Here is a 112,271-nt window from a genome sequence, read left to right as displayed (position 1 = left end):
GTCGAGTACGGCCTGGCGAGCTCGGTGTGGACGACCGACCACGCGCGGGCGATGCGCTTCGCCCGCGACCTCGACTTCGGGTGCGTGTGGATCAACACCCACATCCCGATCGTCGCCGAGATGCCGCACGGCGGCTTCAAGCACTCCGGCTACGGCAAGGACCTGTCCCAGTACGGGTTCGACGACTACACCCGCATCAAGCACGTCATGTCCTACATCGGCTGAGCCCGAACCCGACCCCGAGCAGCACGAGCAGCAGGAGGCACCATGGCAATGACCGGCACCTTCGCCGAATCGGGAGCCGATCTCCGGCTCGACCGGATCACCAAGTCCTTCCCCGGCCACACCGCGGTCGACGCCCTCGACCTCACCGTCCCGGCCGGCTCGTTCTTCGCGCTGCTCGGGCCGTCCGGCTGCGGCAAGACGACGACGCTCCGGCTCGTCGCCGGCCTCGAGGAGCCCACGAGCGGCACGATCACGATCGGCGGACGGGACGTCACCGACACGAAGCCGTACCAGCGGCCGGTCAACACGGTGTTCCAGAACTACGCGCTGTTCCCGCACATGAGCGTGCTCGAGAACGTGGCGTTCGGGTTGAAGCGCCGGCGCATCCCGGACCCGATGACGAAGGCGACCGAGGCGTTGCGGCTCGTCGAGCTCGAGGGTTCGGCGTCGAAGCGTCCGGCGCAGCTGTCCGGCGGCATGCAGCAGCGCGTCGCCCTCGCCCGCGCGATCGTGAACCGCCCGGCCCTGCTCCTGCTCGACGAGCCCCTCGGCGCCCTCGACCTCAAGCTGCGGCACCAGATGCAGCTCGAGCTGAAGACGATCCAGGCCGAGGTCGGTCTCACCTTCCTGCACGTCACGCACGACCAGGAGGAGGCGATGACGATGGCCGACACGGTCGCCGTCATGAACGGCGGCCGCATCGAGCAGATGGGCAGCCCGCAGGACCTGTACGAGCTGCCCCGCACGGCGTTCGTCGCGAACTTCCTCGGGCAGTCGAACCTGCTCGAGGGCGAGGTCCGCGGCACCGACGGCGGACTCCTCGTCGTCGCCACCGCGGCCGGCACGATCGCCGTCCCGACCGACCGGGCCGTCGCGACGACCGGACACGTGGTGGTCGGCGTCCGTCCCGAGAAGCTCAAGATCCGCACCGCCGAGCCGGCACCCGAAGCCGGTCGCAACATCCTCGGCCCCGGCCGTGTGGTCGACGTGTCCTTCTCCGGCGTCAGCACCCAGTACCTCGTGGACGTGCCGGGCGCGGGCCGCGTCTCCGTCTTCGCGCAGAACTCCAAGGGCGGACCGCGCATCGCCACCGGTACCGAGGTGTGGCTCACGTGGGGCGTCGACCACGGTTTCGGCCTGGAGGCGCACCCCGCGTCCGACGCGACCGTCACCGCCGGAGCCGACCCGCGCCTCCAGTCCGCACCCGCCACCGCGGGGGTCGTCGCGTGAGTCCGCGGCCGGACCTGGTGCGCGGACTGACGTCCGCACGCGTCAGCCGTCGCGGGTTCCTCGCGGGCGGCGGGGCCGCCGCGGTCGCCGCCCTGCTCGCCGGCTGCAGCATCAAGGGGTCGGCGGCGTCGCTCGCCGAACACCCGGTGGACTGGGAGCGGTTCTGGAAGGACCAGCAGGCGACGAAGCAGCTCAACTTCGCGAACTGGCCGCTCTACATCGACTCCGACCACGGCAAGTCCGAGTCCATCCAGCTGTTCGAGCGGGCCACCGGGATCTCGGTCGACTACCAGGCCGTGATCCAGGACAACGCCACGTTCTACGCGACGGTGTCGCCGATCCTCCGTGCGCAGGGGGCCACCGGCTACGACCTCGTCGTGATGACGAACGGCTTCGAGCTGACGCAGATGATCAAGAACGGGTTCGTGTGCGAGCTCGACCACTCGCGGCTGCCGAACTTCGCGGCGAACGCGGGTGACTCGGTGAAGGACCCGACCTACGACCCCGGGAACAAGCACTCGGTCGTGTGGCAGACCGGGTTCACCGGGATCGCCTACAACCCGAAGTACATCGACCGCGAGATCACGTCGTTCCAGGACCTGCTCGACCCGGCGTTCCGGGGCCGCGTCGGGCTGATGAGCGACAACACCGAGCTCGGGTCCCTCGGGCTGCTCGCGAACGGCATCGCCCCGGAGACCTCGACCCCCGCGGACTGGCGGACGGCCCAGGACTGGCTGCGGAAGCTCCGTCCGAGCGTCACCGGGTTCTACGACCAGAGCTACATCAACAAGCTCGAGAACGGTGACACCTGGATCACCCAGGCGTGGTCCGGCGACGTGTTCCAGGCGCAGCAGTCCGGGTTCGAGCACTTGAAGTTCGTCACGCCCGAGGAAGGCCAGATGATGTGGCACGACAACCTCATGATCCCCCGGCAGGCGGCGAACCCGGTGTCGGCCCTGGAGTGGATGGACTTCTACTACACGCCGAAGATCGCCGGCATCGTCGAGGACTACGTCAACTACGTCTGCCCGGTGCCCGCCGCGGAGGACTACGTCCGGGACGAGCTGGACGACCCCACCGTGGCGGACAGCCCGCTGGTGTTCCCGTCGTCCGAGGTGCTCGACAAGTCGCACGAGTTCCGGGTGTTCGAGAACTACGACGAGTACTCCGAGTGGAACGGCATCTTCAACGCGGTGGTGCAGTCGTGAGCGCCGTCGGGACGGCCGGGACCGCCGGTCTCGGGGCCGGACCGGGACCCGCGCCCGTGCGAAACGGTCGTCGCCTGCGGGTGCCGTTCCTGCTCGCCGTCGTCGGCACCGCGTACCTGGCCGTGTTCTTCGTCATCCCGCTCGTGTCGGGACTCATCGTCTCGCTCATGTCGGGCAACCCGGACGACGGCTACACGTTCACGTGGAACTGGGGGATCTACGGCTCGCTGTTCATCGACCCGCAGGTGCCGTACCTGACGTTCCTCGGCCGGTCGCTCTGGTACGGCGCGGCCGCGACCGTCGTGACGATCATCGTCGGGTACCCGGTGGCGTACTTCATCGCGTTCCGGGTGTCGCCACGGTGGAAGAACCCGCTCCTCATGCTCGTGTTCGTGAGCTTCCTCGTGTCGTTCGTCATCCGCACCGACATGTGGGCGTTCGTGCTCGCCTCGCAGGGGCCGGTCGTCACGGCGCTGCAGGCGATCGGCCTGGCCGGCAAGGACTTCCACATCCTCGGGACCGGTGGCGCGGTGATCTTCGGCGACGCCTACAACGACCTGGCGTTCATGGTGCTGCCGATCTACGCCGCGCTCGAACGCATCGACCCCCGACTCGGCGAGGCGGCGAACGACCTCTACGCCGGCAAGGTCCGAGCGTTCTGGCACACCACGCTGCCGCTGTCCCGCTCGGGCATCTTCGCCGGTGTCCTGCTCGTCTTCATCGACAGCGTGGGCGACCCGGTGAACTCGGCGCTCCTGGGCGGCACGAACACGTACACGATCGGGCAGGCGATCCAGGACGCCTACTCCGGCAACCAGCAGTACAACGTCGCCGCGGCGCTCTCGACCGTGCTCATGGTCGTGCTCGGCATCATCCTGTTCATCTACGCCCGCGTCTCCGGCACCGACGACCTCGAGGACCTCGTATGACCGCCGTCGCACCGCCCCGCGCCACCGCTCCCGCCGCACCCGCCACCGGGACGGCCGCGCGCCGACCCGGCCGGCACGGGGTGAACCGCCGCGGGCCGTGGCTCGCGATCGTGTACTGGGTCACCATCGCGATCACCCTCGTGCCGATCGTCTACATGATCGTGTACTCGTTCAACGACGCCCCGACGAACCGGCTGTCGTTCGCGTGGAACGGGTTCACGACCTACTGGTACGCGAACCTCGTGAACGTCTCGGGCCTCGGACAGGCGTTCGTCACCTCGGTCGTCATCGCGTTCCTCGCCGCGATCATCTCGGTCGCGATCGGCCTGCCGCTGGCCCTGGCGCTCGAGCGCTACCGGTTCCCCGGGCGCGGTGCCGTGAACGCCGTCGTGTTCGCGGACATCGCGGCGCCGTCGATCGTCGTCGGGTCCGCGTCGCTGTCGTTCTTCCTGTCGGTCGGGCTCGGCACCGGCTTCCTGACGATCCTGCTCACGCACGTGGCGTTCGACGTCGCCTACGTCGTCGTGGTCCTCCGGGCGCGGATCGCGGGGACGTCACGGGCGCTCGAGGAGGCCGCGGGGGACCTCGGGGCGACGCCGTTGCAGGCGTTCCGGCTCGTGACCCTGCCGTTGCTCGCGCCGGGCATGCTGGCTGCGGGGTTGCTCGCGCTGGCGATGTCGATCGACGACTACGTGATCACCTCGTTCGTCGCCGGGCCCTCGGTCACGTTCCCGCTGTTCGTGTACGGCGCCGCCAAGGCCGGGATGCCGCCGCAGGTGCTGTGCTTCGGCACGCTCGTGTTCGCGGTGGGGCTGCTCGTGGCGCTGCTGAACGGGGCGCTGAACCGGCGGTTGGCGCGTACCCGCGGCTGACCCGGACTCGTAGGCTCGGGGGATGGACGTCATCGAGGTCGACGAGCGCGACAGCACGTGGGAGGACCCACGCCCGCGCTTCCGCGTGTACGTCCAGCGCCCCGACGGCGATGTGTTCGCGACGGAGACGACCGACCTGCTCGAGGCCGACGTCCTGCAGGCCGTCGACTGGGCCCAGCGCCGCGCCGCCGAGCACGAGGGCGCGCTCTGGTCGATCGCACTCGTCTCGGACGACCGGCGCGGGTTGCGCGGGCTCACCTGGCTCGTGGGATCGGACGCGAACGACCCACCGGAGGACGACCTCGACGTCGACCGCCGTGCGCGCATGCGTGCGCGCCGGGCGGATCCGGTCGTGGTGCCGATCGAGGACCGGGCACCCACCGACGACTGACCGTCACCGATGACGGACGGGAGGCGCGGTGCGAGCCCGCACCGCGCCTCCCGTCCCCCGGCTCGCGCGTCAGGCGACGGCGGTCGCGGCCTGCTCGCGGTCGGCGGAGGCGTCGTCGCGGAGCAGCCGGTCGGCGGTGCGCAGCGACAGCGCCATGATCGTCAGCGCCGGGTTCGCGATGAGGGAGCTCGGGAACACCGAGTTGTCCACGACCCACAGGTTCGGCACGTCCCACGACCGGCCGGCGGCGTCCACGACCGAGTTCCCGGCGTCGGTGCCCATCCGTGCCGTGCCGACGGTGTGCGCCGTGCGGTCGAGGACCCGGACGTCCGTGCCGCCCGCTGCCTCGACGATCGCGGTCATCGTGCGGACCGCGTGGCGGGTGATCGCTTCCTCGTTCGACCCGGGCGAGAACGTGACGCGGGCCTTCGGCACCCCGTTCGCGTCGACCTCGTCGGCGAGCACGAGCCGGTTGTCGTCGTACGGCAGGCACTCGGCGTTGATGCCGACGCCGGCCATCCGCGGGTAGTCCTGCAGCGCCCGGACGAGCGCGGCACCGCGGAGCCCGCCGCCCCGCACGAGCGAGGTGGCGAGCGTCAGCGGCTGCACACCGAGGCTCTGGATGAGGTAGCCGCCCGCGAAGTCCGCGTCGGCGGGGCGGACGAAGTCCTCGGTGATGATCGACGACGGGTACCCGCGGTAGGACCGCATCGACTCGTCGAAGGTCGCCCAGACCTGGGTGGCCCCGTGCGCGGTGAAGTTCCGGCCGACCTGGCCGCTGCTGTTCGCGATCCCGGTGTGCAGCAGCAGGCGCGGGGTCTCGATGCCACCCGCGGCGAGGACGAGCGTGCGGCAGCGCTGCCGGTGGTCGCGGCCGTCCTGGCGGTAGACGACGGCCTCGACCCGGCCCCTTGCGTCGAGCTCGATGCCGTGCACGAACGCCTCGGCGCGGATCTCCGCACCGAACGCGACGGCGGCGGGCAGGTAGGTGGTGTCCATCGACACCTTCGCCCCGTTCCGGCAGCCCTGGTGGCAGGAACCGCAGGACACGCAGGCCTGGCGGAGCCCGTGGTGCTCCTGGTGCCGGTCCTCGGTGGTGAGGCCGACGGGGGCGTCCGTGGCGGTGATGCCCACGGCGGCGGCACCCCGGATCATCATGTCCGACGAGGCGTTCCGCGGCGGCGGGCCCATGCGGTAGCGGCGCTCCGGGTCCCACGGGTAGTGCGCGGGTCCGGCGACGCCGACGTCGTGCTCGGCCTGCTCGATCCAGCGGGTGAGCTCGGCGTGGTCGATCGGCCAGTCCTCGCCCCGCCCGGAGTCGGTGCGGAGCCGGATGTCGTGCTGGTTCGGCCGCGGTGTGAACGCGCCCCAGTGCAGGGTCGAGCCGCCGACGCCGGTGCCGCTGTTGTTCGGGCCGAAGGCGGTCGGGGCGCTGCCGCCGCTGATCCGCTCGTTCATCCAGTTGATGTCCCCGGGCGCCTCGACCTCGTCGGGCGTGTACTGCTCCGGGTCGGTGTTCGGGCCGGCCTCGAGCGCGACGACGCTGAGGCCGCGGCGGGCGAGGGTCGCGAGCAGCGGTGCGCCGCCCGCGCCGGTCCCGACGACGACGACGTCGACGACCTCGTCCTCGCTGTGGTGGCGCTGGTGGTCGAGTCTCATCGTCCGGCTCCCGTCGGTTCCCATGCTTCGCGCTCGCCGGCTCCGAGGAGCAGGAAGCCCTGTTTGCGCAGCCCGTCGCCGCCGTTGGCGAAGCCGTCGTAGTCCACCGCGGCCATCGTCGCGGGGTGTGCCATCCACTGCTTGGCGAGGTCGACGCTGGCGTCCTCGAGCCAGGCTCGCAGCTGCGAACCGTCGAGCGGGCCCGTCGTCGGTGTGTACTCGCCCGCGGTGACCGCGTCGAGCACCTCGGCGAGGTGCTCGTCGCCCTGCGCGGCCTCGCTGCGGAGTGCGTCGAGTCCGGCACGGTAGGCCTCGACGTCGGCGGGCAGGCCGTCCGGTCGCCAGCCGTCGCCGAGTTCGTCGGCGAGCTGGTCGTCGACGCGGAGCGCGAGGTCGAGGTGGCGGTCGCCCGGCTGCGGGACGACGACGCGGGCCACGGCGCGCAACGTGTCGAGCTGCTCGCGGGTGAGGGCACGCGGGTCGCGGTCCGGGGCGTCGGGGAGCGCTCGGACGGCGAGGATGCCGCGGGTCCGTGCGCTCACGCGGGGTGAGGCGATGACGCGGGCGGTCTCGGCGGGGACGAGCGGACCGTGGTCGACCCGACGGTGCCAGAAGTCGCGGATGCGGTCGGCGACGGCGTCGGGCTGCTCCCACGGCAGCAGGTGCGCGGCGTCCGGCACCGCGTCGAACTCGCCCGCGGTCCAGTGCGGCAGGTTCAGCGTCCGCTGGGCCGCGGGGCCGAGGTCGCCGTCCTCGGCGCCGGCCAGCACCAGGGCGGGGACCGGGTTCGGCGGGAAGACGGTCGACCAGTCCTCGCGGCTGCCGCGGACGAGCCAGTCGGTCCAGGCCTGCGGGACCGCGCGCTCGACGTCGTGCACGGCGATCGCGTGCGGCTCCGGGTCGAGGCGGGACGCGGTGTTGGCGTCGACGAACGCATCCGCCTCGTCGGGGCCGATCTCGCCGTCCGACGCCCAGTCGAGCATGGTCTGCCGGCGCTCCTCGTCCATCGGCTCCGGGGAGAGCGGCGACGCGGCGAGCAGCACCACGGCGCGCAGGCCGAACAGGCCGTTGCTGCCGTCGACGGTGCGCGAGGCGACGACGGACGCCACCTTCCCGCCCATCGAGTGCCCGATCAGCGCCCAGTCGGTCACGCCGCTCCGGCCGATCGCACGCTCGACGAGCACGACCATCTCCTCAACGGTGGTGCCGGTCGCGGCCGTGCTGGTGCCGAACCCGGGCAGGTCGATGCCGACCAGGTCGAGCGTTCCGGCGAGGCGGGACCGCAGCCCGACGAACTCCTCGGAACTCGATCCGAGGGCGTGCAGGCAGAACACGGTGGTGGGCATCCTTCGTTCCTACGTGCCGCAGCGCCGGCGCTCCCAGCGGGGTGTACCCCGTGCGGCATTGTTTCGAGCATGCGACGATCTGCCGTCGGGCGGGGCCTTCCACAAGGTGCGGCGATAGGTTCGGCCCATGAGTGCAGAGCTGACGCTCGGCGCCGAGGAAGAACTGCACCTCATCGACCTCGATTCCGGACGACTTTCCGCGAAGGCCCCGCGCCTTCTGCCCAAACTGCCCGCCGACCGGTTCGGCGCTGAACTCCAGCGCACGACCATCGAGACGAACACCCCCGTGGTGCGCACCCTCGACGACCTGAGACGGGTGATCGTCGACCTGCGCAGCGAGCTGAGCGCCGCGATCGCCCCCGCCGGGGTCACGATCGCCGCCGCCGGCACCGCGCCGCGGTCGGAGTACGCCGACTTCGAGCTGACCTCCGGTGGACGGTACGGCCGCATGCAGGAGCAGTACCGGATGCTCGTCGACGAACAGCTCATCTGCGGCCTGCAGGTGCACGTCGGTGTGAGCGACCGCGACCTGGCGGTGCAGATCGCCCAGCGGGTGGCCCCGGTGCTGCCCGTGCTGCTGGCGCTCAGCGCGTCGAGCCCGTTCTGGAACGGGCAGGACACCGGCTACTCGTCGTTCCGCAGCATCATCTGGCAGCGCTGGCCCTCGGCGGGCAGCTTCGGGCGTGTCAAGGACGCCGCCGAGTACGACGCGATGCTCGACGACCTCATCGCGTCCGGGGTGATCGCCGACAAGAAGATGGCGTACTTCGACGTGCGGCCGTCCTCGCACGCCCCGACGCTCGAGCTCCGGGTGTGCGACGCGACGCCGATCGTGGACGACGCCGTGCTCATCGCCGGGTTGTTCCGAGCCGCCGTCCGCAAGGCGGAGAAGGCGGTCGAGTCCGGAGCCGAGTGGCGACCGCGCAGCGAGCCCCTGCACCGGGCGGCGATGTGGCAGGCCGCCCGCGGTGGCCTGACCGGCGAACTGCTCGGGCTCGGGCAGCACCCGGAGCGGCTGCCCGCCGAGACCGCCGTCCGCCAGCTCGTCTCACGGCTCCGTCCGGAGCTCGAGGAGCTCGGCGACTGGGGCACGGTGGCGGAGCTCGTCGAGGACACCCTCGCCCGCGGGAACTCCACGGACCGGCAGCGCACCGCGTACGCCGAGCGCGGCGAGCTCGACGACGTCGTGGCCTCGGTCGTCGAGGACACCGCCGGGACGCCCTCCGGCCGCACCGAGCACCCGACCGTGACGCTGCCGTCGTACCGCGTCCGCGCCGGTGACGAGGCCGTCGGACCGGGAGCCCGGCCCCGCCCCGCGTTCCGCGACCTCGCGGTGTTCTTCCGCGGGTGGGACGCCGAGACCACCATCGAACGCTGCGCCGCCCGCGACACCTGGACCCGCGAGCACGAGGTCGGCTTCGTGGTCGACGGCGGCGTCCAGGCGTTCGGCTGCGACCTCGTCCCGCGGACCGTCAGCGCCTACGAGTGGAGCCAGCTCGCCGTCGGCCTCGGGCAGCGCGCCCGCGCGATCGAGCTGTTCCTCCGCGACGCCTACGGTCCCCGGCGGATCGTGGCGGACGGCGTGATGGACGAGCACCAGTTCGTCGGGGCCAACGGGTGGGACCCGGCGGCCGCCCGGCTGCCGCAGGACGCCGTCCGTGCGCCGGTGATGGGGTTCGACCTGGTCCGGAACGAGTTCGGCGGGTGGCGCGTGCTGGAGGACAACGTCCGGTCGCCCTCCGGCGTCGCGTACGGCATCGCGCTCCGCGAGCTGATGGACGAGGTGGTGCCTGACGCCCCACGGCCGGAGCACCTGCTCGACCCGCACGGGGTGGTCGACCGCCTCCGCGACACGCTCCGCACGAACGCGACCGCCGTGACCGGCGAACCGGACCCGGTGATCGCGCTGATCAGCGACGGCCCCGCCGCCGGCGCGTGGTTCGAGCACCGCAGGCTGGCCGACGGGGCCGGGTTGCGCCTCCTGGCCGGCTCGGACCTGGACGTCCGCGACGGACACGTCGTCGAGGCGCGGACGGGTGACGTGCTGCACGGGCTGTACCTGCGCATCGACCGCGACGTCAGCGCGCTCGCGGCGGAGCACGCACCGGACCTCGGCGCGCGCATCCTCGACGTCGCCGAGGCCGGCGGTGTGCACCTGGCGAACGCGCCGGGCAACGCGCTCGTCGACGACAAGGCGATGTACGTCAGCGTGCCGGACCTCATCTGGTACTACCTCGACGAGAAGCCGCTGCTCGACTCGGTCCCCACGTACCGGACCAGCATCGAGGGCGAACGGCTCTCGGTGCTCGACCGCGTCGGCGAGCTCGTGACGAAGCCCGTCGACGGCGAGGGCGGTCGGGACGTCCTGATCGGTCCGAGCGCGAGCGCTCCCGAGGTCGCCGAGCGGCGCCGGGCGATCGCTGCGGACCCCGACCGCTGGGTCGGGCAGGAGGTCGTGCAGCTGTCGTCGCACCCGACCATCGGCCCGGCCGGCCTCGACCCCCGGCACGTCGACCTGCGTGCCTTCGTCTACGTCACGGGCACGGGGCCGGACGACACCCACCTCGCCGACGTCGCGCTCACGCGGGTCGCGCCGGAGGGGAGCATGGTCGTGAACTCCTCGCGCGGCGGCGGCGCCAAGGACACCTGGATCACCGGAACGGCAGGGGACAGCTGATGTGCGGACTCGCGGGAGAACTCCGGTTCGACGGGACGGCGCCGGACGTCGCGGCCGTGGCGCGGATGACGGGCTGCCTCGTGCACCGCGGCCCCGACGGCGACGGGCTGTGGGCACGCGGACCGGTCGCGCTCGGGCACCGACGGCTGTCGATCGTCGACCTGTCCACCGCGGGCGCGCAGCCGATGGTGCACCCCCGTGCCGGACTGACCATCGCCTACAACGGCATGGTCTACAACTACCGACAGCTCCGCGACGAGCTGCGCGGCCGTGGCCACGAGTTCTTCTCGACCTCGGACACCGAGGTCATCCTCGCCGCCTACGCCGAGTGGGGCACCCGGTTCGTCGACCACCTGGTCGGGATGTTCGCGATCGCCATCTGGGAGCACGCCAGCGGCCGGCTCGTGCTCGCCCGCGACCGGCTCGGCATCAAGCCGCTCTACGTCGCCGAGGTCCCCGGCGGGGTGCGGTTCGCGAGCTCACTGCCCGCTGTCCTGGCCGGTGGTGGCATCGACACGAGCATCGACCCGGTCGCCTTCGCGTCGTACATGACCTTCCACTCCATCGTCCCGGCGCCACGCACGATCCTGTCCGGCGTCGGCAAGCTGCCGCCCGCGACCGTCCGGGTCATCGAGCGCGACGGTACCTCCCGGGACGAGACGTACTGGGAGCCCCGCTTCGAGCGCGACCCGGACAAGGCCGACTGGACCGACCAGGACTGGCAGGAGGCCTTCACCGCGAAGCTCCGCACCGCGGTCGAGCGCCGCATGGTCGCCGACGTGCCGGTCGGCGTCCTGCTCTCGGGCGGGATCGACTCCTCGCTGGTCGTGGCACTGCTCGCCGAGGCCGGGCAGCAGGACCTCGCCACGTTCAGCATCGGCTTCGAGTCGGCCGGTGGCGAGTCCGGCGACGAGTTCGAGTACTCCGACGAGGTCGCGCGCCACTTCGGCACCGACCACCACCGCATCCGCATCCCGTCGTCGCGCCTGCTCGACGGCATCGACGGCGCGATCGGCGCGATGAGCGAGCCGATGGTCAGCCACGACTGCGTCGCCTTCTACCTGCTCTCGGAAGAGGTGTCGCAGCACGTCAAGGTCGTGCAGTCCGGGCAGGGTGCGGACGAGGTGCTCGGCGGTTACAGCTGGTACCCGCCGCTCGCGTCCGTCCCGCGGGACCAGGCCGCCGAGGTCTACCGCTCGGTGTTCATGGACCGCCGGTGGCCGGCACTCCAACCCCTGCTCGGGGAACGCTGGCGGAGCGATGACGACACGCCCTCGGCGTTCGTGGACGCCGCGTTCGCCGTGCCGGGCGCCGAGACCAGCGTCGACGCCGCGCTCCGCAGCGACACGATGACGATGCTCGTCGACGACCCGGTGAAGCGCGTCGACAACATGACGATGGCGTGGGGACTCGAGGCGCGCGTGCCGTTCCTCGACCACGAGTTCGTCGAGTTCGCCGGCGCGATCCCACCCGAGCTCAAGCTCGCGGACGGCGGCAAGGGCGTCATGAAGCGCGCGGCCCGCGGCATCGTCCCCGACGCCGTCATCGACCGGACGAAGGGGTACTTCCCGGTGCCGGCGATCCGGCAGCTCGAGGGTCCGTACCTCGAGCGCGTCCGGCAGGCGCTGCACGCCCCGGAGGCGCGGGAGCGCGGGCTCTTCGATCCGGGTACGGTCGAGCGGATGCTCCAGGACCCGAACAGCACGCGGACCGAGATCGGCGCGAACGCGCTCTGGCAGCTCGGCCTGATCGAGATGTGGCTGCAGCAGCAGGGGGTGCGGTGAGCGGGCCCGCCGTGCGGCCAGGAGGCGCGACCCACCTCGAGCCGTCGGCACGCGCCCGGCAGGCGGCCGACCTGGGCGAGCGCCTCGTCGCGGCGTGGGGATCGTGGGGGCCCACCATGACGCGGAACGCCCGCCGCGTCGCGTTCGTGAGCGACCGGCACGGCACCCCCGAGGTCTTCGTGCAGGACGTCGTCGTCGGCGACGAAGCACCCGAGCCCGTGCGGATCCGGCTGTCCGACGACCCCGTGATCCGGGTGACGTGGTCCTCAGACGGGGAGTGGCTCGCCATGGCCATCGCGACCGACGGCGGCGTGAAGCAGCAGGTCTGGGTGGTCCGACCCGACGGCACCGACGCCGCGCAGATCGCCGGGTCGCGGTACCAGCACGCCGAACTCGGCCCGTGGAGCCGCAGCGGCCACCGGGTCGTCATCACCCTGCCGTCCACCGAGGCCGACCAGCCCGCGCGCTCGTACCTCGTCGACCCCGTCTCCGGCGACCGCGACGACCTCGCGGTGGGGGAGCTCATCCACATCCTCGACCTCAGCGTCGAGGAGCGCCTCGTCGTGCTCCGGGACGGGCAACGCGGCCACGAGTTCGTCGTGGTCGTCGACCGGCTCACCGACGAGAGCCACGCGCTGCTCGCCGACTCGCCGGACGGCTCGGCCGAGATCGCCTTCCTCCGACCGGCACCCGCCAGCGAGACCAGTCCGCTCGTCGCCTACGTCGCCACCGAGGCCGGGCTGCCCCGCCGCGGGCTCGTCGCCCAGCCGGTCGGCCCGCACGGCTGGCGCGGCGCACCCCGGCGGATCAGCGAGCGCGACGACGCCGAACTGGAGTACCTCGACGCCGACGACGCCGGCCGGACCCTGCTGCTCGTCTGGAACGTCGACGGCCGGAGCGAACTCGACCTCATCAACACGCACGACGCCTCGCGGACGCCCGTGCCGGACCTGCCCGGGTACGTCGTCACCGACCCGGTGCTCAGCCGCGACGGGCGCAGCGTGCTGCTCGCCGTCGAGGGACCCCTGCGGCCCCGGGAGCTCTGGCGCCTGGACACGAACGCGCTGACGTGGAGCCGGGTCACCGGCGTCCCCGGGCTGCCGGACGTGCCGCTGGTCGAGCCGACCCTCGAGCGCTTCGCGGCGCGCGACGGACTGGAGATCACCGGCTGGCTGTACCGGGCGGTGGAGCCGGCCACGTCGTCGACCGGTGGTGGTCCCGACGTCGGTGCCGTGCCTCCCGAGCCGCGCGCAGCGCTCGTCCACCTGCACGGCGGGCCGGAGTCGCAGGAGCGCCCCACCTTCTCCCCGCAGCACCAGGCGCTCGCCGCCGCCGGCATCACGGTGTTCGCGCCGAACATCCGCGGGTCCAGCGGGTACGGACGCGACTTCGTGCACGCGGACGACCTCGGGCTGCGCTGGAACGCGCTCGCCGACGTCGTGGACTGCGCGCGGTTCCTCGTGTCGAACGGGTACGCGGATCGCTCCCGGGTCGCCGTCGAGGGCCGCTCGTACGGCGGGTACGCCACGCTCGCTTCCCTGGCCTTCACCCCCGACGTCTTCGCGGCCGGGGTCGCCGTCTGCGGGATGAGCGACTTCGCGACGTTCTACCGGGACACCGAGCCGTGGATCGCCTCGGCGGCCGCGACGAAGTACGGGCACCCCGTGGACGACGCCGCGCTGCTCGACTCGCTGTCGCCGATGCGGGCGATCGACGACGTCACCGCGCCGCTGCTCGTCGTGCACGGCGAGCTCGACACGAACGTGCCGATCGGTGAGGCGCACCAGGTGGTCGAGGCGCTCACGGCGAGGTCGCACGACGTGGAGTACCTCGAGCTCGCGGGCGAGGGGCACGAGTACCGGCGGGCCACGTCGCGCGCTGAGCTCGTTCGGCGGATGGTGGCGTTCGTGGCGGCGCGGTTGGCGTAGCGCCTGTCGCTGGCCGCTGGCCGCTGGCCGCTGGCCGCTGGCCCCCGGGCGCCGTGTCACGCGGTGCAACGATGTGCGGTCGGTGTCCGCGGCGTCGCAGGATGGACCCATGACGACCGATGCCCCGACGACCGACCTGACCCGACCCGGAGCGGTCGTCCTGACCCAACCCGGAGCGGTCGTCCTGACCACCGCGACGGACGTTGAGGCCGTCGTCGACCACGCCCGCAACACCTACGCCGCCGCCGTCGTCGCGGACACGGCCGGCTGGGAGGACGGGGACCGGCGTCGCCTCGAGGACCTCGGCTTCCGCGGTGGCGACCCCCGCGGCGCGGCGGTGCGGACGCTCGACCTCACGATCGCCGACGACGGCACCCCGACCCGGCTGCTCGACAACCCCGCGCTCGCGTCCCTGAACGGCGAGCACGCCCGGTTCGCCGAGCGTCGCGGCGACATCGCGCGGTACCTGCCCGACGTGTCGGTCTGGACCGGGATCCCGGAGCGACCGACTGCCGCGGACTGGGAGGACGTGCGCGCGCTCCTCGGACCCGGGGCCGTGGTCCGTGTCGGGACCTCGGCGACGGTCCCGGACGGCTGGCCCGCGGCCGAGGGCATGCGTGGGGTGCAGCTCACCGGCGAGGACGTCGAGGGGGAGGCCGACGCCGAAGCCGTGGAACTCACTCCCGACGACGTCCCTGAGATCCTCGAGCTCGTCGCCCGCACGAAGCCCGGGCCGTTCCTGCCCCGCACGATCGAGCTCGGGCGCTACGTCGGCATCCGGCGCGAGGGCCGCCTCGTCGCGATGGCCGGGGAGCGCCTGCACCCGCCGGGCTGGACCGAGATCAGCGCGGTGTGCACGGACGCCGCGTTCCGCGGGCAGGGGCTCGGACGGCGGCTGGTGCTCGACGTGGTGCACGGCATCCGGGCGCGGGACGAAGCACCGCTCCTGCACGCCGCCGCCGGCAACACCGGGGCGATCCGTCTGTACCAGCGCCTCGGGTTCCGGCTGCGGGAGAGCGGTGCACTCCGGTTCGTGCAGGTGCCCTGATCGCGATCGTCGCGCGGGGTGCGCACGACCTCGGTCGTCGTGCACGGCCAGTTCGGGGGGTTGACCGCACCGCAGCCCGTTCCGCACACTGACTGCGCCCGGCAGGGGGCTGCCGGTACAGGGGACCAGGAGGGTCGACAACGTGCGGATGTCCACCGTGACCGCAGGGGCGGTCGTGCTCGGGATCGCGCTCGCCGCGGTCGTCACCACGTCGGTCGGCGTCCCGCACGCCGATGCCGCACCGTCCTGCCGCGGGGACCGGATCACCGTCGCCGCGCTGTCGTCGGGGTGTGCCGTGTCGTCCGGCACGGTCGTGCTGCCGGACGGTCGGCAGTTCCGGGTGCCGCCGGTCGGGACGACGGTCTCCGCGATGCCGGTCGGCGCAGCGGGCAGTGCCGACGACGAGGACGTGTCGGTGACGAACACCGGCCGCGCGGGCGTCGCGGTCCTCGTGCACGACCAGTGGTCCGGGGCGCCGGCAGCCATCCGTCAGGAGCGTGCCGCCCTCGCGCACCGGACGCTCCCGGGCGGTTCCGGACTCCGGGCCACGGGCGGAGCGGCATCGTCGTCGGCGGCCACGGGCGGGACGTCCAGCTGCTCCGCGACGGCGTACACGAAGCTCGGCTTCCGCTGGGCCGACACCGTCGAGTGGAGTTACAACCCCAACAACCAGAAGGTGTCCGGCGCAGCAGCCATCGGCGCCGGTGCCGACGCCTGGACCGGGACCACGTCGGCGTGCGGTCGGACGGTGAAGTCGACGGCAGCCGACACGCCCCTCGGTAGCCGGAAGCGCGCGATGGGCGTCACCGCCACGGGTGGCTGCGGCGCGTCCGACGGCTCGAACATGGTCGGGTGGGGATCGCTGCGCTCCGGGACCCTCGCGGTGACCTGCGTCTGGTCGCGCTCGGGCGTCGCGGTCGAGGCCGACCAGCGCTACTCGACGTCGGTCGACTGGTCCGCCGCGTCGACCTGCTCGGGGAAGCGCTTCGACCTGCGCGGGGTCGCCACGCACGAATGGGGGCACGCGTACGGCCTCGGGCACACCGCGGCGACGAGCGGCCTCGTGATGAAGCCCGCGTCGACGACGTGCGAGACCGGCCAGCGGACCCTCGGCCTCGGCGACCTGATCGGCATCGACGCGCTCTACTGATCCGGACCGGGGCGAGGCGCCCGTGATCCTGGATTCTCTAGGATCGATGCATGTCGACCACGATGCCGGGCTTCGGGACCGAGCGCATCACCCAGCTCGGGCTGCGCGACCGCGTCTACGACCGGGTGCTCGAGGTCCTGATGGGGCACGACGTCGAACCGGGCATGCGCCTGTCGATCGACGGACTGGCCCGCTCCCTCGGGGTCTCGCCGACTCCGGTGCGCGAGGCGCTCGTGCAGCTCGAACGCACCGGGCTCGTCACGCGTGAGGCCAACAAGGGGTACCGGGTGTCCCCGCCGCTCGCCGGCGACCAGCTCGAGGCCCTCTTCGACGCCCGGCTCATCGTGGAGTTGGGGGCCGTCGAACTGGCTGCGCGCGGCGACGTCCCCGCCCTGCGGTCACGGTTGGCGACGGCGCTCGCCGAGCAGGCGGCCGTGGCCGAGGAGATCGCCGCGATCGGTGCGGGTGCGGCGTCCGAGGAGCTGATGGCGCGGTTCTTCCGGGCCGACTGGCAGTTCCACCAGGTCGTCTTCGACGCGACGCGGAACCCGTTCCTCGAGGAGATGTCCGAGATCATCACGACCCGCGTCCACCGGATGCGGCAGATCGTCGAGGGTGGTGGCGACGACACCGACCGTGCCGTGCAGGAGCACCGCGCCGTCCTCGACGCACTGGCAGAGGACCCCGCATCGGCGGTCGCGGCGATGCGGCACCACATCGATGCCGTGCGGCTCCGGTCGCGAGCGGACGCGTCGCACACCGCCTGATCCGGCCCGGGCGGACGCCCGTCCCGAGGTTCGGGTCAACGGGACGGGCGTCCTGATCCTCCGTGCCCGCCCTCCTTCGGAGCCCCCCGGACGAGGGGTTTGGTCCGATCGGTTGCGAATCTCCGACGACGGAGTATCTTTCCTATAGGAAAGAGGTTCGACGACGAACCCCGACATGCGAAGGAGCATCCCGTGAGCACACCGCAGGACTGGGTCGACCAAGACTGGGACTCCAGCAGCTGGACGGCCGACACCTGGCCGATCGCGACGTGTCTGCACGGGTTCCCGCAGGTGACGCGCGACGGCGTCGCCTTCCACGACGCGGACCCGGCCGTGTGGGACGACGTGTTCGCGCAGATCGAGGCCGTCGGGTTCTCGCTCGCCGAACTCGCCGACAGCCACATCCGGCCCGCCGACCTCGAACGGTCCCGCCGCGACGAGCTGTTCGCGATCGCGAAGGCGCACGGCGTCGGCATCCCGTCGGTGCACCTGCAGCGCAAGAGCGTCGTCCAGCCCGGGCACGAGGAGGACAACCTCGCCTACGCCCACCGCACGATCGACGCGGCGGCCGAGTGGGGCATGCAGGTGTTCTCGACGGGGCTCCACCAGCCGTTCAACGAGGCCCAGCGGAAGGCGCTCTGGTTCTGGACCGCGCAGGGCCCGAAGGACCCGGACGACGCGGAGGTCCGTGCCGCCGCCGTGTCCCGTCTGCGTGAACTCGGCGAGCACGCCGCGAGCGTCGGACTCCCGATGGCGCTGGAGCTGTACGAGGACACCTACCTCGGTACCGCGGACAGCGCCGTCCGACTCGTCGAGGAGATCGGTCTCGACAACGTCGGGCTGAACGCCGACGTCGCGAACCTCATCCGCCTGCACCGTCCGGTCGAGGACTGGAAGGAGCTGTTCGCGAAGACCCTGCCGTACACGAACTACCTGCACGTGAAGAACTACACGCGGGACGAGGCCGGCGACGGCAGTTGGGCGACGAGCGCGCCGAGCACCATGGAGGCCGGGCTCATCAACTACCGCCAGGTCCTGCGCGACGCGGTCGCCGACGGCTTCCGCGGGATCGTCATGACCGAGCAGTACGGCGGGGACAGCCTCGGCGTCTGCGCCACCAACCAGCAGTACATCCGTTCCGTCCTCGCCACCTCGGTGGTCGGGGCGACGAAGCAAGGAGTCACCCGATGAGCACCCTCGACATCGCCGTCGTCGGATCCGGCTACATGGGCGGCGGGATCGCCCAGGTCCTCGCCCTCGCCGGTCACACCGTCCGGATCGCCGACGTCTCGGCGGAGATCGCCGCGTCCAACCGCGCCCGGCTCATCACCGAGACGGAGCAGTTCGTCGCGGACGGGCTGTTCCCCGCTGATGCCGTGTCGCGGGTGGAGGCCCACCTCAGCGCCGCCGCCTCGATCGAGGAAGCGGTCGCCTCGGCCGACTTCATCGAGGAGGCCGTCCCCGAGAAGCTCGAGATCAAGCACGCGACGCTCCGGCGCATCAGCGAGGCCGCCCGCCCGGACGCGGTCATCGGCTCGAACACGTCGACGATCCTCATCGAGTCGCTGGCCGAGGCCGTCGTGGGTCCGGAGCGGTTCCTCGGCGTGCACTTCTCGAACCCGGCGCCGTTCATCCCCGGCGTCGAGCTCATCCCGCACCCGACGACGAACGAGCACGCGATCACGGTCGGCGAGACCGTCGTCGCGGCCACGGGCAAGCAGTCCGCGCGGGTGAAGGACTCGACCGGGTTCGTGCTGAACCGCCTGCAGTACGCGCTCTTCGAGGAAGCCACGAAGATCGCCGACGAGGGCATCGCGACCCCCGACGACATCGACACCATCGTGCGGACCACGTTCGGCTTCCGCCTGCCGTTCTTCGGCCCGTTCGCGATCGCTGACATGGCCGGACTCGACGTCTACGCGTTCTGCTTCGAGTCGCTGCAGACCCGCTGGCCCGAGCGCTTCGCGACCCCGCCGTCCCTGCAGCAGCACGTCGACGCGGGCGAGCTCGGCACGAAGTCGGGCGCCGGGTACCTCGAGGTGCCCGCCGACCGCACGCCGGAACTCGTCGCCTACCGCAACAAGGCCTACGTCGCGATGCAGAAGCTCCTCGACGAGCTCGGCCCGGCACCGATCCACTGAGGCGGAACACCATGGACAACGAACAGCAGCACCGCACCGCCGTCCTGACCGGGGCCGCATCGCCCCGGGGGATCGGCCGCGCCACCGCCCACCACCTCGCCGAGGCCGGGTGGGACATCGGCATCATCGACCTCGACCAGGACGCCAGCGCGGCGGTCGCCACCGAGATCCGCGAGCAGCACGGCGTCCGGGCCGTCGGCGTGGGCGCGAACGTCGCCGACGAGACCGCCGTCCGGGCCGCCTTCGACACGATCGAGGCCGAGCTCGACCCGATCGTCGCCCTGGTCAACCTCGCCGGGGTGTCCTCGGCGCACGCCTACCTCGACCTCCCGGAGGGGGAGTGGCACCGCGTGCTGTCGATCAACCTCGACGGCGTGCACTTCGCGAGCCTGCGGGCGGCGGAGTCGATGGTGCGGAACGGCTACGGCCGCATCGTGAACCTGTCGTCGGTCTCCGCCCAGCGCGGCGGCGGCACGTTCAGCAAGACCCCGTACACGGTCGCGAAGGCCGGCGTGATCGGTCTGACCCGTGGCCTCGCCCGCGAGCTCGGGCCGCAGGGCGTCACCGTCAACGCGATCGCCCCCGGTCCGATCGACACCGACATCATGGGCGGCACCTTGACCGAGGAGCGCAAGACCGCGATGGCCGCCGACGGCGTGCTGCCGCGGATCGGCACCCCGAGGGACATCGCCGCCGCGATCGCCTACCTCATCAGCGAGGACGCCGGGTTCGTCACGGGCCAGACGCTGAACGTCGACGGCGGCCTGTACATGCACTGACGGGTCCACCGTCCCCTCCACAACCACCGCACCGTGCTCGCAAAGGAGCGAACCCGTGTCACTTCCCCCTGCCCCCGCGCTCGGGTCCACGCACGACCCGGCCCTGAAGTCGGCGATCGGCAAGGCGACGAAGCACCTCATGCCGATGCTCGTCATCCTGTACTTCGTCGCGTTCCTCGACCGCACGAACGTCGGGTTCGCCGAGGAGGCGCTCAGCGTCGACCGCGGCATCTCCGACGCCGCCTTCGCGCTCGGCGCCGGCATCTTCTTCATCGGCTACGCGATCTTCGAGATCCCGTCCAACCTGCTGCTCAAGCGCCTGGGTGCACGCTTCTGGCTCGCCCGCATCGCGATCACGTGGGGCATCGTCGCAGCGCTGTTCTCGTTCACGACGAACGACACGATGTTCATCGTCCTGCGGTTCATCCTCGGCGTGACCGAGGCCGGACTCTTCCCCGGCGTGATCATGTACCTGTCCGAGTGGTTCCCGAACAAGGTCCGCGTGCGGATGTTCGCGATCTTCTACCTGGCGCAGCCGTTCTCGCAGATGATCGGCGCACCGCTGTCCGGCGGACTGATCAGCTTCGGCGACCAGGCCACCCCGTTCCACGGCTGGCAGGTGATGTTCGCGGGTGAGGGTCTGCTCGCGGTCCTGGCCGGCATCGCGGCCCTGGTGTTCCTGACGAACAGTCCGCAGCAGGCGAAGTGGCTCGAGCCGGGGGAGAAGGACTCGCTCACGGCCGCGATGGCCCGTGAGGACACCGCCCGCAGCGAGGACGGCCCGACGGGCATCTGGAAGGCGCTGGCCAGCGGCCGCGTCTGGTACTTCACGATCATCTACTTCTGCCTGCAGGTCGCCGTGTACGGCACGACGTTCTACCTGCCGCAGCAGGTCTCGTCGCTGCTCGGGCAGGACGTCGGCTGGCAGGTCGGACTGGTCGCGGCGATCCCGTGGCTCGTCGGGCTCGTCGCCTGCTACCTCGTCGGTTCGCGGGCGGACACCGTCGGCCGTCGTCGACGCTGGGGCACCTGGTTCTACATCACCACCGGCCTGTCGATCCTCGGGTCCGCCTGGGCCGGCGCGAACGGGCAGCCGATCCTCGGCATCCTGTTCATCACGCTGGCGGTCGCGAGCTTCCTCGCGGTGGGACCGATCACGTGGGCGTACCCGACGGCCTTCCTGACCGGGGCCGCGGCGGCCGCGGGCATCGGGCTCATCAACTCGCTCGGCAACCTCGGCGGGTTCGTGGCACCGATCATGCGCACCGCGATCAACGACGTGGTGCCCACGGACAGCGGAGCGTTCGGCATCGTGTCGCTCGGGGTCCTGGCGTTCGTGGCCGCGGTGATGATCTTCTGCACGAAGTACTTCCGTGGCGCGAAGGCGGACGAGCTGCTCGACACGACGCACGTGCGCGCCCAGGGGGACGAGCGATGACCCGGCTCTTCAACGACCCCGCGGACTTCGCCGACGAGTCGACCGACGGGTTCGTCGCCGCGAACCGCTCCCGGGTGCGGAAGGTCCACGGCGGGGTTGCCCGGTCGACCACGTCGCCGGACGGCACGGTCGCGCTCGTGATCGGCGGCGGATCCGGGCACTACCCGGCGTTCGGCGGGCTCGTCGGGCACGGGCTCGCGGCCGGTGCGGCGATGGGGAACCTGTTCGCCAGCCCGAGCGCGCAGCAGGTCACGGCGGTCGCGACGGCCTCCGAGCACGGCGGCGGGGTGCTGCTGAGCTACGGCAACTACGCCGGCGACGTCCTCAACTTCGACGCGGCCGCACGCGCGCTCGAGGCCTCCGGGATCAGCGTCCGCACGGTGCGGGTCACCGACGACGTGGTGAGCGCGCCCGCCGATCGCGCGCACGAACGGCGCGGGATCGCGGGGGACCTCTGCGTGTTCAAGGTCGCCGGAGCGGCCGCGGAACGTGGTGACGACCTCGACACCGTCACGACGATCGCGGAGCGGGCGAACGACCGGACCCGCAGCTTCGGCGTCGCGTTCTCCGGCTGCTCGCTGCCCGGCGCCGAGGAACCCCTGTTCACCGTCCCCGAGGGTCGCATGGCGATCGGCATGGGCATCCACGGCGAACGCGGCATCGACGAGACCGACGTCCCGAGCGCCGACGGACTCGCCGCGCTGCTCGTCGACCGGTTGCTCGACGAACTGCCGGCCGGGATCACCGCCGCCGGCTCCCGCGTCGTCCCGATCCTCAACGGGCTCGGGAGCGTGAAGTACGAGGAGCTCTTCGTCGTCTACCGCTCGGTGCAGCGCCGGCTCGTCGACGCGGGCGTCGTCATCGTCGAGCCCGAGGTCGGCGAACTCGTCACGAGCTTCGACATGGCCGGCGTCTCACTGACCCTCTTCTGGCTCGACGACGAGCTCGAGGAACTCTGGGTCGCCCCGGCCGACACCCCCGCCTACCGCAAGGGCGGCGCCGTCCCGGCGGAGCGCGTCGCACCCTCCGTGGTGGCGGCCGACGCGGCACCCGACGAGGTCGGCCCGGCCAGCGAGGACTCCCGGGCCCTCGCCGTCCAGGTCGCCGCCGGCTTCGCCGCGGTCCGCTCGGTCATCGACGAGCACGCCGACGAACTCGGCCGCATCGACGCGGTGGCCGGTGACGGGGACCACGGCATCGGCATGCAGCGGGGATCGCACGCCGCTGCCGAGGCCGCGTCCGACGCCGTCGAGCGTGGAGCCGGTGCGGGCAGCGTGCTGCGGATCGCCGGCGACGCCTGGTCCGACAAGGCCGGTGGGACCTCAGGAGCGATCTGGGGCGCGGCCCTGGAGGCACTGGGTCGCGTCCTCGGGGACGACTCGCGTCCGACGGGTGCGGACGTCGTCGAGGCCGTCGGTGCGGCGACCGAGGCGGTCCTCGCTTTCGGCGCGGTGCCCGGGGACAAGACGATGGTGGACGCGCTCGTCCCGTTCCGCGAGGCCCTCCGTTCGCGGGTCGACGACGGTGCGGCGCTCCCCGATGCCTGGCGTGCGGCGGTGTCCGCCGCGCAGGACGCTGCGCAGGGCACCGCCGAGCTGCTGCCGAGGAAGGGCCGGGCCCGGACCCACGCCGAGCACGCCGTCGGGACGGTCGACCCGGGAGCGGTGTCCTTCGCGCTGATCGTGGAGGCCGTCGCGCCGTGATCACCATCGGGGTGTCGCTCAAGACGTACTTCTCGCACGCCCGGACGCTGTCGTGGGCGGCCGAGGTCGCGGACGTCGCCCGGCGGCACCCCGCGGTGACGTCCGGTGCTGCGTCCCTCTTCGTGGTGCCGACGTTCCCGGCGCTCGTCCCGGTCCGCCGCATCCTGACCGATGCCGGTGCTCCCGTGCTGCTCGGCGCCCAGGACCTGTCGTGGGCCGACGCGGGGGCGTACACCGGCGAGGTCACCGGTGCGGAGCTGCGCGAGATCGGCGTCGACCTCGTCGAGATCGGCCACGCCGAACGGCGCTCCCTGTTCCACGAGACGGACGACGAGGTCGCGGGGAAGGTGCACGCCGCCTTCCGCAACCACCTGCGGCCGCTGGTCTGCGTCGGGGAGGCGACCCGAGCCTCCCGAGCGGAGACCGTCGCCGAGGTGACCGCGCAGCTCGACCGGGCCGTCTCGACGGCGGTCGCGGACGGACTGGCGGGGCCGCTCGTCGTGGCCTACGAGCCGGTGTGGGCCATCGGCGCCCCGGCACCGGCACCCGACGAGCACGTCGTCGGCGTGCTCGCGGGGATCGAGGAGCACCTGGCCACGCGGCCGGAACTCTCCGGGTCCGTGGTGATCTACGGCGGCAGTGCCGGACCGGGGCTGCTCACCCGCGGGCAGGGGCGGATCGGCGGCCTGTTCCTGGGGCGGTTCGCGCACGATCCGGCGGCGATCGCCACGATCCTCGACGAGGTGGCGGCGCTCGACGTCAGCTGATCTGGTCCTGGACGGGTCGCGGTGCACGCCCGAGCAGCTGGCCGAGCAGCGGGTCGGTCCCGGCGAAGCGGCCCTGTCCCGCTGCCTGGTACATGCCGAGCAGGAAGCCGGCCATGTGCGGGTCCTGGCCGCCGGCGGTCGACCGGGCCAGCCACTCGTCCTCGCCCAGTACCTCGAACCCGATCGTGCGGCCGGAGCGCTCGGACGCGAACTCCGCGAGCTCGCCGAACGTCGGTGCCGACGGTGCGGTGAGCGTGACGGGGCCGTCGTACGGCTCGTCGGCGAGCAGGATGCGGGCGGCTGCCTCGGCGGCGTCCTCGCGAGCGGTCCACGACACCGGACCGTCGACGGGGACCGAGACCGCGCCCGTCGACTGCCACGGTCCCATCAACCAGGCCGTGCTGTGCGCGTAGAAGCCGTTGCGCAGGCTCGTCCACGGTAACCCGGAGGCGCGGAGCAGGTCCTCGGTCGCGGCGTGGCCGTCGGCCGGTGCGAACGGCGAGCCGTGGGCTGCGCCCTGGTGGCTCGTGTACAGGATCCGTCCCACCCCGGCGTGCACGGCGGCGTCGATGGCCGCGCGGTGCAGCGCGACGGCGTCCGCGCCCGGGTCGTTCGAGGAGACGAGCAGCAGCTGGTCCGCACCCGAGAAGGCCGCGGGGAGCGAGTCGGGCTCGGCGTAGTCGCCCCGGCGGACCTCGACCCCGCGATCGGTGAAACGCTGCGCCCGGCTCGGGTCGCGGGTCACGACGGCGAGCCCCGACGGGTCGAGGTGCTCGAGGAGGTGGTCCGCGGTGGCGCCGTTGAGTGCGCCGGTGGCGCCGGTGATGACGATCATGGTTGCTCCGTACCGTTGGTAACCGATTGGTGTGATCGAAGGTAACACACTGCTATCGCTGTCTTGTTATCGTTGTTCCGTGATCGAGCAGGCAACGCAGCGAGACGAGACGCGGGCACGGATCGTCGAGGTCGCCGGTGCGATGCTCCGTGAGCGGGGGGCTGCGGCGGTGACCACGCGAGCCGTCGCCGAGGGTGCCGGGGTGCAGGCACCGACGATCTACCGACTGTTCGGCGACAAGGACGGCCTGCTCGAGGCCGTCGCGGAACACGCGATGTCCACCTTCGCCGCGGTCAAGGCCGAGGCCGTCCGGGCTGCACGGGACGAGCGCACCGATCCCGTCGATGACCTCCGGCACGGGTGGTCGATGACGATCGGCTTCGGTCTCGCGAACCCCGACCTCTTCGTGCTGCTCAGCGACCCCGAGCGAGGACGTCGCTCGGCGGCGGCACGCGCCGGGACCGCACTGCTCGCCGAGCGCATCCGGCGTGTCGCCGAAGCCGGACGGCTCGCCGTCCCGGAACGGCTGGCGGTGGACCTCGTGCACGCGGCCGGGACGGGGGCGGTGCTGGCGATCCTGTCGACACCGGCGGACGAACGCGATCCGAGCCTGGCAGACGAGGCGTTCGCGGCGGTGTCGGGGAGGATCCTCGTGGCGGACCCGCCGGAGCCGTCGGGTTCCCCGGCTGCGGATGCCGTGACGACTGCCGCGATCACGCTGCGGGCGGTCGCGTCGGACCTCGACGTGCTGTCGGTCGCCGAGCGCGCAGTGCTCGCCGAGTGGCTCGACCGGGTGGCCGGCCAGCGCTAGGTCGACGCCGGCGCGTCAAGCGTCGCGAGCGCCCGCCAGCCCGTGGTCGTGCGCGTAGACCACGAGCTGCACCCGGTCCCGCAGTGCGAGCTTCCCGAGGATGCTCGAGATCTGCGTCTTCACCGTGGACTCCGTGACGAACTCCTTCGCCGCGATCTCCGCGTTCGACAACCCGCGCGAGGCCCAGCCGAACACGATGCGCTCCCGGTCCGTCAGCGACTGGAACGCCTCGGGCTGCGGCGCCGGCGCGCGCTCGACGTCGGCGCCGAACAGCTGCGAGAGGTCGTTCGGCGCGATCACCGAGCTCCCCTCGTGCACCGCCCGGACGGCCGCGAACAGGAACGGCGGCGTGGTGTCCTTGAGCAGGAACCCGCTCGCGCCGAGGCGGATCGCGGTGGCGGCAGCGGGGTCGAGGCCGAACGTCGTCAGCACGACCACGCGGGGGAGCGGCCCCTCGACCGCGCCGGAGAACAGCTGCCGGACGGTCTCGACCCCGTCCATGCCCGACATCCACATGTCGAGGAGCATCACGTCCGGTCGCAGCTCGGGGATGCGCGCCAGGGCCTCGGCGCCGTCGGACGCCTCGCCGACGACGACCATGTCGTCCTGGGCGTCGAGCACGACGCGGAGGCCTGCACGGAACAGTGCCTGGTCGTCGGTCAGCAGGATGCGGATCGGATCGGTCATCGGTTGGTCCCCCCAAGGACGTCGAACGGGATGCGGGCACGTGCGGCGAACACGTCGTCGAGGACGGCGGCGTCGAAGGACCCGCCGAGTGCGGTGAGCCGGGACTGCATGCCGGCGAGGCCACGGCCGGACCCGCGGGTGCTCACCGGCGGGACGGCGACGGGGCCGGTCCCGACGGCGACCGGTCCGGTCCTGACGGTGCCGGCGCCGGGCGCGGCCGTGCCGGCGGTCGCGACGAGGTTCTCGACCTCGAGCACCAGGTCGGCCGACCGCCACGTCTCCCGCACCGTCACCGGCATCCCGGGGGCACCGTGTCGGAGCGCGTTCGTGAGCATCTCCTGCAGCACCCGGCGGGCGGCGGTCCCGCTCTCCGGACCGAGCACCACCGGGACCCCGCGGACGGCCTGGTCGACGTCGACCCCGGCCTCGCGGATGCCCTGCACGATCTCCTCGAGCGACCCCGGGTCGGTCGAGGCGCCGGAGCCGTCGATGTGCCCGAGCACCTGCCGGACCTCGACGAGGGAGCTCCGGGCGGTGCTCGCGATCGTCGCGCTCACCTCGCGGATGCGGGCCTCGTCGGCGAGGAACGGCACCGAGTCGGCCTGCGCGATGATCACGGCGAGGGAGTGGCCGACCACGTCGTGCACGTCGCGGGCGATGTCCGCACGGATCCGCTCGGACTCGGCGACGTCGATGGCCCGGGTGGCGGTGGCCTCGGCCTCGGTGGCGACGGCCTCGGCTCGGGACGCCGCGGCCTCGGCGTCCGCCCGGCGTTCGGACTCGCGGTCCCGCGAACGGAATGCCCGGACGGCGACCCCGCCCGCCCAGACCCCGAGGAGCGCCGTCACCGGAGCGGCCATCGCCAGGAACGCCTGGTCGCGCGGGCCGTTGATGAGGACGAGGAACCGGAAGCCGGTGAGTGCGAGGTAGAGCGTCGCGCTGATGCCGGCCACGAACGCCAGCAGGCCCGACACGATGACCTCACCGCGCGTGCCGACGACCGCCGCCGTGCCGATGACCACGAAGATGGCGATGTCGACGAGCGACGGCCGTTCGCCGCCGCCGACCTGGACGATGCCGAGGACGACGATCATGAGCATCGCCGCGGACGGCGAGACCCGTCGGAGCGCGATCGCCCCGGCCGCGGCGAGGACCGCGAAGAAGCTCGCGTGTTCGAGCTCGAGGTCGATCGGGAGCAGGAAGACGAACGCCGCGAAGACCGCCCAGGCCACGTCGATGATGATCGAGCGGGTGGCGAGCGGCCGGATGAACGTGCGCCGTTCCGTCACGGCACGATCATCGCACGGGGGCGTCGTCCGCCGGTCACGGGACCGGCGACATCGCGATGAGGGCGGTGGCCGTGACCGTGACGATCGCGGCGCAGACCAGCAGGGTGGCGATCGTGTGCTTCGTCGAGGACTCCATGCTCCGAGCCTCGCCGAGCGGCGCGCGCCGGGCATCGGGCGCACGGGTGAACGCGTTCATCCGCACGGATGAAGGCGTCTGGTCCGTCGCGACGCGACCGGGTGGCGGCCAGGAGGCGCGGGTCGGGCCCGCACCGCGCCTCCTGGCCCGCAGGTGGCACCGATCTGCCGGACCCGCCCGTCGGTCAGATGGTGATCTGGCCCAGCACGCGGTGGGCGATCGAGATCGACTCACCGGACACCACCGACAGCGGCGACGCGAGGAACGCGACGAGGTCCGCGATCTGCTGCGGGCTGGAGTCGCCAGGGCCACCGGGGCGGACCTCGGTGCTGGGGGTGTCCGTCACCAGCCCCGGGTTGACGACGTTCACCGTGACGCCGGAGCCGGCGGCCTCGTCGGCGAGGTTCTTCGCGATGACGCTCACCGCGGTGTTGCGGAGCGACGCGGTGATGTTGCCCGACAGGTAGGCGTTCTGTCCGCTGATCACGACGACGCGTCCGAACCCGGCCTCACGCTGGGTCGGAAGCACCGCGTTGGCGACGCGGAGGAATCCGAGTGCTTTGCCGTCGATCGCGGTGAGGACCTGCTCGGGGTCGGACTTCTTCGCCGGGTCGAGGGTGCCGGCGCTCGGGGCCGCGGTCACGACGAGGGCGTCGATCCGGCCGTGCTGTTCGAGCACCCGTGCGACACCGGCGTCGACGGAGGCCTGGTCGGCGGTGTCGATCGCGACGCTGTCGGGGGAGTCGCCGGCGCTGCGGGAGGCCACGACGACGGTCGCCCCCTCGGCCCGGAGTCGATCGGCGACGGCGGCGCCGATGTACCCCTTCCCTCCGACGACGAGGGCGACACGGTTCTGCAGTTCGAGGTCCACGCCGTCACGCTACGCCCGGAACGCCTCGGGTTCGGCACACGTCGTGCACCGAGCCCGAGGCGTCGTCGGTTCGATCAGCTGCTGCGGCCGCTCCCGCCGACCGTCAGGAGCGCGCCGGTGTCGGTCTCGTCCGCACGCGGCGGCTCGAACAGGCCCGAGTACGCCCGGACGGCGCTCCACCCCGCGATGAGCAGGACGGTGCCCGCGACGGCGGCGACCCACGGCACCACGGCCCACCGGTCCCAGAGCGACGGGGCGGCCAGCCACGTCAGGAAGTTCCCCGCGAGGCCGCCCGTCGCCCCGAGCAGGACCGCGGTCCGTCGGTCGAGACTGGACAGCGCGAGCGCGACCGTCACGGCGGCGATCGAGACCAGGGCGTTGACGAGGTCGAACACGGCTGCCGCTCCTACTCCCCGCTGCCGACGGCGAGCTGCTCGCGTCCGCCACCCGTCGTGACGGCGATCTTGCGCGGCTTCGCCGACTCCTTCACGGGGATCGTGACGCTCAGGACGCCGTTGTCGTAGCCGGCCGTGATGCGCTCGGCGTCGAGGCCGTCGCCGAGCGTCAGCTGACGGACGTACGTACCCGGCTGGCGCTCTCGGGTGAGCCACTGCGAGCCCTCGGGAGCGCCGAGGGTGCGCTCGGCGCGGATGGTCAGGACCGAGCCGTCCACGTCGATGTCGACGGAACCCGGGTCGATGCCGGGCAGGTCGACGTCGAGGACGTAGTGGTCACCAGTGCGGTAGAGGTCCATCGGCATCGAGCGGGGGCCCGCGGTGCCGAGGAGGGAGCCGGCGAGACGGTCCAGCTCGCGGAACGGATCGAAGTTCATCGTCATCGGTGTCAACTCCTTCGTGTCTGCTGTTGAGTCCCCTCGACTCAACTGCGACATGTTTTAGCACTCAAGCCTGGCGAGTGCCAAAAGAACGCTCGGAATCCGCTCGGAGCCGCGGATCCGCGCGGTCAGCCGAGCAGCGGCTCGAGCCGCCCGACCGCGCCCCGCAGCAGCGCCAGCGCCTCGCCCGGCGCCTCGATGCGGGCAGAGGGCGCCGACAGGGTCAACCCCGCCACGAGCTGCCCGCCCTCCCCGAGCACGGGCAGCGCCAGGCACCCGAACCCCTTCGCGAACGCCCCGGTCTGGTGCACGGGCGCTCGACCGCCCGCGGCGTGCAACCGTCCCATCGCACTCGCGCCGGGTCGCGCGCGGAGCGCCGCCTCGTCCAGGAGCGGGAAGTCCGGGTCCACGTCGAGGTCCCGGATGCCGGCGTGGTCGTAGCGGGCGAGGTGCACGCCGGCCCGGACGGCCGAGCGCACGTCGGCGAGCACCGACCGCACGGCCCGGGGGAGCGGCGTGGGTGCCGACTGCGTGGTGACCCCGGCCAGCTCGGCCACCTTGTGCCCGAGGGCGAACCCGCGCAGGTCGGGCATGCGGACGAGGTACTCGTCCTCGACGAGCAGCGTGATGAGCCGGTAGGTCGTCGCCCGCGGCATGCCGAGGACGTCGGAGAGTTGTTGCGCGGTGATGCCCGGCCCCGCGTGCGCGACGGCCTCGAGCACCGCGAGGGCGTTCTGGACCGCCTTCGGCTGCCGTGCGCGCAGACCGGGTTCGCTCACCGCACCCCCGTCCCGTGGCCGGGTCCGGCGGTGGGCCGGGAGGCGCGGAGCAGGTCCGCCTCGACGGGCACGTCGTACACGGCGCGGCTCCCGGCTCGCCGCCACGGCCGTCTGCGGGTCACCACGAAGAACACGACGACGACCGCGACGACCGTGCCGACGGCGAGGACGACGGCCGGACGGTGCACGGATGCGGCCTCGACCCCGAGGTAGGTGAGGAGGACGGCGGTCAGCAGGACACCGGTGGCGGTCGCGACGATCGCGGCACCCGTGGTCAGCTCGCCGATCCGGCGGAGGAACACCGGGGCGGCGAAGCACGTCAGGGCGTAGGCGGCCAGGTACCCGAGCGCGGCCACGACGAGCTCGGCCTCCATCAGGGACCAGGTCGGGATCCCGCTCGCGAGGCCGGCCACCGGGAGCGCGGTGAGCAGCGTGCACGCGAGGACGCCTGCGACGAACGGTGTCCGGAAGCGTGGTGACGCCCGGCCGAGCACGCGCGGGAGCACCCCTTCGCGCCCCATCGCGAACAGGACCCGCACGAGCGCCGTGGTCGAGGCGATCGCGCAGGCGGCGAACGACGCCGCGATCCCGAGGTCGAGGACCCACCCGATCCACTGGACGCCGGAGGCGTTCGCGAGCTGGTTCACGGGCGAGGCGCTGTCGGCCAGGTCGGCACCCATCGCGGCGAACCCCAGCTGCTGGGCCGCCGCACTGGCGAGGTAGAGGGCTCCGGCGACGAGGACGGTCCACGAGATCGCGCGCGGGATGGTGGCGAAGGGGCGACGTGCCTCCACGCCGAGGACGGAGGCGCTCTCGAAGCCGACGAACGCAGTGACGGCGAGGGCGGTCCCGACGGCGAACGGTGCCGGCGCCGTCGGACCGAGTGCCACGGCGGACGCATCCACCGGGTGCAGGCGCACGACGAGCGCCACGATCAGCACCACGATGACCGCGACCGACAGCGTCTCGACGAGCAGCGTCAACCGCGTCGAGACCCGGACGCCGAGGGCGATCACGGCGAACACGACCGCGCCCGTCGCGATGACGACGACGACGGTGACGAGGGCGCTCCCACCCGCCGACGGGACGAACCGGGACAGCAGGTAGTCGAGGTAGTAGCCGCTGCCGGTGAGTGAGAACATCGCGATGAACCCGTACCCGAGCAGCAGTGCGGCCCCGGCGACCACCCCGGCGACCGGCCCGAGGCCGAGCGAGACGTAGGTGTAGAGCGACCCGGTGCCGGCGACGCGTCGGACGAACTGGTTCACCGTGCGGCCGACGAGGAACGACAGCGCCATCGCGGCGAGCAGCGACCATGTGGCGCCCTGGCCGGCGACCGTCGCGACCAGCACCGGGATCGTGGTCGCCGCGGCGGACGGGGCGACCGCGGACACCGACTGCGCGAGGACGTCGGCGGGCCCGACACTGCGGCGGGAAAGGCCGTCGACGGGTGAACGTGTGCCGACGCCGGGCACCCGTGGCGGGTCGGCGATGGCACGGTCGAGCGCGGTCATGCGGCCACCGTACGGCGGCGGCGTTGCCCCGGTGTGCCGACCGTGTTTCGTCGGTGTCTCACGCAAACGAGACACCGCGCCCACGGGCGTCCCATTCGGGTGCGAGCGGGTTTCACGCGGGCGGAACAGCGCTGCAACCACGGCGCGGGACCGTGGTCCCACGCCACCCGGCACCCCTCCCAACCCGAACCGGAAGGTCACGATGTCCAGCATCACGAAGGACCCCGCGTCACTCGGAGCCGTCCCCGCGCCGCAACGGACGATGCGCGGCTCGCTCGGCGTCACCGCGATCGTGTTCATGGTCGTCGCGGCCGCCGCTCCGCTCACCGTCGTCGGTGGAGCCGCCCCGCTCGGCATGCTCCTCGGCAACGGTGTGGGCTTCCCGTCGCTCTACGCGATCTCCGCTGTCGTCCTGCTGCTGTTCTCGGTCGGCCTGGCCGCGATGACCCGGCACGTGCCGCGGCCGGGGGCCTTCTTCACGTTCGTCGGCCACGGGCTCGGGCGCCCGGCCGGTGCCGGTGCCGCGACCCTGGCGCTGCTGACCTACACGACGATCCAGGTCAGCGTGCACGGGTACATCGGGTACCTGCTGGCGGTGACGGTCAGCGGCCTCGGCGGCCCGGACGTCCCCTGGTACGTCTGGTCGCTCGTCGTCGTGGCGCTCGTCGGGCTCCTCGGCTACCGGCACATCGACCTGTCGAGCAAGGTCCTCGGGGTCCTGCTCGTCGGCGAGGTCGGCATCGTGCTCGTGCTCGTCGCCGCCGTCGTGTTCCGTGGTGGGGCCGCGGGGCTGTCACTCGCACCCTTCGAGCCCACGCAGGTGCTGTCCGGGTCGCCCGGCGTGGGCCTGATGTTCGCGATCGCGGCGTTCATCGGGTTCGAGGCGACGGCGATCTTCCGCGACGAGGCGAAGGACCCGGAGCGCACCATCCCGCGGGCGACCTACACCGCGGTGATCGGCATCGGGGTGTTCTACACGCTGGCGTCGTGGGGGCTCGTCATGGCCTGGGGCCCCGACGGCGTCCTGGCCGAGGCCGCGAAGGACCCGGGTTCGCTCATCCTCACCACCGCAGCGCGGTACATCGGCACCGCTGGCGAGGCCGTGCTCAACGTGCTGCTGCTCACGAGCATGTTCGCCTGTGTCCTCTCCTTCCACAACGTCATCACCCGGTACCAGCACTCGATGGCGAACGCGTCGCTGCTCCCGGGACGCCTCGGGGACGTGCACCGCAAGCACGCCTCCCCGCACACGTCGAGCATCGTGCAGACCGTCACCGCAGCCGTGCTCATGGTCCTGTTCGCGGTGCTCGGCCTCGACCCGGTGCTGCAGGTGTTCAGCTGGTTCGCGGGTGTCGCCACCCTCGGCGTGGCGATCCTCATGGCCGCGACGAGCCTCGCCGTCATCGTCTACTTCCGGCGCAACCGGGCGGATCGTCGCGTCTGGAACACGGTGGTCGCCCCGAGCCTCGGCTTCGTCGGACTCATCGCCTCGGCCGTGCTCATCTGGGTGAACTTCCCGACGCTCGTGGGTGACGTGGACGCCTCCGGCGCGAGTGTCTTCGGCGTCGTGAGCACCGTCCTCACCGGCCTCGTCGTGGTGGTCCCCGCCGTCGGCGTGGTGCAGGCGGTGGTGCTGCGCCGCCGCAGCCGCGTGCGCTACGAGCAGATGCTCGACCGCCTCGCCACCGAGAGCTGACCGCACGGACCCGACCCGCGCCTCCAGGCCTCTACCCGACCCCACGCACGACGCAACGCGCAAGGAGCACGACGCACATGACGATCACCGACCCGACCCCCGAGACCGTGACGACCCACCCGCTCGGCAGCCTGACCCCCGACGAGTTCACCGCCGTCCGAGACCTCGTCACCGCGCAGCCGGACTGGACCGACACCACGCGCTTCGCCTACGTCGGCCTCGAGGAGCCGCACAAGCAGGAGGTCCTGGCGTGGCAGGCGGGCGACGGTCCGATGCCCGACCGCACGGCACGCGTGATGCTCCTCGACATGGCGACCGGGCGCTCCACCGACAGCGTCGTGTCGATCACCACGGGCAGCGTCCTGCGGACCGACGTGCTCGACGGTTCACGCGGCCAGCTGCCCGTCCTCATCGAGGAGTTCGACGCCGTCGGCGAGATCGCCGGTGCGGACGAACGCTGGGTCGCGGCCCTCGCGAAGCGGGGTCTCTCCGTCGACGAGGTCAAGTGCGTCCCGCTGTCGGCCGGGTACTACGACTTCCCGGAGGAAGTGGGGCGACGGATCCTGCGCGTCCTCGCCTTCAAGCAGGACCACCCGGCCGACCACGTGTGGGCGCACCCCGTGGACGGGCTGTCCGCCTACGTCGACGCGGCGAACCGTGCCGTCACGCGGATCGTGGACGTCGCGGACATGCCCGTTCCGACGACCTCGGGCAACTTCGACGACCCCGCGGTGCAGGGCGAACCGCTCGACCTCAAGCCGATCGTCATCACCCAGCCCGAGGGCCCCTCCTTCCGCGTCGACGGCGAGTTCGTCGAGTGGGCGAACTGGCGGTTCCAGGTCGGCTTCGACGCCCGCGAGGGACTCGTCCTCCGCCAGCTGTCGTGGCAGGACGGCGAGCGGCTGCGCCCGATCGTGTACCGGGCGTCGATCGACGAGATGCTCGTGCCGTACGGCGACCCCTCGCCCGTGCGGTTCTGGCAGAACTACTTCGACACCGGCGAGTACCTGTTCGGCCGGTTCACGAACTCGCTCGAACTCGGCTGCGACTGCGTCGGCGAGATCAGGTACTTCGACGCGGTGCTGGCCGACGAACTGGGGAACCCGCAGACGATCCGGAACGGCATCTGCATGCACGAGGAGGACTTCGGCACGCTCTGGAAGCACGGCGACATCTACACCGGCTCGCAGGAGGTCCGCCGGTCCCGCCGCCTCGTGATCTCGTTCTTCACCACCGTCGGGAACTACGACTACGGCTTCTACTGGTACCTCTACCTGGACGGCACGATCGAGTGCGAAGCGAAGCTCACCGGCGTGCTCTTCACCAGCTCCTACCCGGGGCGTGCGGACGGCGGGGACGACTACCCGTACGCGTCCGAGGTGGCGCCGGGGCTCGGTGCCCCGTACCACCAGCACCTGTTCTCGGCGCGGCTGGACATGATGGTCGACGGGCTGTCGAACGCCGTGGACGAGGTCGACGCGGTGCGCGTGCCGGTCGGGCCGGGCAACGAGCACGGCAACGCGTTCACGAAGTCGGTCACCCGCATCGCATCGGAGTCGACGTCCGGGCGTCTCGCCGATGCCTCGAAGGCCCGCACGTGGTTCGTCTCGAACACCGAGGAGCGCAACCACCTCGACCGTCCCACCGGGTACGTGCTGTACCCGCAGGACGCCCCGGTGTTGCTCGCCGACGACTCGTCCTCGGTCGCGTCGCGTGCGGAGTTCGCGCGCAAGCACCTGTACGTCACGCAGTACGACCCGGCAGAGCGCTTCGCCGCGGGGGACTTCGTGCACCAGAACCCCGGCGGGGACGGGGTGGCGCGGTACGTCGAGGGCGACCGGTCGCTCGACGGCGAGGACATCGTGCTCTGGCACACGTTCGGACCGACGCACTTCCCACGGCCCGAGGACTGGCCCGTCATGCCGGTCGACTACGCCAAGTTCACGCTCAAGCCGTATGGGTTCTTCCCGCGGAACCCGGCGCTGAACGTACCGGCCTCGATCGGCGCGACCGACGCGTCGCACTGCTCGCACCACACATCGGGCGGGGTCGGAGCAGCGCACGACGCGGTGGCGCACGACCACGGGCACTGACGTGACCGATGTGCTCGGCCTCGCCGCGATCGTGCCGGCGTCGGCAGGGGCGTGCTGCACGGTCGGGGCGTGGCGCCCCGGCCGTGCGGTCGACGTGGTCGCCGCCGTCGTGATGGTCGCGGCGATGCTGGACGGGGTCGTCGGGCCACGGGTCCTGCCCGGCGTGGTCTGGTTCGTGGTCCTCGCGCTGCTCGCCGTCACGGTGGCCGCCGTGCACCGCTTCCAGTCGGGGCGTGCCGGGAGGGACGGTTCGGCCCGGGCGGGCCGGGCCGGGTCGGCGCACGGCCGGTACGGGCGACTGCACGCGTCGCTCGGTCTGCTCGCGATGGGAGCGCTGGGGGTCGGCGGGATGGGGGACGACGTGGGGCACGGCGTCGTGGCGGTCGGGGTGCACCAGCACGTCGGGGTCGTCGGTGCCACGTGGCACGTCGTGCTGGTCGGACTCGCCGTCGGCCATCTGGTCCTGACGGCCCGGATGGTGCGTGACGGCGTGCGGCACCGCGCTCCAGCACTCGGCCTCGTCGAGACGCTCGCGATGGGGATCGCCGTCGCCGTGATGGCCGTCGCGATGTTGTGAACCCGAGTCCTGCCTGTGAAACGGTGACGCGGGCTGCGGGGCAGGAGGGAGCCTCGACTGGCAGCACTCACCACGCTCGCCGACCAGATCAGGAAACGAGGTCGCACCATGCAGCACCTCCGCACTCACCTCCGCGCAGTCGCGATCGCCACGGCCGTCGTCGTCGCCAGCGGAGTCCTCGCGCTCGGGTGGGCCCGGTCGGCCGGAGCGCAGGGGTCCGACGTCTTCCCCGGTGGCATCGCTCGCCCCGCCGACACGACCGCGTCACGACAGGCGTCCTCGCTCGCCGCTGCCGGCCGCGCGGCTGACGCATCGATCGCCGGGACCATCGCAGCACGGCCCTCGAGCGTCTGGCTCGGCGACTGGCTGTCGCCCTCCTCGCTCCGGACGACCGTCGACCGCCACCTCGCCGCCGCCCGGGCGCAGGGAGCCACCCCGGTGTTCGTCACCTACGCGATCCCCGGGCGCGACTGCGGGAGCTACTCCTCCGGCGGACTGACGCCCAGCGCGTACGGCAGCTGGAACCGCGTCCTCGCCGACACCCTCGAGGGGCACCGGGCCGCGGTGATCGTCGAACCGGACGCGCTCGCGCAGTCCGTCTCCTGCCGGGGAGCCGACCCGACCGTGCGGCTGCGGCTCATCCGGACGGCCGTGCACCAGCTCGCGGCCGCCGGCGCCGCCGTGTACATCGACGCCGGCCACGAGGCGTGGGTCGCCCCGGCGACCATGGCGGCGTTGCTCCGCGACGCCGGGGTCGCCGACGCGCGCGGCTTCTCGCTCAACGTGTCCAACCACTACCCGACCTCGGGCGAACGGGCCTACGCCGAGCAGCTCCGCGCCCGGACCGGCGGTCACTACGTCATCGACGTGTCCCGCAACGGCCGGGGAGCCACTGGAGAGTGGTGCAACGCCGCGAGTGCGGGACTCGGGCACGACCCGGCGGTCGTGCACGACGGCACCGGGCTCGACGCGCTGCTGTGGATCAAGCTGCCCGGCGAGAGCGACGGAACGTGCAACGGCGGTCCGCCAGCAGGCCAGTGGTTCCCGGCGGGTGCTGCCGCCCTCGTCCGGAACCGCTGAACGGCACGCGACTCCCGAGTGAATGACAGTGATGTAGTTCGACTGGCCTGACTGTTCAGTGCGTGAACCGTACAGAACACGAATTGTTCGTTTTGCTGATCGTTCACGTTGTGAAAGACTTCGGGCGTCCGTTGGGGACAGCAACGACGACGAGGGGCGGTATCGCAATGCACAGCACGTACACCGGGATGCCGCGACAGGCACGGCTCGGCGGGACCCACACCCGCGTCGGCCTGACCGACCCCGCCGTCATCGACGCCTACGTCCAGCGCCGCATCCAGGACCCGTCGCTCCTGTCGGGCCGCGCCGAACCGTCCTACGCGGACTTCTTCACGGTGCCCGCCGCGTAGCCTTCCCCACAACCGATCCGAACCAGGCAGAGAGAACACCCGACCAGATGCCGTTGACCGTCGTCCGCCGCGAGCACATGCACCTCTACGCCCGGGAACCCCGGTCGCGTGCCGCGAAGGGATCGGTGGACGCACTGCTCCGGCTGCAGCACGCCGAGGAGCAGCAGCTCGAACAGGCGCGGTCGGAGAGCGGTCTCACCAAGAACGAGTTCCTCGCCGTCCGGTACATGCTCCAGGCGCACCGGGACGGCCGGGCCATGGGCCCGAAGGACCTCGCCGTCATGCTCAACGTGTCGAACGCGTCGGTGACGAAGATCGTCGACGGGCTCGTCGACAAGGGCGACCTCGTCCGCGCCCCGCACCCCACCGACCGTCGGGCACAGGTGCTCGAGCCCACGGTGCAGGCGGCGAAGAAGATCGACGCGTCCTACGCACGCTTCCACGAAGCCGTGGTCGAGGTGATGGACCACCTGTCCTCCGAGGAGAACGACGTCCTCGCCCGCTGCCTCGTCCAGATCACCGAGGCCCTCGTCGGTGGCGCGCCCGCTCCCGTCGACGAGTACACCGTCGACCCGGACGGCGACGCGGAGCCGTACGACTCCTGAAGCGGGCGGTCCGTGACGGCGCCGAGCCGCGCCTCCCGGAAAAAACCTTCCAGCGGTAAGTTGGGCGCATGACGCACCCTGCCGACGACGACGCGGCCCTGCCGCGACGCGGCTACCGCAAGGGTGCCGAACGACGGACGCAGATCCTCGACGAGACGATCCGCATGGTCGCCGAGCAGGGTGTCGACGCGTCGTCGCTGCGATCCGTCGCCGACGCCCTCGGGATCACCCACGCGGCGTTGCGGCACTACTTCCCGAGCCGCGACGAACTGCTGCTCGCGGTCTACCGCGAGCACGAGGTCCGCGAGCAGGGGGCACCGGACCGGATGAAGTCCGCGATCGGGGACATGCGGGAGAGCGCCTCGCGGAATCGCGCGGTCCCGGGGCTGGTGCAGCTGTACACGACCCTGGCGGCCGATGCCGTGCAGGAGGGGCACCCCGCCACGCGGGAGTTCATGCGGGAACGGTTCACCCGGCTGCGGGCGGACCTGGCGGAGTTGATCGCGGCGGACCAGGCGTCCGGGCGGATCCGGGCCGACCTGGACCCCGTCGACCTGGCGTCCCTGAGCATCGCGGCGTCGGACGGACTGCAGGTGCAGTGGCTGCTCGACCCCGACGCGGTCGACGGCGAGCGGGTGCTGCGGTTGCTCGAGCAGATCGTGCCGCCGGCGGGCTGACCGGACCCGCCGGTCCTGCCACACTCGTGTCAGCGGGGCCGTGGGTCCCGCGCACGACCGGATCGGAGCGGGACCATGCACGCCGTACTCGAGCACACCTACGTCGACGACTACCTCGAGCGCCGAGACGCGTTCCGCCAGCAGCACCTCCGGGCGGCCTGGGCTGCGGCGGAGCGCGGCGAGCTGCTCCTCGGCGGTGCGGTCGGCGAGGGAAGCGGACCGTTCACCGCGCTGATCGTCTTCGTCGGCGACGACGCGCTCGGGCGTGCGCGGGCGTTCGCGGCGACGGACCCGTACGTGACCGGGGGACTCGTGACGTCGTGGACCGCGCGACCGTGGACGACCGTGGTGGGCGATCTCGCGGCGGGACCGGTCCGCCCCGACTGAAGCTCGCGGGAACCGGCGACGGTATCGGGTCAGCCGTAGCCCTCGTCGGACAGGCGCCAGCCGGCCGGCGTGTGGAGGAAGCAGAACTGCCACCCGGGGAGGTCGCCGGGTTCGGCGCCCGTCATGTTCGTCTCGGTGACGTCGACCGGGATGCACTCCTCCGCGGATCGGCCCGTCTCCTTCGCGCTCAGTCGCGAGACCGCCCCGATGTGCCGGTAGCCGAGCAGGTCGGGGTGGTCGTCGAACCACGAGGACGGGGTGCGTCCGCCGCACCAGGCCGCGTCCGGACCGCCGCTGTCGTCGGTGAGGGCCTCGGTGACAGCACAGTCGTGTGCCTTCGCGGCCCGGAGGTAGACGCGGAGGACCTGTTCGGAGGACGCGCTCGCGGGCGGGAGCCGCACCGCCACGGTCTGCGCGTGCGTCACCGACACCACGGTCACAGTGCCGGCCGCCACGAGCACGGCGGCGACCCCCGATCCGAGCACGAGCCGACGTCTCCCCACGCGCTCATGCTGGCAGGGGGTGGACCCGCCGATCGCCCGGTGCAGCTGCGAGTCGGTGAGGGGGCGTTCAGTTGCGCGGGAGCCCTGCGACGTACGCGCCGAGCACCGCTCGGTCGTCCACGGGCGCGACCCCCGCGACGCGGTAGAGGAGCAGTGCATCGACGAGTCCGACGAGGTCGACCGCGGATCGCCGGGGGTGGTCGACGCCGATGCGGACGAGCAGGTCCTCCGCCGTGGCCAGCAGCGCGGCGCGCACCGGGTCGGCGCCGGTCAGGGGTGCGCGGAGCGCTTCGTCGTCCCGGAGCTCCAGGAGGAGGGCCAGGCGAGCGGCTTGCGCCTCCGCCCGCTCTGCGAGGCCCTGGAGGAACGTGGCGGCGACCTCGACGACCGTCGCGTCGTCGAGTGGCTCGGGGAGACGCAACGCGCCCAGCTCCGTCGACAGCTGCTCCGTGATGCGCGCGACGACGAGCGCGGTCAGTTCGCGCCGCGTCGACGCGTAGTACGACGTCGATCCGGCGGGCACGCCGGCCTCGGTGTCGACTGCCCGGTGCGTCAGTGCTCGGACCCCACCGCGAGCGGTGAGCCGTACTCCCGCGTCCGCCAGGTCCTCGCGTCGCCCCATGCTCTTCCCCTCTCGCCTCTACCATCGTAGTGTTCTCTACGGATGTAGAGCCGAAGGGGGCAGGATGCGGGTTGCAGTCGGGGGCGGGATCTCCGGAGTCGCGATCGAGGCAGCGCTGGGGGCACACGGCTGCTCGGTCACGAGGTTGTCTCGGTCATCGGGGTTCGACGTGCTCGCGGACGACGCGGTCGATCGGCTGGCGTCGGTCCGGCCGCAGGTCGTCGTCGAGGCGACCGGACGGTTCACGACGAGTCGGCGGCGTGCGACGGACTTCTTCACGCGCTCGACGGCGGTGGTCGGTGCGGCGGCCGAACGGTCCGGGGCGCGACACGTGCTGCTGTCCATCCTCAACTGCACCAGGTCCGAGGTGCAGGGCTACGGGTACTTCGCCGGCAAGACCGCCCAGGAGCGGGCAGCGGGAGCGGCGGGCCGGGGCGCCACGATCGTCCGTTCGGCCCAGTGGTTCGAGTTCGCCGCGCAGAACCTCGAGCGGTTGCGCGTCGGGCCGATCGCGCTCGTGCCGCGGATGACCATCGCTCCGGTGTCGCTCGCAGCGGTGGCGACGGTGGTGGCCGAGGTCGCGACGGGCCGGCGGACCGCGCCGGTCGTGGAGGTCGCCGGGCCCGAGACGACGTCCCTGTGGGCGATGACGACGGCGCTGCCGCATCCCGGCGTGGTGCCCGTCCCGATGCCGATCCCGGGCCGGACGGGCCGGGCGTTCCAGGGCGGTGCACTCCTGCCCGCAGACGACGTCGAGGTGGTCGGCCCGACGTTCGATGAGTGGCTCGCAGCCCGCGACCGGTAGCGCTCGCCCGACCGAACGGTCCGGTCCGGTCGTCATCTCCAGGCGGGGCGTTGCCCCGTTCCTCTGCGTGTCACGCGAACGGGGAGCAGAAGGTGAGCTTGTTTCTGCCCTAACGTGGGCGGGGGTGCGATCGATGCGCCCGTATCTGTCGCGGCGCATGGGGCGTCCGGAGGGGGACGAACATGCGCACGACCCGTGGCCACCGCTCTGCCGTGATCACGGCGGCCACTGCCGTCCTCGCGGTCATCGGTGCGCTCCTACCGGGCGGTGTGCAGGCCGCTCCGTCGCCCGGCAACGACGCGCTGCGTGGTGTGCGGTACGCCGCGTACGGTCACTCGTTCGGACAGGTGCAACTCGGTTCCGATTCGGTGCCGAGCCGGATGTACCCGTCCATGGTCCGCTCGAGCCTCGGCGCGGACCCGTCGCTCTGGTCGAACGAGACCATCAGCGGGGCCTCGACGGCGCAGATCCTCGACCGCGCGCGCTCGACGTGGAACCGCGGCGACTACGGGGTCGTCTCGTACCTCGGGAACCAGAACGACGTCGGCCGCCACGTGCCCGAGGCCACGTTCAAGGCGAACGTCCGGGGCTTCATCGACTGGGTGCGGGGAACCGGGCCGTTCCCACCCACGATCGTCATCGTGCTCGACACCCCGTCGACGACGAAGGGCTACGCGTGGTACCCGTCACCCCCGACCGACGCTGACGTCGTCCGGTACAACCGCTACCTCCGCAGTGTCGTCGCGGCGTACCCGAAGGACGGATCGGTCATCATCGCCGATGCCTTCACCGGATGGAACAAGGCGACGATGATCGGGCCCGACGGGCAGCACCCGAACGACGTCGGGCAGGCGCACATCACCGAGGCGATCACCTCAGCACTGAGCGGTGTGCGACTCCGTGAGGGGCAGAACGTCCTGACGCCGGCACCGGCGGTTCGCTACGACTCGTTCAACCGGCCCGACATGATCACCGGACTCGGCAAGGACCTGCACGGCCGGTCCTACTCCACGGTCGGCGGAGTGAAGTACGGCATCTCTGGTGGCCGTGCCTACCGAGCCAGCAGCGGGGCCGTTCGTGAATCCGCGGCCACCGTCGACACGAAGAAGGCTGCGGTCGACATCAGCCTCACCATGACGGCGATCTCCTCGAAGGGGGCGGGGCCGGTGTGGCGACTGAGCAGCGCCAAGGACTACTTCGTGCTCGACGTCCACGGGTCGGGCAAGGGCAACGCGAAGGTCTACAAGCGGGTCAACGGGCGGTTCATCCAGATCGGCAAGGCACTGAGCCGCGAGGTCAAGCCGGGGTCGACCGTGCGGGTCCGGGCCGACGGCGCGAAGATCAAGGTCTACGTCGACGGTCCCGCCGTGTACTCCAGCGCGGACAGCTTCAACGGGTCCGCCACGAGGAGCGGTGTCCGGATCACCGACACTCGAGCTCGGCTCGACGACCTCGTGATCCGGTAGGACCGGAGCCGTATCGGTTCGGGCGCGGAACTTTCTACCCCCTGTAGTGGGGGAGCAGTGGTGAGGGATGCTCCGTAGCGTTCTGTGTGGTTGCACAGTGCCGTCATGGGGGCGGATTCGCTGGTGGTGACCTGTTGAGGGGTTCTGCGCGTGTTCGCGACGTCGCCGTTGTCTGTTCGTTCTCGTTGGGTCGTGCTGGCCGTCGTCACGTTGGTGGCGCTGCTGGGGTCGTTGTTGGCGGTGGTCTCGCCACCTGCTCCGGCGCAGGCGGTCGCGACGGGTACGGGTGGGCAGTTCGTGCCGTTGCCGACCAACGCCAGGATCTTCGACGGCGCCACGCCTGCCGGGTCGTCGACGACGGTGCCGGTCGCCGGGGTGAAGGGGATCCCCGCTGACGGTGTCGGCGCGATCAGTGTGCTGGCGACGGTCGCGGACGCGAACGGCACCGGGCAGCTCAAGGGTCGAGCGGAGTCGAGCGACGGGCCGACGCTGCTGATGATCTACGGCAGCGGAGTGGCGGGGAACACGTCGAACACGTCGTTGCTCGCGGTCGGGGACGACGGATCCATCCGGATCGACACGACGACGGCGCAGTCGCGGGTGATCCTGGACGTGACCGGCTACTACACGTCCACGGCGAACGGTGTCGGCGCTGGCGGGTTCGTTCCGCTGTCCGGGACCCGGATCGCGAACACGGCGGACGGCACGAACGTGCGGCAGGGTGCCCTGTCGGGTGGGGACAGCATCACGTTCCAGGTCACCGGCAAGGGTGGCGTTCCGACGAACGCAGCCGCGGTGGCGGTCAGTGTCGTGGTGCAGAACACCGGCGGTGGGGCCGGGTGGGTGCGTCCGTCGCCGTCCGATGGACCCAAGAGCACGGGGTCGTTGAACTACCCGTCGACGAAGCTGACCACGGCGATGAGCGCGCAGGTCGCTGTCGGCTCCGATGGGAAGATCACGATCGACAACGCTCCCGACGGTGGCACGGTGCAGATCCAGGTCGACGTGCAGGGGTACTTCGTCCCCAGCAACCCGGGTGGCGGGTTCACTCCGGGAACGGGCCGCATCGTCGACACCCGCACGTCCTCGAGCGTCGGGGCAAATGCGTCGGTCGCGGTGCAGGTCGCGGGAGTTGCTGGGATCGGGACGGTCGAGGGTGGCCTGTCGGCGGTCGCGGTGACGGTCACGGCGATCCACTCGGGAACGACCGGCGGGTACGCGAAGGCATGGGCGGACGGTTCCTCCGAGCCCACCGGGGCGGTCATCGGGTACGCGCCGACGTCGTCGATCCGGACGACGACGGCGATCCTGCCCGTGGGGTCGAACGGGAAGGTGCGGATCCAGAACGTTTCCTCGGGGACCACGGACTTCGTCCTCGACCTGCAGGGCACCTACAACTGGCTGCCGGGTGGACCCGTGTCGACGAACGTCACCGGGCAGCGGACGTCCGCGACGACGTTGCCGTTCCCGATCTCGGACCAGACCAACGCAAGCGTTGACGTCGGCACGGGCAACCTGCTGGTCACCACGAGTGCGCTGACGCTGCCGGGTGTGACGCAGAGCACGACGATCGGTGCTGCGTACAACTCGCGGTCGACGACGACGGCGAACAGCAACACGATGGAAGCGAACCGGTGGCAGTACGCCCTCGCGGGTGCCGGGGACCTGTCGGCGAACGCCGCGGGTGTGGTCTACACGGACGCGGTCGGGACGGCGTGGCAGTTCAAGCCCACCGGGACCGCTGGTGCGTTCACGTCCCCGCCAGGCCTGCAGATGACGTTGGCGCGGGTCGCGAACGCGGACACGCGGGAGTACACGCTGACGTCGTGGACGACGAACCAGGTCATCCACTTCACCCTCGGCGGCCAGCCCAAGTCGGTCAACGACCGCAACGGCAACCAGGTCAGCTTCAACGTGGCGGCGGACAAGTTCTCGCTCGGCACCCTGGTCTCCACTGCCGGCACCGATGGCGCGAAGACGGCGAACGTGTCGTACGCGAACGGGAAGACGACGTTCACGCAGACCTCCGGCTCGTCGTCGCGGAGTGTTTCGTGGACGAAGAACGCCGCGGGTGACATCACGACGTACACGGACGCGACCGGCGCGACGACCACGTTCGGGTACACGAGCGGGGACCTCACCTCGATCACCGCACCGACCGGCGGGGTGACCTCGTTCACGTACGACTCCACCAAGCGGGTCACGAAGGTGTCGCAGGCGAACACCACCGCCGGATCCCCGGGGACCGCGGTGACCCGGTTCGCGTACACGGACGGGGACACCACGCAGGTCGCGGACCCTCGCTCGAACCAGTCGCAGCCCGTCGCGACCGCGGACCACACCACGTACACGCTCAACGCCGGGGACCTCGTTACGAAGGCTGTCGACGCGGCGGGGCGTGAACGGTCCAAGACGTACAACTCCGCGAACAACGGCACGGCAACCTCGACGGTCGGGAAGGCCGACGGGTCGGGTGAGCTACCGGCGTCGACGTCATCGAACGAGTACGGCAAGAACCAGAGCCAGTCGCTGACGCAGACCTCGAGCAGTTCCGGGTCCACGTCGAACGCCGCGTACGACGCGTCCGGTGCCTCGGCGAAGTACCTGCCCTCGTCCACCACGGACTCCTCTAGTAACACCACCTCGTTCACGTACGACGGTCCGGGGAACCAGACCTCGACCGGCACCGGCACGGGTCCGGAAGCTGCCGAGGCGAAGCTCGAGTACAACAAGAAGGACGTCGACAAGTACGCCTGGGGTGCGGTGAAGTCCGCTACCGCTCCGGGCAACACGGTCAAGACGACGTACGGCTACGACCAGTACAACCAGCTGTTCACAATCGACGCGCCGGCGAACACGGTCGGGCAGCAGAAGTACGCCTACGACGCGTTCGGCCGCGTCTCGTCCCACACCGACGGTGGCGGCGGTGCCACGTCGTACACGTACGACAACGACGACCGGCTCCTGACGACCACGTTCGCCGACAGTGCTCTGACGGTGACGAACACGTACGACGGCAACGGCAACCAGCTCACCCAGCAGTCCGCGACCGGGACCATCACGAACACGTTCGACCAACGCAACCGGCTCATCTCCACGGTCAACACCGCCGGCGGCGGAACCGTGTCCTACGGGTACGACCTCGCGGGAAACACGGTCCGCGTCACCGACCAGCACGGTGACGTCACGCACAGCTACGACCCGTCGAACGTGCTCACCGCGACCACGTACCCGACCGATGCCGGAACGGCGAAGCAGATCTACCTCACCGATGACCACGGCCGCCGCACCGACACCTGGCTCGGCGCATCGAGCGCCGCAACGCCTGGTGTGAAGCCGGCGTCGTGGCAGGGCCATCAGCACATCGACTACGACTCCTCCGGCAAGGTCACCCGTGTCCGCGCCTGGGCCGGCGACAACGACGCCACCCCGGTCGTGAACACCCTCTACTGCTACATCGCTGGCGCCGCCACCAGCAGCGACTGCGCAGCGGACAAGGCCAACGACCGCGACAAGCTGCAGTGGTCCCGCAACGACCTGCCCGGCAGCGGGCAGAAGACGACGTCGTACACGTACGACTCGAACAGCCGCCTCACCAAGGCTGCGCAGGCCGGAGGCGCGACGAACACGACGTGGGCGTACACGTACGACGCGGCGGGGAACCGGCTCACCGCGAAGCAGACCGGTGACAGCACGAGCTCGCAGACGTTGACGTACAACGCGGTCGGGCAGATCACCTCGGCCGGGTACGCGTACGACGGGGTCGGGAACCTCACCGCAGCACCGGGTGAGACCTTCACGTACAACGATGCGCAGCAGCTGACCGCATCGACGAAGAACGGTGTCACGACCCGGTACGAGTACGCCGGTGCCGACATGACCAAGCTCCTCAAGCAGTCCACGGACGGGGGAGCGGAGTACGACTACACATATGGCAAGGGCATCACATCCCGCACCGTCGCCGGCACAGGCACGGCGTCGGTGATCAGCGACCCGACGACAGGGCAGCCGATGGACCTGCAAACCACCGACGGTGTCACGAGCATGTGGGTCATCGACGGCATCGGGAACCCGGCGGCAGCGATCGCCGACACCGGCAACACTGCTTACACGGTTTCCTACGACCCTTACGGGGCGGAGACCGTCAACGGCGGCTCGAGCGCTCAGTGGCAGCAGAACCCGTACGGGTTCAAGGCCGGGCTCCGCTCGTCCAGCACCGACAACGGGCTTACGAAGTTCGGGTACCGGTGGCAGACCACCGCGACCGGCGGATGGATCCAGCGCGACACCCTCGACGCACCCCTCAGCCCCACCAACGCCAACCGATACGCGTATGCCGGCGACGACCCTATCAACAGCAGCGACCCAACCGGTCGAAGCACGTTCGGGAACGCGCTGGGCATCGCAAGTACGGCACTCGCGATTGGCGGTCTTGCGGCAACCGCCACCGGGGTCGGGGGTCCGGCTGGTCTCATCCTCGGCGGCTTGAGTTCGGTCGCGAATACCTGGTCAATTGCGGAGAACGGTGGGTCGGCGAGCGAGGTAGCTGGGGCAGCCGTCCTCGGTACGGCATCGCTGGGGTTCGGTGTTGTCGCAAGCCCGGCTGTGCTCAACGTCGGTAGGACAGCGAGCACCGTAGCCTCAGGTATTTACGGCGGGATTGAGATGGCGCAAAGCGCCGCAGTTAGCTAACAAAGGGAAGAGTAATCGATGGGCGCATCAGTGTTGCCATGGCTACCATGGGTCATGGTCCCTATTATCGTTGCAGCGATCGTGTACGCAGCGGCATCTAGTCGAAAAAACAAGTGAATCCGGTAAAAATTGGCTTCTCGCTGAAAGTGCGAATTGCCATTTCGATAATTTTCGGTTCCTTATCACTGTTCGCTGCCGTCGTGAGCTTCTTCGACATCCGAGCGATGTTGCTCGTAGGCGTATCTGCTGCTCTTTGGTGGCGAATATTGTCACTCAAAGTGACCTTCTTCCCGACAGAGATGATCATCACAGGCTTCTTTTCTCAGAAGCGGGTAAACTATCGCAATGCCGTCGGCATTGAGGATGGCGCAAAACTAATCTACCTTCAGGCGGGTCGTCGGAAAAAGGCGATAATAGCGCTCGCGCTAGGCTACTCCACCCCAGACGACAGAACCCCGGACGGTCGGATGAAGCGAGAGATAATCTCAACTTTTGACGACTGGAAGCGTGGCGCGTCAAGTCGCCCCGCATAGGTTCGGCCCCGCGTCCTCCGTTTTCGACAGTGTCGTAGGCAGCTTTGTCCCGTGAGGGCCTCGACTTTCTTGCTCGCGAGCGCTACCATTGTGGGCATTGGTGCGATAGTGGCGTTATTTCTAGCCCCGAATTCAAGAACTGGTTTTTCCTGTTCGAGATGATCGAGATCGGGCTAATCGTGACTGCTGTTATTCTTCACCATCAACCACCTCGGCAGGGTTAGCATCGACCGTCCCAACCTTTCTCGTGATGGCCCTGGCGGCAGTTTCCTTTGGGGTCGCTTCGGTAACGGTGTGGCGACGATCAAGTCAGGATGCGGACAGACGGCGACTATAAAGCATGCGGGTCATTGACGGCATCGGGAACGCTGCAGCGGCGATCACGGGTACCAGCGACACCAGCCGGGTCCGCCACGAGGAGCGGTGTCCGGATCACCGACACTCGTGCACGGCTCGACGACCTCGTGATCCGGTAGGGCCGACGGATGAACCCGGGTGGAGGGAAGCCGTTCGGTGTCTGGATCGTCATCGTGGGAGCGCTGGTTGCGGTCGGTGGGGCTCTCGCGATCTTCCGAGGTTGCCGCAGATGAACATCTGTTGCGACACAGATCGGGCTGTGGCATGAAGATCCTGCTGATCACGATGTTCGTCGTGGGCGCAGTGCCGTTCGCAGCAGGCGTCGTCTACTGCGGTATCAACTTCCGTCCGGGGCGCGAGTTCCCGCCGCGGAAGTGGCCGATGCTTGTGATGGTCATCGGGTTCTTGCTCGCCGCCGCCGCGGTCCTCACGGGGATGGCGACGAGTGGACCTGGCCCTGCGTAGCGTTCCGCGAGTGGCTCGCGACCGCACGGCCGTAGCCGACGCACCGGAGCCGCGCCGCGCCTCCTGGCCCCCAACACGCAGAACGGCCGGCCCCTGTCGGAGCCGGCCGTCCTGCGGAGCGCAGAAGCTACGCGGTGAGCACCGCAGCCGACGGATCGAAGTCCTCCGGCAGCGGCGGGACGCGGTCCACCGTCGACGTGATGTCGACCGCGGACCCCGACGCCGCCGCGTCGCGGATGCCGAGCAGCACGTCGAGGACGTGCAGCGCGACCGCACCCGAGGCGCGCTCGGGACGGTCCTCGGCGATGGCGCGCGCGAGCTCGACGACCCCGGTGCCACGGCCCCAGGTGGAGCCGATCGCCTCGAGGGTCTCGGGCTCCTCCTGGCCGTAGCGCCAGAGCTGCGACGAGCCCTCGAACGTGTTCGGGTCCGGCAGCGAGATCGTGCCGAGCGTGCCGTTGATCTCGACGAAGCCCATGCGCGGCAGCGCGTGCTGAAACGAGAACGTCGACTGGGCGGACTGCCCGCCGGCGAACTCGATCAGCGCGGCGTGGTGCGTGGGGACCTCGACCGGGAACGTCTCGCCGGCGCGGGGGCCGGACGCGATCGTGCGACGGTCGAGCGACTTCGAGGACACGGCCTGCACGCGGCTGGCGGTGCCGAACGCGTGCACGAGGGTCGTCACGTAGTACGGGCCCATGTCGAACAGGGGACCGGCTCCCTCGGCGAACAGGAAGTCCGGGTTCGGGTGCCATGCCTCGGGTCCGGGCACGTGGAACAGCGTCGTCGCGGTCAGCGGCTCGCCGATGTCGCCGCGGGCGATGGCACGGAGCGCCGTCTGGATGCCCGCGCCGAGCACGGTGTCCGGCGCGGTCGCGACCCGGAGTCCCTTCGACGCAGCGGAGGCGAGCACCGCGGCGGCCGACTCGTGGTCGGTCGCGATCGGCTTCTCGCTCCACACGTGCTTGCCAGCGTCGATGATCTGCTGGTCGACCTCGGCGTGGGCCGCCGGGATCGTCAGGTTGATCACGATGCTGATGTCGTCGCGGGCGAGGAGCTCCTCGACCGAGCCGGACGCGCCGACCCCGTACTCCGCTGCCTGGGCCGCTGCGCGGTCGAGCAGCACGTCGGCGACGAACCGGACCTCGACGTCGGCGAACTTGGTCAGGTTCTCCAGGTACTGCGTGGAGATGTTGCCGGCACCGATGATGCCGATCCCGACACGGGTCACTTGTCGTTGTCCTTCAGCCAGGCGAGGGACTCGGTGATGCCCTCGAAGACGTCGCCGGAGTACGCGTCGAACTCGACGACGCGGATGGCCTGCGGCGCCGCGGCGAGGATGGCAGGGACGTCGACGTCGCCCTGACCGGCGGGGGTCTGGTTCTCGAAGGCACGCTGCAGCGCCTCCGGAACGACGAGCGCGCTCTCGGACGAGGGCAGCGCGGTGAGGATGTCGCCGTCGACCTTGCCGTCCTTGACGTGGATCGCGACGACGCGGTCGCCGAGCGAGCGCAGGACGGCGGGCGCGTCGGCGCCACCGACGGTGGCCCAGAAGGTGTCGAGCTCGAGCACTGTCTCCGGGCTGATCTGCGAGACGAAGTGGTCGTAGACCGTGCGGCCGTCGACCTTGTTCGTGAACTCCCACTGGTGGTTGTGGTAGCCGAACTTGAGGCCGCGCGAGGCTGCCTCGGCGGTGAGGACGTTGACGCGCTCGGCGATCTTCGCGACGTCGTCGGCGGTCTGCCAGCGGTCGGTCGGGATGAACGGGTCGATGACGGTCTGGATCCCGAGGCGCTCAGCCGCGTCCCAGATCGGGGCGGTGTCGTCGGCGTCGATCACGGCGACGTGGCCGGACGGGGCCGTGAGGCCGGTGGCGGCGAAGGCGCGCTCGAGGTCCGCGGCACGCTCGACGAACGCGTAGGGCTCGACGTTCTCGTACCCGATCTCGGCGACACGGGCGATCGCCTTGTCGAGGTCTTCCGCGATGGCGTCGCGCAGCGAGTACAGCTGCACAGAGGTGGTGGGCATTGCGTGAGGCTCCTTCGGTCCTGACTGGGTGTCGCGGCACCGGGTGTCGCAGCACCGGGTGTCGCAGTCCGTCGAGGAGCGATGCTCCACGGCGAGATCGATGACGACGCTACCCCAAAAACCACCCGGTGTGTAGTTTTTGCTGCGCTCCGTGACGCACGCCGCTGCATGAACGACACCTGTCGATGTATGCTCAGCCAGTCAAAACCGTGTGCAAGACGGTTTTGGACGGCGAAGCATCGACTCAAGGAGGCGTCATGAGCACACCCGAACCCGGCAGCCCGGCACTGCTGAACCCCGATGAGGGCATCACGCAACCGGTCAGCACGATGCGGGTGGGCATCGGCTACCAGATCGCGCTGTTCCTCGGACAGTTCGGCCTCTTCGTCGCGCTCATGGCACCGGTCTACGTGAGCATGCAGCTCAAGGCGCAGGCCCTGGTCGGGGACGACGCCGCGAACGTCATCGGCTCCGTCCTGCCGATCGGTGCGTTCGGCGCGCTCATCATGAACCCCCTGGCCGGCGCGCTGTCCGACCGCACCCGCACCCGCTGGGGCCGGCGTCGTCCGTGGCTCATGAGCGGTGTCGTCGTCTTCGCGGTCGCACTCGCCTGGATCGCCTACGCACCTGACGTGCTCAACCTGACGCTCGCGTGGCTGCTCGCCCAGCTCGCCGCCAACGCGACCCTCGCCACCCTGCTGGCGAGCTTCGCCGACAACGTCCCGCAGCTCCAGCGCGGCCGGTCGTCGAGCATCATCGCGCTCGCGCAGAACCTCGCCGTGCTCGCCGGCACCTACCTGTCGGTGTTCTTCGTCGCGAACCTGCCCGTGCTGTTCATCGCGCCCGGCATCCTGGCGATCATCCTGGTCGCCGTCTACGCGGTCGTCGCCCGGGACGAGCTGCCGACGTACACGCTCAAGAAGTTCACGTTCCTCAACCTCATCTCGTCGTTCTGGACGAACCCGATCAAGAACCCGGACTTCGCGTTCGCGTGGTGGTCGCGCTTCCTGATCATCCTCGCGACGTTCATGTTCACGACGTACCGGCTGCTCTACATGCAGGAGCACATCGGCATCGAGGACGCGAAGCAGGCCACCGAGGCCGTCGCGTTCGGCGTGCTGCTCTACACGATCGCGCTCCTGGTCAGCGCGGCGCTCTCGGGGTGGGCGTCCGACAAGCTGGGTCGCCGCAAGGTGTTCGTCGGCGGCTCGACGGCCCTCTTCGCGGTGGGCCTCGTCGTCCTCGCGCACGCCGAGACCGTGAACGGCTTCTACGTCGCCGAGGTCGTCATGGGCTTCGCGTACGGGATCTACTCCGCGATCGACACCGCACTCGTCGTCGACGTGCTCCCGAACGCCGACCGTCCCGGCAAGGACCTCGGCGTCATCAACATCGCGAACGCGCTGCCCCAGTCACTCGCGCCGGCGATCTCGCTCTTCTTCCTGTCCATCGGCAGCTCGCACGCCGACAACTACGTCCTCATGTGCTGGGCCGCGGGTGTCGTCGCACTCCTCGGCGCCCTTGTGGTGATCCCCATCAAGCGGGTTCGATAGCCGGATGCACCAGCTCGGGGTCGATGAGGACCGCAGACAGCTCGCCGGGTGGCGGAACGCCATCGTCATCGCCTTCGCGATCGGTGGGGTGAGCCTCGCTGCGTGGGGTCCGCGGCTGCCCGAGCTCCGGCTCGAGCTCGGTGTGGACGTCGGGACCATCGGGCTCATGCTCGGCGGGGTCACGATCGGGTCCATCGGCGGCCTGCTCAGCGCGGCCCCGCTGCTGCGCCGAGTCGGCGGGCGCCGGGCGCTCACCGCGGTGGTCGTGCTGGTCCCGGTCGCGATCGCCGTCATCGGGACGGCAGCCGCGCTCCACTCCGTCCCGCTGGCAGCGGTCGGGTTCGTGGTCGCCGGCGCGGGCATCGGCTCGCTGGACGTGATGGCGAACGTCGAGGGCACGGCGATCGAGGCGCTCGCCGGTCGCACGCTGCTGCCGCTGATGCACGCGGCCTGGTCCGGAGGCGCGGCCCTCGGCGCCGGGATCGCCGCCCTCTGTGCGTGGCTCGGCATCACCCCGTCGGCGCAGCTCCTCGGTGAGGCCGTCGTCATCCTCGTGGTCGGTGTGCTCGCGATGCGGTGCATCCCGGACGGCACCCGTGCCGAGGAACACGACACGACGCTCACACCCCGGCAGCGACTCCGGCAGTGGGCACGAGGGTGGGCGGACGTCCGACTGCTCCTCATCGGGGTGGTCATGCTCGGCGTCGAACTCGGTGAGGGCTCGGCGAACAACTGGCTCGCCCTCGCCACCACCGACGGGCACGGGCAGACCGCGGCGGTCGGTGCGCTGTTCTTCACGGTGTTCGCCGTCTCCGAGGCGGCCACCCGTGTCTTCGCCGGACCCGTCGTGGACCGGCTCGGTCGAGTGCGGACCGTGCGGTGGACGACCGCGCTCGGCATCGTCGGCGCCGTGCTCTTCATCGTCGGCGGGAGCTGGTGGCTCACCCTCGTGGGCGTCGTGCTCTGGGCGGTCGGTGTCTCGATGGGCTTCCCGCTCGGGATGTCGGCGGCGGCGCAGAGCGGCCCGAACCCGGCGGCCCGTGTCAGCGTCGTCGCCTCGATCGGGTACTTCGCGAACTTCGCGGGGCCGCCCGTCATCGGTGCGATCGCGGAGCACGTCGGCGCATTGAGCGCGCTCTGGCTGGTGGCGGTGCTGTTCGTCGCGGCGTTCGCCGCGTCCGGCTCGTTGCGGCCCGTCGTGCGCCGCGACTGACGGAGGGACTGCGGGACGGGAGGCGCGGTGCGGGCCCGCACCGTCCCTCCAGGCCGTCCACTGGTCACGCTGGCTAGCGTGGACGGATGCTCGACGCCGCCTCGCTGACCTGGGACCCACCTGCCGGACGCATCACCGGCGTCGCGGACGGGCGTGTCGTCCGAGCACTCGGCATCCCCTACGCCCGCGCCGAGCGCTTCGCCGTCCCCGAGCCGGTCCCCGCGTTCGCCGAGCCGTTCCCGGCGACCACACCGTCGCCCGTGGCGCCGCAGCCGCAGGCGACCTTCGTCGACCAGCTGCTCCACCCGGTGGAGGGCCTCGTCGTCGACGAGCACTGCCAGCGGCTGTCGATCACGGTGCCCGCCGACGCCCGGCCGGACGAGCGGCTGCCCGTCATCGTCTGGATCCACGGCGGCTCCTACGTCATCGGCGGCGGTGACCTGCCGATCTACGACGCGCGCGACCTCGTCACGGAGCAGCGGGTCGTGTTCGTCTCGGTGACGTTCCGGCTCGGTGTGCTCGGGTTCCTCGGCGACGGGGAGACCGTCCCGGCGAACCTCGGGCTGCTCGACCTCGTCGAGGCGCTGCGGTGGGTGCAGGCGAACATCGCGGCCTTCGGTGGCGACCCGGACCTCGTCACCGTGGCGGGCCAGTCCGCCGGGGGCGACGCCGCGGCCCACCTCATGATCAGCGACGGAGCAGCCGGCCTCTTCCGGCGGGTGATCGTCCAGAGTGCACCGCTCGGGCTGTCGCGGGGTCGAGCGCGGATGAACCGGGCGATGGTCCGGGCCGTCGGGGCCGTGCTCCCGGACACCCCGCTCGACGAGGTGCTCGATCGCCAGGCCCTCGGCAGCCGCGCCGCAGCGCCCTTCGGGTTGCCCGGAGGCATGCCCTACGGCACCCAGTACGGGTTCGCGCCGCTCCCCGCCGAGCGTGACACCGGGCAGGCCTGGCGCGACGCGGCGCCGGACGTCGACGTCCTGATCGGCTCCGGTGCGGACGAGACCGCGATGTACGTGCCGCTGATCCCCGGGCTGCGATCACTCGCCCGGGTGCGAGCCGTGCGACCGCTGCTGCGCTGGCTGCTCGTGCGCCCGCTGTCCGAGGTCATCTACGGGCGGGACGTTCGTCGGTTCGCCGCACGGCACCGGGCCGCCGGTGGTCGGGCGACCTCGTACCGGCTGCACCGCGGCGTGACCGTGCAGCCGACCGGGGCCGTGCACATGAGCGACCTGCCGCTGCTGCTCGGCGGTCGCGAGGCCTGGGCCGGCTCGCGCTTCGTGCCGCAGCGGGACTGGCCCGAGGTCGAGCGGCGCGGGCGGGCCTTCCGGGCGATCTGGGCGGAGTTCGCGCGGACCGGCCGGGTCACCGCGGCGGACGACGAGACGCTGACGTTCGACCGGGGCTGACGGGGCGCCGGGTACCTGCCCCTCCGGCGGGGCTGGCGCGGTACGCCTGGTACCACCCCTGAACTGGCGACTCGCGGGGCCGCCGGGTCCCCCGGAGAATCGACGGCATGCCCGAGTCCGACGCCGACCTGCGCGCCCGCATCGTCACGGGCGCCATCGAGGCGTACCGCGCGTCGGACTTCCACACCGTCGGTCCCGCCGAGGTCGCCGCCCACGCCGAGGTCCCCGAAGCCGAGGTCCGACGGGTCTACCCGCTGTGGGAGCTCCTCGTCGTCGCCGTCGTGGACCGGTGGAACAACGGCAGCCGTCGTGCGCTGTGGGTCGTCGCCGAGCGCTCGGGCGCGGTCGCGTACCTCCGCGCGCGACTCGAGGTCGGCCGGGACGACCCCGCACTGGTCCGGCTCCGGGTCGCGTTGCTCAGTGCCGCCTCGAGCCCCGACCACCCCGCGGCCGGCTGGTTCCGCGGGCAGTACACCCGTTCGTTCGAGGACGTCACGCTCGCCCTCGTGCGGGACGTCGTCGCCGGACGGGAGCCGCGCGGGACCTCGCCCCGGCACGCCGCCGAGCAGCTCGTCGCCCTCTACGAAGGGCTGCAGCTGCAGTCGCTCCTGCGTGACGACGCCGATCCCCTCGCCGGGTTCGACCGCGCGGTCGCACGGATGCGCGTCGGCTGGGCGTCTGCCGCCGCGACCGTCTGAGCGGTCACGAGCCTGGTCGTCAGCAGTCCTTCCGGTAGACCCAGCGACGCGGCGTCGGATGCGACACCTCGGTGAAGCCCGCCGCCTCGAACACCGACCGCGGCCCGACGAACATCGCGCCGCCGCCGTCCGTCGCACCCGGAGCCGGTTCCGTCGGGTACCCCTCGACCACCGTCGCACCCGATCGACGCGCGTGGTCCACCGCCCCGCCGAGCAGCGCACGGCTGACGCCCTGCCGACGGAAGCCCCGCCGGACGACGAAGCACGAGACCACCCAGACCGCCGGGTCGTCGGGGTCCTCGTCACGCCCGCTCCACGGCACCTTCGCGCCGCGCAGTCGCACGAGACCGGGCCTGGGCTCGACCGCGACCCACCCGACCGGCTCGCCGTCACGGTAGGCCACCACACCGGTCGTCGTGCGCGCCGCGGGGTCGTCACAGCCGGTCTCCCGGTGGAAGCGCTCGCGGCGTTCGTCGTTCGGCATCGCCCGGAACTCCGCCGCCGAGGCCTTGAACCACCGACACCAGCAGTGCGCGGGATCGCCGCGCTCGCCGAAGACCAGTTCGAGGTCCGTCCACGCCGCCTCGTTCGCGGGCAGGCAGGTGATCGCGCCGAGGGGCGTCGGGGTCGAGGTCGTCATCGTCACCGTCCGGGAGAGCGTCCGTACGGGGCACGGTAGCCCGGTCCCGACGCGTCGGTCCTGGAGGCGCGGCGCGGCTCGCCGACGTCGACGCACGCACCTGGCATGGTCGGCTGATGGAGTACACGGACTACGACACGCGGCTCGCCGCCTACGGCGTGATCACCGACGGTGACCGGGTGCTCCTCGCCAAGCTCCGGATCCCCGAGGCGGGGACGTGGACGCTCCCGGGCGGCGGGGTCGAGTTCGACGAGAGCGTCGAGCAGGCCGTCGTCCGCGAGATCCGAGAGGAGACCGGGTACGAGGCGTCCGTCGGGGAACTGCTCGGCGTGCGGCACCACATCGTGTCGGCCGAGCGCCGCATCCACGCGAACGGCCGGGCGATGAAGGCCGTGCAGGTGGTCTTCCGGGCGTCGATCACCGGCGGAGCGCTGCGTTCCGAGGAGGACGGGTCGACCGACGAGGCCGCGTGGATCCCGATCGCGGACCTGCCGCTCCGTCGGCACGGGCTCGTCGTGCCGATCGCCCTCGGCTGGGCCGGCGTCCTGCCCCGCTGACCGCCCGTTCGTCAGCTCGCGAGCAGACTCACGAACGGTGCCGGCACGTGGTTCGGCACGGGTGGGCGCACCTGCCACCCGAGCGCCCGGAGGGCGGCTGCCGTCTCGGCCGAGAACTGCCGGGCGGTAGCGGCGGCTTCGTCTCGCCGCCAGTGCTTCCGGTACTCGTGCACGGCTCGCTCCCAGCCCGGACGAGCGTCGACGCCGCACTCCGTCACCACGAACTCGACGACGTCCGCGAGGCTCGGCCGGAAGTGGGGGTCGCCGAGCGGGAAGTGCAGCGACGAGAGCCGTGCGGGGTCGCGACGCCCGGCCCCGCGGTCGCCGGTGCGCGACAGGAGAGCGCTGAAGGCCCCGCGCTCGGCATGGAGGTGCCAGTGCGACGGGGGCGTGTTGGTCAGGGCGTCCTGGAACTCGAAGCGGACGAGCGGCTGCCGGTCGGTCGTGAGGAAGAGCGTGAACCGGCTCTCCTCCACTGCCAGCACGGCATGATGCGGGTGCCAGCGGTACCTGAAGAAGATCCGGAGCCGGGCGACGTGCTCGCCCCCCGCGTGGAGCATCGCGGCAGCACCGCGTTCATCGCCGGTTCCGAGCATGATCGAGTTGCTCGGTACTTCATGGATGACGCTCAGCTCGGCGCCGTGGTCCGGCAGGACCGCGTCGAGCAGTACCTGAGCACGATCGATCTGCAGCGTCGCAGCGTCGAGGAACTCGGCGATCATCGGTCGCCCAACACGAACGAGATGTCAGCGAGGGCCTCACGAGCGCAGTACTCGTCTTCGTCGAGGTCGCGCCACGCCTCGACGGGGGCGAACTCGCGTTCGTCCAGGTTCCACTTGCGGTACAACTCCGCGCGCTCAGCACGCAGTTCGTCGCGATTGACGATCCGGATCTCCACGGCTCTCTCCTTCGTCGGGAGAGCGAGCGTAGGACAGCCACGGACGAGCGCGCGAGCTTTCTGCATACAGAATTTCGCGCGACTCCCGCTACTGCTCCAGGACGCTCAGCACGTTGCCCGAGGGGTCGGTGAACCACGCGATGAGCGGGCCGCCCTTGCGGTTCACGCCCTTCTCGTCGGTCATCCCCTCGTAGTGCAGGAAGGCCACACCCTTCGCCGCGAGTTCGTCCACGGCGTCGTCGACCGACGGCACCGGGAAGTTCAGCACCGTGAAGGACGCCGGCTCGTGCGCGGGACCCTTGGGGTAGACGAGCACGCCGTGCCCGTCGCCGAGCTGCAGGAAGAGCATGCCGTGGTCCTCGGTGACCTCGACCCCCAGGACGTCCTCGTAGAACGCCTTCGCCTCGGGCACGTCACGCACCGAGAACCCGCTGAACGCCTTCGTCGCATCGACCATGCGGCAAGTGAACCACCCGGGACCGGTGTCGGCGCGCTCTGCCAGGATGAAGCCGTGCTCCCGCCCGAGATGTCCGTCGACGACGCGGTCGACCGCGCGATCCGGCTCGCCACGGACGGACAGCGCACCGTGCTCGGCATCGCCGGTGCTCCCGGTGCCGGCAAATCGACGCTGGCCCGCCGCGTCGTGGCCGGAGTGGACGCAGCGCTCGGTGCCAGCACCGCCGTGCAGGTCCCGATGGACGGGTTCCACCTGGCGAACACGGCGCTGGACGCCCTCGGCCGCCACGACCGCAAGGGCGCGATCGACACCTTCGACGGGGACGGCTACGTCGCGCTCGTCCGTCGGCTGGTCGCACGCGACGAGGCCGTGGTGTGGGCACCCGACTTCGACCGGCGCGTCGACGAACCCGTCGCGGGCAGCATCGCCGTCCCGCAGCGCACCCGGCTCGTGGTGTCCGAGGGGAACTACCTGCTCGACGACAGCGATCCCTGGGCAGCGCTCGCCGACCTCTTCACCGAGACGTGGTTCTGCGCCGTGGACGACACCGTGCGCGTCGATCGTCTGGTGGGTCGGCACATGCGGCACGGCCGCGACCACGAGGCGGCCCGCACCTGGGCGGTCGAGGTCGATGGCGTGAACGCGGTGCGGGTCGCACCCACGGTGATCCGCGCCTCCAGGACCGTGCGGACGTGACCACGAGACCCCAGCGACGACCACGACAGGAGCGACCATGACCATCGCACTCACCGGCGCGACCGGCAAGATCGGCGGCGCCGTGGCGCGCGCCCTGGCGGACGGCGGTGTGCCGTTCCGGATGATCGTGCGGGACGCCTCCCGGGCGCCGGATCTCCCCGGAGCCGAGGTCGCGGTCGCGTCGTTCGGCGATGCCGAGGCGAGTCGCGCGGCGCTCGAGGGCGTCGACCTGCTGCTCATGGTCTCCGGCGCCGAGGCGGTGGACCGTCTCGCCCAACACCGCTCGTTCGTCTCCGCTGCCGCGACGGCCGGCGTCCGGCACGTGGTCTACACGTCGTTCGTGGGCGCGGCGGCGGACGCGACCTTCACGCTCGGTCGTGACCACTGGGCGACGGAAGAGGCGATCCGGGCGACCTCGATGGCGCACACGTTCCTGCGGGACTCCTTCTACCTGGACTTCGTCGAGGACCTCGTCGGCGAGGACGGCGTGATCCGGGGGCCGGCGGGCGACGGGGCCATGGCAGCGGTCGCGCGAGCCGACGTCGCCCGGGTCGCGACCGAGGTCCTGCGGAACCCGGCGGCGCACCTCGATCGGACGTACGAGCTGACGGGGCCCGCGGCGATCACCCTGCACGAGGCGGCTGCCACGGTGTCCGAGGTGCGTGGGCGCGAGGTCACGTACCACCCGGAGACGCTCGAGGAGGCGTACGCCTCGCGCGCGCGGTGGAACCCGGAGCCGTGGCAGGCGGACGCGTGGGTGAGTACCTACACGGCGATCGCCGAGGGGGCGCTCGCGCGGGTGTCGGGCGACGTCGAGCGGGTCACGGGGCGCCGGCCGATGTCGTTGCGCGAGGTGCTGCTCGCCGGCTGACGCTGCCGGCGCCGGCGGCGGCGGGTCGGGTGTCGAACCACGAATCCGACACCGAACCACGTGATCGGCGCGGTTCGACGTCGGATTCGTGGTTCGACCCCGCCCGCGACTCCGCCGAGCGCGACGCCGCGTACCCCGCCCACGACCCCGACCGCGCCACCGCTGCCGACCGCGCCCCCGACCGCGGCCCCGCCGGCCCGCCCAGCCGGTCCACGGACGCGCCCGGCAGCCCGCACCGCCACACCGTCCACCCGATGCCCGTCACCGCCCACGGGTGCGCCGGCACCCGTGCCCCCGGGTCGACGTCGGCGACCGCCCGACATCCTCCCGCCAGCGCCGCCCGCAGCACCGGATCGGTCCGGGGCGCCCCGGCCTGCACCACCAGCACCCGGAGCCCGCCGGCGATCCGCTGCCGCACCTGCCGCGCCGTGAACACCGGCACCGTCCCCGAGAACCCGCCGTCGGTCAGCACCGGCAGCCCGGTCGCGTCGATCACGGGCGACGAGATGCGCCACGTGTCGGTCAGGAAGAGCGGCACGCTGGCGCGGTACCCGTCGAGGCGCCGCGCCGTCCGGACGAGGTGCCGGAACACCACCGGGTACGGCGTCGAGGACCCTCCCCACCAGTCCGGCCGGGAGACCCGGAAGGCCTCGGCCCGACCGTCCGGAACCCGCCAGCGCGGGACCCACGAGCCGACCGAGGCGTCGCTCCCGCTCCCGTCGCGTGCGGCGTCGAGCGCCTGCAGCGAGAAGGCCGCGGGGCCGGCGATGAGTGCGAGTCCGGCTGCGAGGGCGATCGCGGCCTGGGAGGCGCGGTGCCGGCCCGGCCCGCGCGTCCCCTCCCAGCGTGGTCGCCACAGGAACGCGACCACCGTCGCGAGCACGGCCGCGACCCCGACGACGAGGGCCGGCGTCGCGAGCACCGCCGGCATCGCGGCACCTCGGGCCAGGAACGCCCACCACGCGAGCTGCGCGGTCGCCAGGAGCACCGGCACCACCCGGAGCCACGCCGACTGCGCCCGGACCAGGCCGACGGCGCCGCGCCACCCCAGGGCCGCGAGGACGGCGAGCTGCACACCGACCGCGGCGACGTACGCGGTGTGCGGCACCTTCGCCACCGAGAGCACGACGGCCGCGGTCAGGAGCCAGACGGTGACCACGAGCAGCGTGGCCGAACCGGCACGGGTGTCGAACGCCCGACCGAAGACGCTGCCGACCCGCGTGCCGGACCGGCGGACGAGGAGCAGCACGACCGCGAGCACGACGGCGAACACGGCTGCGGGCAGGAGCCAGGCCAACTGTGAGGCCAGGTGCGGCTCGATGAGCTTCGTCACACCGCCCGGACCGCCGAGGCGTGCCGGCCGGGCGGCGGGGCCCTCGGTCGTGCTGACGGAGCCGGGCACCGCTCCCGGTAGGAACCGGTCGATACCGTTGTAGCCGAACACCATCGCGAACGGGCTGTCGTCGGTCGAGCCGTCGATCCACGGTCGGGCGCCCGCCGGGGTGAGGGCCAGCCCGACCACCCACGCGAGCGACGCCGCGACCGACACCGCACCGAGGACCACCGCGCGACCGATGCGGGCGCCGGTGCCGAGCCGGGTGCCGTCCCGGCCGGCCGTGGCGACGAGGGTCCCGAGCACCAGCGCGGGCAGCACGAACCACGACTGCAGCATCTTCGCCTGGAACCCGACGCCGACCGCGAGCCCGGCGGCGACGAGCGACCACCACCGGCCCGTGATCGCCGCCCGTTGCCAGCAGAGCAGGGCGACCGCCAGGGCCGCCGTGACCATGCCGTCCTCCATCGGGTGGGCGAACATCGACACGAAGATCGGCGTCGTCGCCGCTGCCGCCGCGGCGACGAGCCCCGTCCCGACCCCGGCCCACCGGAGTCCGACGAGCGAGCAGGCCCAGAGCGTGACCAGACCCTCGACGACCTGGGGGAGTGCGAGTGCGGCGGTGGAGTCACCGAACAGCCGGATGCTGAGCGCCTGGGGAACGGCGAACCCGCTGAGCTTGTCGAGGGTCACCGTCGCCGAGGGGTCGAACGCGCCGGAGAAGAGCGCCGGCCACGACTCGGACATCGACCGGGCGGACGCCTCGTAGAACCCGGAGTCACCGCCGCGGGCCAGGTTCCACCCGAGCAGCACGGTCATGCCCGCCGCGATCAGGAGCAGGGCGCAGCGTGCCGCGAGCGGCTGGTCCCGCCACCGTGCGGGTCGTCGAGTGTCCACCCTCCGGACCTTGGCCGCCCGGGATGACGGTGGGCCGGGACGGTGCCGCCAGCTCGCCCCGAAGTCACGCGCGGCGCTGAGACGACGTGCGGGTGCGACCGGGCCGCACCAGCGGATCCCCGGTCGAGCCGGAACCTTGTCTCAGGCCACCCGTCGGGCCGCGAACGTCCCCACGATCCCGAGGGTCAGCACGGCGACGAGCACGACGAGCAACGGTGCCGTCCAGTCTCCGGTGATCCCGTGCAACGAACCGGCGACGAGCGGCCCCGCGGAACCGAGCAGGTACCCGCCACCCTGCACGAACGCGGACATCCGCCGCGCGTCGGCGTCGCTCGACACGATCCGGACGATCACGATGAAGATCACCGTGATGCCGCCGCCCTGTGCCGCGCCGCCGAGGACGGACCAGAGCAGCCAGAGCTGCGGGGCGAACAGCAGCCCGAGCGGCATCGCGAGCCAGAGGAACGCGACGAGGGCGATGATCGCGCGAGGACGCCACTTCGCCGCGAGCACCGGGACACCGAGCGCCCCGACGACCGCGAGGATCTGGAACACCGACGAGCTCGCCCCGGAGGACGCCTTCGAGAAGCCGATCTCGTCGTGCAGCAGCGTCGGGATCCACGCCGTGAGGGCGTAGTACGAGAACGCCTGGCCGCCGAACGCGAGGGTCAGCCCCCAGGTGATGAGCCGACGAGCGGGGCGCACCTGCGCGGACCCCGCACCGCCGTCGACCGTCCGGATCGCACCCGTGCCGAGCACCTGGTCGATCGGCCCCGTCTCGACGACGGGCTCGGACGCCGTCGGGCGGCGCCACGCAGCCCGGGCACCGACCGCGTAGGTCCAGGCGAGACCGGCCACCACGGCGAACACCGCCCAGACCGCGATCGCGACCGGCCAGCCCCAGCTCGCGGCGATCGGCGCGGTGCCGAGCGAGGTGATCATCGACCCGACGTTGAGCGCGGACGTGTACACACCGGTGACCAGGCCGACCCGCTCGGGCGAGGTGTCCCGCCGGATCACGACGGGGATCACCACGTTGCCGATCGTGATGCCGATGCCGATCACGGCGGTGCCGACGAGCAGCGCCGCGGACGACGGCATCGAGCGGACGACGGTGCCGACGAGCACGATGACGAGGGAGAGCGACACCGCGCGCTCGGGGTCGGCCTTCGCGATCACCCAGCTGGCGAGCGGCGTCGCGAGCGCGAAGCAGAGGACCGGGATCGTCGTCAGCAGCCCGGCGACCGTCGCGGTCAGGCCGAGGTCCACACGGACGTCGCCGATGACCGGGGCCGTCGCGACGATCGGCCCGCGGAAGTTCAGCGCGATGAGGACGATGGCGGCCGGCAGCAGCCAGGCGGCACCGCGCAGTCCCGCCGCCGCCCGGCCGCCCGCCCCCGTCGTCACGAGGACGGCAGCAGGATCGGGAGCAGGTCGAGCGGGGTCGCGGCCTGCGCGATGGTGCCCTCGGCCTCGGCGGGGGAGCCGTAGCCCCACTCGGCGAAGATCGTCGGGACACCGTGCACGGCCGCCCCCTGGACGTCGTGCAGGCGGTCCCCGATCAGCACCGGGCGGCTCGTGTCGAACCCGCGGGCGTCGAGGCGGCGCAGGGCTTCCTCGACCACGTCGGCCTTCGACGAGCGGACCTCGTCGTCGCTGGCACCCGTGATGATGTCGATGTCGCCGGTGAGGCCGTAGTGCTCGAGGATGTACGTCGCCGGTGTCTCGGGCTTGCTCGTCGCGGTCGAGATCGGCAGCCCGGCGTCGTGCAGGGTGCGCAGGACGACGTCGATCCCGGGGAACATCGCCGAGTCGAGGGCACCGTGCGACAAGTAGTGCTCGCGGTACACGGACAGCGTGTGCTCGGCCTGTTCGGCGTCCATGCCCAACGCCGTCGTGAAGGTGTCCATGATCGGCGGGCCCACGAACGACAGCAGCGTCGCGTGGTCCGGCACGGGGACCCCGACCTTCCGGAACGTGTGGGTGAGGCTCTCGAGGATGCCCGGCGCGGAATCGCTGATGGTGCCGTCGAGGTCGAAGAGGATGGCGGAGAACGGGCTGGTCATGTCCCACTCAGCCTAGCCGGGGCCCTGGTAGCGACCGCCCGGCGGGCGCGACGGCACCGGCAGACGCGAGCCGCGCCTCCAGTCCGACCGCTCAGAAGAGGCGGGTGTGGCCGCCCTCGATGCCGCGCATCGCGTCGTAGTCGAGCACGAGGACGCGGATCCCGCGGTCCTCGGCGAGGGTGCGTGCCTGCGGCGCCACCGTCTGCGCGGCGAGCACACCCTGCACCGGACGGAGCAGCGGATCGCGGTTCATCAGCTCGAGGTATCGGGTGAGCTGCTCGACCGCGTCGATGTTGGCGTTCCGCTTCATCTCGACGGCGACGCTCGCCCCGGCCTCGTCGCGGGCGAGGATGTCCACCGGGCCGATCGCGGTCATGTACTCGCGGCGGACCAGCGTGTGGCCGTCGCCGAGGAGCTCGATCTCCTCCGCGAGGAGCTGCTGCAGGTGCGCCTCGACGCCGTCCTTCACGAGGCCCGGGTCGACGCCGAGGTCGTGGGACTCGTCGGAGACGACCTCGTACAGGGAGACGATGAGCTTGTCCTGCGTCTTCTTCTGCGTGACCGTCCACACCTGCGTGATGCCGGCGGTCGACTGCTCCTCGTCCGGCTCGGTGATCTCGATCGAGCACGGCGGGCTCATCCAGTTGAGCGGCTTGTAGCTGCCGCCGTCGGAGTGGACGAGCAGCGAACCGTCGGCCTTCAGCATGAGCAGACGGGTCGCGAGCGGCAGGTGGGCTGAGAGCCGGCCCGCGTAGTCGACGGAGCAGCGGGCGATGACGAGACGCACCCGGAGAGCCTAACCGGCGTCGCGACCGCCCGTGGTGCTGTCGGCGCTCGTGGCCGCGTCGGCGCGCTGGGCCTGGAGGCGCGGCTCGTCCCCGCCGTCCACGTCGCCGCCCCGGCGGGTCGGCCGGGCGGCGGCGCCGCGCTCACGGGCGGCACCCGACGCGAGTCCCGCCGCGATGATGAACACGAAGACCACCAGGAGCGCACCGAGCAGCCCCACCTGCTCGCCGAGGAACCCGATGAGCGGCGGTCCCGCGAGGAACGCCACGTACCCGATCGTCGCCACGGCGCTGACCCGGGCGGCGGCGGTCCGGGGGTCGTCGGCCGCGGCGGACATGCCCATCGGGAAGCCGAGGCTCGCCCCGAGACCCCAGAGCACGACGCCGACGATCGCGAGCGGCACGTTGTCGATGAAGATGAGCATGCCGAGGCCGACGACCGCGACGGCGGCGCTGATGCGGAGGATCGGCACCCGCCCGAACCGGTCGATGAGCGGACTGCCGGCCACCCGGCCGACGGTCATGGCGGCGAGGAACACCGTGAGGACGGCGGCGCCCGCGGCGTTGTCGAGGCCGTGCCCGTCGATCATGGCCAGTGGCAGCCAGTCGTTCGCCGAGCCCTCGGCCAGGGCCATGCCGAGCACGATCACGCCGATGAGCAGGGTCGACGGCTGGGCCCAGACCTGCCAGCGGCTGACCGGCGTCGGCACCGGGCTGGTGTCGGTGGCGACGTGCTCCTCGAAGCGGTGCTCGTCCTGGAAGCGCGTGACGGCGACGAGCATCGCGGCACTCGTGACGACGACGAGGACGATGAAGTGCCACGCGACCGGGACCTCGAGCGCCTCGGCGAGGGCTCCGAGGCCGGCACCGGCGAGCGTGCCGAGGCTGAACGCGGCGTGGAACAGCGGCATGATCGTTCGGCCGCCGGCCTTCTCCGCCGCGGCGCCGGACACGTTCATCGACACGTCGCACAGGCCGTTGCCGAACCCGAACGCGATGAGCGCGATCCAGATGGCGGCGAAGCCCCACCCGAGGCTCACCGCCAGCCCGGCGAAGACCATCCCGAGGGCCAGGCACGCTGCGGCCACCTGGACGCCCCGGCGAGCCCCGAGCTTCGCGACGATGTGCCCGGCGAAGGTCAGGCCGCCGATCGAGCCGACCGCCATGCCGAGCACGAGCAGGCCCATCTCGAAGGTGCTCGCTCCGAGGGAGTCGCGGACGCTCGGGATCCGGCCGAGCCAGGTCGCGATGTCGAGGCCGGACAGGGTGAACACGACGAACACCGCGGTGATCCAGGCCCGTGTCGAGGGTGTGGTGCGGGCGGACGTCGTCGTCATGGTGGTCCCATCGTGCTTCGCTGCTGTGCTGCCGTGCGTGTCGCGGCTCGGTCGAATCGATTCGACCGCTGTTTCCGGCTACGCTAACGGGCGATGGACGAACCGGCAACAGGACCCGGCGCGTCGCGGACGGAGCACCACCGCGAGGACGCCGCCGATGCCCCGCGCGCCGGTGCGGTCCCGGCCGGGCCCGTCCCGGTCCGCCCCCGACGTCCGACCCTCACCGCGGTGGCCCGCGCTGCCGGGGTCGCGCCCTCGACGGCCTCGCTCGCGTTCAGCGGCAGCGGCCCGGTCTCCGAGGACGCCAAGGCCCGCGTGCTCGCCGCCGCCGCCGAGCTCGGTTACGGCGGCCCGGACCCGCGTGCCCGTTCGCTGCGCCGCGGTCGCTCCGGCGTCATCGGCGTCGTCATGGACGAACGGCTGAGCGATGCCTTCCGCGACCCGGTGAACGTCCTGACGCTCGACGGCATCGCCGAGGTGGCCGGTGCCGCCGGTGCTTCGCTGCTGCTCGTCCGGAGCCCCCTCGACGACGAACAGGGCGCCGTCCCCCTCGTCGACGCCCCCATGGACGCCGTCGTCCTCGTCGGGTGCAACGTGCGGATCGACCCCGCGGTCGCCGTGCTCCGGCGCCGGCAGATCCCCGTCGTCGCGATCGAGGCGGACGACATCGAGGGTGCGGTGCCGATCCAGCTCGACAACCGCGAGGCCTCCCGCCGCGCGGCAGCATTCCTGCGCGACCTCGGGCACGAGGCGGTCACCGTCGTGTCGCTGCCGCTCGACGGTGCGCACCGCCGCGGGCCGATCGACACCGAGCGCGAGGCCGCCGGTATCGCCTTCACGTCCCTCGAACGCCTGCGCGGGGTCCGTGGGGTCTACCCCGACTCGGTCGCGATCGAGGCTGCCGGCAGCTCGGTCGAGGAAGGCCGGATCGCCGGCACCGCGCTCTTCGCGGTCGACGGACCACGGCCGACCGCGGTCATCGCGCAGAGCGACGTCCTCGCCGTCGGGGTGATCTCGGCCGCCCTCGACGCCGGACTCCGTGTGCCCGAGGACGTCAGCGTCGTCGGGTTCGACGGCATCACCGTGGACGACAGCCTGTTCCACCGCACGCGCATCCGGCAGCTGACCACGCTCGTGCAGCCGTTCGTGCAGAAGGGGCAGGCGGCGGCCCGTGCTGCCCTGGCGATGCTCGAGGGGGCCGAGCCGCAGCCGGCGGCGTTCCGATCGGAGCTCCGCATCGGTGACACGACGGGGCCGCCGCAGGCGTAGGTGCCCGGCGGCCAGCGTCGGGTCGGTGCACCCGCACGGGCCGGCGTCACCCGAGCCGTCGGGTGGGCCAGCGGGCGAGGTCGTCCTCCCAGACGGACGGGTCGCGGGGCGGAGCCACCTCGTCGAGGATCTCGAGCTCGGTGATCCGTTCGATGCGGAAGCCGCGGACCGCATCGCGGAGCCGACACCACCCCGCCAGCAGCCACGAGTCGCCGGCTCGGAGCAGGCCCATCGTCTCGACCTCCCGCACGGTGCTGGTGGCCCGGTCCGGCTGGCCGTCGGCGTCCTCGCCGAGGTACCGGAGCCGCATGACGCGGCGGGCCGCGATGGCGTCCGACAGCATCCCGAGCGGGACGGGCTCCGTGTCCGACGGCGCGACGGCGTCGATCACGCGGATCATGCCGAGCGTCTCGAGCACCGGCGCGCGGTGCTCGTCGAGCATGACCGCGTGGATCTTCGCCGACGCGCGGAGCGCCGCCGCCTGGTACGGCGACGACTCCAGCAGGCCGAGCCCGGCCAGCACGGCGAGGGACTCGGCCGCGGTGAGGTTGAGCGGCGGGAGCGAGTACTCGCGCAGGATCGAGTACCCGCCCGCGGCACCGTGGTCCGCGTAGAGCGGCACCCCGGCGGCCTGGAGCGCGGCCACGTCGCGCTCGATCGTCCGTGGCGACACCTCGAAGTGGGCGGCGAGCCGAGCGGCGGACCACGGCCGTCGCACCCCGCGGAGCAGGTCGACGAGAGCGTAGTGCCGCTCGGCTCGCTTCATGGTCCGATCCTCACAGATGCCGGTGTCGACCGGGCGGCTCAGCTCCGCATGCTCCGCTGGCCACCCGCCGACCAGACCCGCCGTACGCGTCCCGCGTCGTCGAAGTCGAAGACGTCGACGCCGCCCACGTGGACGTCGCCGGCCTCCATGTCCCAGATCAGCCGCCCGTGGTCGCCGTCGAGTGCGTCACCGATGCTGGTGAAGACCGCGTCGGGGTGCTGCCCGTGCCACCAGTCGAGGTACTCCGCGAAGTCGTCGGCGCTCCGGATGTCGTCGGCCGGGGTGGATCCGTCGGGTTCGGTCACGGCGAACCGGATGCGGAAGTCCTCTGCGCAGAGCTGTCGGGCGAGTTCCCCGTCGGAGTTCCACATCACCAGCCACTGGTCGAGGGCGGTGCGGGCCTGGACGTCATGCGTGTCGTTGTCGGTCATGCACCCACCCTCGGACGGCTCCGCGACAACGGTGTGTCGGTGTTCCCCGCCGGACTACGCTCCTGTCGAGGGGTTCGACCACGGGCCTCGTGATCGAGTGGGGGCTCCGCGTGTTCTTGACCTTCCTGGTCCCGGTCGTGCTCGTGCTGGTCGTCGTGATGATCGTGCTCGCAGCGCGGGGGTCGATGCAGAAGAGCCCGCTCCAGGAGCAACAGGACGCCGAGGCGCGAGCCCGTCGCGCTGCCAAGCGTGCAGCTCGCGAAGCAGCCCGTGAAGCCGACCGTGACTGACGGCCGGAGGCTCGTGACGACGGGGGTCGTCGTCCTCGGGATCGGCTTCGTCGCGACGGCCATCGGGTCGGTCTGGGTGATCCTCAGTCCGATCGGAGGCGGCGTGAACTTCGGCGCTGCGGCGGTGTACCTCGGCGGGATGCTGTGCGGCGTCGTGGGCCTCGTCCTGGGCATCGCCGGACTGTCCGCCCTCCGGCGGGCACGTGGTCGGAGCCGCTGAGGGGACGCGTCAGTCCTGCGCCGTCGGTCGGACGACGACCTCGCCGACGTCCACCCCGGCCGGCTGCGCGATCGCGTACGCCACCGCGGCCGCGACGGCGTCGGCGGGCATCGCGATCGCGTCACGACGAGCCTCGAGCGCCGCGCGCTGCTCGGGGTCGTCGGTCTTGGTGACCCCCTCGGTCGCGGTGAACCCCGGCGAGACGACGGTCACGCGCAGCCCCGGACCTGCCTCCTGGCGCAGTGCCTCGCTGAGCACCCGCACCGCCGTCTTCGTCGCCGCGTAGACCCCCTGTGCGGGGACGATGCGGTGCGCCGAGGTCGACGCCGTGTGCACGAAGTGCCCCGACTCCTGCTCGCGGAACACCGGGAGGGCCGAAGCGATCCCGTTGAGCACGCCGACCAGGTTCACGTCGACCATCTGCTGCCACCCGTCGACGTCGAGGGCGTCGAACGGCGAGACGGCCATGCTGCCAGCGTTCTGGTGCAGCACGTCGAGGCGACCGAAGTGCGACCGCGCCGACGCGACCAACGCGTGCAGCGCCTCCCGGCTGCGCACGTCGGTCTCGACCGCGATCGCTTCGCCACCCGCGCCCGTGATCTGCGCGACGACGGACGTCAGCCGTTCCGCGCGACGCGCGGCCAGGACGACCTTCGCGCCGCGCGCCGCGAGGTGCAGCGCCGTCGCCTCGCCGATCCCGCTCGACGCGCCCGTGATCGCGACGACCTTCCCTGCGATGCCGTCCATGTGCATGCCTCCTGTAGTCTGAACCGGACACCCGTCCGATTCATCGAGGAGGCTAGCGGACACATGTCCGTTTCGCAATCGCCCCGTCGCGCCGACGCCGAGCGCAACCGCGCTCGCCTCGTCGACGTCGCGCGCGACGCGCTGCGCTCCGACGCCGCCACGACGATGCAGTCGCTGGCCCGACTCGCGGGGGTCGGCCAGGGGACGCTCTACCGGCACTTCCCCACCCGGGAGGCGCTGCTCGCCGAGGTCTACCGCGCCGACTTCCAGGGACTGGTCGCCTCGGCGTGGGCGCTGGCCGCCCGACCGTCGCAGGACGGCGCGCTCCGCTCGTGGCTCGACGAGCTCGCCGCCTTCGGGTACCAGAAGCACGCGCTGGCGGACGTGCTCGACGCTGCGACCCGGCAGCAGCTGCACGACGAGCAGTACGACGAGATCAGCAGTGCGATCGGCGCGCTGCTGCAGGCCGGCGCTCGGGACGGGGTACTCCGACCCGACGTCGAGCCGGCGGACCTCCTGGCGCTCGTCGCGTTCCTCTGGCGGCTCGGGGCGTCGGCCGCAGATCGGGTGCCGCACCTGCTCGACCTGGTCGTCGAAGGGCTGCGTTCCACGGCGTCCGGTGGACGGTGACGCGCGGGATGCGCGACCGCGGTTCCCGGCTCGTGACGCGGAACGTCGCCGTCGGTCTGGTCCTCGCGATGTCTGCGGCAGTCCTGATCGGCGATGCGCTCGGCGGATCGGCTGTGCCTGCCGTACCCGATGCACCCGCAGCCCGGGCGGCCGTCACGTCCGGAGCTCCCCGGCTGGTGGTCACCAAGGTCACCGCGAGCAGCACCACCACGTCGACACGCGCGCACTGGTCGCTCCGGGCCTGGGACGGGAACTCGGGCGCACGTCTGGCGGGTCCGATGTCGGGGGCGGCCGTCGCGATCTGGGGCGAGGACCTCGGAGCGCCACCGTCCGAGGCGCTCCTGCGCTGGAGCGCCCCACACGTGCTCGCGATGATCGAGACCGCCGGCTCGTAGGCCGGTTGCAGGTCGGCGCGCGGGCACGTGCTCGCGCCCGGACATCGAGCTGCCGGCCGGCACCGTGACTCAGCGTCGCTGCGTGCGCCGCAGCGTCTCCGACGGCAACTCGCCGAACCGCTGGGCGTACGCCGCAGCGAACCGGCTGACGTGGAGGAACCCCCAGCGAGCCGCGACCTCGCTCACGGAGACGCGCTGGGGTCCGACGGCGAGGAGGTCTTCGCGTGCCCGTTCCAGCCGGAGGCGCCGGAGGTAGGCCGTCGGCGTGGTGTCCAGCGCTCGGCGGAAGCCCTCCTGGAGGCTCCGGACGCTCGTGAACACGGCGGACGCCAGGTCGGCCACCGTCCACGGCCGCGCAGGGTCGTCGCGGAGCAGCTCGACGGCTCGCGACACGGATCGCGAACCGGCTCCGCCTCGCGGCGAGTCGAGCGCTGCCGAGTGGTTGTGCGGCTGTCCGAGCAGCAGGCTGTGGAGGAACACCTGCTCGAGGCTGCGGACCGCGAGCGGATGCCTGAGCGGACCTCGCGCTTGCCGTGATCCCTCGTCCACGAGTCGGAGTGCCTGCGACACGGCTCGACCGCCCGTGGTCTCGAGGTCGAAGGCAGCGTCGAACTCGACGGGTTCGGACACCGGCGCGTCCAGCAACAGCTCGAGCTCGGTCTGCAGGTCGCGGCGGGGGATCATGACCGAGACCTGCGCGAACCAGTCGCCGCAGTCGAGATCGACCGGTCGGCCGGGCATGAACACCCCGGCGGTCTGTGCGGTGCCGCGCACCGGTGCGCTCCCGGCTGCGCGCGCGGTCATCCGCGAACGCACCGGGATGTCGAGGTGGTAGTCGACCGGCTCCGTCGTGCGGATCTGGACGGCCTCGCGGAAGTGCATGTACCCGAACGTGATCCGTCCGAGCGTGAGCGCGTTGAGGTGCATGCGGACGTCGGGAGATCCGTCCGTGGGGGCGATGTCCATCGGGAGGAAGACCTCGCTGAGCACCGCTGCGGCCTCGTCCGCGGTCGTGCTGGCTGCGACCGGGTGCGATGCGAACATCTCCGCTGGCGCCCCGGTCATGGCGCGACTCTACCGGGCAGGATCCGGTCGCTCGTGCGCGGTTCCGCGTTCATCGACGGTGACACCGCGTCCAGTGGATGGCGTCGGCTGACCGGGCTGCCTACCGTCGATCCCGCCGGTGCAGTGCGCCGGTGCGGGAGCGGTGGCCTTTCCCTTCGGGTGGGGAAGGCCACCGTGACGCCGGTTCGAGGGCAGGAGCGTGGCGCATGGATCGACGTGGAGAGGACGTGGTCGAGCACGTGGAGGTGTTCGTCCTGACCCGGACCGCCGAGCGGATGTTCGTACGGTGCGACTGCTCGGTGGGTGCCGACCATCCCTTCGAGCGACCGTCTGGCACTCGTCCACACGACGAGCGTCCCGACAGCTGACCGGATCGCGAGGTGCTCGTGAGAGAGTCGCTGCATGACGTGGACCGGGGCCGCCGACGCACAACGCTACGGACGGACGCTGCTCGAAGGGGAACGGGTCCGGTTCCGCGCGCTCGACGACGCAGATCTCCCCGACTTGGTCCGCTGGTGGCGTGAGCCGGAGTGGGCCGTGTTGCAGCAGCTCATCGTTCGCCCGAGACCGGAAGAGACGGTCGTCGACGTGTTCCGGGGCTGGAGCAGGAGCGAAGGCAGCGGAGAGGTGGGGTTCAGCGTCGTCGACCGCACCTCGGGCGAGCTCGTCGGGCACGTGACGCTCTTCGGCGCGACGCTCCCGGTCCGAGCCGCGACGTTGGCCGTCATGATCGGCAGTGAGCACGTCGGACGCGGGTACGGGACCGACGCGGTCCGTCTCCTGACGGCGTACGGGTTCCGTGAGATGGGGTTGAACCGCATCGAGATCCGGGTCCACACGTTCAACGACCGGGCGCGAGCGGTGTACGGCAAGCTCGGCTACCAAGAGGAGGGAGTGCGCCGCGACGCCACCTTCCACGACGGCCGTTTCCACGACGAGGTGATCATGTCGGCACTCGCCCGCGAGTGGGTCGCTCGTTCGGGTGCCGTGCCTCCGTCGTCTAGCGGACGGCTACCGTAGCAGTTCGATCGCGGCTTCGGTCCCCGCTGTCCGCAGCGTCCAGTGCGGGCGGACGAAGTCGTCCCGGTTGAGCCGGACCCGGACCTCGTCGACGACTTCGTCGTCGCGGGTCTGGGCGCGAGTCACACCGTTCTCCAGGTAACCGAGCTTCTTCGAGACCTGCAGCGACGGGTGGTTCCACGCCGCCGCGCTCGATTCCGCCCATTCGGCACCGAGATGGTCGAACGCGAACAGCAGGAGCGCAGCCCGCATCTCCGTGCCTAATCCGAGGCCCTGATGAGGCCGCGCGAGCCAAGAGCCACTCTCGACGGTCTTCCGCGCCGCGAAGCGACGGCCGTGGAGCTCTTGCACGCCGATGGGTGTGCCGTGGTGGAGCACCGTGAAGCTCACGCCCCACGCGGTGCTGGTCACCCCCGACCGGAGCTTCCAGTGGTACTGCGCGAGTGAACGAGCCAGGGCGTCCGGTTCGGCGTCCGTCCACGGGACACCGAACGGCATGCGAGCGGGATCGTGCACGCCGGACAGGGCTGCGTCGACGAGGCCCGGGAGGTCGTCATCGCGCAGCGGCCGGAGCTCCAGCCGCGGAGTGGTGAGCCGCAATCCGAACAGCGGCCAGATTCGCTCGAGGTCCATCGGCCCACGATACGAGTCGCCGACGGCAGGTTACGGACTCCCTCGACGCATCCCGAGCCCCACCACCGCCACGAGGTTCACCGCACTCCCCACGAGGAACCCCGTCGTCCCCCCGGCCACCCCCGCGACCGGCCCGAGCACCGCCATGAGCACCGCCCCGACGACGAACCCGGCCACCGACGCCAGCGCCACCTGCCGCGACCGCCCCGCCGCCAGCAACAGCGCCGCCGGCACGAGCCCGACGGTGAACACCCACACTCCGACCATCAGGTACCGCAGGTCCGCCACGGCCGCAGCGCCCTCGGCCGGGTAGACGATCGGCAGGAACCACCCGGCGAGCAGCGCCACGAGGCCGAACACCACGGCGGTGCCGGCAGCGAAGCCGACCACCAACAGGACGGCCCCGCGGGACCGGAGCGACCCGCCGTCCGTCCGGTGGGCGAACGCCGGCACGAGCACCTGCCCCAGCGCCTGCCCGAGCATCGACGCGGGGGTCGCCAGGGTGAACGCGGCCGCGTAGACGCCGGCGTCGTGGGCGGAGACGGTGACCTGCGCAGAGATCATCGTCAGCTGGAGCAACCCGTTCGAGGTCACCACCGCGAGCACGTTCCACCCCGCGAACCCGAGCACCCCGCCGACGGGTTCGCGAGCAGCAGGCCCGAACCCGTTGCCCCGCGGCCAGCAGGCGACGGCGAAGACGGTGTACCCGATCGCGAGCGGCAGCAGCACGAACGGCTCGAGCCGGGCGACGCAGGCGAGCACGAGCAGCCCGAGCGCGAGCACGCTCGTCACGCCGTCCCACAGTGCGACCTTCGGAGCACGGCCGTACCCGAGCTGCGCTCCGCGGGCGTAGCAGTACAGCCCGTAGCCGACGACGACCGCGACCCCGCCGAGCACCGTGCCCGGGCCGTTGCCCCATGCGAGGGCGATCGGCACGGTGACGGCGGCGAGCACCAGGGTCGAGACGAGCATCGACAGCCCGAGCAGCCGGTTGACCGCGGCGTCGGAGTGCCGTCCGCGCAGCGCGATCGCCAGGTACCGCGATGCCGTGTTGCCGGCGGCGTTCGGCCAGAGCAGGGCGACGAAGACGGAGAGCGACAGGAGCGCGGTGGTCTGCCCGAGGGTCTCGGTGCCGAACACCCGGCCGACGACGACGGTCACGAGCAGCTTCGCGACGCCCTGCACCCCGATGCCGACGGTGGCGAGCGCGGCCGACGACGCGACGGACGAGGCCGCGGCCGGAGCGGGAGCCGGACGCACGCTCACCGCGCCAACGCCTGTTCGACCCATCCACGCCGGTGCGCCCGCATCCCGAGCGTCACCGCCCGCACCCCGATGTACCCGAGCGCGAACGCGGCCCACAGCCCCGCGAGGGTCCCACCCGCCCACCAGAGCAGGGGCAGGTACACCACGAGGTTCACCCCACCCGCGATCGCCAGGTACCGCGCGTCCCCGGCGCCGATCAGCACCCCGTCGAGCACGAACACGTAGCCCGCGACCGGCATCCCCACGGCGATGAGCACGAGGACGACGGGCAGCGCGCCACGCACGGCGGACGAGTCGGAGAACACCGGCCCGAGCACCCCGCTCACGGCGAGGGTCAGCACCCCGAGCAGCACACCGCCGGCGATCCCGAGCAGGACGAGCCGCCGCGTCACCAGCCGCACCCGCGCCGGGTCCCGTGCCCCGAGCCCGTGTCCGACGAGTGCCTGCCCGGCGATCGCCAGGGCGTCGAGCGCGAACGCCAGGGTGGAGAACACGGTCAACCCGACCTGAGTGGTCGCGAGCCCGGTCGTCCCGAGCCCCGCTGCGGCGCCGACCGTCGCGAGCATCGCCACACGCAGCGAGGCCGTCCGCAGGAACAGCCAGGCACCGGACCGGAGCGCCCGCGCGACACCCGAGGCGCCCGGCCGCAGCGGTGCCCCCGAGGCCCGCGCCGCGCGGACCGCGATCCGGACGTAGACGATCGCCATCGCCCACTGCACGATGACGGTGCCGGCGGCCGACCCCTCGACACCCCAGCCGGCGCCGTAGATGAGGACGGCGTTGAGCAGCCCGTTCGCGACGAACCCGACGGTGGCGACGACGAGCGGCGTCCTCGTGTCCTGCAGTCCGCGGAGCAACCCGGTCGAGGCGGTGACGACCAGGATCCCGGGCAGCCCGACGAGCGACACCGTCAGGTAGGCGGTCGCCGCCGCCGACACGTCGGCCGACGCGCCGAACAGGTCGACCAGCGGTCCGGCGAGCGGCCAGCCCACGAGCGCGAGGACCACGCCCAGCACGAGCGCGAGCCACATCCCGTCGATGCCGGCGTGCACGGCCCCGCGTCGGTCGCCTCCGCCGAGCGCGCGGGCCACGGCCGGGGTCGTCGAGTACGCGAGGAAGACGAGCAGCCCCGTGACGGTCTGCAGGACGGCGCCGGCGAGGCCGACGGCAGCGAGGGGCGTTGCACCGAGGTGCCCGACGAGCGCGGTGTCGGTCAGCAGGAACAGCGGCTCGACGACGAGCGCACCGAGCGCCGGCACCGCGAGGCGGACGATGTCGCGGTCGACCGCGCGCCGCTCGGTGGTCACTGCGGGTCGCGTCGGTCCGGGCACCGACCCATTCTGGCGGCGATGCGGACCACGCGTGGTGCGCGCACGCCCGGACCGGTGACGGGTCGGACGGGAGGCGCGGGTCGGCGCCGACCCGCGCCTCCCGTCCGGCGGGTGCTCGCGTCAGTCGGCGCGCGGTTCGGCGGGGACCCCGCCGGTGGCGGCGTGGGCCGCGTCCGGAACCTCGGGCGTCGCCTCGTCGGTCCCGCGGGCACGGCCCACGAGGTCCATCACGTGGTAGACCACGATCGCCGCGACCGTGCCGAGGATGATCCCGCCGAAGCTCGCCTGACCGAACGAGAACGTGAAGTCGGCGATGCCGATGATGAGTGCGATGCCCGCGGTCAGCTGGTTCTTCGGCTTCGCGAAGTCGACACGGTTCTCGACCCAGATCCGGATGCCGATGACGCCGATGAGCCCGTAGAGCGCGGTGGTCGCTCCGCCGAGGACCCCCGGCGGGACGGACGAGATGACGGCGCCCACCTTGGGGGAGAGGCCGAGCAGGACGGCCACGATCGCGGCCACCCAGTACGCCGCGGTCGAGAAGACCCGGGTGGCGGCCATCACGCCGATGTTCTCGCCGTAGGTGGTCGTCGCCGAGCCACCGCCGACGCCCGCGAGGACGGTGGAGATGCCGTCGGCGAAGAGTGCTCGCCCGGTGAGCGGGGTGAGGTCACGACCGGTGAGCTGTCCGACGCCCTTCACGTGGCCGACGTTCTCGGCGATGAGCGCGAGGACGACCGGCACGAACGCCAGGTAGATCGCGAGCTGCGACGGGTCGAACGCCGGCGCGGTGAACTCGGGCAGACCGATCCAGGCGGCCTTGCCGACGGCGTCGAACGAGACCTCGCCGGCGATCAGTGCCGCCAGGTACCCGACGACCACGCCGATGACGATCGACAGGCGCCCGATGAGCCCCTTGAAGAGCACGGTCACGAGGATGATCGCGGCGAGGGTGATCACCGCGACGACCGGGGCCTTCGTGAAGTTGTCGCGGGCGGCCGGAGCGAGGTTGAAGCCGATGAGGGCCACGATCGCGCCGGAGACCACGGGCGGCATGAGGCGGTCGATCCACCCGGCGCCAGCCAGGTGCACCACGGCGCCGACGGCCGCGAGGAGCACCCCGACGACGATGATCCCGGACAGCGCCAGCGGGATGCCGCCGATCTTCGTCGCGGCTGCGATCGGGGCGATGAAGGCGAAGGACGACCCGAGGTAGCTCGGCAGCCGGTTGCCGGTGATGAGCAGGAACAGGATCGTGCCGATGCCGCTGAAGAGCAGCGTCGTCGCCGGCGGGAAACCGGTGAGCAACGGCACGAGGAAGGTCGCGCCGAACATCGCCACGACGTGCTGCACGCCGAGGCCGATCGTCCGGCCCCAGGTGAGGCGCTCGTCCGGCGCGACGATCGTCGTCGCGGAGACGGTCGCGCCGTCCCCGTGCAGCTTCCACGGAAGTCCCATGCGACGACCGTACCGGCAGCCGTCCACAGGTGACGGCACCCGTCCTGCTCGATCAGGGCGACGGTGGCTATCGTTGACCGCATGACCGACGTCGCAAGCACCTCCGGGATCCACACCGACGAGCTGGACGCCACGGTCCGCCCGCAGGACGACCTGTACCGCCACGTGAACGGCTCGTGGATCGCATCGACGCCGATCCCCGACGACAAGGCACGGTACGGCTCGTTCACGGTGCTGGCCGAGGCCGCCGAGATCGCCGTGCGGGACATCATCGAGCGCTCCCAGCAGGCCGCGCCCGGCACCGAGGACCGCAAGGTCGGCGACCTCTTCACCTCCTTCACCGACGAGGACCGGCTCGAGGCCCTGGGCACCGCGCCGATCGAGCCCCTGCTCGCCGAGATCGCCGCCGTCGACTCGGTCGACGACGTCATCCGCATGGTCGGGCGCTTCGAGCGCCTCGGCCTGCCGAGCTTCCTGCAGCTCTTCGTCGACAACGACCCGGGCGACCCGGAGTCCTACGTGGTCTTCCTCGAACAGTCCGGCCTCGGGCTGCCCGACGAGTCGTACTACCGCGAGGACCGCTTCGCCGACATCCGCACGAAGTACCGCGAGTTCGTCGCCGCGATGTTCCCGCTCGCCGGGTTCGAGGACGGCGGCGACCGCACCGAGCACGTCATCGCTCTTGAGACCGCTCTGGCGTCGAAGCACTGGGACAACGTCACCACCCGCGACAGCCAGAAGACCTACAACAAGCTGCCGTGGGCCGAGGTCGCGGCGCTCGCCGACGGCATCGACCTCCGCCTCTGGTGGGAAGCGATCGACGCGCCGGCCGGCGCCTTCGAGACCGTCGTCGTCCGCGAACCGTCGTTCGTGACCGGTCTGGCGGAGCTGCTCCGCGACCAGCCGTTGGACGTCTGGAAGGACTGGCTGCGCTGGCAGGTGATCCGCGCCTCCGCGGCCTACCTGACGAGTGCGTTCTCGGCGACGAACTTCTCGTTCTACGGCACCGCGCTCACCGGTGCGCCCAAGCAGCGCGAGCGCTGGAAGCGCGGGGTCTCGCTGGTCGAGGGTGCCATGGGCGAGGCGGTCGGCCGCATCTACGTGCAGGAGCACTTCGACGAGACCTCGAAGGCGACGATGGACGACCTCGTCGCGAACCTGGTCGAGGCCTACCGGCAGAGCATCACCGCCCTCGACTGGATGACCGACGAGACGCGTGCGCGGGCCCTCGACAAGCTCGACAAGTTCACGCCGAAGATCGGGTACCCGGTCAAGTGGCGGGACTACTCCGCGCTGCCGGTGTCCGCCGACGACCTCATCGGCAACGTCCGTGCCGTTGCGAGCTTCCAGGTCGACCGCGAGCTCGGCAAGATCGGCAAGCCGATCGACCGCGACGAGTGGTTCATGACCCCGCAGACGATCAACGCGTACTACAACCCCGGGTTCAACGAGATCGTGTTCCCGGCGGCGATCCTGCAGTTCCCGTTCTTCGAGGCCGGGCGTGACGCCGCCGCGAACTACGGCGCGATCGGTGCCGTCATCGGGCACGAGATCGGGCACGGCTTCGACGACCAGGGCTCCCAGTACGACGGCGATGGCCGACTCGAGAACTGGTGGACCGAGGCGGACCGCACCGCGTTCGAGGAGCGCACGAAGGCCCTCATCGCGCAGTACGACGCGCTCGTCCCGACCGAGGTCCCGGACGGCCACGTCAACGGTGCCCTGACGATCGGCGAGAACATCGGCGACCTCGGCGGGCTCTCGATCGCGTGGAAGGCGTACCTGCTGTCCCTCGACGGGCAGGAGCCGCCGGTGATCGACGGCCTCACCGGTGCCGAGCGCTTCTTCCTCAGCTGGGCGCAGGCCTGGCGGATGGCGATCCGTCCAGAGGAAGCCGCCCGTCTCCTGAGCATCGACCCGCACTCGCCGACCGAGTTCCGCTGCAACCAGGTGGTCCGCAACATCGACGTCTACTACGACACCTTCGGCGTGACCGAGCGGGACGCGATGTACCTCGACCCGGCCGAGCGCGTCTCGATCTGGTGATGGCCGAGCCGGACGCGGCTCCGTCGTCGGAGCCGGGAGCGGCTCGCCGGTCGCGGCGACGGCAGCATGCCGGCGGGGCCGACGGACGTGCGCGCGGGCGGCACCGTGGTGGTGCCGACGACCGGTTCGCGGCGACGCTGCAGGCGCTCGGCACCATCGCCCGGGACGGCGCCTCCGTCAGCGCCTCGGTGATCGACACCTCGACGGGCAAGGCCTTGCTGGCCGTGGACGACACGCTCGTCCAACCGGTGGCGAGCCTCGGCCGCGTGCTGCTCCTCGTCGAGGTCGCGGCGCGGCTCGAGGACGGCGGGCTGCACGGCGACCGGTTGCAGCGCATGGCGCGCGACACCGCGACCGGTGCCGGGCTCTGGCAGTTCCTGCAGGAGCCGACCATGCAGGTGTCCGACCTGGCGACCCTCGTCGGTGCCGGTGCGGACGCCTGGGCGATGAACGCGCTGCTCTCGACCGTCGGGATCGACGCCGTCCGCGAGCGCGCCGAGTCGCTCGGGATCGAACGGACCGCCCTCATCGACCGGGTGCGGGACCGTCGCGGGCCGGACGACGCTCCGGACGCCTCGGTCGCGCCGACGGGCGAGCTCGCCTGGCTCATGCGGGGCCTGGCACTCGGCGAGGTCGTCGACGAGGCGGTGTCGAACCGGGTGCTCGGATGGCTGTCCCTCGCGTCCGACCTCAGCCTCGTCGCGGGGTCGTTCGGGCTGGACCCGCTCGCGCACCGGGCACTGGACCACGGGTTGCAGGTCGTCTCGGCGACCGGGTCGAGCACGGGCGTGCGGGCCGAGGCCGGCATCCTGCGCGGGCCCGGGTCGTCGGTGAGCTACGCCGTCACGGTGACGTTCGACGACGACTCGCTGCAGCGGCGGCTGGCGGTCATCGACGCCCTGCGGACGATGGGCACCGAGGTGCTCGAGACGGTGCACGAGCCCGCGGCCCGCTGAGCGTACCCTCACGCTCGTGACCGAGTACCTGATCTCCTTCGACGAGGGCACGATGGTGTTCCCCGTGGCCGATCTCCAGGCCGTCTCCGACGCGACGCACCCGGTGCTGCGCGACGCGAAGGCCGCCGGCGTGTGGGTGTTCGGCGGGGGACTCCTCCCACCCGACACCGGCGCCCTGGTCGACACCGACGGCACCGTGCACGACCCGGCCGTCCGCCCCGGCAAGGACACCTTCATCGGGGGTTTCTGCATCCTCGACGTCCCGACGCGCGACGACGCCCTGGTGTGGGCTGCCCGGTTCGCAGCGGCCTGCCGGTGCGCGCAGGAGGTCCGCGCGTTCATGGACGACCCCGAGTCCTGAGCGACTCCGGTCAGCGGAGCAGGACGAACGAGCGGAGCGGTGCCGACGCGACGTCGTGCACCTCGACGAAGCCCCGCGACTCGTAGAACGCCCGCTGCCCCGGTTCGGCATCGGTCGTCAGCACGGTCTGGCGCACGTGTGCGTACCGCTCGAGGAGGCCGTCGAGCAGGGCCCCGCCGATGCCTGCCCGGTGGTGCTCGGGTGCGACGAGGACGTCCTGCACGTACACGATCGTCACGCCGTCGGACACGGTCCGGACCAGCCCGACGAGCGAGCCCGTCGCGTCCCGGGCGGTCAGCACGAGGTGCGACCCGAGGACCGCGGCGACGAGGGTCTCCGGGTCCCGCGTGTACGCCGTCCACCCGACGTCGCGGTACAGCGCCAGGAGTTCGTCCCCGGCCGGTCGTTCCTCCGCGATCACCACCACGGTCCCATCGTGGCAGACGTCAGTCGGCGGCCTGCCCCGCGGGGACGAAGGCCTGCACGTCGAGCTCCGTCACGTCCTCCGACCGGCACGCGGCGAACGCGGTGTACGGGACGAACAGGGACTCCTTCGACCCGGGCGGGTACACCCGGAAGCCGTCGGGCGACGTGGGGTCGCACGTCGACTCCGGGTAGTTCTCCGAGTTCGTGACCTTGAGCGGCGCCACTGCCTCCTGCCCGGACGCCAGCGTGACGGTCGGGTGGGGTGCCGCCCGGTCGAGCGTCGCCGCGTTGCCGATCTGCGTGCCGTTCGTGTCGCCGACGAACGACACCCCCGGCCAGCCCTGCAGCGTGCAGGTCGACGACCCGGTGTTCCGCAGGACGAGGTGGACGTACGTGCTCCCGGCAGCGCCACCGCTGCCGGCCTCGATGCTCCCGGCGAGCGAGGACGTCGCGCACGCCGAGGACCCAGCGCCCGAGGACCCTGCACCCGAGGAACCACCGGACGATCCGCCCGACGCGCTCGGCGACGACGCCGAGCCGGACGACGCGGACGACGGCGTCGGTGCCGACGTCGGTGTCGCCGTGACGGTCTCCGTCGTCGTGGCCGACGGGGTCGTGGCGCCGCCCGACGAGCAGCCGGCGAGCAGACCGACGGCGACGATGCCGACGGCGACGAGCAGTGGGGAACCAGCGCGACGTTGCATGAGCCAACGCAACCACCGCCCCGGGGTACACGACTCGGGTGGCGCCCAGCCGCCCCGAGGACACTCCAGGGCACGCGCCAGCGCACGAGCAACGGAGGTCGACATGGCAGGCAAGCACGAACAGGCACGCGGCGACGAGGGCAGGTCGGACGGCGTCGAGCCCCGTGCCGGCTCCTTCACGGACAGCGAGATCCCGGGCGAGCTCCCCGTGGCGTCGAACGAGCCCGCGGGCGAGTTCGTCTCGAGCGACATCCCCGGCGAGACCCGTCCCGAGGGCGGCGACGGCGAGGGCGAGTACGTCGAGTCGGACATCCCCGGCGAGGCCGAGCCCACCCCGGACGGCGAGGTCGGGCACTACACCGACCGCGACCAGGTCTGACCTAGTCGACCAGCTCCGCCGCCACGAGGCGGCGGAGCGTCTCGACGCCCGCCGGCGGGCACCGATCCGCGTCCGCGGAGGTGACCCACTCGACCTCGTCCACCTCTGCCGAGGCGACCGGCGTGGCGGAGTCGAGCGCGCCTCCTGGACGGACCAGGAACAGCGCCATCGCGACCATCGTGCCCGGGGCCTGCCCGTGTGCCGGCTCGGTGACGGTGCCGAACGGCTCGACGTCGTCGGCGGTCAGCCGCAGGCCGGTCTCCTCGAAGGCTTCGCGGACGACGGCCTCGACGTCGCTCTCGTGCGGCTCCGCCTTGCCCCCGGGGAGGTACAGGACGTCGCGCATCCGCGCGCGCACCATGAGCACGCGGCGGTCGCGCACCAGCAGCAGCGCACTGACGCGCAGGGTCGCGGGGTGGCCCTGGAGGCTCAGCTCGCGTCCGCCTCGTCGGTGCGGTCGCGGTCGATCCGCTCGGGCGCGGTGCGCTCCGCGAGCGGCACCACCGGCGACGGCAGCTCCGCCTCGGGCTCGGGGCGGACACCGAAGAGGGCGTCGAGCGCCCCGACGAACTCCTCGCCGCGACCGGCGCGACCGAGTTCGCGAGCGCGCACCGAGGGACGGTGGAGCAGGACGCCGACGAGGTGCCGCAGGGCACGCTCGGTCTGCTCGGCCGAGGCGTCGTCGCCGTCCGCCCGACGCTTCGCGCGGTCGATCTCGTCGTCGAGGATGTCGAAGACGTGCTTGCGGAAGGCCACGAGCGCGGGCGTCGTCGACTGCTCGAGGGCCTGGGCGCGGAAGCGGGACACGGCGTCCTCGACCATCGCGCGGGCCTCGGACTCGGCGTTCAGCTCGGCGATCGGGGCGTGGATGCTGATGGTCTCGAGGTCGAGCAGTTCGACGCCGTCGACGTCGGCCGCGTCGGGGTCCACGTTGCGGGGGAGTCCGAGGTCGATGACGATGCGCCGGACGCCGTCGTCGAGGTCGGCTGGTTCGACGACCGGGACCTCGCTCGAGGTGCAGGTGATCACCACGTCGCTCGAACCGATGGCCTGGCGGAGGTCGTGCGCGGCGACGAGGTCGTGCTTGGCGGCGAACCACGGCGCCCGGCCGGAGGGTGAGAAGACCTGGATGGTGTCGGCGCCGCGGTCGCGCAGGGCGGCGATGGTCGTCGCGGCGTAGCTGCCGGTGCCGATCAGGAGCACCCGGGTCCGGCCCCAGTCGGTCACGCGGGAGGACGCGAGCTCGAGGCCGAGCCGCACGAGCGACCGGCCGGCGGCGCCGATGCGGGTGCGGGTCTTGACGCCGCGGGAGGTGTGCGCGGCTTCCTGGAAGAGCCGCTCGAGGTCCGAGGTGGTGGTGCCGTTCGAGCGGGCGTCCTCGAGCGAGCGGCGGACCTGCCCGGAGATCTCGGTCTCGCCGACGACGACGGACTCGAGGCCGCTCGAGACGGCGAAGAGGTGCTGCACGACGTCCTTGCCGCCGAGCACGTTGACGGACCGGAGGACCTCGGCGGGGTCGAGGTCGCTCGCGGTGGCGACGGCGTCGACGGTGGCCGAGACGGCGGAGTCGCGGTCGTCGCCGGCGATGTCGAGGTAGGCCTCGAAGCGGTTGCACGTGGCGAGGACGACGGCCCCGTCCAGCACGTCGGAGTCCGTCACGAGACGGCTCGCGGCGGTCGGTGCGCCGATGCTCAGTCGCTCCAGGAGATCGAAGCTGGCGTTGCGATGCGACGCCGTGAGACAGATGAGCACGTCTTCCATGGTAACTCGCGTTGCGCCCGGCTCCCGTTCCCATCGTGCGTGCTCGGGATACGTTCCGTTCGCCGATGGGAGAATCGTGCGGTGACCGACGCATCCACGACCGCCCTCCCCGCCTCGCACCCGCTCGTCTCCGGGCGGACGTCGGGCTCGCCCCTCGTCCGGGCACTCCGCGGCGACCGGCCGGAGACCCTGCCGGTGTGGTTCATGCGTCAGGCCGGCCGGTCCCTGCCGGAGTACCGCGAACTGCGCGTCGGCACGGCCATGCTCGACGCCTGCCTCGACCCGGCGATGGCGTCGGAGATCACGCTGCAGCCGGTCCGCAGGCACGGGGTCGACGCCGGCATCTTCTTCAGCGACATCGTCGTGCCGATCAAGCTCGCGGGCGTCGACGTCGAGATCGTCCCCGGGCGCGGTCCGGTGCTGGCGTCCCCGATCCGCACCCCGGCCGACGTCGACGCGCTGGGCCAGCTCGACGCGACTGCCCTCGCCCCGATCACCGACGCCGTGGCGCGCACGGTCGAGCAGCTCGGCGACACCCCGCTCATCGGGTTCGCCGGGGCGCCCTTCACGCTCGCGGCCTACCTGGTCGAGGGCGGACCGTCGAAGGACCACATCCGCGCCCGGACGCTCATGCACTCGGACCCGGAGACCTGGTCGCGCCTGCTCGCCTGGGCCGCCGGGGTGTCGGGGGCGTTCCTCCGGGCCCAGGTGCTCGCCGGGGCCTCCGCCGCACAGCTGTTCGACTCGTGGGTGGGCTCGCTCTCCCGCGAGGACTACGTCACCCGCGTCGCACCGCACTCGGCCGACGCCCTGGCCCACGTCGCTGACCTCGGCGTCCCGCGCATCCACTTCGGCGTCGGCAGCGGCGAGGTCCTGCGCGACATGACGACCTTCGGCACGGACCGGTTCGGCGTGGACGCGGTCGGCGTCGACTGGCGGCTGCCGCTCGACGAGGCCGTGCGCCGGGTCGGCACCGGGGTCACCGTGCAGGGCAACATCGACCCGGCGATGCTCTCCGCCCCGTGGGAGGTGCTCGAGGCCCACGTGCGCGACGTCGTCCGCCGCGGTGGTGCGGCCCGGGCGCACGTCGTCAACCTCGGGCACGGTGTGCCGCCGGAGACCGACCCGACCGTGCTCACCCGCATCGTGTCCCTCGTCCACGAGCTCGGGGACGGGACGGCCGCGGCGACCGGAGCGCACGCGTGACCGACGTCGTCGTGGTCGGCGGCGGGGTCGCCGGACTCGTCGCGGCGCGGGACCTGGCGAAGGGCGGCGCGCACGTCGTCCTCGTCGAGGGCTCCGGCGTGCTCGGCGGCATGGTCCGTCGGCACACCGTCGCGGGACTCGACCTCGACATGGCGGCGGACTCGTTCGCGACCCGCAACGACGCCGTCGGCCGGCTGGCGATCGAACTCGGCCTCGGCAACGAGGTCACCACGCCGGACCCGCGTGGTGCGTGGTTGATGACCCGCGACGGCCGGACGTCCCCGATCCCGCAGACCGGACTGCTCGGGATCCCGGGGAGCCCGATGGCGGCCGACGTCCTCGCGGTGGTCGGGCAGAAGGCGGCGCTCCGCGCGCAGATGGACTCCCTGCTGCCGTCCCTCGTCGGGTCGAAGGCGCCGTCGCTCGGCGAGCTGGTCCGGAAGCGCATGGGCGAGCAGGTCCTCGACGACCTGGTGGTGCCGATCGTCGCCGGCGTGCACTCGACGCACCCGGACGACCTCGACCCGGACCGGGTGGCTCCCGGGCTCCGGGCGGCGCTGCTGCGCGAGGGCTCCCTCGCCCGCGCGGTCCTCGCACTCCGGGCCCGTGCGACGGCCGGGTCCGCCGTGCAGGGCATCCGCGGCGGCACCGTGCGGCTCGTCGACGAGCTCGTGGCCGACATGGAGACCTACCGGGTCGACGTCCGCCTGCACACCCGGGCCACCGCGATCGAGGAGCACGCCGTCGAGGTCCGCACCGACGACGGCGAGACCGAGCGACTGGTGGCCGAGCACGTCCTCGCGTCGACGGCGGACCCCGCCCGCGCGGCCGGCCCCGTGCGCACGGGCATCGAGCTCGTGACGCTCGTGGTCGACCAGCACGAGCTCGACGCGGCGCCGCGCGGGACCGGGATGCTCGTGCACCCGGACGCTCCCGGGGTCCGGGCGAAGGCGATCACGCACGCGACGGTGAAGTGGCCGTGGCTGGCCGAGGCGGCCGGGGGCCGGCACGTCCTGCGGCTGAGCTACGCGACGACGGATACGGGGGTCGCGGCGACCACCCCTGGAGCCGCCGTCGACGCGGTCGAGACCGGGAGGAGCCTCCAGGTCGACCCGTACGACGCGATCGGTACCCGCGCCGCTCAGGACGCCTCCGCCCTGCTCGGCGTGCCGATCGCGCCGTCCGCCGTGGTCGGTGCCGCACGTGTCCGGTGGCACGGTCCGGACACGACCGCCGCGGGGCTCGCCGACGGGGTCGTCGGGATCGGCGAGGCGTCGACGGGCCGAGGGCTGGCCGGCATCGTCGCGGCCGCACGGACCGCCGCTGAGCACATCCTGGATTCCTGAGCGGACCGCACACTGGGAGAGGGCTACTGTTGCAGGAACGCCGGACGTATTCCGATCGGCGCATGACCACGCACACTGACCCAACGGAGGAATCGCACATGCGAGGCAAGCTCCTGTTCGTCGCCGGCGCCGCTCTCGGGTACGTCCTGGGATCGCGAGCCGGACGGGCGCGGTACGAGCAGATCAAGACCGTCAGCGGCAAGATCTGGAACAGCAACGGCGTCCAGAAGGGCGTCCACGTCGCCGAGGAATTCATCGCCGACAAGACCCCCGACGTCGCCGAGTTCGTCGGTGAGCAGACGAAGAAGGTCGTCCGCAAGGTCGGGCAGAAGAAGGACAGCCAGGCCTCATGACAGACACCCGCGACCGCAAGCCGCGTTCGCTGTTCGGCCTGGTCGGCGACGTCCCCAAGCTCGTCAAGGAGCTGGTGACGGGCGAGCTGAACCTGCTCAAGGCCGAGATGCTGACGAAGGCGAAGATCTTCGGCCTCGCCGCGGGTCTGCTCGTGGGCGCGCTCGTCATCGTCCTCTACGCGATCGGCGTGCTGCTGACCGCCGCCGTCATGGGTCTCGCGACCGTGATGCCCGCATGGCTCGCAGCGCTCGTGATCGCCGTCGTGATGCTCATCGTCGCCGGCATCCTCGGCCTGCTCGGCTGGAAGCGCTTGAAGAAGGGGCTCCCGATCACGCCGAAGCGCACCATCGACAGCGTGAAGAACGACGTCAACGCGGTGAAGGGCCTCGGCAAGAAGCCGACCCCGCCGACCCAGTACGGCACCCGCAAGCCCGACGTCGGCGGCCGCTTCTAGCGACGACCGTCCCGTCCACCACCCCACACCCCGGAGGACCCACGTGACCGATCAGCACGACGACCTGGCCGACCGCGTCGCGTCGACCCGCGCCCAGCTGTTCGACACCCTCGACGCGATCGAGGACAAGCTCAACGTCCCGAAGCAGATCGGCATCGCCGCGTCGAAGGTCAAGCGCGGGATCGACGAGAAGCCGGTGCCGTACCTGGCCGGGCTCGCAGCGGGCGTGGCAGTGGTCGGGGGTATCGTCGTAGCGGTGCTCCGACGGCGGTAGCGCTCGCCGTCGAAAGGGGAGCGGCGTCACCTTTGTGACCGATAGGACAATGGACACATGAGTTCCACCGTGCCCACGCACGACGCACACGAGACCTCCCCCGACGGCATCGACCCCAACATGCTGACGGCCTACGCCCTGTGGGCCGTCTTCCGCCGTCCGCTCGGCCCGATCCACACCGTCGGCGACGACGCGGTGGCCGAGCTCGACGCCGTCATCGCCGCCGCTGCCGAGCGCGGCGTGACGATCCGCGGCTTCTACGACGTGTCCGGCTTCCGCGCCGACGCCGACGTGATGGTCTGGCTGCACGGCGACGACGCGCAGGCGATCCAGGTGGTGCTCCGCGAGATCCGCCGCACGGCACTCTTCCAGGACGCCGAGCCGGTGTGGCACGCCATGGCGATGCACCGCGAAGCCGAGTTCAACAAGCGGCACACGCCCGCCTTCCTGCGCGGCAAGGAGCCAGAGGCCTGGATCACGGTCTACCCGTTCGTCCGGTCCTACGAGTGGTACCTCCTGCCGGAAGAGGAGCGCTCGAAGATGCTCCGCGACCACGGCATCGCCGGGGCGAAGTACCGCCGCGTGCTGACGAACACGATCGCCACCTTCGCGCTGAGCGACTACGAGTGGATCCTGCCGCTCGAGAGCCCGGACCTCGTCGACCTCGTCGACCTCATGCGCGACCTGCGCTACACCGAAGCCCGCATGCACGTGCGGGAAGAGGTGCCCTTCTTCACCGGTCGTCGTGTGACGACCACCGAGCTGCCGGAGGTGCTCTCGTGACCGACACCAGCATGATCACGAACGGTCAGGCCGTCCTCGCCGCGACCCCCGCGGCCGCCGACGGTCCCGAGCACGTCGAGGTCCCGGTCGCGTACGACGCGATCCTGCTCGCCGGCTTCGGCGGACCCGAGGGCCAGGACGACGTCATCCCGTTCCTGCGCAACGTGACCCGGGGCCGCGGCATCCCGGACGAACGCCTCGAAGAGGTCGCCCACCACTACCGGCACTTCGGCGGCGTCAGCCCGATCAACGCGCAGAACCGTGCGCTCAAGGCCGCGCTCGAGGCCGAGCTGGCCTCGCGCGGCATCGACATGCCGGTCCTCTGGGGCAACCGCAACTGGGAGCCCTACCTCGAAGAGGCCTTCACCGAGGCGGCCGACAAGGGCTACAACAAGCTCATCGCGATCGCCACGAGCGCCTACTCGTCGTTCTCGAGCTGCCGCCAGTACCGCGAGGACTACGCCCGCGTGCTGTCCGAGACCGGTCTGATCGACACCATCCAGATCGACAAGGTCCGGCAGTTCTTCGACCACCCGGGCTTCGTCCGCCCGTTCGTGGACGGCGTCCGTGACGGCATGGCGCGTGCGATCGCCGAGAACGACGGCCTCGACGTCGCGACCGAGCTGCACGTGCTGTTCTCGACGCACTCGATCCCGTCGACCGACGCCGCCAAGTCCGGCCCGGACTACCGGGGCTTCGACGAGCACGGCGCGTACGAGGCCCAGCACCTCGCCGTCGCGCAGGTCGTCCTCGACCAGGCGTGGGCGGAGCTGCTCGAGCAGCCCGAGCACGCGTCGCTCCGCGGCACCAGCACGCCGCCGTGGAAGCTCGTCTACCAGTCGCGCTCGGGCCCCCCGACGCAGCCGTGGCTCGAGCCCGACATCAACGACTACATGAACGAGGAGCTCAAGGGCGGCCCGACCCGTGCCGTGCTCATCGTCCCGCTCGGCTTCGTGAGCGACCACATGGAGGTCATGTGGGACCTCGACGAAGAGGCCACCGAGACCGCTCAGGAGCTCGGCTTCTGGTCGGTGCGCACGCAGACCCCGGGTGTCGACCCGGCCTACGTCTCCGGTCTGGTGGACCTCGTCCTCGAGCGTGTCAACGGCACCCCGACGAGCGAGCGCCCGCACCTGACCGACCTCGGTCCCTGGTACGACGTCTGCCGTCCGGGGTGCTGCGAGAACGTGCGCGCCGGGTTCAAGCCCGCCGCGGCCGGACTCGCCCCGTGACCGACGCGTCCGCGCCGACCGGCAGCCCCGACGGCCCGGCCCCGATCCGGCTCGGCACCCGTGCCAGCCGGCTCGCGGTCGCCCAGTCGCAGGACGTCGCCGACCGCTTGGCGACGGCATCCGGTCGACCGGTCGAGCTCGTCACGGTCACGAGCGAGGGCGACACGAACCGCGCCTCCCTCGCGAGCCTCGGCGGCACGGGTGTGTTCGCCAGCGCGCTCCGCGAAGCACTCGTCGCGGGCGAGGTCGACGTCCTCGTGCACTCCCTCAAGGACCTCCCGACCGCGCCGTACCCGGGGCTGACGATCGCCGCGGTGCCGAAGCGCGCCGACGCCCGAGACGTCCTCGTCGCCCGGAACGCCGCGACCATCGAGACCCTGCCCGAGGGCGCGAAGGTCGGCACGGGTTCGCCCCGCCGCGTCGCGCAGCTCAGGGCCAAGCGTCCCGACCTCGACGTGGTGGACATCCGCGGCAACATCGACACCCGCCTCGGACGCGTGGACGACGACCTCGACGCGGTGGTCCTCGCGGCCGCCGGCCTGACGCGCATCGACCGGCTCGACGCGGCGACCGAACTGCTCGACCTCGGCTTCTGGCCGAGTGCCCCCGGGCAGGGAGCGCTCGCGATCGAGACCCGCGCCGACGAGACGGACCGGAACCTCCTCGCCGCCCTGCGGAAGATCGAGCACGCGCCGACTCGCCTGACCGTGTCCGCCGAGCGCGAGGTCCTCGCGAAGCTCGAGGCCGGGTGCTCCGCCCCGATCGGTGCCACCGCGATCGTCGACGCCGAGATGCTCCTCGTCTCCGCGACGGTCTACCGGCCCGACGGCTCCGAGTACCGCACCGCATCACACGCCGCCGTGCTCGACGGCTCCGCACAGGACCGCCTGACCGAGGCGCTCGAGCTCGGTGGCCGGGTCGCCGCCGAACTGCTCGAGAACGGTGCGGCCGACCTGGCGGACCTCGCGACCTCGGCGGAGTAGGCGGTCGCCACGCACCCCGACGTCAGCACCGCGGACGCGGCACGACAGCCGGTCGTCCTGGTCCCGCGCGGCGGGGCGTGGGGTGACCGGGTCGCCGCGGCCGCTCGCGAGCGCGGGCTCGACCCGCTCGTCGTCCCGCTGATCGCGGACGCGGCACCCACGGATCGGTCCGCCCTCGAGGCTGCGGTCGACCGGTTGATCGCGTCCGGCGGGTCCAGGAGGCACGACGCACCACCGCCGGCCGGGTCCGGTCCGCCGCCGGCGAGTGGGCAGGACGCGCCGTCGGCGAGTGGGCAGGACGCGCCGGCGGCGAGCGGGCAGGACGCGACGTCGGCCGGTCGGCGAGCGGGCGGAACCGCCCGCCCGGCCGCGTCGACCGGGCCGGATCGTGCCCACTCGGGACCCGCGACCGACGGCACCGCCCGCACCGACGGCGCCGGCGAGATCGACGGCGCCGGGTACGCGTGGATGGTGGTGACCAGTGCGACGGCCGTGCGCGTGGTCGCGGAACGGGTGGCGCGCCTCCCGTCCGACCTGCGGGTGGCGGCGGTCGGCGAGCCGACCGCCCGTGCCGCGCGTGCTGCGGGCTGGGGCGTCGACCTGGTGCCGTCCGAGTCCTCGGGCGCCGCGCTCGCGCACGCGCTGCCGGACACCTCCGGCACCGTCCTCTTCCCACGCTCGGACCTCGCTGCGCCGACCGTCGTCGACACCCTGCGCGCCCGCGGGATCGACGTGGACGACGTGGTCGCGTACCGTACCGTGGGGACCGGCGACGAGCCGGTCGTCCTCGACTCCCCGCCCGCCGCCGTGCTCGTGACGAGCGGCAGCATCGCTCGCGAGATCGCCCGGCGGATGACCCCGCTCGACCCCCGCACCGTGGTCGCGTGCATCGGACCCGGGACCGCTGCCGAAGCCCGCGCTGCCGGCCTGCCCGTCCACGTGGTCGCCCGGACGCGATCCGCAGAAACCCTGCTCGACGCCGTCGTCGAGTCCCTGAACCCCACCGCCCCGAAGAGGAAGGCACCGAAGTGACCGGCCGTTTCCCCCAGGTCCGCCCCCGACGACTCCGCGCGACCGGCGCGATGCGTCGACTCGTCGCCGAGACCCGGCTCCACTCCGCCGAGCTCGTGCTGCCGATGTTCATCCGCGAGGGGGCGACCGAGGCGATCGACATCACGAGCATGCCCGGGGTCCAGCAGCACTCGCTCGACTCGTTCCGCCGTGCCCTGCACGAGGCGGCCTCGGTCGGGATCGGCGGCGTGAACCTGTTCGGCGTCCCGACGTCGAAGGACGCGCTGGGATCCGGCGCGACCGACCCGGACGGCATCCTCAACGTCGCGATCCGCGTCGCCCGTGAAGAGGTCGGTGACGCTCTCGTCGTGCAGTCCGACCTGTGCCTCGACGAGTTCACCGACCACGGGCACTGCGGCGTCCTGGCCGCGGACGGCTCGGTCGACAACGACGCCACGCTCGAGCGGTACCGCGACATGGCGGTCGTGCAGGCCGAGGCCGGTGCCGAGCTCGTCTGCATGAGCGGCATGATGGACGGCCAGATCGCCGCCGCACGGGACGCGCTGGACGCGGTCGGGCACAGCGGCACGGCGCTGCTGGCGTACGCGGCCAAGTACGCGAGCGCGTTCTACGGTCCCTTCCGCGAGGCCGTCGACTCCTCGCTCGTGGGCGACCGTCGCACGTACCAGATCGACGCCGCGAACGGTCGGCAGGGCCTCCGCGAGGTCGAGCAGGACATCGCCGAGGGTGCCGACATCGTCATGGTGAAGCCGGCGATGAGCTACCTCGACGTGCTGGCCGAGACCGCACGCACCTCGCCGGTGCCGGTCTGGGCGTACCAGATCTCCGGCGAGTACGCGATGATCACCGCAGCCGCGCAGAACGGCTGGATCGACCGCGACGCCGCGGCGATGGAGGCGCTCGTCGGCATCAAGCGCGCCGGCGCCGACGCGATCCTGACCTACTTCGCGGTCGACATCGCTCGCAAGCTCAACGAGGAGGCGGGACTCCGCACCTCCGGCAGCACCAGTGCCGTGGACGGCATCGCCTCGACCGGGAAGGCCCCAGAATGACCACGAACGACCAGCTCTTCGGCCGTGCGAAGAACAGCATCCCCGGCGGGGTCAACTCGCCGGTCCGGGCGTACGGCTCCGTCGGCGGGACGCCCCGCTTCCTGACGAGCGCGAAGGGTGCCTACGTCACCGACGCCGAGGGGCGCGAGTACGTCGACCTCGTCGCCTCGTGGGGGCCCGCGATCCTCGGGCACGCCCACCCCGCGACGGTCGAGGCCGTGCAGCAGGCGGCGGCGCACGGGCTGAGCTTCGGGGCGTCGACCCCGGGCGAGACCGAGCTCGCCGAGCTCGTGAAGCAGCGGGTGTCGGTGGGCGGCGACGGCCCGATCGAGAAGCTCCGCATGGTGTCCACGGGCACCGAGGCGACGATGACCGCGATCCGGCTCGCCCGCGGGTACACCGGTCGCGACCTGCTCGTGAAGTTCGCCGGGCACTACCACGGCCACTCGGACTCCCTGCTGGCCGAGGCCGGTTCGGGTGTGGCCACGCTCGCGCTCCCCGGCAGTGCCGGCATCACCGCCGAGACCGCCGCGCAGACCCTGGTGCTGCCCTACAACGACCTCGACGCCGTCCGCCGCGCGTTCGACGAGCACTCCGAGCGCATCGCGGGCGTGATCGTCGAGGCTGCGGCCGCGAACATGGGCGTCCTCGCCCCCGAGCGTGGGTTCAACCGGGCCCTGGCGCAGATCGTGCAGGCGCACGGCGCGCTGCTCATCGTCGACGAGGTCCTGACCGGCTTCCGGGTGGGCTCCGCCGGGTGGTGGGGCCTCGAGGCGTCGAAGGTCGTGCCGGACGGCGCCGGGTGGAAGCCCGACCTCGTCACGTTCGGCAAGGTCATCGGCGGCGGCATGCCCCTCGCAGCACTCGGTGGTCGGCGCGAGGTCATGGACTACCTCGCCCCGCTCGGCCCCGTGTACCAGGCGGGCACGCTCTCGGGGAACCCGCTCGCCGTCGCCGCGGGCATCGCCACGCTCCGGGCCGCGACGCCCGAGGTCTACGCGCACCTCGACCGGACCGCGGCGACCATCGCGACGGCGACGAGCGACGCGCTGTCCGCCGAGGGCGTCGCCCACACCGTCCAGCACGCCGGCAACCTCTTCTCGTTCGCCTTCACCGAGACCGCCCCGCGGAACTACGACGACGTCCGAGCGCAGGAGGCGTTCCGGTACGCGCCGTTCTTCCACGCCATGCTCGACGCGGGGGTGACCCTGCCCCCGAGCGTCTTCGAGGCGTGGTTCGTCACGGCGGCGCACGACGACCGGGCCGTCGGACGGGTGCTCGACGCACTGCCGGCCGCGGCGAAGGCGGCCGCGCGCGCCACGGCGTGACGCCACCACCTGCCTGACGCCAGGCGCGGGTCGGGCCCGACCCGCGCCTCCCGTCCGCCGCCCCCGGGGACGTGCGGCGCGACGTGCACAGCGCAGCGACGAGTGCTCGTGGTGCAGCGCGCGCAGTCGTCGTCGGGCTGCGCGGTTGCGGCTCGGGCGCCGCGGCTCAGGACGCGCGGCGGGCGGCCCAGCGCCCCTCGGCCCGGAGGATCGCGAGCGGGAAGTCGAAGGCGTGCGAGACCGCCGACGACGTGATGACCTCGTCCGAGGTGCCTTGGGCTACCGCGACCCCGTCGCGCAGCAGCATCGCGTGCGAGGTCGACGCGGGCAGGTCCTCGAGGTGGTGCGTCACCATCACGCTCCCGAGCTCGGGGTGCCGGTGGCGCAGGGCGTCGACGGTCTCGAGCAGGTGTTCGCGCGCGGCGACGTCGAGCCCGGTCGCCGGTTCGTCGAGCAGGAGCAGCTGCGGCTCGGACATGAGCGCCCGGGCGATGAGCGTCCGTCCGCGTTCGCCCTGCGACAGGACCGGCCAGCGGGCGTCCCGACGCGCCGTCAGCCCGACGTCGGCGATGTGCTGCTCGGCGGTGGCCACCTGCGCGGGCGTCGGCTCCCACCGCATCATGAGGTCGGTCGTGCCGGTGAGCCCGGTGAGCACGGTCTCGAGGACGGTCAACGGCGAGAGCATCCGGTGGCGGGGGTCGACGTGGCCGATGTGCTCGCGGAGCTCCTGGACGTCGACGCGTCCGAGTCGTCGGCCGAGCAGTTCGACCGTGCCGGCCGTCGGGTGACCGGTGGCGCCGAGGACCGCGAGCAGCGTCGACTTCCCGGCACCGTTCGGCCCGAGGAGCGCCCAGTGCTCCCCGCGCCGGACGGTCAGGTCGATGTCGTGCAGGAGGTCCCGGCCGGACCGGGTCACCCGGACCCCGGCCGCTCGGATGAGGACGTCGTCGTTGCTGCTCACGGGTCCATCGTGGCCCAGGCGGCCGGGGATCGCTGGACGGGTCAGCCGGCGGCGGCGGTCCCGGCGGCGCGGAGCTCGTCCGCCTGCTGCTCGGCGGTCGCGGTCAGCGCACGGATCGCGGCCGCGGCGGCGTCACCGTCACGCTTCGCGATGGCCGCACGCAGCGGGTCGACCGAGTGCTTGTAGTCCCAGAACTGCCACGCACCCTGGGCGAGCGAGAGGAACCGTGCGCGGGGCAGGAGCGACTCGGCGAACTTGTCGAGCAGCTCGTTGTCGGCGGCGTCGACGAGCAGCGAGATGACCGTCTCGAGCTCGGCGTCCATGCGCTTGTCCTGCTGCTCGGAGTACGAGCGCACGGCTTCGAGGTGCTCGGTCAGCGCCTTGGCGGCGGAGGCGTCGAGCTTCGGCACGCCCCAGCGCGCAGCGAGTTCGACGAACCCGCCGAGGACCTGGGTGGTGTCGGCGGCCTGCTTGCCGGTCGGGGTGGCGACGCGGGTGTACCGGTTCGCCTCCATCTCGACCAGGCCGTAGTCGACGAGCTTGGCGATCGCCTCACGGATGGGGGTGCGACTGACCCCGAGCCACTGCACGAGCTCGTCGTCGTTGAGGCGCTCGCCCGCCTGGAGCGTGCCGTCCTGGATCGCGGCGAGCATCTTCTCGAGCACGACGTCGCGCAGGAGCTTCCGCGGCGAGTTCTCGACGGTGGACTTGGGTACCGGCATGCCGGACTCCTCACAGGCTCAGGTGTTCTGTACTCAAATCCTAACGTGTCAATATGCAAACGCTTGTGAAATCTTAGTATTCAGCGATCGACCGCGACGACCGTGCGCCCGTGCACGTTGCCGGCGACGACCTCGGGTCCGACGGCGATGGCCTCCTCGAGCCCGGCGACCCGCGTCACGCCCGCCAGGAGCGCCGGGTCGAGATCGGTCGCGAGCCGCTGCCACGCCTGCTGACGAAGGGGCAGCGGGGCGTCGACGGAGTTGATGCCGAGCAGCGACACCGCCCGCAGGATGAAGGGCATCACCGAGGTCGGGAGCGCGGAGTCCTGCGCCAGGCCGCACGCCGTCACGGCCCCGCCCCACCGGGTCGCCGCGAGGACGTTCGCGAGGGTCGCACCCCCGACGCTGTCCACAGCGCCCGCCCAGTGCGCCCGCTGCATCGGCCGGCCGAGCTCGGACAGGGTCGCGCGGTCGATGACGTCGGTCGCGCCGAGTGCCCGGAGCGAGGCCTCGTTCGCGGCGCGTCCGGTCGAGGCAGTGACCTCGTACCCACGGGCGGCGAGCAGGGCGATCGCGACCGTGCCGACGCCGCCGGACGCACCCGTCACGAGGACGGGACCGCTGCCCGGTTCGACGAACCGTTCGAGAGCGAGCACGCTGAGCATCGCGGTGAACCCCGCGGTCCCGATCGCGGCCGCGAAGGAGTCGTCGATCGAACCGGGCAGCACGACGAGCGACCCCGACGGCACCACCGCGTGCTCCGCCCAGCCGCCGTGCCGGGTCTCGCCGAGCCCGACGCCGTTCACGACGACCCGGTCGCCGATCGCGACGTCGTGCACGCCCGGTCCGAGGGCCGAGACGGTGCCGACGACGTCGATGCCGGGCACGAGCGGGTCGACCCGCGCGACGCCGGGGTTCCGGGCGAGCGCCAGGCCGTCCTTGTAGTTGACGCTCGAGTACGTGACGTCGACGAGCACCTCGCCCTCGGTCGGGTCGGCGACGTCGACCTCGGTGACGGTGGGCGGGGCGGAACTGGAGACGAGGACTGCGCGGGTCACGCGTCGGACGCTACCCGCGCCTCCAGGACCACGACCGGCCGACCTGCGGACGCGTGTCAGCCGAACATGATGGCGGCCTCGTCGTACCGGGCCTGCGGCACGGTCTTCAGCTCGCCGAGCGCCTCCTCGAACGAGACGTGCTCGATGTCGGTGCCCCGGAGCGCCACCATGCGGCCCCAGCGCTCCTCGACCACCGAGTCGATGGCCGCCAGGCCGAGCCGCGTCGAGAGGACCCGGTCGTACGCCGTCGGGGTGCCGCCGCGCTGGATGTGGCCGAGCGTGGTGGCACGCGTCTCGATGCCCGTCATCTCCTCGATGAGCGGTGCGAGTCGCTCGCCGATCCCGCCGAGCCGCGGACGCCCGAACGCGTCGAGGCCGCGCTCGGTGTGCGCGTTGTCCTCGTGGTCGGGCACGAACCCCTCGGCGACGACGACCAGCGGCGCCCGACCACGGTCGTAGGCCGCCCGGACCCACGCGGCGATCTGCTCCATGCTCGTCTTCTGCTCCGGGATGAGGATCGCGTGGGCACCCGCGGCCATGCCGGAGTGCAGGGCGATCCAGCCGACGTGCCGGCCCATGACCTCGGCGACCATGCAGCGCGAGTGGGACTCGCCCGTGGTGCGCAGGCGGTCCATCGCCTCGGTCGCGATCGCGACGGCGGTGTCGAAGCCGAACGTGTAGTCGGTCGCGCCGAGGTCGTTGTCGACGGTCTTCGGGACACCGACGATCTTCAGTCCGGCGTCCGTGAGGCGCTTCGCGGCGGCCAGCGTGCCCTCGCCGCCGATCGCGACGATGGCGTCGATGCCGTGCCGCTCGAGAGTGCGCTCGATGTTCTCGACCCCGCCGTTCGGGCCCTCGAAGGGGTTCGTCCGGCTCGTGCCGAGGATGGTGCCGCCCTGCTTCGCGATGCCCTGGATGTCCTTGCGGCCGAGCGGGACGATGTCGCCGTCGACCACGCCGCGCCACCCGTCGCGGAAGCCGACGAAGTCGTGTCCGTAGATCGCGATGCCCTTCAGCACGATGGCGCGGATGACCGCGTTCAGGCCGGGGCAGTCGCCTCCGGAGGTGAGGATGCCGATGCGCATGGGGAACTCCGTCGTCGGGGTGCAGTGGGACACGCCCATCATGACTGACGGTGGTTCCGCATTACCATCCTGCGTGTGTCCCTCGCCGTTCCGTCCTCTGCCGCTGGTGGCGTCGAGGGCGCCGCGGCGCGGGCCGGTGGGTCTGCGGCGCGGGTCGACGAGGCCGCGCGGGTCGGCGAGGCCGTGGCGCGGGTCGGCGAGGCCGTGCCGCGGGTCGGCGAGGCCCTGTCGCGTGTCGACACCGTCTACCGGCCAGGAGGCGCGGTGGACGTCCGCGCGACGCTCCGGCCCCTGCAGCGCGGCTCCGGCGACCCCGCCTTCCGCGTGGTCGGCTCCGACACGTGGCTCGCGCTCCGCACACCGGACGGCCCGGCCTCGGTGCTCGTGCGCCGTGCCGGTCCCGACGCGATCGCGGTCTCGGCGTGGGGCGACGGTGCCGAGTGGGCGGTGTCGCACGCTCCCGAACTGCTCGGCCGGGGTGACGACTGGTCGGACCTGGACGTGTCCCGGCACCCGTTCCTCGTCGACGCCCGGCACCGGCAACCGGGCCTCCGCCTGCTCCGAACCAACACCGTGATGGCGGCCCTGGTGCCCGCGATCATGGAGCAGAAGGTCACCTCCCGCCAGGCCTGGCGCGCCTGGCGGTACCTGCTGCGGCGGTACGGCACACCGGCGCCCGGACCAGCCCCGTCGGACATGTTCGTCCCGCCGACCGCTGCCGGGTGGGGTGCGGTCCCGAGCTGGGAGTGGCACCGCGCCGGCATCGAGCCCGGTCGTTCGGCGACGGTGATGCGGGCGGTCCGGGTGGCTCCGGCGCTCGAACGGACGCTGACGCTCGGCCGAGGCGGGGCCCTCGTTTCTGCACGGCTGCAGTCGGTCCCCGGCATCGGGAAGTGGACGGCGGCGGAGACCGCGCAGCGCGCCCACGGCGATCCGGACTCCCCGAGCGTGGGGGACTTCCACGTGCCGGCGCTCGTCGGGTGGGCGTTGACCGGGGGACCGGTGGACGACGACGGGATGCTCGAGCTGTTGGAGCCGTGGCGGGGGCACCGGGAGCGGGTCGTGCGGCTCATCGGCGGATCGGGCTTCCGGAAGCCGTCGTTCGGGCCGCGCCTGACGATCCAGGACCACCGGTACCACTGAGCCGCGGAGGCGCGGCGGCCGCCGCCGCGGCCGTGCTCCGGCGGGCCGCCGCGCGCTGGCGCGCCGCTGCGCGGCTGGCGCCGTGCCGCGCGCCGCTGGGCCGCTGGCGCCGGAGGCGTTCGCACAACCAAAGTGCGCCCGAGCCGTGCATCCGCGTGGTGCAACGTGCCTTTGGTTGTGCGGAGCGCCGCGCCGCGCCGGCGCCCGGCCGCTCCGCGGGTCAGGCCACCGCCGAGAACGGTCCGCCGAACCACAGCGCGATCGGCGCGACCCCCGACAGCACAGCGCTCGTGACGACCACGGCGGTCGACCCGCGGGTCTCCGCACGCCGGCGCGCGACGACACCGAGCACCAGCGCCACGACGACCCCGCCCCACGGGAGGAGCGACGACGCCAGCACGAGGGGCCACAGGAAGAGCGACGCCCCCGTCCCCGTGACGAGCACCGGCACCCACATGACCGACCAGAGCAACGCCAACGCCGTCCCGGACATGGACAGGATCGCCACGGCGACGACGAGCGTGGGGGTGGCGTGGGGCCGGACGGCGAGTTCGTGCACGTCCGGATCGTACCGAGCGCGGCGGCTCAGGGATGCCGGGTGCCGACGCCGGCGAGGACGGCGCGGTAGCCCTCGCGGAACGTCGGGTACCGCGGTGCCCAGCCCGTCGAGCGGAGCAGGGCGTTCGACAGGCGCTTGTCACCGGCACCCTGCCGGCCGGCGGCGCCGGCGCCGGCCTCGGTCCTCGGCGGCACCGCGACCCCGAGCTCGGCGGCGAGGAACGCGTACACGTCGTCGAGCCGAGCCGGTTCGTCGTCGGTCACGAGGTACGTCGGTGCGGGGTCGTCCAGCGTCGCGAGGTGGACCAGGGCCGCGGCCGCGTCGTCCCGGTGGATCCGGTTCGTGTGCGGGGACGACCCGTCGGCCGGAGCCGACCGAGCCCCTCCGCCCCGGACCTGGTCGATGAGGCGCTCCCGCCCGGGACCGTACACACCGGACAGCCGAGCGAGCACCGCCCCCGGGGCTCGCTCGCGGAGCAGCGCCTCGGCCTCCAGCAGGACGTCCGCGGTGGGGGAACCGCCGTCCGCGGGGGTGTCCTCGGTGACCGTGCCGCCGTCGTCGACGTCGTAGACCGCGGTCGAGGACACGACGACCAGGCGCGGGCTCGCTCCGGACGCGTCGATGCCGTCCAGGACGTTCCGCAGCCCGTCGACGTACGTCGCGCGGTACTCGTCCACCTCGCGGCTCCCCGCGGCGACGGCCACGACCACCACCGCCGTGCTCGCAGGGATCTCCGGGGCCGACCGGCGCAGGTCGACGCTCCGCCCGGTGAGCGGGGCCGGGACCAGCTCGCCCCGCCGCCGGAGTCCGACCACGCGGTGCCCGGCGGCGGCGAAGCGCAGGCCGGTCTCGATCCCGAGGTCGCCGCAGCCGGCGATGACGATGTCCACCGTCCCATCATGCCGAACGCCGGTGAACGATCCGGCCCGCTGTCTCGTCGTCAGGGCATGGGACTCCGCACACGCACCAAGGTCATCATCGGCATCGCCTCCGGCGTCGTGGTCGTCGGCGCGGCCGCAGCCATCGCCGGACCGACCATCTACGCGAACACCGTCAACGGGCAGGCTGCCGCGGCCCCTTCCGTCAGCGCCGCGCCGTCCGGCGGCTCCGGCACCCTCACCGCCGCCGAGGCCGACGGCAGCTGGACCAGCACCGGCGACTCGTTCGCGGGCTACCGCGTGCACGAGAAGCTCCAGGGGCAGGATGTGAACGTGGTCGGACGCACGAAGGACGTCGAGGGCAGCGCCGAGGTCAGCGGCGGCTCCCTCACGAAGGCGACGGTCACGGTCGAGGTCGCGAAGATCACCACGCCCGAGTCCGCCCGTGACGCCTACTTCCGCGACACCGCGCTCCAGACGGACCAGCACCCCACGGCGACGTTCACGCTGACGAAGCCCGTCGACGTGTCCGGGGCGCTCGACGGCTCGACGCAGGACGTCACGCTCACCGGCACGATGGACCTGCACGGCGTCGAGCAGCCCGTCACCGCCGACGCCCAGGTCGCCGTCGCGAAGGACGGCACCGTGCAGGTCGCCGGCAGCATCCCGATCACCTTCGAGGACTACGGCGTCGAAGCACCGTCCCTCGGCTTCGTCACGGTGGATCCGAAGGGGTCCGTCGAGTTCTCCCTCGACCTGGCGAAGTGATGGCCACGGGCCGATCCGCCGACGAGCTGCTCGCGACGCTCTACCGGGAGCACGGCGACGCACTCACCCGGTACGTCCGGCACCTGACGCGGGACGGCCACACGGTCGAGGACGTCGTGCAGGAGACGATGGTCCGCGCGTGGCAGCGGCCGGCCGTGCTCGAACGCGCTCCGGACAGCGCTCGAGCGTGGCTCTTCACCGTCGCCCGGAACCTCGTCGTCGACGATGCCCGGTCCGCGCGGAACCGCCGTGAGCACGGCACCGAGTCCCCCGTCGACCGGGTCGAGGCGGACCGCACCGATGCCGTCCTCGACCGCATCGTCGTCGCGGACGCCCTCGCCTCCCTCAGCCCCGACCACCGTCGGGTGGTGGTGGACGCCTACTGGCTCGGGCACACGGTCCCCGAGATCGCCCGACGACACGACATCCCCGAGGGCACCGCGAAGTCGCGGCTGCACTACGGGCTGCGGGCCCTCCGGCTCGCACTGCAGGAACGAGGAGTGACGCGATGAGCGACGACCGCTACGCCGAGTGGGACGCCGCCTACGTGCTCGGTTCCCTGCCGCCGCACGAGCGGCTCGAGTACGAGCGGCACCTCGAGACGTGCGACCGCTGTGCGGCAGCCGTCGCCGAGCTGGTCGGTCTCCCGGGCCTGCTGTCCAAGCTCCCGGCCGACCAGGCGGTCGAGATCGCGGACCCGGACGGGAGGCGCGACACCGGCTCCGAGAGCACCCTCGCCTCCGTCGCGCACCGCGTTCGACACCGCCGTCGTCGCCGCCGGATCTGGGTCGCGGCCACGGCCGCCGCCGCGGTGGTCGCCGCGGTCCTCGGCGGACTCGCGGTCGGCACCGCACGGGTGGACCCGTCCGTCCAGGCCGGCCCGGCCACGGCGTCGGCCGACCGGTACGCGCTCGTGGGGGAGCGCGGCCTCGACGTCGACCTGTCCGTCAGCGGCGAGCCGTGGGGCACCCGCTTCGACTGGGGCTGCTCCTACGGCGGGAAGTCCTGGGCCGCCGACGGGTCCGTGATGTACGACCTCGTGGTCGTGCGCGACGACGGGTCCGTGCAGACCGTGGCGTCGTGGTCGGCCGCGGGCGAGGACGCCCGGGGGCTGTCCGCCTCGACCGACGTGCAGCGCGACGACATCGCCAGCGTGCAGGTGCGGCTCCGCGGCGACGATCGGGTGCTCGCGGACGTCGATCTCTGACGGATCCCGATCCGGACCAATCCGGCTGGGCGAGGGTGCCGAATCACTGACATCGACCGGGGAACACCCCGGAGGCGCTCACCAGCCGCAGATCGCTGGTTCTCCACCCTGCACCAGGGTGTGTTCGGCGCGCACACAGCAGCCCGCGCCGAGCGCGACTACAGCAAAGGAACGATCACCATGCGCAAGTCCCTGAAGACCTCCATCACGCTCGCCACGACGGGTGCGCTCGTGCTGGGTGGTGCCGCGTTCGGCATCACCTCGGCGCAGGCCTCGACCCCGTCGGTGCACACCGTGTCGTCGTCCTCGTCGAAGATCCCCGGCCCCGTCGCATCGGTGCCCGAGGTCCTCGGTGGCGACACCGCCGTGAAGCTCGACTCCGGCTTCACCGACGCCCTCACCGCGCTCAAGCTCACCCCGGGTGTCTCCGGTGACGCCAAGCTCGCCGACGGGTCCGTGTCGTTCCCGATCACGTCCGGTTCGGTGACGTACTGGTCGCCGGACGGTGACTACCGTCCGTACGTGCAGGGTCTGCTGAACCACGACGACTCGGGCCTGACCCTGACCGCCGGTTCGACGACGGTGACGCTGGAGAACTTCGTCGTGAACCCGGGCTCGTCCAAGCTCTACGGTGACGTGCTGGTCAACGGCAAGGTCGCGGTGAACAACGCGTACCTGTTCTCGCTGCACGGTGGCACGCTCAAGCCCCTCCAGCTCGAGGGTGACAACGCGATCCTGACCGGCACCACGGTGCACGTCTCGGGTGACGCCGCGAAGCTGCTCAACAGCACCTTCAAGACCGACGCCGTGAAGTCCGGCCTCCTCGTCGGCACCGCCACCATCACCGCCAAGATCAAGTAACACCCCCCGCACGTCGCACCCCCGTCCCGGCCGTCCCGGGGCGGGGGTGTCGTCGTCTCGGTGCTCGTCGTCTCAGTGCTCGTCGTCTCAGTCGGCGCTGTCCGAATCCGGTTCGTCGGGGCCGATCGCGGCCTCGACGCGAGCACTGACGGACCGCAGCGTGTCCGCGTCGGTCCCCACGGGCCTCCAGAACAGGTCCTCGAGCGCACCGGTGTGCGCACGGATGCCGGCGAGCACCGCGCGGCGACCGTCCGGGGTCATCTCCACCCAGCTGCCCCGTCCGTCGGTGGGGCAGTCCGCACGCTCGACGAGGCCGCGCGCCACCATGCGCGTGACCTGGTGGCTGACGCGTGACTTCTCCCAGCCGATGCCGGCCGCGATGTCGCGGACCCGCAACCGGTGGTCCGGTTCGCGGTGCAGTCCGATGAGGATCTCGAACTCGGGGATCGAGATGCCTGCGCCGTGCTGGACGGCATGGTCGAGCGCGCGGTCGAGGCGTCGCCAGACGTCGTGGTAGGCGTCCCACGTCGCCCAGTCGTGGCCCTCGGCGCCCTCGTTCGACATGGCGTCAGCGTATCGACCTCCGGACGCTTCGACGGCATGATCATCCGCTCGGATGACTCGCCGGTGGCGCACGGCTCGCTCCGAGGTGCGGTCGGTGGCGCAGCATACGATCGGTGCATGCCGAGCGCCCGACTGCAGGACTGCACCGACGACGCCGTCGCCCTCGTGCGGCGGTGGCTGGCGGCGTCCGCGGGGACGAAGCCCGACGCGGGGGCGGTCCGCCTCGCCGAGGCCCTGCGGGACGACCGGGGGCTGGACTTCACGCGCGGTCTCGTCGACAAGGTGATCCGCCCCGAGGACCCACGCGTCGTGGCCCGCAACCTCGAGCAGGTCAGCCGCGACGTCCCGGACTTCCTGTCCTGGTCCCTGCGCGGCGCGGTGACGCTCGGCGGCGGGTTCGCGACGATGGCTCCGTGGGCCGTGGTGCCCACGGCGCGGAAGATCCTGCGGCGGATGACCGGGCACCTGGTGGTCGACGCCACCGACGCGAAGCTCGGGCCCGCGCTCGCGAAGGTCGGCGGCCCGGGTGTGGTCGTCGACGTGGACCTGCTCGGCGAAGCCGTGCTCGGCAGCGCGGAGAGCGACCGACGGCTGCAGGCGACGATGGACCTGCTGGCGCGTGACGACGTCGACCACGTGTCGATCGGCGTGCGGTCGGTCGTGCCGCAGATGTCCGCGTGGGCGTTCGACCAGACCGTCGAACGGGTGGTGGACCGGCTCGTCCCCCTGTACCGGCTCGCCGCGTCGTCCCCGACCCCGAAGTCCGTCACGCTCGACGCCGGGGACCACCGCGACCTCGACGTCACGCTCGCTGCGTTCCGGACGCTCCTCGACCGCGACGAGTTCCTCGGGCTGGACGCCGGTGTGGTGCTGCAGGCGTACCTGCCCGACGCCGCCGGCGCACTCGATTCCCTGACCGCCTGGGCGCAGCAGCGGCGTGCCCGTGGCGGCGCGCCGATCACCGTCCGACTCGTCAAGGGCGCCTCGCTCGCGACGGAACGGGTCGACGCGATCCTGCACGGGTGGCCCCTCGCCACGTGGGGGTCGAAGCAGGAGACCGACACCGCCCACCTCCGGCTGCTCGACGCCGCCCTCACGCCGGAGCGCATCGACGCGGTCCGGATCGGGGTCGCGAGCCACAACCTCTTCACCCTCGCGACGGCGTGGACCCTCGCCCAGCGCCGCGGCGTCACCGACGGCGTGCACGTCGCGGTGCTGCTCGGGATGGCGTCCGCGTCCGCCGACGCCGTCCGTGCCGACGTCGGACGGGTGGTCGTCTCCACCCCGGTCGTGCACCCCGACCAGTTCGACGCCGCGATCCCGTACCTCGCCCGGCGGCTGCAGGAGAGCGCCAGTCCGGACGGCTTCGTCGCCGCGGCGGGCGACATCGGTCAGGACGAGAGCGTCTTCGAGCGTGAACGCGGCCGGTGGCTCGCGGCGGTCGCGGCCCTCGACGCTCCCGGTCGGGTGCCGGCCACGAACCGGACGCAGGACCGCCGTGCCCCGATCGGCGACCCCGTGCACCGCGACGCCTTCACGAACGCACCCGACACCGACCCGTCGACCGCCGCGAACCGCGAGTGGGCGCTCGACGTGCTCCGGCGGGTGCCGCGCTCGCAGCTCGGTGCGCAGACGATCCGCGGGTCGAAGGTCGCCGACCGGTCGAAGCTCGAGCGAATCGTCGCCCGGACGGCGCAGGCCGGGGTGAACTGGGGACGGCAGGACCCGTCCGACCGTGCCGAGCTCCTCGACCTCATCGCGCACGAGCTCGAGACGCGGCGTGCCGACCTCATCGAGGTGTCGGCGGCGGAGACGGGCACGACCTTCAGCGAGGCCGACTCCGACGTGAGCGCCGCGATCGACTCCGCCCACCACGCCGCCGACAGCGCCCGGCGGTTGGCCGTGCTCGACGGCGACGGTGCCCGGTACGTGCCGCCGCGCCTCACGATCGTGGCGCCGACGTGGACGTCGCCCGTCGCGAACCCGGCCGAGGGCGTTTTCGCCGCCCTCGCCGCGGGCAGCGGGGTAGTCCTGAAGCCCGCGCCCCAGGCGAAGCGCTCCGGGGCGGTGCTCGCCGACGTGCTCTGGGACGCCGGGGTCCCGCACTCCCTGCTCCAGCTCGTCGACCTCGACGAGGACCAGCTCGGCCGCGACCTCATCGCGCACCCCGCGGTCGACCGGATCGTCCTCACGGGCTCGGCCGACACCGCACGTTCCTTCCGCTGGTGGCGTGCAGGTCTGCCGCTCACCGGTGCGACGAGCGGCAAGAACGCGATCGTCGTCACTCCCAGCGCGGACCTCGACCTCGCCGTGCAGGACATCGTCCGGTCGGCGTTCGGTCGCGCCGGGCAGCAGTGCTCCGCGGCCTCGCTGGTGATCCTCGTGGGGGCGGTCGGCGAGAGCGAGCGCTTCCGCCGACAGCTCGTCGACGCCACCCGCACCCTGCGTGTCGCCTGGCCGGACGACCCGACGGCGCAGGTGGGGCCGCTGATCGCCGAGCCCGAGGGCACGGTGCGCGCCGGGCTCACCGAGCTCGGCCCGGGGGAGTCCTGGCTGGTGCAGCCGGTCCCGCTCGACGACTCCGGCCGGCTGTGGTCGCCGGGGATCCGCGACGGTGTCCGGCCCGGCAGCGACTTCCACCAGACCGAGTACCTCGCCCCGGTCCTCGGGATCATGCGCGCCGACACCCTCGACCAGGCGATCGCGATCCAGAACGGCACCGACCACGGTCTCGCCGCCGGCCTCCACTCTCTCGACACCGACGAGGTCGCCGACTGGATCGCCGGGGTCCGCGCGGGCAACCTGTCCGTCAACCGCGGCACCACGGGCGCGATCGTCCACCGGCAGCCGTTCGGCGGGTGGAAGCGCTCGTCGGTCGGCACCGGGACGAAGCCCGGCGGCTCGATGTCCGTCGCGACGCTCGGTCGGTGGGAGCCCACGCCCCGGACCGTGCACAAGAGCATCCAGCTGCACGGCCTGCCGCCGCGGGTCACCGCCGTGATCGAGGCGGCCCGCAGCGGCCTGTCGTTCGAGGAGTTCGACCAGGTGCGCGCCGGTGCACTGAGCGACGTCCGCGCACGCGAGTCCGAGTTCGGCGTGGCGCACGACCCGGCCGGGCTCGTCGTCGAGCGGAACGTGCTGCGCTGGCGGCCGCAGTCCGTCATCGTCCGGCAGGCCGAGGGCGCCTCGTCCGGCGACCTCGTGCGCGTGCTCGCCGCCGCGACCGCCGCCCGGGCCGACCTGCTCGTGAGCACGGCTCGGCCGCTCCCCGGACCGCTCACGCAGCTGCTCGCGTCGAGCCGATCGCCGCTGCACGTCGTCGACCACCTGGTCGAGTCGGACGACGAGTTCCTCCGCCGTGCCGCCTCCGGTGACCTGTTCCGGCCGGACTGGTCCTCCGGCGACGAGGTCGAGCAGGACGCGCTCGACGCCGTGCTCGCCCAGGGGCAGGACCGCCCGGCGCACACAGCGTTCGGCGGACCCGGCGCCCGGATCCGGCTCGTGGGCGGTGACCCCCTCGCGCTCGAGGAAGCCCTGGGCGCCAGCGTCGACGTCGCCATCCACGACGCCCCCGTGGTCGAGGCCGGGATCATCGAGATGCTCCCGTTCCTGCGCGAACAGACCGTGTCGATCACGGCGCACCGTTTCGGTGACCTCGACCCCGACCTCGCGGAGCTGCATGTCTGACGTCGACCGCACCCTGCACGCCGAGGGGCTCTTCAACGCCCGCGACCTGGGCGGGCTCCCGCTGCGGGACGGCGGGGCGACCCCGTCCGGGCAGGTCTTCCGGTCCGAGAACGTCGACCGCGTGAGCCCCGCCGGCTGGCAGGCGCTGCGCGACGCGGGGGTTCGCACGGTGGTCGACCTGCGCGCGCCGTGGGAGACCGAGAAGGACACCGGTACCCGTCCGGACTGGGTGACGACCGTCGTGATCGACCACGACGGACTCGACGCGGCTCCCGCGTTCTGGCAGGCGTACTGGGAGACCGGGCTCGTCGGTACACCCCTGTACTACGGCCCGCACCTCGCCGAGTTGCCGGAGCGCACCGGCTCCGTCCTGCGTGCGATCGCCCGAGCCGAACCGGGCGGTGTCCTCTTCCACTGCGCGGGCGGACGCGACCGCACCGGGATCATCGCGCTCGTCCTGCTGTCCCTCGCCGGCGTCGAACCCGAGGCGATCGTCGCCGACCACCTCGTCACGGTCGACAACGCCCCGGCGCTGCTCGCCTCGATCGGCGTCCCCTCGAACGAGGCGAAGATTGAGGCGCTGTGCGCCGAGCACGGCACCACGGTCGAAGGGGCGTTCCGCGCGGCCCTCGCCGCGTTCGACGTCGACCGGTTCGTCGAGCGTGCCGGTCTCGACGCGGACGACCTGGAGGCGCTGCGCACCTTCCGCGCGGACGTCGCCTGACCGACGGGGACCGTCCGCGGACGCGCGCGGTGGCGTCCGGCGGGGCTCAGTCCTCGGTGTCTCCGGCTTCCTCGTCCACGACGCCGGTCTCGTCCATCCGGTCACGGAGGTGGTCGGCCATCGCTCCGGCGCCCTCGCCGGCGTGGTCGTGGTCGACCTGCTCGATGAGGCCGTGCAGCTTCTCGTGGTTCGTCGCCTCGGTGGCGCCGTCCATGACGGGCTCGGTCTGTTCGTTGTCGCTCATGGCACGGACGCTACGCCGCGGCTGGTGGGCGTCAGGCGTCGGTGCGCGCATCCTGGCCGACGGAGTGCGGGTCCGTGTCACCGGCCGCCGGTGTCGACCGGTAGTGCAGTTCGACCGCGCCGCCCACGAACGGCGTCGTGCCGACCAGTTCGTACACCGGCGTGGGCGCGGCCACCGGCAGCAGGGGCGCACCGGCGCCGAGCGCGATCGGCATCACCGTGACCCGGAGCTCGTCGAGCAGCCCGGCCTGCTGGTACTGCGCCGCGAGGAGGCCGCCGCCGACGACCCACACGTCGCGTTCGCCCGCCGCCCGCTCGAGGACCGACTGGTGGTCCGCGACCGATCCCGAGACGAAGTGCACCTCGGCGCCGTCCGGCACGGGCAGCTCGCGCGTGGTGAACACCCAGGTCGGCAGGTCCGGGTACGCCCAGGTGTCGTCGTGGGCGAGCAGCCACTCGTACGTGGTCGAACCCATCACGAGGGCACCGACGCCCGCGAAGAAGCGGTCGTGGTGTTCCTGGAACGGCTCGAAGCCGAACTGCAGCAGCCAGTCGAGGTCGTCGCCGGGCGCGGCGACGAACCCGTCCAGCGAGGACGCGACGGAGTAGGTCGTGCTCATGCCCGGGACGCTACCGAGCACCTCCGACAGCACGTCGTCTGCTGCCGACGGCCGCACACTCGGCGATCACCAACACCAGGGAGATCCCGAGCTGGCCGAGGGCGAACCGGCGCCGCCGCCGGTCCGCGACGGCCAGCGGCACCATCGTCAGGCCGTGGAGGGTGTCCACGACCGCGCTGAGCGTGTGTGCGTCGGGAGTCCGGGCGCGACCGACCAGCCCCGCCTGGGCGAGCTGCCGCGCCGCGAGCACGACGTCCAGCACCGGCTGCCCACCGCCCCGTGCGGCCCGGACCGCGTGCCCGATCCCCACGGCGGCCCGGACGGCCTCGACACCGGAGCCCGACGTCATCGTCGTCGTCCCGCCGCCAGCGCCACGGCTCCCGCCGCACCGGCCAGCACCGCGCCGACGAGCCCGTTCCCGAGCCGGCGGTGTTCCACCCACCAGGTCTGCGGCGACCAGGCGTGCGCGGTGTCGTCGAACACCCCGTGCGCCCCGTGGTCCCCTGGAACCGGTTCGTAGAGGTTCACGCCGATCGCCGACCCGTCCTTCTCGGGGTCCTGCTGCCCGGACACCAGCGTCTTCGCGGCGTACCAGTCGGCGAACCGCCCGCTGATCCGGTTGCCGAGGATCGTGTAGACCGTCGACTCCCCGACCCAGGTGCGGCGACGGGGCCGCTCGGCCACGGCGGCGATCGCCCGTGCGCCGACCTCCGGCTGGTAGATCGGTGCGACCGGCTGGGGCTGGTGCGGCAGCTTCGACTTCACCCACTGGAACTGGATGGTGTTGAGCGCGGGCATGTCGACGCGGGAGACCTGCACCTTGCTGCCCTGCTCGAGGAGCTCGGAGACGACCGACTCGGTGAACCCGACGATCGCGTGCTTCGCCCCGCAGTACGCGGCCTGCAGCGGGATGCCCCGGAAGCCGAGGGCCGAACCGACCTGGACGACCTGCCCGCGGTCGCGCGGGACCATCCGGGACAGCGCTGCCCGGGTGCCGTTCACGAAGCCGAGGTAGGTCACGTGCAGTGCGCGCTCGAAGTCCTCGGGTGCGGTGTCCATGAACCGTCCGAACACGCCGACCATCACGCCGTTGACCCAGAGGTCGATCGGCCCGAGCTCCTGTTCGACACGGTCGGCGGCTGCCTCGACGGCCTCCCGGTCGGACACGTCCGCGACCAGCGCCAGCCCTCGTCGTCCGGCCGCCTCGACCTCGGCGACCGCGGCCTCGACCCCGTCCCGCCCCCGCGCGAGCACGGCGACGTCCCACCCCCGTGCGGCGAGCTCCCGCACCGTCGCCCGTCCCAGTCCTGCGGAACCACCGGTCACCACTGCCACTCGAGTCATGCGCCCAGTTGTACGCAGGCGCTCGAGCCGCTCACCCAGCAGTTGTCCCCCGACGGGCCGTCGCGAGGTGCGAGCCGACCCGCAGCACCGAGGGGCGTTCGTCCGGGGCCTGGGGGATCGCTCCGAGTGCGAACGCCTCGACGACGTCCGGGCCGAACAACACGCACACCGAGGACCCGCCGAACTGGAAGTACCCGAGTTCGTCGCCCTTGCCCACGTGCGTGCCGGTGGTGATGCCGTCCCCGATGACGCACGAGGACACGTCGGACATGCCCACGAAGACGACGGCCACCTGGCCGATCGCCGGATCGTCGGCGTCGATGACGACCACGGCACGCGTGGCGACGTGCGCCAGGTACCCCTGCGAGACCGTCGGCTCCCAGGCCTCGGTCCCCTGCGAGTCGGCCTCCGAGTAGTAGGTCCCGGGCTGCACCCAGGCGCGAGCGATCGTCCCGGCCACCGGGCTGTGCCAGCGGTGGTACTCCAGGGCGCTCAGGAAGGCCTGGAACACAGTGCCGTCCACGAATCCGTCGACCGACTCGTCCCCGGCGAGGAGCTCGTCGAGCGAGTACGGCTCGGCCTTCACCCAGAAGTCGTCGCGGCGTCGCACACCCCGGGCGATCCGGTACGGCGTGGCCTCGCACGGGCTGGCGACCACCGCGTCGTCGTCCGGGGACGCGACCGGCCGCTCGCCCTCCCGGAAGCGTCTTGTGAAGAAGTCGTTCCACGAGGTGAAGCCCCAGTGCTCGTCGTCCGGGTCGTGCTCGAACTGGTCCATGCCCACCGCACGTCGAGCTGCATCGCTCCGCCAGCCGCCCGGCTCGTCGACGATCACCTCGAGGGACTGCTCGGCCGACAGGAACGTGCACCAGGCGTCGAGGACGTCGCGCAGTGCGGCGTTGACCCGCGGGTCCCGGTAGAACGAGAACCCCGCCGGGGTTGCCTTCGTCCAGTCGAGGATCCCGTCGAGCGGGGTCATCACCATCTGCTCGCCGTACTCGGGCGCACTGCGGACGACCTCGTCCATGAGCAGGAGCAGCTCGTCGAAGCTCTCGAGGTGGCGTTCGGCGTAGTCCCGCGACGACGGGACTTGCGCGATCATCTCGTGCGCCTCGAGCCGGAGCACGGGGTCGCCCTCGACGACGTCCCGGAACGCGGCGACCGACGGGTGCAGCACCTGGTCGGGATCGCGCTGGTCGAGGCGCTCGCGGCGGCCCCGCAACCAGGACTCGAGGTGGGCCTGGTCGGCGGGGAGCCAGCCGGCACGGCGGCGGACGTCACGAGGTGCAGCAGTCACGAAGCGCACCGTACCGACCCGGTCACCCGGTCCTCCCAGCCAGCACTGTCGCCGAGGACCGAGCATGATGGGCGGGTGGACACCCGAGTCGACCCCGCGGAGCCCGGGCCGGACGCGAAGCCGGAGCAGGAGCCGGAGCCGCGCTGGGTCCGACGGACGCCGATCCTCCCTGAACAGTGGTGGGGTCCTCCGGCGGCACAGGTGGCC

General features: G+C 72.1%; 115 protein-coding genes (2 of these 115 running past the window's edge). 68 read left to right on the top strand and 47 right to left on the bottom strand.

The genetic code is table 11. The features are described 5' to 3' along the window. The 6 genes from ACEN8D_RS11395 to ACEN8D_RS11370 all read left to right on the top strand — a co-directional run. Positions 1–225: the 3' end of a gamma-aminobutyraldehyde dehydrogenase gene (locus tag ACEN8D_RS11395; RefSeq protein WP_413399120.1), read on the top strand. Its footprint begins 1,218 nt before the window's first position; the window shows 225 of its 1,443 coding nt (coding positions 1,219–1,443); its start codon lies beyond the left edge, outside the window; it ends in the stop codon at positions 223–225. Between the two features lie 42 nt (positions 226–267). After that, positions 268–1,455, top strand: a complete 1,188-nt coding sequence (locus ACEN8D_RS11390; RefSeq protein WP_309777710.1) for an ABC transporter ATP-binding protein — start codon at positions 268–270, stop codon at positions 1,453–1,455. Beyond that, positions 1,452–2,663: an ABC transporter substrate-binding protein gene (locus ACEN8D_RS11385; RefSeq protein ID WP_092385656.1), complete on the top strand. Its 1,212-nt coding sequence runs from the start codon at positions 1,452–1,454 to the stop codon at positions 2,661–2,663. Before ACEN8D_RS11390 ends, ACEN8D_RS11385 begins: the two co-directional genes overlap by 4 nt. Before the next feature lie 80 nt (positions 2,664–2,743). After that, entirely contained in the window at positions 2,744–3,592 is an 849-nt protein-coding gene (locus ACEN8D_RS11380; protein WP_413399818.1) for an ABC transporter permease, read from the top strand. Next, on the top strand, positions 3,589–4,464 hold the full coding sequence (locus tag ACEN8D_RS11375) for an ABC transporter permease (protein ID WP_070417422.1): 876 nt from the start codon (positions 3,589–3,591) through the stop codon (positions 4,462–4,464). Before ACEN8D_RS11380 ends, ACEN8D_RS11375 begins: the two co-directional genes overlap by 4 nt. 22 nt (positions 4,465–4,486) lie before the next feature. Next, positions 4,487–4,855: a hypothetical protein gene (locus tag ACEN8D_RS11370; protein WP_413399817.1), complete on the top strand. Its 369-nt coding sequence runs from the start codon at positions 4,487–4,489 to the stop codon at positions 4,853–4,855. 69 nt (positions 4,856–4,924) lie between these two features. Here the strand turns inward: ACEN8D_RS11370 and ACEN8D_RS11365 are convergent, their stop codons facing one another. Continuing rightward, positions 4,925–6,514 carry a GMC family oxidoreductase gene (locus ACEN8D_RS11365; protein WP_413399063.1) on the bottom strand — a complete coding sequence of 530 codons (1,590 nt, stop codon included), beginning with the start codon at positions 6,512–6,514 and terminating at the stop codon, positions 4,925–4,927. Beyond that, positions 6,511–7,860, bottom strand: a complete 1,350-nt coding sequence (locus tag ACEN8D_RS11360; protein WP_413399062.1) for an alpha/beta hydrolase — start codon at positions 7,858–7,860, stop codon at positions 6,511–6,513. Before ACEN8D_RS11360 ends, ACEN8D_RS11365 begins: the two co-directional genes overlap by 4 nt. A 127-nt stretch (positions 7,861–7,987) precedes the next feature. On the opposite strand from ACEN8D_RS11360, the gene ACEN8D_RS11355 reads away from it, so the two are divergent. The 12 genes from ACEN8D_RS11355 (at position 7,988) to ACEN8D_RS11300 (ending at position 24,042) form a co-directional block, all read left to right on the top strand. Then, positions 7,988–10,537, top strand: coding sequence for a glutamate--cysteine ligase (locus ACEN8D_RS11355; RefSeq protein ID WP_413399061.1), 2,550 nt, complete (start codon positions 7,988–7,990; stop codon positions 10,535–10,537). Continuing rightward, positions 10,537–12,321, top strand: a complete 1,785-nt coding sequence (locus ACEN8D_RS11350) for an N-acetylglutaminylglutamine amidotransferase (protein WP_413399060.1) — start codon at positions 10,537–10,539, stop codon at positions 12,319–12,321. Before ACEN8D_RS11355 ends, ACEN8D_RS11350 begins: the two co-directional genes overlap by 1 nt. Then, positions 12,318–14,249 (top strand): S9 family peptidase, encoded by a 1,932-nt coding sequence (locus tag ACEN8D_RS11345; protein WP_413461389.1) that lies wholly within the window; start codon positions 12,318–12,320, stop codon positions 14,247–14,249. The genes ACEN8D_RS11350 and ACEN8D_RS11345 overlap by 4 nt, the downstream gene beginning before the upstream one ends. Positions 14,250–14,358: 109 nt before the next feature. Next, positions 14,359–15,297 carry a GNAT family N-acetyltransferase gene (locus tag ACEN8D_RS11340; protein WP_413398989.1) on the top strand — a complete coding sequence of 313 codons (939 nt, stop codon included), beginning with the start codon at positions 14,359–14,361 and terminating at the stop codon, positions 15,295–15,297. Between the two features lie 148 nt (positions 15,298–15,445). Next, a complete protein-coding gene (locus ACEN8D_RS11335) occupies positions 15,446–16,447 on the top strand; it encodes a matrixin family metalloprotease (RefSeq protein ID WP_413398988.1) in 1,002 nt (333 codons plus the stop codon). A 50-nt stretch (positions 16,448–16,497) separates the two neighbouring features. Continuing rightward, positions 16,498–17,214, top strand: a complete 717-nt coding sequence (locus tag ACEN8D_RS11330) for a GntR family transcriptional regulator (protein ID WP_413398987.1) — start codon at positions 16,498–16,500, stop codon at positions 17,212–17,214. 192 nt (positions 17,215–17,406) lie between these two features. After that, on the top strand, positions 17,407–18,405 hold the full coding sequence (locus tag ACEN8D_RS11325; protein WP_071294266.1) for a sugar phosphate isomerase/epimerase family protein: 999 nt from the start codon (positions 17,407–17,409) through the stop codon (positions 18,403–18,405). Next, positions 18,402–19,355: a 3-hydroxyacyl-CoA dehydrogenase family protein gene (locus ACEN8D_RS11320; RefSeq protein ID WP_070417413.1), complete on the top strand. Its 954-nt coding sequence runs from the start codon at positions 18,402–18,404 to the stop codon at positions 19,353–19,355. Before ACEN8D_RS11325 ends, ACEN8D_RS11320 begins: the two co-directional genes overlap by 4 nt. An 11-nt stretch (positions 19,356–19,366) precedes the next feature. Continuing rightward, positions 19,367–20,134 carry an SDR family NAD(P)-dependent oxidoreductase gene (locus ACEN8D_RS11315; RefSeq protein WP_071302253.1) on the top strand — a complete coding sequence of 256 codons (768 nt, stop codon included), beginning with the start codon at positions 19,367–19,369 and terminating at the stop codon, positions 20,132–20,134. 55 nt (positions 20,135–20,189) lie between these two features. Then, positions 20,190–21,572 (top strand): MFS transporter, encoded by a 1,383-nt coding sequence (locus ACEN8D_RS11310; RefSeq protein WP_413398986.1) that lies wholly within the window; start codon positions 20,190–20,192, stop codon positions 21,570–21,572. Further along, the gene (locus tag ACEN8D_RS11305; protein WP_413461390.1) at positions 21,569–23,275 is read left to right on the top strand and encodes a dihydroxyacetone kinase family protein; all 1,707 of its coding nucleotides are present in this window, start codon (positions 21,569–21,571) and stop codon (positions 23,273–23,275) included. The genes ACEN8D_RS11310 and ACEN8D_RS11305 overlap by 4 nt, the downstream gene beginning before the upstream one ends. After that, the gene (locus ACEN8D_RS11300; protein ID WP_309777725.1) at positions 23,272–24,042 is read left to right on the top strand and encodes a triose-phosphate isomerase family protein; all 771 of its coding nucleotides are present in this window, start codon (positions 23,272–23,274) and stop codon (positions 24,040–24,042) included. The genes ACEN8D_RS11305 and ACEN8D_RS11300 overlap by 4 nt, the downstream gene beginning before the upstream one ends. On the opposite strand, the gene ACEN8D_RS11295 is transcribed toward ACEN8D_RS11300, so the two are convergent. Next, a complete protein-coding gene (locus ACEN8D_RS11295; RefSeq protein WP_413399912.1) occupies positions 24,035–24,877 on the bottom strand; it encodes an NmrA family NAD(P)-binding protein in 843 nt (280 codons plus the stop codon). The two genes, ACEN8D_RS11300 and ACEN8D_RS11295, sit on opposite strands and share 8 nt — an antisense overlap. Before the next feature lie 79 nt (positions 24,878–24,956). Between ACEN8D_RS11295 and ACEN8D_RS11290 the strand changes: the two genes are divergently transcribed. Then, positions 24,957–25,688 carry a TetR/AcrR family transcriptional regulator gene (locus tag ACEN8D_RS11290; RefSeq protein ID WP_309777729.1) on the top strand — a complete coding sequence of 244 codons (732 nt, stop codon included), beginning with the start codon at positions 24,957–24,959 and terminating at the stop codon, positions 25,686–25,688. Between the two features lie 15 nt (positions 25,689–25,703). Here the strand turns inward: ACEN8D_RS11290 and ACEN8D_RS11285 are convergent, their stop codons facing one another. The 7 genes from ACEN8D_RS11285 to ACEN8D_RS11255 all read right to left on the bottom strand — a co-directional run bounded on the left by ACEN8D_RS11285 (position 25,704) and on the right by ACEN8D_RS11255 (position 31,799). Next, positions 25,704–26,375 (bottom strand): response regulator, encoded by a 672-nt coding sequence (locus ACEN8D_RS11285; RefSeq protein WP_413399911.1) that lies wholly within the window; start codon positions 26,373–26,375, stop codon positions 25,704–25,706. Beyond that, positions 26,372–27,664, bottom strand: coding sequence for a sensor histidine kinase (locus ACEN8D_RS11280; protein WP_413461391.1), 1,293 nt, complete (start codon positions 27,662–27,664; stop codon positions 26,372–26,374). Before ACEN8D_RS11280 ends, ACEN8D_RS11285 begins: the two co-directional genes overlap by 4 nt. A gap of 320 nt (positions 27,665–27,984) precedes the next feature. Then, complete coding sequence (locus tag ACEN8D_RS11275; RefSeq protein WP_413400225.1) at positions 27,985–28,671, bottom strand: SDR family NAD(P)-dependent oxidoreductase; 687 nt, start codon at positions 28,669–28,671, stop codon at positions 27,985–27,987. Positions 28,672–28,745: 74 nt separating this feature from the next. Beyond that, the gene (locus ACEN8D_RS11270) at positions 28,746–29,066 is read right to left on the bottom strand and encodes a hypothetical protein (RefSeq protein ID WP_413400226.1); all 321 of its coding nucleotides are present in this window, start codon (positions 29,064–29,066) and stop codon (positions 28,746–28,748) included. An 11-nt stretch (positions 29,067–29,077) separates the two neighbouring features. After that, a complete protein-coding gene (locus ACEN8D_RS11265; RefSeq protein WP_071294275.1) occupies positions 29,078–29,509 on the bottom strand; it encodes an Hsp20/alpha crystallin family protein in 432 nt (143 codons plus the stop codon). Between the two features lie 125 nt (positions 29,510–29,634). Beyond that, positions 29,635–30,285 (bottom strand): helix-turn-helix domain-containing protein, encoded by a 651-nt coding sequence (locus ACEN8D_RS11260; protein ID WP_495601015.1) that lies wholly within the window; start codon positions 30,283–30,285, stop codon positions 29,635–29,637. Continuing rightward, positions 30,282–31,799, bottom strand: a complete 1,518-nt coding sequence (locus ACEN8D_RS11255) for an APC family permease (protein WP_413399365.1) — start codon at positions 31,797–31,799, stop codon at positions 30,282–30,284. Before ACEN8D_RS11255 ends, ACEN8D_RS11260 begins: the two co-directional genes overlap by 4 nt. A 202-nt stretch (positions 31,800–32,001) precedes the next feature. Between ACEN8D_RS11255 and ACEN8D_RS11250 the strand changes: the two genes are divergently transcribed. From ACEN8D_RS11250 to ACEN8D_RS11215, 8 genes are all read left to right on the top strand, one after another. Further along, entirely contained in the window at positions 32,002–33,495 is a 1,494-nt protein-coding gene (locus ACEN8D_RS11250) for an APC family permease (RefSeq protein WP_309777739.1), read from the top strand. A gap of 77 nt (positions 33,496–33,572) precedes the next feature. Continuing rightward, complete coding sequence (locus ACEN8D_RS11245) at positions 33,573–35,588, top strand: primary-amine oxidase (protein WP_413399364.1); 2,016 nt, start codon at positions 33,573–33,575, stop codon at positions 35,586–35,588. Between the two features lies 1 nt (position 35,589). Then, a complete protein-coding gene (locus ACEN8D_RS11240) occupies positions 35,590–36,165 on the top strand; it encodes a hypothetical protein (RefSeq protein ID WP_495601014.1) in 576 nt (191 codons plus the stop codon). 108 nt (positions 36,166–36,273) lie between these two features. After that, a complete protein-coding gene (locus ACEN8D_RS11235) occupies positions 36,274–37,245 on the top strand; it encodes a glycoside hydrolase family 6 protein (RefSeq protein WP_413398237.1) in 972 nt (323 codons plus the stop codon). 167 nt (positions 37,246–37,412) lie between these two features. Continuing rightward, a complete protein-coding gene (locus ACEN8D_RS11230; RefSeq protein WP_413398238.1) occupies positions 37,413–37,595 on the top strand; it encodes a hypothetical protein in 183 nt (60 codons plus the stop codon). Positions 37,596–37,642: 47 nt separating this feature from the next. Then, positions 37,643–38,200, top strand: coding sequence for a MarR family winged helix-turn-helix transcriptional regulator (locus ACEN8D_RS11225; protein WP_413398239.1), 558 nt, complete (start codon positions 37,643–37,645; stop codon positions 38,198–38,200). Between the two features lie 68 nt (positions 38,201–38,268). Continuing rightward, positions 38,269–38,877 carry a TetR/AcrR family transcriptional regulator gene (locus ACEN8D_RS11220; RefSeq protein WP_413398240.1) on the top strand — a complete coding sequence of 203 codons (609 nt, stop codon included), beginning with the start codon at positions 38,269–38,271 and terminating at the stop codon, positions 38,875–38,877. 75 nt (positions 38,878–38,952) lie between these two features. Then, on the top strand, positions 38,953–39,264 hold the full coding sequence (locus ACEN8D_RS11215; protein ID WP_413398242.1) for a YciI-like protein: 312 nt from the start codon (positions 38,953–38,955) through the stop codon (positions 39,262–39,264). Positions 39,265–39,293: 29 nt separating this feature from the next. Here ACEN8D_RS11215 and ACEN8D_RS11210 read toward each other — a convergent pair whose 3' ends face one another. Both ACEN8D_RS11210 and ACEN8D_RS11205 read right to left on the bottom strand, forming a co-directional pair. After that, entirely contained in the window at positions 39,294–39,767 is a 474-nt protein-coding gene (locus tag ACEN8D_RS11210; protein WP_413398243.1) for a hypothetical protein, read from the bottom strand. A gap of 67 nt (positions 39,768–39,834) precedes the next feature. Next, positions 39,835–40,389 (bottom strand): TetR/AcrR family transcriptional regulator, encoded by a 555-nt coding sequence (locus tag ACEN8D_RS11205; protein ID WP_071302239.1) that lies wholly within the window; start codon positions 40,387–40,389, stop codon positions 39,835–39,837. Positions 40,390–40,558: 169 nt separating this feature from the next. Between ACEN8D_RS11205 and ACEN8D_RS11200 the strand changes: the two genes are divergently transcribed. The 5 genes from ACEN8D_RS11200 (at position 40,559) to ACEN8D_RS11180 (ending at position 48,707) form a co-directional block, all read left to right on the top strand. Further along, complete coding sequence (locus ACEN8D_RS11200; RefSeq protein WP_495601013.1) at positions 40,559–41,194, top strand: SDR family oxidoreductase; 636 nt, start codon at positions 40,559–40,561, stop codon at positions 41,192–41,194. A gap of 182 nt (positions 41,195–41,376) precedes the next feature. Then, a complete protein-coding gene (locus ACEN8D_RS11195; RefSeq protein WP_413398245.1) occupies positions 41,377–42,660 on the top strand; it encodes an SGNH/GDSL hydrolase family protein in 1,284 nt (427 codons plus the stop codon). A 192-nt stretch (positions 42,661–42,852) separates the two neighbouring features. After that, the gene (locus ACEN8D_RS11190; protein ID WP_413398246.1) at positions 42,853–47,352 is read left to right on the top strand and encodes a beta strand repeat-containing protein; all 4,500 of its coding nucleotides are present in this window, start codon (positions 42,853–42,855) and stop codon (positions 47,350–47,352) included. Between the two features lie 200 nt (positions 47,353–47,552). Further along, positions 47,553–47,885: a hypothetical protein gene (locus ACEN8D_RS11185; RefSeq protein WP_261645816.1), complete on the top strand. Its 333-nt coding sequence runs from the start codon at positions 47,553–47,555 to the stop codon at positions 47,883–47,885. Between the two features lie 621 nt (positions 47,886–48,506). After that, a complete protein-coding gene (locus tag ACEN8D_RS11180; RefSeq protein WP_413398247.1) occupies positions 48,507–48,707 on the top strand; it encodes a hypothetical protein in 201 nt (66 codons plus the stop codon). 127 nt (positions 48,708–48,834) lie between these two features. Here ACEN8D_RS11180 and ACEN8D_RS11175 read toward each other — a convergent pair whose 3' ends face one another. Beyond that, the gene (locus ACEN8D_RS11175; protein WP_071302235.1) at positions 48,835–49,938 is read right to left on the bottom strand and encodes a Gfo/Idh/MocA family protein; all 1,104 of its coding nucleotides are present in this window, start codon (positions 49,936–49,938) and stop codon (positions 48,835–48,837) included. Beyond that, on the bottom strand, positions 49,935–50,735 hold the full coding sequence (locus ACEN8D_RS11170; RefSeq protein WP_413398248.1) for a sugar phosphate isomerase/epimerase family protein: 801 nt from the start codon (positions 50,733–50,735) through the stop codon (positions 49,935–49,937). Before ACEN8D_RS11170 ends, ACEN8D_RS11175 begins: the two co-directional genes overlap by 4 nt. 257 nt (positions 50,736–50,992) lie before the next feature. On the opposite strand from ACEN8D_RS11170, the gene ACEN8D_RS11165 reads away from it, so the two are divergent. From ACEN8D_RS11165 to ACEN8D_RS11150, 4 genes are all read left to right on the top strand, one after another. Then, entirely contained in the window at positions 50,993–52,288 is a 1,296-nt protein-coding gene (locus tag ACEN8D_RS11165) for an MFS transporter (RefSeq protein ID WP_413398250.1), read from the top strand. A 4-nt stretch (positions 52,289–52,292) separates the two neighbouring features. Then, positions 52,293–53,501, top strand: coding sequence for an MFS transporter (locus tag ACEN8D_RS11160; protein ID WP_413398251.1), 1,209 nt, complete (start codon positions 52,293–52,295; stop codon positions 53,499–53,501). Between the two features lie 86 nt (positions 53,502–53,587). Next, the gene (locus ACEN8D_RS11155; RefSeq protein WP_413461353.1) at positions 53,588–54,910 is read left to right on the top strand and encodes a carboxylesterase family protein; all 1,323 of its coding nucleotides are present in this window, start codon (positions 53,588–53,590) and stop codon (positions 54,908–54,910) included. Positions 54,911–55,017: 107 nt separating this feature from the next. Then, positions 55,018–55,608, top strand: a complete 591-nt coding sequence (locus tag ACEN8D_RS11150; RefSeq protein WP_413461352.1) for a TetR/AcrR family transcriptional regulator — start codon at positions 55,018–55,020, stop codon at positions 55,606–55,608. Between the two features lie 19 nt (positions 55,609–55,627). On the opposite strand, the gene ACEN8D_RS11145 is transcribed toward ACEN8D_RS11150, so the two are convergent. Beyond that, on the bottom strand, positions 55,628–56,248 hold the full coding sequence (locus ACEN8D_RS11145; RefSeq protein WP_413399603.1) for a GNAT family N-acetyltransferase: 621 nt from the start codon (positions 56,246–56,248) through the stop codon (positions 55,628–55,630). A 116-nt stretch (positions 56,249–56,364) separates the two neighbouring features. Here ACEN8D_RS11145 and ACEN8D_RS11140 point away from each other — a divergent pair, with 116 nt between their 5' ends. Continuing rightward, on the top strand, positions 56,365–56,805 hold the full coding sequence (locus ACEN8D_RS11140) for an NUDIX hydrolase (protein WP_413399602.1): 441 nt from the start codon (positions 56,365–56,367) through the stop codon (positions 56,803–56,805). Between the two features lie 11 nt (positions 56,806–56,816). Here the strand turns inward: ACEN8D_RS11140 and ACEN8D_RS11135 are convergent, their stop codons facing one another. The 3 genes from ACEN8D_RS11135 to ACEN8D_RS11125 all read right to left on the bottom strand — a co-directional run bounded on the left by ACEN8D_RS11135 (position 56,817) and on the right by ACEN8D_RS11125 (position 58,160). Continuing rightward, positions 56,817–57,527, bottom strand: a complete 711-nt coding sequence (locus ACEN8D_RS11135) for a hypothetical protein (protein ID WP_413399601.1) — start codon at positions 57,525–57,527, stop codon at positions 56,817–56,819. After that, positions 57,524–57,703 carry a hypothetical protein gene (locus ACEN8D_RS11130; protein ID WP_070417386.1) on the bottom strand — a complete coding sequence of 60 codons (180 nt, stop codon included), beginning with the start codon at positions 57,701–57,703 and terminating at the stop codon, positions 57,524–57,526. The genes ACEN8D_RS11135 and ACEN8D_RS11130 overlap by 4 nt, the downstream gene beginning before the upstream one ends. Before the next feature lie 88 nt (positions 57,704–57,791). Continuing rightward, on the bottom strand, positions 57,792–58,160 hold the full coding sequence (locus tag ACEN8D_RS11125; protein ID WP_309777772.1) for a VOC family protein: 369 nt from the start codon (positions 58,158–58,160) through the stop codon (positions 57,792–57,794). Positions 58,161–58,214: 54 nt separating this feature from the next. Here ACEN8D_RS11125 and ACEN8D_RS11120 point away from each other — a divergent pair, with 54 nt between their 5' ends. Both ACEN8D_RS11120 and ACEN8D_RS11115 read left to right on the top strand, forming a co-directional pair. Further along, positions 58,215–58,856: a nucleoside/nucleotide kinase family protein gene (locus ACEN8D_RS11120; protein ID WP_413399600.1), complete on the top strand. Its 642-nt coding sequence runs from the start codon at positions 58,215–58,217 to the stop codon at positions 58,854–58,856. Positions 58,857–58,893: 37 nt separating this feature from the next. Then, positions 58,894–59,727, top strand: a complete 834-nt coding sequence (locus ACEN8D_RS11115) for an SDR family oxidoreductase (RefSeq protein ID WP_092385709.1) — start codon at positions 58,894–58,896, stop codon at positions 59,725–59,727. On the opposite strand, the gene ACEN8D_RS11110 is transcribed toward ACEN8D_RS11115, so the two are convergent. The 5 genes from ACEN8D_RS11110 to ACEN8D_RS11090 all read right to left on the bottom strand — a co-directional run bounded on the left by ACEN8D_RS11110 (position 59,678) and on the right by ACEN8D_RS11090 (position 66,145). Continuing rightward, the gene (locus ACEN8D_RS11110; protein WP_495601012.1) at positions 59,678–61,957 is read right to left on the bottom strand and encodes an ArnT family glycosyltransferase; all 2,280 of its coding nucleotides are present in this window, start codon (positions 61,955–61,957) and stop codon (positions 59,678–59,680) included. The genes ACEN8D_RS11115 and ACEN8D_RS11110 overlap by 50 nt on opposite strands. 141 nt (positions 61,958–62,098) lie before the next feature. Further along, the gene (locus ACEN8D_RS11105; RefSeq protein WP_413399709.1) at positions 62,099–63,364 is read right to left on the bottom strand and encodes an MFS transporter; all 1,266 of its coding nucleotides are present in this window, start codon (positions 63,362–63,364) and stop codon (positions 62,099–62,101) included. Continuing rightward, entirely contained in the window at positions 63,361–64,023 is a 663-nt protein-coding gene (locus ACEN8D_RS11100) for an HAD hydrolase-like protein (protein ID WP_413399708.1), read from the bottom strand. The genes ACEN8D_RS11105 and ACEN8D_RS11100 overlap by 4 nt, the downstream gene beginning before the upstream one ends. 91 nt (positions 64,024–64,114) lie before the next feature. Then, complete coding sequence (gene nucS / locus ACEN8D_RS11095; protein WP_413399707.1) at positions 64,115–64,810, bottom strand: endonuclease NucS; 696 nt, start codon at positions 64,808–64,810, stop codon at positions 64,115–64,117. A 9-nt stretch (positions 64,811–64,819) separates the two neighbouring features. Next, a complete protein-coding gene (locus ACEN8D_RS11090) occupies positions 64,820–66,145 on the bottom strand; it encodes an MFS transporter (protein WP_495601011.1) in 1,326 nt (441 codons plus the stop codon). A 93-nt stretch (positions 66,146–66,238) separates the two neighbouring features. Between ACEN8D_RS11090 and ACEN8D_RS11085 the strand changes: the two genes are divergently transcribed. Further along, positions 66,239–67,414, top strand: a complete 1,176-nt coding sequence (locus ACEN8D_RS11085) for a LacI family DNA-binding transcriptional regulator (protein ID WP_495601010.1) — start codon at positions 66,239–66,241, stop codon at positions 67,412–67,414. Positions 67,415–67,460: 46 nt separating this feature from the next. Here ACEN8D_RS11085 and ACEN8D_RS11080 read toward each other — a convergent pair whose 3' ends face one another. Continuing rightward, positions 67,461–68,180: a helix-turn-helix transcriptional regulator gene (locus ACEN8D_RS11080; RefSeq protein WP_413399931.1), complete on the bottom strand. Its 720-nt coding sequence runs from the start codon at positions 68,178–68,180 to the stop codon at positions 67,461–67,463. A 38-nt stretch (positions 68,181–68,218) separates the two neighbouring features. Further along, complete coding sequence (locus ACEN8D_RS11075; RefSeq protein WP_413399932.1) at positions 68,219–68,611, bottom strand: nuclear transport factor 2 family protein; 393 nt, start codon at positions 68,609–68,611, stop codon at positions 68,219–68,221. Between the two features lie 110 nt (positions 68,612–68,721). Here ACEN8D_RS11075 and ACEN8D_RS11070 point away from each other — a divergent pair, with 110 nt between their 5' ends. Continuing rightward, positions 68,722–68,901, top strand: coding sequence for a hypothetical protein (locus tag ACEN8D_RS11070; RefSeq protein WP_071302226.1), 180 nt, complete (start codon positions 68,722–68,724; stop codon positions 68,899–68,901). Further along, complete coding sequence (locus ACEN8D_RS11065; RefSeq protein ID WP_413399933.1) at positions 68,894–69,121, top strand: hypothetical protein; 228 nt, start codon at positions 68,894–68,896, stop codon at positions 69,119–69,121. The genes ACEN8D_RS11070 and ACEN8D_RS11065 overlap by 8 nt, the downstream gene beginning before the upstream one ends. A 9-nt stretch (positions 69,122–69,130) precedes the next feature. Here the strand turns inward: ACEN8D_RS11065 and ACEN8D_RS11060 are convergent, their stop codons facing one another. Beyond that, on the bottom strand, positions 69,131–69,868 hold the full coding sequence (locus tag ACEN8D_RS11060) for an SDR family oxidoreductase (protein WP_413461688.1): 738 nt from the start codon (positions 69,866–69,868) through the stop codon (positions 69,131–69,133). Between the two features lie 63 nt (positions 69,869–69,931). On the opposite strand from ACEN8D_RS11060, the gene ACEN8D_RS11055 reads away from it, so the two are divergent. Further along, positions 69,932–70,498 (top strand): TetR/AcrR family transcriptional regulator, encoded by a 567-nt coding sequence (locus tag ACEN8D_RS11055; protein ID WP_413399632.1) that lies wholly within the window; start codon positions 69,932–69,934, stop codon positions 70,496–70,498. Positions 70,499–70,506: 8 nt separating this feature from the next. Next, positions 70,507–70,893, top strand: a complete 387-nt coding sequence (locus ACEN8D_RS11050; protein ID WP_413399633.1) for a hypothetical protein — start codon at positions 70,507–70,509, stop codon at positions 70,891–70,893. A 69-nt stretch (positions 70,894–70,962) separates the two neighbouring features. Here ACEN8D_RS11050 and ACEN8D_RS11045 read toward each other — a convergent pair whose 3' ends face one another. Beyond that, complete coding sequence (locus ACEN8D_RS11045) at positions 70,963–71,958, bottom strand: AraC family transcriptional regulator (RefSeq protein WP_413399634.1); 996 nt, start codon at positions 71,956–71,958, stop codon at positions 70,963–70,965. A 402-nt stretch (positions 71,959–72,360) separates the two neighbouring features. Here ACEN8D_RS11045 and ACEN8D_RS11040 point away from each other — a divergent pair, with 402 nt between their 5' ends. Further along, a complete protein-coding gene (locus tag ACEN8D_RS11040) occupies positions 72,361–72,978 on the top strand; it encodes a GNAT family N-acetyltransferase (protein WP_413399635.1) in 618 nt (205 codons plus the stop codon). Here ACEN8D_RS11040 and ACEN8D_RS11035 read toward each other — a convergent pair. From ACEN8D_RS11035 to ACEN8D_RS11020, 4 genes are all read right to left on the bottom strand, one after another. Then, positions 72,970–73,611, bottom strand: coding sequence for a GNAT family N-acetyltransferase (locus tag ACEN8D_RS11035; protein ID WP_495601009.1), 642 nt, complete (start codon positions 73,609–73,611; stop codon positions 72,970–72,972). The two genes, ACEN8D_RS11040 and ACEN8D_RS11035, sit on opposite strands and share 9 nt — an antisense overlap. Positions 73,612–73,641: 30 nt before the next feature. Then, a complete protein-coding gene (locus tag ACEN8D_RS11030; RefSeq protein WP_495601008.1) occupies positions 73,642–74,877 on the bottom strand; it encodes a lipopolysaccharide biosynthesis protein in 1,236 nt (411 codons plus the stop codon). Beyond that, positions 74,874–76,184, bottom strand: a complete 1,311-nt coding sequence (locus tag ACEN8D_RS11025; protein WP_413461879.1) for an MATE family efflux transporter — start codon at positions 76,182–76,184, stop codon at positions 74,874–74,876. The genes ACEN8D_RS11030 and ACEN8D_RS11025 overlap by 4 nt, the downstream gene beginning before the upstream one ends. Positions 76,185–76,328: 144 nt before the next feature. After that, entirely contained in the window at positions 76,329–77,666 is a 1,338-nt protein-coding gene (locus ACEN8D_RS11020) for a uracil-xanthine permease family protein (RefSeq protein ID WP_413461475.1), read from the bottom strand. Positions 77,667–77,747: 81 nt separating this feature from the next. Between ACEN8D_RS11020 and ACEN8D_RS11015 the strand changes: the two genes are divergently transcribed. From ACEN8D_RS11015 to ACEN8D_RS11005, 3 genes are read left to right on the top strand one after another with little or no spacing between them, the layout of a single operon-like run. Then, a complete protein-coding gene (locus ACEN8D_RS11015) occupies positions 77,748–79,712 on the top strand; it encodes a M13 family metallopeptidase (protein ID WP_413399831.1) in 1,965 nt (654 codons plus the stop codon). Beyond that, complete coding sequence (locus ACEN8D_RS11010; RefSeq protein ID WP_413461474.1) at positions 79,712–80,668, top strand: serine hydrolase; 957 nt, start codon at positions 79,712–79,714, stop codon at positions 80,666–80,668. The genes ACEN8D_RS11015 and ACEN8D_RS11010 overlap by 1 nt, the downstream gene beginning before the upstream one ends. A 16-nt stretch (positions 80,669–80,684) precedes the next feature. Continuing rightward, positions 80,685–81,029: a YciI family protein gene (locus ACEN8D_RS11005; protein ID WP_413398824.1), complete on the top strand. Its 345-nt coding sequence runs from the start codon at positions 80,685–80,687 to the stop codon at positions 81,027–81,029. A gap of 10 nt (positions 81,030–81,039) precedes the next feature. On the opposite strand, the gene ACEN8D_RS11000 is transcribed toward ACEN8D_RS11005, so the two are convergent. Together ACEN8D_RS11000 and ACEN8D_RS10995 are read right to left on the bottom strand one after the other, a co-directional pair. Beyond that, positions 81,040–81,456 carry a GNAT family N-acetyltransferase gene (locus tag ACEN8D_RS11000; protein WP_309777804.1) on the bottom strand — a complete coding sequence of 139 codons (417 nt, stop codon included), beginning with the start codon at positions 81,454–81,456 and terminating at the stop codon, positions 81,040–81,042. A 19-nt stretch (positions 81,457–81,475) separates the two neighbouring features. Then, positions 81,476–82,159 carry a DUF4232 domain-containing protein gene (locus ACEN8D_RS10995; protein WP_413398823.1) on the bottom strand — a complete coding sequence of 228 codons (684 nt, stop codon included), beginning with the start codon at positions 82,157–82,159 and terminating at the stop codon, positions 81,476–81,478. 103 nt (positions 82,160–82,262) lie between these two features. Here ACEN8D_RS10995 and ACEN8D_RS10990 point away from each other — a divergent pair, with 103 nt between their 5' ends. Further along, entirely contained in the window at positions 82,263–82,538 is a 276-nt protein-coding gene (locus tag ACEN8D_RS10990; RefSeq protein WP_413398822.1) for a hypothetical protein, read from the top strand. Position 82,539: 1 nt separating this feature from the next. On the opposite strand, the gene ACEN8D_RS10985 is transcribed toward ACEN8D_RS10990, so the two are convergent. Then, a complete protein-coding gene (locus tag ACEN8D_RS10985) occupies positions 82,540–82,944 on the bottom strand; it encodes an NUDIX hydrolase (RefSeq protein ID WP_413398825.1) in 405 nt (134 codons plus the stop codon). Positions 82,945–82,967: 23 nt separating this feature from the next. Further along, a complete protein-coding gene (locus tag ACEN8D_RS10980; protein ID WP_071294366.1) occupies positions 82,968–84,290 on the bottom strand; it encodes a glutamyl-tRNA reductase in 1,323 nt (440 codons plus the stop codon). A gap of 90 nt (positions 84,291–84,380) precedes the next feature. Between ACEN8D_RS10980 and hemE the strand changes: the two genes are divergently transcribed. The 11 genes from hemE (at position 84,381) to hemL (ending at position 94,343) form a co-directional block, all read left to right on the top strand. After that, positions 84,381–85,505, top strand: a complete 1,125-nt coding sequence (gene hemE, locus ACEN8D_RS10975) for a uroporphyrinogen decarboxylase (protein ID WP_413398821.1) — start codon at positions 84,381–84,383, stop codon at positions 85,503–85,505. Continuing rightward, a complete protein-coding gene (locus ACEN8D_RS10970) occupies positions 85,502–86,851 on the top strand; it encodes a protoporphyrinogen/coproporphyrinogen oxidase (RefSeq protein ID WP_413398820.1) in 1,350 nt (449 codons plus the stop codon). Before hemE ends, ACEN8D_RS10970 begins: the two co-directional genes overlap by 4 nt. A gap of 98 nt (positions 86,852–86,949) precedes the next feature. Beyond that, the gene (locus ACEN8D_RS10965; protein WP_070417359.1) at positions 86,950–87,204 is read left to right on the top strand and encodes a hypothetical protein; all 255 of its coding nucleotides are present in this window, start codon (positions 86,950–86,952) and stop codon (positions 87,202–87,204) included. Continuing rightward, positions 87,201–87,659, top strand: a complete 459-nt coding sequence (locus tag ACEN8D_RS10960; RefSeq protein ID WP_071294325.1) for a phage holin family protein — start codon at positions 87,201–87,203, stop codon at positions 87,657–87,659. Before ACEN8D_RS10965 ends, ACEN8D_RS10960 begins: the two co-directional genes overlap by 4 nt. Before the next feature lie 43 nt (positions 87,660–87,702). Beyond that, positions 87,703–87,933 (top strand): DUF3618 domain-containing protein, encoded by a 231-nt coding sequence (locus ACEN8D_RS10955; RefSeq protein ID WP_070417357.1) that lies wholly within the window; start codon positions 87,703–87,705, stop codon positions 87,931–87,933. Between the two features lie 57 nt (positions 87,934–87,990). Beyond that, entirely contained in the window at positions 87,991–88,716 is a 726-nt protein-coding gene (gene hemQ / locus ACEN8D_RS10950) for a hydrogen peroxide-dependent heme synthase (protein WP_413398819.1), read from the top strand. Then, positions 88,713–89,948 (top strand): ferrochelatase, encoded by a 1,236-nt coding sequence (locus ACEN8D_RS10945; protein WP_374930692.1) that lies wholly within the window; start codon positions 88,713–88,715, stop codon positions 89,946–89,948. The genes hemQ and ACEN8D_RS10945 overlap by 4 nt, the downstream gene beginning before the upstream one ends. After that, on the top strand, positions 89,945–90,931 hold the full coding sequence (gene hemC / locus ACEN8D_RS10940) for a hydroxymethylbilane synthase (RefSeq protein WP_413398818.1): 987 nt from the start codon (positions 89,945–89,947) through the stop codon (positions 90,929–90,931). The genes ACEN8D_RS10945 and hemC overlap by 4 nt, the downstream gene beginning before the upstream one ends. Before the next feature lie 474 nt (positions 90,932–91,405). Beyond that, the gene (locus tag ACEN8D_RS10935) at positions 91,406–91,963 is read left to right on the top strand and encodes a uroporphyrinogen-III synthase (protein ID WP_495601007.1); all 558 of its coding nucleotides are present in this window, start codon (positions 91,406–91,408) and stop codon (positions 91,961–91,963) included. 50 nt (positions 91,964–92,013) lie between these two features. Continuing rightward, positions 92,014–93,015, top strand: coding sequence for a porphobilinogen synthase (gene hemB / locus ACEN8D_RS10930; RefSeq protein ID WP_413399092.1), 1,002 nt, complete (start codon positions 92,014–92,016; stop codon positions 93,013–93,015). Beyond that, positions 93,012–94,343, top strand: coding sequence for a glutamate-1-semialdehyde 2,1-aminomutase (gene hemL / locus ACEN8D_RS10925; RefSeq protein WP_413399088.1), 1,332 nt, complete (start codon positions 93,012–93,014; stop codon positions 94,341–94,343). The genes hemB and hemL overlap by 4 nt, the downstream gene beginning before the upstream one ends. Positions 94,344–94,509: 166 nt before the next feature. On the opposite strand, the gene ACEN8D_RS10920 is transcribed toward hemL, so the two are convergent. From ACEN8D_RS10920 to ACEN8D_RS10905, 4 genes are all read right to left on the bottom strand, one after another. Beyond that, positions 94,510–95,304, bottom strand: coding sequence for an ABC transporter ATP-binding protein (locus tag ACEN8D_RS10920; RefSeq protein WP_413399089.1), 795 nt, complete (start codon positions 95,302–95,304; stop codon positions 94,510–94,512). A 41-nt stretch (positions 95,305–95,345) separates the two neighbouring features. Continuing rightward, entirely contained in the window at positions 95,346–96,026 is a 681-nt protein-coding gene (locus tag ACEN8D_RS10915) for a GntR family transcriptional regulator (protein ID WP_070417351.1), read from the bottom strand. An 80-nt stretch (positions 96,027–96,106) separates the two neighbouring features. Continuing rightward, a complete protein-coding gene (locus ACEN8D_RS10910) occupies positions 96,107–97,084 on the bottom strand; it encodes an MDR family oxidoreductase (RefSeq protein ID WP_413399090.1) in 978 nt (325 codons plus the stop codon). 56 nt (positions 97,085–97,140) lie between these two features. Then, a complete protein-coding gene (locus tag ACEN8D_RS10905; RefSeq protein WP_070419301.1) occupies positions 97,141–98,169 on the bottom strand; it encodes a 6-phosphofructokinase in 1,029 nt (342 codons plus the stop codon). Positions 98,170–98,352: 183 nt separating this feature from the next. Here ACEN8D_RS10905 and ACEN8D_RS10900 point away from each other — a divergent pair, with 183 nt between their 5' ends. Beyond that, positions 98,353–99,312, top strand: a complete 960-nt coding sequence (locus ACEN8D_RS10900) for a DNA-3-methyladenine glycosylase family protein (protein WP_413461798.1) — start codon at positions 98,353–98,355, stop codon at positions 99,310–99,312. Between the two features lie 220 nt (positions 99,313–99,532). Here ACEN8D_RS10900 and ACEN8D_RS10895 read toward each other — a convergent pair whose 3' ends face one another. Next, positions 99,533–99,871, bottom strand: coding sequence for a hypothetical protein (locus ACEN8D_RS10895; RefSeq protein WP_309887220.1), 339 nt, complete (start codon positions 99,869–99,871; stop codon positions 99,533–99,535). A gap of 26 nt (positions 99,872–99,897) precedes the next feature. Beyond that, complete coding sequence (locus tag ACEN8D_RS10890; protein ID WP_309887219.1) at positions 99,898–100,761, bottom strand: NAD-dependent epimerase/dehydratase family protein; 864 nt, start codon at positions 100,759–100,761, stop codon at positions 99,898–99,900. A gap of 9 nt (positions 100,762–100,770) precedes the next feature. Between ACEN8D_RS10890 and ACEN8D_RS10885 the strand changes: the two genes are divergently transcribed. From ACEN8D_RS10885 to ACEN8D_RS10870, 4 genes are all read left to right on the top strand, one after another. Beyond that, complete coding sequence (locus ACEN8D_RS10885; RefSeq protein WP_309887218.1) at positions 100,771–101,517, top strand: YceI family protein; 747 nt, start codon at positions 100,771–100,773, stop codon at positions 101,515–101,517. Beyond that, a complete protein-coding gene (locus ACEN8D_RS10880) occupies positions 101,517–102,029 on the top strand; it encodes a sigma-70 family RNA polymerase sigma factor (protein ID WP_071294337.1) in 513 nt (170 codons plus the stop codon). The genes ACEN8D_RS10885 and ACEN8D_RS10880 overlap by 1 nt, the downstream gene beginning before the upstream one ends. After that, positions 102,026–102,724, top strand: a complete 699-nt coding sequence (locus tag ACEN8D_RS10875; protein ID WP_309887217.1) for an anti-sigma factor family protein — start codon at positions 102,026–102,028, stop codon at positions 102,722–102,724. Before ACEN8D_RS10880 ends, ACEN8D_RS10875 begins: the two co-directional genes overlap by 4 nt. 180 nt (positions 102,725–102,904) lie before the next feature. Beyond that, a complete protein-coding gene (locus tag ACEN8D_RS10870) occupies positions 102,905–103,585 on the top strand; it encodes a hypothetical protein (RefSeq protein WP_309777829.1) in 681 nt (226 codons plus the stop codon). Positions 103,586–103,672: 87 nt separating this feature from the next. On the opposite strand, the gene ACEN8D_RS10865 is transcribed toward ACEN8D_RS10870, so the two are convergent. After that, positions 103,673–104,149, bottom strand: coding sequence for a MarR family winged helix-turn-helix transcriptional regulator (locus ACEN8D_RS10865; protein ID WP_413399192.1), 477 nt, complete (start codon positions 104,147–104,149; stop codon positions 103,673–103,675). A gap of 117 nt (positions 104,150–104,266) precedes the next feature. On the opposite strand from ACEN8D_RS10865, the gene ACEN8D_RS10860 reads away from it, so the two are divergent. Further along, positions 104,267–107,836: a proline dehydrogenase family protein gene (locus ACEN8D_RS10860; protein WP_413399191.1), complete on the top strand. Its 3,570-nt coding sequence runs from the start codon at positions 104,267–104,269 to the stop codon at positions 107,834–107,836. Beyond that, on the top strand, positions 107,829–108,560 hold the full coding sequence (locus ACEN8D_RS10855) for a tyrosine-protein phosphatase (RefSeq protein ID WP_309777834.1): 732 nt from the start codon (positions 107,829–107,831) through the stop codon (positions 108,558–108,560). The genes ACEN8D_RS10860 and ACEN8D_RS10855 overlap by 8 nt, the downstream gene beginning before the upstream one ends. A gap of 46 nt (positions 108,561–108,606) precedes the next feature. Here ACEN8D_RS10855 and ACEN8D_RS10850 read toward each other — a convergent pair whose 3' ends face one another. From ACEN8D_RS10850 to ACEN8D_RS10830, 5 genes are read right to left on the bottom strand one after another with little or no spacing between them, the layout of a single operon-like run. Continuing rightward, the gene (locus ACEN8D_RS10850; RefSeq protein ID WP_070417343.1) at positions 108,607–108,804 is read right to left on the bottom strand and encodes a hypothetical protein; all 198 of its coding nucleotides are present in this window, start codon (positions 108,802–108,804) and stop codon (positions 108,607–108,609) included. Between the two features lie 31 nt (positions 108,805–108,835). After that, positions 108,836–109,423, bottom strand: a complete 588-nt coding sequence (locus ACEN8D_RS10845) for a dihydrofolate reductase family protein (RefSeq protein ID WP_309777836.1) — start codon at positions 109,421–109,423, stop codon at positions 108,836–108,838. 10 nt (positions 109,424–109,433) lie between these two features. Further along, a complete protein-coding gene (locus tag ACEN8D_RS10840) occupies positions 109,434–109,772 on the bottom strand; it encodes a hypothetical protein (RefSeq protein WP_309777837.1) in 339 nt (112 codons plus the stop codon). Further along, on the bottom strand, positions 109,769–110,767 hold the full coding sequence (locus ACEN8D_RS10835) for an SDR family oxidoreductase (RefSeq protein ID WP_309777838.1): 999 nt from the start codon (positions 110,765–110,767) through the stop codon (positions 109,769–109,771). The genes ACEN8D_RS10840 and ACEN8D_RS10835 overlap by 4 nt, the downstream gene beginning before the upstream one ends. A gap of 31 nt (positions 110,768–110,798) precedes the next feature. Continuing rightward, positions 110,799–112,064: a phosphatidylserine decarboxylase family protein gene (locus ACEN8D_RS10830; RefSeq protein ID WP_413399277.1), complete on the bottom strand. Its 1,266-nt coding sequence runs from the start codon at positions 112,062–112,064 to the stop codon at positions 110,799–110,801. A gap of 75 nt (positions 112,065–112,139) precedes the next feature. On the opposite strand from ACEN8D_RS10830, the gene ACEN8D_RS10825 reads away from it, so the two are divergent. Beyond that, positions 112,140–112,271, top strand: the 5' end (the start) of a protein-coding gene (locus ACEN8D_RS10825) for a hypothetical protein (RefSeq protein ID WP_413399276.1). It continues 588 nt past the right edge of the window; only the first 132 of its 720 coding nucleotides appear in the window; its start codon is at positions 112,140–112,142; its stop codon lies off the right edge, out of view.

This window comes from Curtobacterium sp. Curtsp22 (assembly GCF_059492135.1).
This window is presented reverse-complemented; position numbering and strand designations above follow the sequence as displayed.

What these genes read in the sequence shown, in the direction of transcription:
- ACEN8D_RS11155 (WP_413461353.1), top strand. Translation starts at nt 53,588, where the DNA reads ATGCTCGACGCCGCCTCGCTGACCTGGGACCCACCTGCCGGACGCATC.
- ACEN8D_RS11140 (WP_413399602.1), top strand. Translation starts at nt 56,365, where the DNA reads ATGGAGTACACGGACTACGACACGCGGCTCGCCGCCTACGGCGTGATC.
- ACEN8D_RS11150 (WP_413461352.1), top strand. Translation starts at nt 55,018, where the DNA reads ATGCCCGAGTCCGACGCCGACCTGCGCGCCCGCATCGTCACGGGCGCC.
- ACEN8D_RS11335 (WP_413398988.1), top strand. Translation starts at nt 15,446, where the DNA reads ATGTCCACCGTGACCGCAGGGGCGGTCGTGCTCGGGATCGCGCTCGCC.
- ACEN8D_RS10850 (WP_070417343.1), bottom strand. Translation starts at nt 108,804, where the DNA reads ATGAGCGACAACGAACAGACCGAGCCCGTCATGGACGGCGCCACCGAG.
- ACEN8D_RS11100 (WP_413399708.1), bottom strand. Translation starts at nt 64,023, where the DNA reads ATGACCAGCCCGTTCTCCGCCATCCTCTTCGACCTCGACGGCACCATC.
- ACEN8D_RS10875 (WP_309887217.1), top strand. Translation starts at nt 102,026, where the DNA reads ATGAGCGACGACCGCTACGCCGAGTGGGACGCCGCCTACGTGCTCGGT.
- ACEN8D_RS11355 (WP_413399061.1), top strand. Translation starts at nt 7,988, where the DNA reads ATGAGTGCAGAGCTGACGCTCGGCGCCGAGGAAGAACTGCACCTCATC.
- ACEN8D_RS11225 (WP_413398239.1), top strand. Translation starts at nt 37,643, where the DNA reads ATGCCGTTGACCGTCGTCCGCCGCGAGCACATGCACCTCTACGCCCGG.
- ACEN8D_RS11060 (WP_413461688.1), bottom strand. Translation starts at nt 69,868, where the DNA reads ATGGACGGCATCGCAGGGAAGGTCGTCGCGATCACGGGCGCGTCGAGC.
- ACEN8D_RS10860 (WP_413399191.1), top strand. Translation starts at nt 104,267, where the DNA reads ATGCCGAGCGCCCGACTGCAGGACTGCACCGACGACGCCGTCGCCCTC.
- ACEN8D_RS11340 (WP_413398989.1), top strand. Translation starts at nt 14,359, where the DNA reads ATGACGACCGATGCCCCGACGACCGACCTGACCCGACCCGGAGCGGTC.
- ACEN8D_RS11265 (WP_071294275.1), bottom strand. Translation starts at nt 29,509, where the DNA reads ATGACGATGAACTTCGATCCGTTCCGCGAGCTGGACCGTCTCGCCGGC.
- ACEN8D_RS11230 (WP_413398238.1), top strand. Translation starts at nt 37,413, where the DNA reads ATGCACAGCACGTACACCGGGATGCCGCGACAGGCACGGCTCGGCGGG.
- ACEN8D_RS11250 (WP_309777739.1), top strand. Translation starts at nt 32,002, where the DNA reads ATGTCCAGCATCACGAAGGACCCCGCGTCACTCGGAGCCGTCCCCGCG.
- ACEN8D_RS11375 (WP_070417422.1), top strand. Translation starts at nt 3,589, where the DNA reads ATGACCGCCGTCGCACCGCCCCGCGCCACCGCTCCCGCCGCACCCGCC.
- ACEN8D_RS11295 (WP_413399912.1), bottom strand. Translation starts at nt 24,877, where the DNA reads ATGATCGTCATCACCGGCGCCACCGGCGCACTCAACGGCGCCACCGCG.
- ACEN8D_RS11045 (WP_413399634.1), bottom strand. Translation starts at nt 71,958, where the DNA reads ATGACCGGGGCGCCAGCGGAGATGTTCGCATCGCACCCGGTCGCAGCC.
- ACEN8D_RS11145 (WP_413399603.1), bottom strand. Translation starts at nt 56,248, where the DNA reads ATGACGACCTCGACCCCGACGCCCCTCGGCGCGATCACCTGCCTGCCC.
- ACEN8D_RS10915 (WP_070417351.1), bottom strand. Translation starts at nt 96,026, where the DNA reads ATGCCGGTACCCAAGTCCACCGTCGAGAACTCGCCGCGGAAGCTCCTG.
- ACEN8D_RS11135 (WP_413399601.1), bottom strand. Translation starts at nt 57,527, where the DNA reads ATGATCGCCGAGTTCCTCGACGCTGCGACGCTGCAGATCGATCGTGCT.
- ACEN8D_RS10840 (WP_309777837.1), bottom strand. Translation starts at nt 109,772, where the DNA reads ATGACGTCGGGCTCCGGTGTCGAGGCCGTCCGGGCCGCCGTGGGGATC.
- ACEN8D_RS11125 (WP_309777772.1), bottom strand. Translation starts at nt 58,160, where the DNA reads ATGGTCGATGCGACGAAGGCGTTCAGCGGGTTCTCGGTGCGTGACGTG.
- ACEN8D_RS10990 (WP_413398822.1), top strand. Translation starts at nt 82,263, where the DNA reads ATGGCAGGCAAGCACGAACAGGCACGCGGCGACGAGGGCAGGTCGGAC.
- ACEN8D_RS10835 (WP_309777838.1), bottom strand. Translation starts at nt 110,767, where the DNA reads ATGACTCGAGTGGCAGTGGTGACCGGTGGTTCCGCAGGACTGGGACGG.
- ACEN8D_RS11350 (WP_413399060.1), top strand. Translation starts at nt 10,537, where the DNA reads ATGTGCGGACTCGCGGGAGAACTCCGGTTCGACGGGACGGCGCCGGAC.
- ACEN8D_RS11050 (WP_413399633.1), top strand. Translation starts at nt 70,507, where the DNA reads ATGCGCGACCGCGGTTCCCGGCTCGTGACGCGGAACGTCGCCGTCGGT.
- hemB (WP_413399092.1), top strand. Translation starts at nt 92,014, where the DNA reads ATGCGTCGACTCGTCGCCGAGACCCGGCTCCACTCCGCCGAGCTCGTG.
- ACEN8D_RS11390 (WP_309777710.1), top strand. Translation starts at nt 268, where the DNA reads ATGGCAATGACCGGCACCTTCGCCGAATCGGGAGCCGATCTCCGGCTC.
- ACEN8D_RS11020 (WP_413461475.1), bottom strand. Translation starts at nt 77,666, where the DNA reads ATGGGACTTCCGTGGAAGCTGCACGGGGACGGCGCGACCGTCTCCGCG.
- ACEN8D_RS11205 (WP_071302239.1), bottom strand. Translation starts at nt 40,389, where the DNA reads ATGGGGCGACGCGAGGACCTGGCGGACGCGGGAGTACGGCTCACCGCT.
- ACEN8D_RS10855 (WP_309777834.1), top strand. Translation starts at nt 107,829, where the DNA reads ATGTCTGACGTCGACCGCACCCTGCACGCCGAGGGGCTCTTCAACGCC.
- ACEN8D_RS11320 (WP_070417413.1), top strand. Translation starts at nt 18,402, where the DNA reads ATGAGCACCCTCGACATCGCCGTCGTCGGATCCGGCTACATGGGCGGC.
- ACEN8D_RS11315 (WP_071302253.1), top strand. Translation starts at nt 19,367, where the DNA reads ATGGACAACGAACAGCAGCACCGCACCGCCGTCCTGACCGGGGCCGCA.
- ACEN8D_RS11255 (WP_413399365.1), bottom strand. Translation starts at nt 31,799, where the DNA reads ATGACCGCGCTCGACCGTGCCATCGCCGACCCGCCACGGGTGCCCGGC.
- ACEN8D_RS11160 (WP_413398251.1), top strand. Translation starts at nt 52,293, where the DNA reads ATGCACCAGCTCGGGGTCGATGAGGACCGCAGACAGCTCGCCGGGTGG.
- ACEN8D_RS11010 (WP_413461474.1), top strand. Translation starts at nt 79,712, where the DNA reads ATGGCCGAGCCGGACGCGGCTCCGTCGTCGGAGCCGGGAGCGGCTCGC.
- ACEN8D_RS11330 (WP_413398987.1), top strand. Translation starts at nt 16,498, where the DNA reads ATGTCGACCACGATGCCGGGCTTCGGGACCGAGCGCATCACCCAGCTC.
- ACEN8D_RS11180 (WP_413398247.1), top strand. Translation starts at nt 48,507, where the DNA reads ATGAAGATCCTGCTGATCACGATGTTCGTCGTGGGCGCAGTGCCGTTC.
- ACEN8D_RS11015 (WP_413399831.1), top strand. Translation starts at nt 77,748, where the DNA reads ATGACCGACGTCGCAAGCACCTCCGGGATCCACACCGACGAGCTGGAC.
- ACEN8D_RS11360 (WP_413399062.1), bottom strand. Translation starts at nt 7,860, where the DNA reads ATGCCCACCACCGTGTTCTGCCTGCACGCCCTCGGATCGAGTTCCGAG.
- ACEN8D_RS11235 (WP_413398237.1), top strand. Translation starts at nt 36,274, where the DNA reads ATGCAGCACCTCCGCACTCACCTCCGCGCAGTCGCGATCGCCACGGCC.
- ACEN8D_RS11195 (WP_413398245.1), top strand. Translation starts at nt 41,377, where the DNA reads ATGCGCACGACCCGTGGCCACCGCTCTGCCGTGATCACGGCGGCCACT.
- ACEN8D_RS10880 (WP_071294337.1), top strand. Translation starts at nt 101,517, where the DNA reads ATGGCCACGGGCCGATCCGCCGACGAGCTGCTCGCGACGCTCTACCGG.
- ACEN8D_RS11035 (WP_495601009.1), bottom strand. Translation starts at nt 73,611, where the DNA reads ATGGACCTCGAGCGAATCTGGCCGCTGTTCGGATTGCGGCTCACCACT.
- ACEN8D_RS11245 (WP_413399364.1), top strand. Translation starts at nt 33,573, where the DNA reads ATGACGATCACCGACCCGACCCCCGAGACCGTGACGACCCACCCGCTC.
- ACEN8D_RS11365 (WP_413399063.1), bottom strand. Translation starts at nt 6,514, where the DNA reads ATGAGACTCGACCACCAGCGCCACCACAGCGAGGACGAGGTCGTCGAC.
- ACEN8D_RS11075 (WP_413399932.1), bottom strand. Translation starts at nt 68,611, where the DNA reads ATGACCGACAACGACACGCATGACGTCCAGGCCCGCACCGCCCTCGAC.
- ACEN8D_RS10960 (WP_071294325.1), top strand. Translation starts at nt 87,201, where the DNA reads ATGACAGACACCCGCGACCGCAAGCCGCGTTCGCTGTTCGGCCTGGTC.
- ACEN8D_RS10845 (WP_309777836.1), bottom strand. Translation starts at nt 109,423, where the DNA reads ATGAGCACGACCTACTCCGTCGCGTCCTCGCTGGACGGGTTCGTCGCC.
- ACEN8D_RS11305 (WP_413461390.1), top strand. Translation starts at nt 21,569, where the DNA reads ATGACCCGGCTCTTCAACGACCCCGCGGACTTCGCCGACGAGTCGACC.
- ACEN8D_RS10865 (WP_413399192.1), bottom strand. Translation starts at nt 104,149, where the DNA reads ATGTCGAACGAGGGCGCCGAGGGCCACGACTGGGCGACGTGGGACGCC.
- ACEN8D_RS10995 (WP_413398823.1), bottom strand. Translation starts at nt 82,159, where the DNA reads ATGCAACGTCGCGCTGGTTCCCCACTGCTCGTCGCCGTCGGCATCGTC.
- hemQ (WP_413398819.1), top strand. Translation starts at nt 87,991, where the DNA reads ATGAGTTCCACCGTGCCCACGCACGACGCACACGAGACCTCCCCCGAC.
- ACEN8D_RS10885 (WP_309887218.1), top strand. Translation starts at nt 100,771, where the DNA reads ATGCCGAACGCCGGTGAACGATCCGGCCCGCTGTCTCGTCGTCAGGGC.
- ACEN8D_RS11085 (WP_495601010.1), top strand. Translation starts at nt 66,239, where the DNA reads ATGGACGAACCGGCAACAGGACCCGGCGCGTCGCGGACGGAGCACCAC.
- ACEN8D_RS10905 (WP_070419301.1), bottom strand. Translation starts at nt 98,169, where the DNA reads ATGCGCATCGGCATCCTCACCTCCGGAGGCGACTGCCCCGGCCTGAAC.
- ACEN8D_RS11165 (WP_413398250.1), top strand. Translation starts at nt 50,993, where the DNA reads ATGAGCACACCCGAACCCGGCAGCCCGGCACTGCTGAACCCCGATGAG.
- ACEN8D_RS11215 (WP_413398242.1), top strand. Translation starts at nt 38,953, where the DNA reads ATGCACGCCGTACTCGAGCACACCTACGTCGACGACTACCTCGAGCGC.
- ACEN8D_RS11040 (WP_413399635.1), top strand. Translation starts at nt 72,361, where the DNA reads ATGACGTGGACCGGGGCCGCCGACGCACAACGCTACGGACGGACGCTG.
- ACEN8D_RS11090 (WP_495601011.1), bottom strand. Translation starts at nt 66,145, where the DNA reads ATGACGACGACGTCCGCCCGCACCACACCCTCGACACGGGCCTGGATC.
- ACEN8D_RS10870 (WP_309777829.1), top strand. Translation starts at nt 102,905, where the DNA reads ATGCGCAAGTCCCTGAAGACCTCCATCACGCTCGCCACGACGGGTGCG.
- ACEN8D_RS11285 (WP_413399911.1), bottom strand. Translation starts at nt 26,375, where the DNA reads ATGACCGATCCGATCCGCATCCTGCTGACCGACGACCAGGCACTGTTC.
- ACEN8D_RS11080 (WP_413399931.1), bottom strand. Translation starts at nt 68,180, where the DNA reads ATGAAGCGAGCCGAGCGGCACTACGCTCTCGTCGACCTGCTCCGCGGG.
- ACEN8D_RS11055 (WP_413399632.1), top strand. Translation starts at nt 69,932, where the DNA reads ATGTCCGTTTCGCAATCGCCCCGTCGCGCCGACGCCGAGCGCAACCGC.
- ACEN8D_RS11220 (WP_413398240.1), top strand. Translation starts at nt 38,269, where the DNA reads ATGACGCACCCTGCCGACGACGACGCGGCCCTGCCGCGACGCGGCTAC.
- ACEN8D_RS11170 (WP_413398248.1), bottom strand. Translation starts at nt 50,735, where the DNA reads ATGCCCACCACCTCTGTGCAGCTGTACTCGCTGCGCGACGCCATCGCG.
- hemL (WP_413399088.1), top strand. Translation starts at nt 93,012, where the DNA reads ATGACCACGAACGACCAGCTCTTCGGCCGTGCGAAGAACAGCATCCCC.
- ACEN8D_RS10965 (WP_070417359.1), top strand. Translation starts at nt 86,950, where the DNA reads ATGCGAGGCAAGCTCCTGTTCGTCGCCGGCGCCGCTCTCGGGTACGTC.
- ACEN8D_RS11370 (WP_413399817.1), top strand. Translation starts at nt 4,487, where the DNA reads ATGGACGTCATCGAGGTCGACGAGCGCGACAGCACGTGGGAGGACCCA.
- ACEN8D_RS11115 (WP_092385709.1), top strand. Translation starts at nt 58,894, where the DNA reads ATGACCATCGCACTCACCGGCGCGACCGGCAAGATCGGCGGCGCCGTG.